Raw genomic sequence first — 113788 nt, forward strand, 5'->3', positions numbered from 1 at the left:
AGCTGCTTGGTTTGCTTCTTGCATTTGTCGTAAGACCTAACGGATGCAGACAGCCATGATCAACGAAGCCATACAGCGCCTGCTGATCGAGAACCTGACCACCGCGACCCTGCTGCTCGACTCGCGCTTGCGTCTGGAATACATGAATCCGGCAGCGGAGATGCTTCTGGCGGTCAGCGGCCAACGTAGCCACGGCCAGTTCATCAGCGAACTTTTCACCGAGTCGCCCGAAGCGCTGGCGGCCCTGCGCCAAGCCGTCGAACAGGCACACCCCTTTACCAAGCGCGAGGCAACGCTGACCTCTACCAACGGCCAGTCGTTGACCGTGGATTACGCGGTCACGCCGATGCTGACCCGCCAAGAAACCATGCTACTGCTGGAGGTGCTGCCGCGTGATCGACTATTGCGCATCACCAAGGAGGAGGCGCAGCTGTCCACACACGAGACCACAAGAATGTTGGTTCGCGGCCTAGCCCACGAGATCAAGAATCCACTCGGCGGCATCCGTGGCGCGGCGCAGCTGCTCGCGCGGGAGTTGCCCGAGGAACACCTGAAGGACTACACCGAGGTAATCATCGAGGAGGCCGACCGCCTGCGGAACCTGGTCGACCGAATGCTCGGCTCGAACAAGCTGCCATCGCTAACGATGACCAACATTCATGAAGTGCTGGAGCACGTCGCTAGCCTGATCGAAGCAGAAAGCCAAGGCCGCCTCATTTTGGTGCGCGACTACGACCCGAGCATTCCCGAGGTGCTGCTCGATCGCGAGCAGGTGATCCAGGCCGTGCTCAACATCATGCGCAACGCCATGCAGGCACTTGCCGGCCAGACGGAACTGGGACTGGGTCGCCTGACATTGCGTACCCGCACACTGCGTCAGTTCACCATCGGGCATGTCCGCCACCGCCTGGTAACGCGCATCGAAATCATCGACAACGGTCCCGGGATCCCGGCCGAATTGCAGAACACGCTTTTCTACCCAATGGTCAGCGGGCGTCCCGACGGTACCGGCCTCGGGCTGGCGATCACCCAGAACATCATCAGTCAGCACCAGGGCCTGATCGAATGCGAGAGCCATCCTGGGCATACCGCGTTCTCGATCTTCCTGCCGCTGGAACAAGGAGCCCATCAGCATGAGCCAAAGTGAAAACGTCTGGATCGTCGACGATGATCGCTCCATCCGCTGGGTACTGGAAAAGGCTCTGCAGCAGGAAGGCATGGCCACGCAGAGCTTCGACAGCGCCGACGGCATGCTGAGCCGACTGGCGCGGCAGCAACCAGATGTGATCATTTCCGACATCCGCATGCCGGGCATCAGCGGCCTGGACCTGCTGTCGCAGATCCGCGAGCACTATCCGCGTCTTCCGGTGATCATCATGACCGCCCATTCAGATCTGGACAGCGCAGTGGCGTCTTACCAGGGCGGTGCATTCGAGTACCTGCCCAAGCCATTCGATGTCGACGATGCGGTGTCGCTGGTCAAGCGCGCCCATCAGCACACGCAGGAACAGGAGCAGCTCAAGGAGCCTATCAGCCGCCACCACACGCCGGAAATCATCGGCGAGGCGCCGGCCATGCAGGAAGTCTTTCGCGCCATCGGCCGCCTTTCGCATTCCAATATCACCGTGCTAATCAATGGTGAGTCGGGCACCGGCAAGGAACTGGTCGCCCATGCCCTGCACCGCCACAGCCCGCGCGCCGCTTCGCCATTTATCGCGCTGAACATGGCAGCGATCCCCAAGGACCTGATGGAGTCGGAGCTGTTCGGCCACGAAAAGGGCTCCTTTACCGGCGCCGCCAACCAGCGCCGTGGGCGCTTCGAGCAGGCCGATGGCGGCACCCTGTTTCTCGACGAGATCGGCGACATGCCGGCCGACACCCAGACCCGCCTGCTGCGCGTGCTCGCCGACGGTGAGTTCTACCGAGTCGGCGGTCACACACCGGTTCGCGTTGATGTGCGCATCATCGCCGCGACGCATCAGGACCTGGAAACGCTGGTACAGGCCGGCAAGTTTCGCGAAGACCTGTTCCACCGCCTGAACGTCATCCGCATTCACATCCCGCGCCTGGCCGATCGACGCCAAGACATCCCAACGCTTGCGCAACACTTTCTAGCCAGGGCCGCGCAAGAGTTGGCCGTCGAGACCAAGCTGCTCAAGAGCGAGACCGAGGAATATCTGCAGAACCTGCCATGGCCCGGCAACGTGCGTCAGCTGGAGAACACCTGCCGCTGGATCACGGTCATGGCCTCGGGACGCGAAGTACATGTGAGCGACCTGCCGCCGGAGCTGCTCAATCAGCCTGCCGATGCTCTACCGGTACACAACTGGGAACAGGCGCTGCATCAATGGGCCGATCTTGCGCTGGCACGCGGCCAGTCAGGTTTGCTCGACGAGGCGGTGCCGGCATTCGAGCGGATCATGATCGAAACCGCCTTGCGACACACCGCCGGACGACGGCGCGACGCCGCTCTGCTGTTGGGTTGGGGTCGCAACACCCTGACGCGTAAGATCAAGGAGCTGGGGATGGGCGTGGACGGTGGCGAGGACGACGAAGGCGAGGACAACTGACCGACCGATACGTACCGGGTTGCGCCATCAGCGCGGCGCGACCCGCACGTCCAATCGCCAGTCACCACCGACTTCCTGGCCATCCGACTCGGCCACCAGCGGTCTGGTCGCCACGAAGTGCAGCAACAATCCGTTCTCAGTCGTTTGCAGGCGCCAGCCGACGTTGGTGCCGCTGATATCAAGCCGTCCATCCGCGGCGCTGCCCTGCGCCTGGAACAGCATGCCCACCGCCCCGTCCACGTCCTGGCTGTAGAGCTCCGGCTCGCGATCGAACCACAGCTGCAGCCCACCGGCGATCGGCTCGGCACGCAGCAGCTGCACCGGCCCGGGCGCCGTAATGCGGCCGATCATGGCGCCCATCAGCAGCCCGATCAGCACCAGCGCGGCGAAAAAGCGCCGACGCAAGCGAGGTAGCGGATCGTGCCGCAGGGTCGCCTGCCGCAGTAGAATGCCGGTCGTTTTTAGAGTCGGTGACGCGCATGTTTCATGTGATCCTTTTCCAGCCGGAAATTCCGCCGAATACCGGCAACATTATCAGGCTCTGCGCCAATGCCGGCTGCAGCCTGCACCTGATCGAACCGCTGGGCTTCGAGCTCGACGACAAACGCTTGCGCCGGGCGGGCCTGGATTATCACGAGTACGCGCCGCTGCAACGCCACGCCGATCTGAGCAGTTGCCTAGCTAGCATCGGCCAGACGCGCCTTTTCGCGTTCACCACCAAAGGCTCGCAGCCTTTTCATCAAGTGCAGTTCCAGCGCGGCGATGCCTTTCTGTTCGGCCCGGAAAGCCGCGGACTGCCACCGGAAATCCGCGACGCACAGCCCAACGAACGACGCCTGCGCCTGCCGATGCGCCCCGACAGCCGCAGCCTGAACCTCTCCAATACCGTAGCGGTGGCCGTCTACGAAGCCTGGCGCCAGCTGGATTTCGCGTTGCAATAAGGCTTGTAACAAGCCGTATAACCCTAGTATCGATAAGGGTGAACGATCATCCGACCCCCACGTCGTAACTCCATGCGCCTCCACAACAAAAGCACAGGAGAACGACGTGAGCCAGCCTACCTTCAAGCCCTATCACGCACCATCCGGCGGCTGGGGCTCGGCCTATTCGGTCGCCAATATCCTGATTCGCGAGAAGATCCCGCTAGCCGGCGCCTCGCTGTTGCTCAAGCAGAACAAACCCATCGATGGCTTCGCCTGTGTCAGTTGTGCCTGGGCCAAGCCGCACCCGTCGCGGCCACTGTCATTCTGCGAGAACGGCGCCAAGGCCACCGCCTGGGAGAACACCAGCCGTCGCTGCGGCCCGGATTTCTTCGCCGCCCACACAGTGCGTGAATTGCTGAACTGGACTGACTTCGATCTGGAGCACCAGGGCCGCCTGACCCATCCCATGCGCTACGACGCCGCTAGCGACCAGTACAAACCGGTCAGCTGGGACGAGGCCTTCGCCGAGATCGGGCAGGAACTGAAAGCCATGGCCGACCCCAACCAGGTGGTCTTCTACATGTCCGGTCGTGCCTCGCTGGAAACCGCCTACATGTATGGCGTGCTGGCGCGGATGTACGGCACCAACAACCTGCCAGACAGCTCCAACATGTGCCACGAAAGCACCTCGGTGGCACTGCCGGAGAGCATCGGCGTGCCGGTGGCGACCGTCACCCTGAACGACATGGAGAAGACCGACGGGCTGTTCTTCTTTGGCCAGAACACCGGCACCAGCAGTCCGCGTATGCTCCACGAGCTGCAAGCTGCCCGCGAGCGCGGCGCCGAGATCGTCACCTTCAATCCGATCCGCGAGCGCGGTCTTGAGCGCTTCGTCAATCCGCAATCACCCAGGGAAATGCTAACGCCGGACAGCACGGTGATCAGCACCCAATATCACCAGCTGGCGATTGGCGGGGATATCGCTGCTGTCACCGGCGTCTGCAAAGCCCTGTTCGCCATGGACGACGAGGCGCAAGCGGCTGGCAGGCCACAGGTACTCGACGTCGATTTCATCGCGCAGCACACCCACGGTTACGAGGCTTTCGAACAGCGTGTGCGCGGCTATGCCTGGCCGGTTCTGGAGCGCTGCTCGGGCCTCAGCCGCGCGGCGATGGAGGCCGCCGCCACCGCTTACGCCAGCTGCCAGCGGGTGATCGTCGCGTATGGCATGGGCATCACCCAGCACCGCCATGGCGTGGAGGCGGTGCAGATGCTGGTCAACCTGTTGCTGCTGCGCGGCAACATGGGCAAGGAAGGCGCCGGCATTCTCCCGGTGCGCGGGCATTCCAACGTCCAGGGCCAGCGCACCGTGGGCATCACCGAAAAGGCGGCGAAGGTGCCGGCCGACAACCTGCGCCGACAGTTCGGTTTCGAGCCACCCAGCGAGAACGGCGTCAACACCGTCGAAGCCTGCGAGGGCATCATCGACGGCCGTATCAGGGGTTTCATCGCCATGGGTGGCAACTTCGTCCGCGCGGTGCCCGATACGTCGCAGATCGAACCGGCCTGGCGCAAGCTGCGCCTTTCGGTGCAGGTGTCCACCAAGCTCAATCGCAATCATCTGATCACTGGCGAGGTGTCATACATCCTACCGTGCCTGGGCCGTACCGAGATCGACCGCCAGGCCACCGGCGAGCAGCGCAACACCACCGAAGACAGCACCGGCTGCATTCGGGCCTGGCGCGGGGCAGCCGAGCCCGCTGGTGAGTTGCTGCTGTCCGAACCGGCCATCGTCGCGCGGCTGGCCAAGGCGACGCTGGTGGACAATCCAAATCTCGATTGGGACGCCTGGGTTGGCGATTACAACCTGATCCGCGATGCCATCGCCGAGAGTTATCCGGAAATCTTCCATGACTTCAACGTACGCATGATGGAGCCGGGCGGCTTCCATCGGCCCCTGGGCGCCAGCCAGCGCCAGTGGGATACCGAAACCGGCAAAGCCAACTTCATCAACCCGCCGGAACTGGCGGCAGACCCCGATACCGAGGAAGGCGGGCATGAGCGGCACGACGTGCTGCAACTGATGACGCTGCGCAGCAACGATCAGTTCAATACGACTGTTTACGGCTACAACGACCGCTTCCGTGGGATTCACGGCACCCGCGCGGTGATCATGATGAACCGCAACGACATCGTCCGCCTGGGCCTGGCCGAGGGCGACCAGATCGAGGCAGTGACCGAAGTGGACGATGGCGTGCATCGCGCGGTCGGACCGTTGCGCGTGACGCCCTACGACATTCCCGAAGGCTGCTGCGCCGGCTACTACCCCGAGTGCAACGTGCTGTTGCCGGTCTGGCACCACGCCAAGCGCAGCAAGGTGCCGGCGGCGAAATCGATTCCGGTGCGTTTGCGCAAGGTCATCGCCGCGACTCGAGCTTCCAACGTGCCGGTCGAGCCCAACCCACCGACAGGGGTTGGCGCGGCCTGACCTAAGCTAGATTCGGGCCACCTCCCTTCGCCGTAGGCGCGCCTCCTTGTTGTCTTGATGGTGCCCACGCTCTGCGTGGGCACCTCTGAAGACGCTCAGCGTCCCAACACGACGCTCCCACGCTGGAGCATGGGAGCGCGATCAACGACACCTCCACCGCAGCAACGGGCCGCTCCCACGAAAGATGCGATTCCTGGCCGCCGGACGGAACACGGCCGGTTGAAAAGCGCTTTGCCCTCCCCCATATCAACCGCATTCGGGCATTCATCGCCCCGCCGCGTGGAGAATTTTCCTTGACCACCATCGTTTCAGTGCGCCGCAACGGCAAAGTCGTCATGGGCGGCGACGGCCAGGTTTCCCTGGGCAATACCGTCATGAAGGGCAACGCCAAGAAGGTCCGCCGCCTCTACCACGGCCAGGTGCTGGCCGGTTTCGCCGGCGCCACCGCCGACGCTTTCACCCTCTTTGAGCGCTTCGAGGGTCAACTGGAAAAACACCAGGGCCATCTGGTGCGCGCCGCCGTCGAGCTGGCCAAGGACTGGCGCACCGACCGTTCGCTGAGCCGCCTGGAAGCCATGCTCGCCGTGGCCAACAAGGACGCATCTTTGATCATCACCGGCAACGGCGACGTAGTGCAGCCCGAGGACGACCTGATCGCTATGGGTTCGGGCGGCGGTTTCGCCCAGGCCGCGGCTATGGCGCTGCTGCGCAAGGGCGGCGACGAAATGTCCGCCCAGGAAATCGCCGAGACTGCGCTCAACATCGCCGGCAGCATCTGCGTCTTCACCAATCAGAACTTGACCATTGAGGAGCTGGACAGCGCCGTCTGACAGACCGATGAAAAACTACCTGCGTTGGCAATACTTCGTTAAAAACAGGCTCGGACTGCTCATTTAGATCACCAAACTCCGCGTCCTCGCCTGTTTTTGCCTCGTCTTGCCTGCCTCGCCTACGTTTTTCAGTGGCCTGCTTACATCCTGATCAGCTTTCCGGAGTACCGAACATGTCCATGACGCCCCGCGAGATCGTCCACGAACTCAACCGCCACATCATCGGTCAGGACGACGCCAAGCGCGCCGTGGCCATCGCCCTGCGCAACCGCTGGCGGCGCATGCAGCTCTCCGCCGAGCTGCGTCCGGAAGTCACGCCGAAGAACATCCTGATGATCGGCCCAACCGGCGTCGGCAAGACCGAAATCGCCCGTCGCCTGGCCAAGCTGGCCAATGCACCCTTCATCAAGGTGGAAGCGACCAAGTTCACCGAAGTCGGCTATGTAGGCCGCGATGTCGAATCCATCATCCGCGATTTGGCCGACGCCGCATTGAAAATGCTGCGCGAGCAGGAAGTGCAGAAGATGCAGCACCGCGCCGAAGACGCCGCCGAGGAGCGCATCCTCGACGCCCTGCTTCCCCAGGCGCGCCCGGTCGGTTTCAGTGAGGAGCCGGTGCAGAGCAGCGATTCCAACACCCGCCAGCTGTTCCGCAAGCGCCTGCGCGAGGGCCAGCTGGACGACAAAGAAATCGATATCGAGGTCGCCGACAGCCCTGCTGGCGTGGAGATCATGGCCCCGCCCGGCATGGAGGAAATGACCAGCCAGTTGCAGAATCTCTTCGCCAACATGGGCAAGGGTAAAAAGAAGAGCCGCAAGCTGAAGATCAAGGACGCCTTCAAGCTGGTGCGGGACGAGGAGGCGGCGCGCCTGGTCAACGAGGAAGAGCTCAAGGCCCGCGCTCTGGAGGCCGTGGAGCAGAACGGCATCGTATTTATCGACGAGATCGACAAGGTCGCCAAGCGCGGTAATACCAGCGGCGCCGATGTCTCTCGCGAAGGCGTGCAGCGCGACCTGTTGCCGCTGATCGAGGGCAGCACGGTCAACACCAAGCTGGGCATGGTCAAGACCGATCACATCCTGTTCATCGCCAGCGGCGCCTTCCACCTCTCCAAACCCAGCGATCTGGTGCCCGAGCTGCAGGGCCGTCTGCCGATTCGCGTCGAGCTCAAGGCGCTGTCGCCGGAAGACTTCGAGCGCATCCTCACCGAACCGCACGCCTCGCTCACCGAGCAGTACCGTGAGCTGCTGAAGACCGAAGGGCTGCATATCGAATTCGCCGAGGACGGCATCAAGCGTCTGGCCGAAATCGCCTGGCAGGTCAACGAGAAGACCGAGAACATCGGCGCCCGTCGCCTGCACACCCTGCTCGAACGCCTGCTGGAAGAAGTCTCCTTCAGCGCCGGCGACCTGGCCGGCCAGCAGAACGGCGAGCCGATCCGCATCGATACCGCCTACGTCAACAAGCACCTCGGCGAGCTGGCGGAAGACGAAGATCTGTCGCGGTATATCCTTTAAAAGCAGCTGGTAGCTGGGAGCCTGAAGCAGGGAGAAGGTGCGGCACGACCTGTTCAGCAGCAGACAGGCTTCCGGCTTTGGCTTTCCGCTTCAAGCTTCAAGCTTCAAGCTCATACGGAGTATGCCCATGCGCATCCCCACTCAGATCAAACTCCGCAAGGCTTCGAAAACCCTGGAGTTGGAATACGGCGCCGACGAGCGCTACAGCCTGCCGGCTGAATTTCTGCGGGTGCATTCGCCGTCTGCCGAAGTCCAGGGCCATGGCAATCCGATTCTGCAGACCGGCAAGATCAACGTTGCGCTGGAAGGCGTGGAACCTGCCGGTCAGTACGCGCTGAAGCTGATTTTCAGCGATGGCCACGACAGCGGTCTTTACAGCTGGGAATACCTCGACCATCTGTCGCGCAACCAGCAGCAACTTTGGGACGAATACCTCCAGGCGCTAGCCAACGCCGGTAAATCCCGCGACCCGGATATCTCACCGGTCAAGCTGATGCTTTGAAGGGCAGTTGGCTGCGTTGCGCTGCAGCCAACTGCCGAAGTGACACTCGCTCGCCGGATTGCAACCCACCCGCTTTCTCCAACCGCGCATCTCGACGGGGCAGCCGCTTAGCTGTGCCCTTGGCCACCCTAACCTTCCCGCCCAATGGCAGCACAACCGATGAGCGCGCCGACGCGCGCGCGGTCAAAGCTCAGGTTCGAACGTAGTCAACAGACCCGCCACATACGACTACCGGGAGCCTCCGCCATGCATACCCGCAGTGTCACTCATCACCGCCTCGACCTGGACGGCATCGACGTCTTCTACCGAGCCGCCGGTCCGCAGAACGCGCCTGTGGTTCTACTGCCTCATGGTTACCCTTGCTCGTCCTACGAATTCAGGGCCTATATGCCTCTACTTGCCGACCGCTGGCGGTTGCTTGCACCGGATTTCCCAGGCTGCGGCTACAGCGCGACGCCGGACGATTTCGCCTACGACTTCGATGGCTACGCCGACTTTCTCGATCGTTTCACCCGCCGCCTGGGCGTCGAGCGCTTTGCACTCTACCTGCACGACTTCGGCTCGCAGATCGGCCTGCGCCTGGCCATCGCCCAGCCGCAGCGCATTGCCGCGCTGATCCTGCAGAATGGCGATATCTATGAGGATGAACTGGGACCCAAGTACGCCGCGCTGCAACGCTTCTTCGCCAACCCGACCCCACAGGCGCGCGCCGGGCTGGCCGACGCCGTCAGCCTCGAAGGCTTCAAGGAAGAATTTCTCAACGAGGTGGAGCCGGAGCTAGCCAAATGCATTCCGCCAGATCTGTGGCACCTGCATTGGGCGCTGATGACACCGCGCCGCAAGAAGATCGCGGTGCAGGTGATCGCAGGACTCAAGGAGAACCTGGCCTGGTTCCCCCGCTACCAGACTTACCTGCGCGACCATCAGCCTCCCACCCTGATCGTCTGGGGTCCTCGCGACGGCTATATGCCCGAAGGTTCGGCACGGGCCTATCTGCGCGACCTGCCGAACGCCGAGCTGCACCTGTTCCAGGATGGCGGTCATTGGCTGCTGGAAACCCACCTCGATGAAGTGGCGCGCCTGTCGCGGGAATTCCTGGAGCGGAGTCACCACTGAGCGCAGGCGGACATTGCCTGCGAGGACGGCAAGCTGCACAGCGGCCGAGCCCATCGGACAAATCTTTTGAGGCTTGCCGCTTGAAGCTCACCGCAGCCTTTTAGGTTTAGAATGCCGGCACATTCTTCCGGTGACAGTGACATGACCGATCCCCGCAAAGAGCATGACGCAGAGCCCATCACCCACTTCGGCTATAAGAACGTGCCGGAGAGCGAGAAAGCACACAAGGTGGCCGAGGTATTCCATTCCGTAGCCGCCAAATACGACCTGATGAACGACCTGATGTCCGGCGGCGTGCACCGCCTCTGGAAGCGCTTCACCATCGAGTTGTCCGGCGTACGCCCTGGCAATCGCGTGCTGGACATCGCTGGCGGCACCGGCGACCTGACCCGGCAGTTCTCGCGCCTCGTCGGCCCCACCGGTGAAGTGGTGCTGGCCGACATCAACGCCTCGATGCTCAAGGTCGGGCGCGACAAACTGCTGGACAAGGGCGTGGCTGGCAACGTCAAGTTCGTCCAAGCCGACGCCGAGAAACTGCCCTTCCCGGACAACCACTTCGACGTGGTCACCATCGCCTTCGGCCTGCGCAACGTCACCCACAAGGAAGACGCCATCGCCTCCATGCTGAGGGTGCTCAAGCCCGGCGGGCGGCTGCTGGTGCTGGAGTTCTCCAAACCCACCAACCCGCTGTTCTCCAAGGCCTACGACGCCTACTCGTTCAGCCTGCTGCCGATGATGGGCAAGCTGATCACCAATGACTCAGAGAGCTACCGCTACCTGGCCGAATCGATCCGCATGCACCCGGACCAGGAAACCCTCAAGGGCATGATGGCCAACGCCGGCTTCGAGCGCGTGACCTATCACAACATGACCGGCGGCATCGTCGCCCTGCATCGCGGCATCAAGCCCTGATGTTGCGCGCTGCCCTGTTGGCCGCGGCCGAGCGCGGCATCAACCGCGTCCTGCGCCTGGACCCTACCGCATTGCCGCGGCTGGCCCGACTGAGCGGTCGCGTCATCGAAATCGACTGCACGACGCCCGCCTGGCGCCTGTTCGTGCTGGCCGATAGCGAAGGGCTGCGCCTGGCTGGCGACTGGGGCAGCGAGGCTGATTGCCGTCTGCGCGCGCCCGCCGCAAGCCTGCTGCGTCTGGCGACCAGTCGTAACAAGACCGCGATCCTGCACGGCCCGGACGTCGAGATCGAGGGCGACAGTGCGTTGCTGATGAGCCTTGCCGAAGTGCTGCAGGATCTCGAGCTGGACTGGGAATACGAAGTTTCACGCTGGCTCGGTCCGGTCGGCGCTCAGCTGCTTGGCTCCGGCGTGCGCGGCCAGACCGCCTGGGCACGGCAGAGCGCCGAAAGCTTGCGCCAGAACATGGCCGACTACCTCAGCGAAGAGTCACGAACGCTGGTCGGCATGGCCGAGGCCGAAGCCCGCTTCGCTGAACTCGACCGCCTCAAACTCGACCTCGACCGACTCGAAGCCCGAGTCGAGCGACTCAACCAATCTCTGAAACCAGACCAAGCCGAATGAAGCTGTTCGCCGCCACCCGCCGCCTGTTCCGCATCCTGCTGGTGGTGATCCGCTACCGCCTGGACGACATTATCCTCGACCTGCCGATGCCCTGGTGGCTACGCACCTCCAGCTATCTGCTGCCCTGGCGCTGGCTGCCACGGCGCCGCAGCGTGCTGTCTCGCGGTGCGCGCCTGCGCCTGGCGCTGGAAGGTCTGGGGCCGATCTTCATCAAGTTCGGCCAGATTCTCTCGACTCGCCGCGACCTGTTGCCGCTGGATATCGCCGAAGAGCTGGCGATGCTGCAGGACCGCGTACCGCCTTTCGATTCGGCCGTTGCCACCGCCCTGATCGAGCGGCAGCTGGGCGCATCGGTGGGCGAGATATTCGCGCGATTCGATAGCAAACCGCTGGCCTCCGCCTCGGTCGCCCAGGTACACGCCGCCAAGCTGCGCAGCGGCGAAGAAGTGGTGGTCAAGGTGGTCCGGCCGAATCTGCGGCCAATCATCAGCCAGGACATCGCCTGGCTGTTCCTGCTGGCCAAGACTGCCGAACGCGCGTCTACCGAGGCTCGCCGCCTGCACTTGGTGGAGGTGGTCGACGACTACGCCAAAACCATCTACGACGAACTCGACCTGCTGCGCGAAGCGGCCAATGCCAGCCAGCTCAAGCGCAACTTCCAGGGCTCACCGCTGCTTTACATCCCACAGGTCTACTGGGACCTGTGCCGCCCGCAGGTGCTGGTCATGGAGCGCATCTACGGTGTGCCGGTGACCGATATGAAGCGCCTGGCCGAACAGCGTACGGACATGAAACAGCTGGCCGAGCGCGGCGTGGAAATCTTCTTCACCCAAGTCTTTCGTGACAGCTTCTTCCACGCCGACATGCACCCCGGCAACATTTTCGTCAGCACTCACCAACCATGGAACCCGCAGTACATCGCGGTGGACTTCGGCATCGTCGGCAGCCTGACGCCTGAAGACCAGGATTACCTGGCGCGCAACCTGATGGCTTTCTTCAAGCGCGACTACCGCAAGGTCGCGCAGTTGCACATTGATTCGGGCTGGGTGCCGGCGGAAACCAAGGTCAACGAATTCGAAGCGGCGATCCGTACCGTCTGCGAGCCGATTTTCGAGAAGCCACTGAAGGACATCTCCTTCGGTCAGTTGCTGGTGCGCCTGTTCCAAGTGGCGCGGCGCTTCAATATGGAAGTCCAGCCGCAGCTGGTGTTGCTGCAGAAGACCTTGCTGAACATCGAGGGGCTGGGTCGCGAGCTGTATCCCGAGCTGGACCTGTGGTCCACCGGCCAGCCTTACCTTGAGCGCTGGATGCGCGAACGCATGAGTCCCATGCAGTTGCTGAAGAACGCACACGCGCAGATCGAGCAATTGCCGCATCTGGCCGGCATGACCCGCGAGCTGCTCGAGCACATGTCACAACCCCATGCCAACAATCCCGCGCCGCCCTGGCGCGAACGTCACCACGGCTGGCCGCTGCGACTGATTGGCGCATCGCTGCTGGCTGGCGGCGCGGTTCTGGCAGCCGGGGCCGAGACTTTCACAGCCGCCGCCGCTTGGCCGGCCTGGCTGATGCTGGCGGCCGGCCTGTTCATCGTCGTACGCCGATAGCCAGCGGTCGGCGAGGCTGGCAAACTTGGCGCATTGCACGGAGAAGCCGATGAACTGGCTGGACGAAATCAACTGGAATGCCGATGGCCTGGTCCCGGCGATTGCGCAGGACCACAGGACCGGGCGCGTCCTGATGATGGCCTGGATGAACCGCGAAGCCCTGACGCTGACCGCGACGGAGAACCGCGCCATCTACTGGTCACGTTCGCGTGGCAAGCTGTGGCGCAAGGGCGAGGAGTCCGGTCATGTGCAGAAACTGCATGAACTGCGCCTGGACTGCGATGCCGACGTCATCGTGCTGATGGTCGAGCAGATCGGTGGCATCGCCTGCCATACCGGACGTGAAAGCTGCTTTTATCGGGTCTTCGAGAACGGCGACTGGAAAACCGTCGAACCGGTCCTCAAAGATCCCCACGCGATCTATGCGGAGCACCAACATGAGTGACACCCTTGCCCGCCTGGCCGAGGTGCTGGAAGCCCGCAAGGGTGCGGCAGCGGACAGTTCCTATGTGGCCAGCCTCTACCACAAGGGTCTGAACAAGATTCTCGAGAAAGTCGGCGAAGAGTCAGTGGAAACCATCCTGGCCGCCAAGGATGCCGCCATCAGCGGCGATGCCAGCGAGCTGATCTATGAAACCGCGGATCTGTGGTTTCACAGTCTGGTGATGCTGGCCGCGCTGGATCAGCATCCACAGGCGGTACTGGACGAACTCGACCGGCGATTCGGTCTCTCCGGGCATGCGGAAAAAGCCGCGCGCCCACAATCCTGATAGTCAACTTCGGAGTACTGCAGCATGGGTTTTGGTGGAATCAGCATCTGGCAACTCCTGATCGTTCTGCTCATTGTGGTCATGCTCTTCGGCACCAAGCGCCTCAAGGGCCTGGGCTCGGATCTGGGTGACGCCATCAAGGGCTTCCGCAAATCGATGGGCACCGATGAGGAAAAGCCCAGCGTCGAGGAAAAGCAGAGCCATACCATCGATGCCGAGGCCCGCAAAGTCGAAGATCCGACGAAGAAGAACTGAGGCATGTTCGATATCGGCTTCACCGAACTGCTGCTGGTCGGCCTGGTAGCGCTGTTCGTCCTAGGTCCCGAGCGTCTGCCCGGCGCGGTGCGCACCGCCGGTCTTTGGATCGGCCGGGCCAAGCGCAGCTTCGCTAACATCAAGGCCGAGGTCGAACGGGAAATCGGCGCCGACGAGATTCGCCGTCAGCTGCACAACGAGCGCATTCTCGACCTCGAACGCGAAATGAAGCAGAGCATCATGCCGAGCCCGCCCAGCGTCCCGGCAAAATCCAGTCCGCAATCGGCGACGCCACCGCCTGACGTCAACGCGATCGACACATCGCCAACGACCGAGCCCAAACCCGCCGAAACGGCCCCCGCACCCCGACCGGACAGATCAGCCGAGCCATGAGCAAGCCTTCCATCGATGATCAGGAAATGCCGCTGGTTGCCCACCTGACGGAGCTGCGCAAGCGCCTGCTGCGCTGCGTGGTGGCCATCCTGCTGCTGTTCGGGGTGTTGTTCTACTTTTCCCAGCAGATCTATTCGCTGGTGGCCGCACCGTTACGCGCCTATCTGCCGGAAGGGGCGACGATGATCGCCACCGGCGTGGCCTCGCCGTTCCTCACGCCGTTCAAGCTGACGATGATGGTGGCGCTTTTCCTCTCGATGCCGGTGATCCTGCATCAGATCTGGGGGTTCATCGCTCCCGGCCTGTATAAACACGAAAAGCGCATCGCCATCCCACTGCTGATTTCCAGCATCTTCCTGTTCTACGGCGGCATGGCTTTCGCCTACTTCGTGGTGTTTCCGATCATGTTCGGCTTCTTCGCCAGCGTGACGCCCGAGGGCGTGGCGATGATGACGGACATCGGCCAGTACCTGGACTTCGTGCTGACGCTGTTCTTCGCCTTTGGCGTGGCCTTCGAGATTCCGGTGGCGACCTTCCTGCTGATCTGGGTCGGCATCGTCGACGTTGCTACCTTGCGCAAAAGCCGCCCCTACGTGATCGTCGGCTGCTTCGTCGTCGGGATGGTGCTGACGCCGCCCGACGTGTTTTCCCAAGCGCTACTTGCCATACCGATGTGGCTGCTGTTCGAGGCCGGGTTGATCTGCGGCAGCATGGTCAAGAAGCGTGAAGAGTTCCGCGGCGATGCCGAAGACGACCAACCGCACCCCAGCGACCAATCGCCTACGCCTCGTCCATGAACCTGCTGCTGCTGGAGGCGGCCGATTTCGTGGCCGCCAATCGCGTGGTCCTGCATGATCGCCGGCTCACGCATATTCAAGAAGTGCACCGTGCCGAGGCAGGTGAACATCTCAGGGTCGGCCTGCTTGGCGGCGAAATGGGCCAGGGCCGCTTGCTGCGGCTGGACGCCTTTGAGGCGGAGCTAGAGGTCGAGCTGAATCAACCGCCGCCGGCCAAACTGCCGATCACATTGCTGCTGGCGCTGCCAAGACCGAAGATGCTCCGCCGTGTACTGCAGACCGTCGCCTGCATGGGCGTACCGCGGTTGGTGCTGCTCAACAGTTATCGCGTGGAAAAGAGCTTCTGGCAAACCCCTTTCCTTGAACCGGCCGCCATTCGCGAGCAGCTGCTGCTCGGGCTGGAACAAGCACGCGATACCGTGCTTCCGGATGTAAGTATCGAGAAGCGCTTCAAGCCCTTCGTCGAGGATCGATTGCCGCAATTGGCCGCAGGTACTCGCGGTCTGGTCGGGCATCCGGGCAACTATCCGGACTGTCCACGCGCCATCACCGAATCGGTGACGCTGGCCATCGGTCCGGAAGGCGGCTGGATACCCTACGAAATCGACAAGCTCAGCGAAGCAGGTCTGCAACCTGTTCAGCTGGGCGCGCGCATCCTGCGAGTGGAAACCGCCGTCAGTGCGCTGCTGGCGCGTCTGTTCTGACAAAGCCGGCACGTACGTCGCGTGGCGATGCAGTACCGATGAACGTAATGCACGCATCCGGAGCATGTGGGTCAGAGCTACTGAACCCCAAAAGCAGTAGCTGCCATGCGCCCTTTGACCATCGATCTTCACCGGCTGGAATACGCGCTGGATAACCGCGACGCCAGCGAACATTACCTCGATCTGGAGTCCGGCCAAATCCGCGCGGTATTTCCCGGCGAAACCGCGCCGGGCGTGGACGAAAAATACGAAGTGCAGGAGGACCGCTTTCTGCATATCGAACCCCTCGGGCTTGCCGAATCGATCGCCATGCGCGAGGCGTTTCTGTTCACCCAGCATGACCCCATCGCTCACGCGATGCTCAGCGACGCATTAACAGGCCGCAAGCCTTTGCGAACCTTCGATTTCAAACTGGAGGATTTTCCCGCAGTACGCCAGGCCTGGCTGGACTATCAGGCTGTTCAGCTACGCGAATACGCCATCACCTGGCTGCACGACAACGGACTGGAGCCCTCGGGGCGCTAGTTTTTCTCGTACCGGTTGGAGGGCCCACTCCCTCACCCTAGCCCTCTCCCAAGAGGGAGAGGGGATTGCTGCAATAGGGCATGTCCTGGGCGGCGCTTGCCACCCGACTTGTCTCCCTCTCCCGCCGGAGAGAGGGTTGGGGTGAGGGGCGGAGCGAAGTGAAGCACAAAGGGCCGCCCCACCTACGAGCCAGCTTCCCGGCACTCAGCTCTCCAACAGAAAGGTCACCGGCCCATCGTTTAGCAGATAGACCTGCATGTCAGCGCCGAAACGCCCGCTGGCGACCGGCGAATGCTGACGCTGTGCCTGCGCCAGCAGGTAGTCGTAGAGTTCCTCGCCGAGTTGCGGCGGTGCCGCGCTGGAAAAACTGGGCCGAAGACCGCTACCGGTATCGGCAGCCAGGGTGAACTGGGAGACCAGCAGCAGACCGCCACCAATGTCCGTCAACGAGCGGTTCATCCGGTCCTGCTCGTCGCTGAAAACGCGATAGCGCAGTAGCTTGTGCAACAGCTTGTCAGCCCGAGCATGGTCATCTTCACGTTCGACGCCGACCAGTACCAACAGCCCTTGGTCGATGGCGCCAACCACTTCGCCTGCCACCTCGACCCGCGCCTGCCGCACGCGCTGGATCAATGCCTTCATCAGGCTTCCTCGGGCGGCAGATCGAGCAAGCGGTGGGCGATGTCCGCGGCGGCACGCACCAGGGCGTCACAGATACCGGGCTCCGCAGCCGAATGACCCGCTTCGCGGATGATCTGCAGCTCGCTGTTCGGCCATGCTTCGTGCAGTTCCCAGGCATTTTCCAGTGGGCAGATGACGTCATAACGCCCATGCACGATGATCCCCGGAAGATGAGCGATCTTGTGCATGTCACGCAGCAGTTTATCGGGCTCGAGGAAAGCATCGTTGACGAAGTAATGGCACTCGATGCGTGCCATCGCCAGCGCCCGATGGGTATCGGAGAAACGATCGACGACTTGAGTGTTGGGCCGCAGCGTGGCGGTACGGCCTTCCCAACAGGACCAGGCCTTGGCGGCGTGCATCTGGGCGATCTGATCGCTGCCGGTCAGGCGCCTGTAGTAAGCCTGCATCAGATCACCCCGCTCCTCCGGCGGGATCGGCGCAAGAAAGTCCTGCCAGTAGTCCGGAAACAATCGGCTGGCGCCTTCCTGGTAGAACCAGTGGAACTCCTTCGGCCGGCAGAGGAAAATGCCGCGCAGGATCAGCGCGTGCACATGTTCGGGAAATGCCTGAGCGTAGGCCAGCGACAAGGTCGAGCCCCAGGACCCACCGAACAGTACCCATTTGTCGATGCCGAGATGCTCCCGAATCCGCTCCATATCGGCGATAAGATGCGCGGTGGTGTTGTTTTCCAGGCTGGCGTGAGGGGTCGAGCGGCCACAGCCACGCTGGTCGAAGGTGATGATGCGGTACAGGTTGGGGTCGAAGAAACGTCGGCTCAGGGCATCACAGCCACCGCCTGGGCCGCCATGCACGAATACCACGGGCAGGCCCTCCGGTGATCCACTCTCGTCCACGTAAAGCACATGCGGTTGGTCGACCGCCAGCTCGTGCCGGGCGTAGGGTTTGATCTCCGGATACAAGGTCTGCATGGCACACTCCATGATCGGTGCGCGGGCCAAGGCCCGCCTGACGTTTCCGGCATCATAACGAGGTTCGAGAGGTTCGGCATGCCTGTATGGAAATTAGCCGCAGCTATTGCGGCGCTGGCGCTGCTACTGGCCGGCTGTGGCCGCAACGATCCGCAGGCCGCGCTTGAAATGGCCGCGCGATCGCTGCAAGAGAGTATCGAAAACAAGGACAACGGCGACCTGATGGCGCGCATACATCCGGAGTTTCGCGCCAACCAGAACCTTGACCGCGACTGGGTTCGGCGCACGACCGCCCTGATGTTCCTGCGCCATGCCAACGTGCAGGTGATTGCCCTGAATCCTCAGAGCTGGATCGACCCAACGTATTCCGACAAAGGCTACAGCGAAGCCCAGGTAGCACTGACCGGCGCCGAACGCTGGCTACCGCAACGCATCGGGCACTATCACGTCAGGCTCGAATGGTGGCACGAGGATGGTGAGTGGCTGTTGGCGCGGCTGGACTGGGAATAACCGCGTCAGGACGATTCGCCGCGCCATATCAGTTCTCTGACATCGTAGCCACGCTCACGGGCTTCAGCGAGCAGCCTGTCGCGCGTTGCCGCGTCGATTTCCTTCTCACGCGAAAGCAGCCACAGATAATCTCGGTCCGGGCTGCCAACCAGCGCCACACGGTAGTCATCGTCAAGGTAGAGAATCCAGTAGTGCCCTTTGGTCAGCCCCGGAAACAGGCTGCTGAACCAGTTATCGAAGCGAACCCAGAGTCTGTCGGTCTTTCCAGCCTGTTGAGGCACCGCTTGACCGTGGACCTGTTGCCATTCGCCGTCGGCGGTTTCGCAGCGGTTGGTCACCGCCACGCTGCCGTCATTCTGCAACTGATATTCGGCCTCAGAACGCACGCAGTTGCGCTGGAAGAACATCGGCAGGCGCGCCTGTTCGTACCAGGTGCCCTGATAGCGCTGGAGATCGACCTGACCGACCGTCTCGGGCCCTTCGACATTCCGTGAACCTGCGCAACCAGTGATCAACAGCGCGCAACACAGGACTAAAAGAAAACGCATAGGTGCTCCTTATTGCAGGCCTTGGCCGGAGAACATCATCACCTTGTCGCCGGCAAACTGAATGCTGATGAAGCGGTTCTTCTGTCCCCAGGTGCAGCTGGACATGCCCAGCGCGCCGGCGCACTCACCGGGCTTACCGAGTAATTCCTCAACTTCCGCGCGGGGCATGCCGGCTTTCAGCTTGGCGAAATTCTCCTGGGTGACCGGGCTGCAGGCCGTCAGCAATACGACAACGGCGAACAACGATAAATAACGCAGCGACATTGACAGATTCCTTGGTTCGGTCGGGTCGACCACGCCCGGCTGATAGAGATTAGGAAGCGAGCACGCGAGGTGGTTCCCCGCTGCAGCTAGAAGCGTGAGCCGGGCTCGGTCAGAAAGGCCTGCTCGGCCTCAGTGGTCTGGCGACCAAGCGTATCGTTGCGATGTGGAAAGCGGCCGAACCGGGCAATCACATCGCGATGGCGCTCCGCGAAATCGAGAAAGCCGGCGAACAACTTCCGGTCTTCGGGCGCAACGAGCCCGTGGAGCATCTGGAATTGCGCAACGGCCTGGTCCTGCGTCTGCAGGTTTTCCGCATGTTCTAGGGGGAGATAGATGAACACCCGCTGAATCGGCGTGAGCAGTACATCACCCCCATGCGCCATGCCTTCGCGAACCAATTGCAGGGCACGCTCGTCACCGGCGAACGCCTGAGGGGTCCCGCGGTAGATCATGCGAGGCAGCTGGTCGAGCAACAGCACCAACGCGAGCCAACCATGCGGCGATTCGGTCCAGTGGCCCAACCCGCCGGCCAGTGCCTGGTCGGTCAGCTCGCCGAAGCGGTCACGGGCCTCGACATCCTGTTCGAGCTTATAGCCGAACCACAGCCCGTGTTTCTGCTGGGCGATCTCGCCAACGCTGGCGCCCTGGCCGAACCACCAGTTCAGCAACTCCAGCCAGGGACCACTCACCGGTCAGTCCTGGTGGTAGCCGGTGGCGCGCTCGACTTCTTCCTTGGAACCGAGGAAGACAGGAACGCGCTGGTGCAGCGAAGTCGGCTGGATATCGAGGATGCGCTGCTTGCCATTGGTGGCGGCGCCGCCGGCCTGCTCGATGATGAATGACATCGGATTGGCTTCGTACATCAGGCGCAACTTGCCGGGCTTCTCCGGTTCGCGCGCATCCCAGGGGTACATGAACAGGCCGCCACGGGTCAGGATGCGATGCACATCGGCCACCATCGAGGCGATCCAGCGCATGTTGTAGTTCTTGCCCAGCGGACCTTCCTCGCCGGCCAGCAGTTCGCTGACGTAGCGCTGCACTGGTGCTTCCCAGTGACGCTGGTTGGACATGTTGATAGCGAACTCCGCAGTGCTGTGCGGAACCCGGATGTTGTCGTGGGTGAGCACGAAGCTGCCCAATTCGCGGTCGAGGGTGAAACCCATCACGCCATTGCCGAGGGTCAGCATCAACATGGTCTGCGGTCCGTAGATCGCGTAGCCGGCGGCGACCTGCTTGGTGCCGGGCTGGAGGAATGCTTCTTCACCGAGCGCATCGTTCTGGGTGAAGCATTCGCCCGGGCAGCGCAGCACTGAGAAGATGGTGCCAACCGAGACGTTGACGTCGATGTTGCTGGAGCCGTCCAGCGGGTCGAAGACCAACAGATAGGCGCCCTTGGGGTATTTGCCGGGAATCTGGTAGGCGTTGTCCATTTCTTCCGACGCCATGCCGGCCAGGTGGCCGCCCCACTCGTTGGCTTCGAGCAGGATTTCGTTGGACAGCACGTCGAGCTTCTTCTGCACTTCGCCCTGGATGTTCTCGCTGTCAGCGCTGCCGAGCACGCCGCCTAGCGCGCCCTTGGATACGGCGTGGCTGATTTCCTTGCACGCTCGGGCCACTACCTCAATTAGGAAGCGCAGGTCCGCCGGGGTGTTGTTGCTGCGGGTCTGCTCGATCAGGTAGCGACTCAGGGTTACGCGTGACATGGAATGGCTCCGGAGGATGAAAAACCCGCGCAGTTTAGCAGGCCGAGGGGAAACTAACCCTGCCTCAGACCCGCCCTGAGACCACAGAGTTCAGCGCAGCGGCAACTGGCTACATGACGAACCGATTCTTGATGTGTTCGCGAATGTTCCGAACCCAGGAAACCACGTTGTAGGTCGTGTTAGCCGAAGGCGTAACCCGACGGACAGTTTCACAGACAACCACAAAGCCACGGACGGATGAGCTTCCCCGCTATTGCGCCTGCTAGTCGGGTCGCTGCGTCGTGACCCGACTTACAGAACGGCGAGCCCCGCCCCTACATAACCTTCCAGATTTCTTCGGCGTATTCGCGAATGGTCCGATCGGAGGAGAACCAGCCGGTACGTGCCGTGTTCAGCACAGCGGAGCGCCACCAGCTGTCTGCATCGCTCCAGCGCGCTTCGACCTCCAGCTGCGCCTGCCAATAGGCTTCGAAGTCGGCGCAGACCATGAAGGTGTCGTGCCATTTCAGACCGTCGATCAGAGCTGTGTAACGACCGGGGTCGTCAGCCGAGAATGCGCCGTTGCGAATCGCCATTAGCACTTCGTTAAGGCGCGGAGAATCGATGATGATGGCTTCGGCGTTGTACTCGTTGGCCTGCTTGCGCGCCTCGACCTCCTGCGCGGTCATGCCGAAGATGAACATGTGCTCGCGCCCGATCTGCTCGGACATTTCCACGTTGGCGCCGTCGAGCGTGCCGATTGTCAGCGCACCGTTGAGGGCGAATTTCATGTTGCTGGTGCCCGAAGCCTCCAGTCCCGCTGTGGAAATCTGCTCGGATAAATCGGCGGCCGGAATGATGCGCTCAGCCAGGCTGACGTTGTAGTTGGGCAGAAACACCACCTTGAGCAGGCCGCGCACCGTCGGGTCATCGTTGATGGTCCGCGCGATGTCGTTGGTCAATTTGATGATCAGTTTGGCCGTGTGGTAACTGGCCGCCGCCTTGCCCGCGAAAATCTTCACCCGTGGTACCCAGTTTCGGCCCGGATCAGAGCGGATCGCCTGGTACAGCGCCACGGTGTGCAGCAGATTGAGCAGCTGCCGCTTGTATTCGTGGATGCGTTTGACGTGCACGTCGAACAGCGCATTCGGGTCGACGGCGATGCCCAGCCGCTCCTGAATCATGCGCGCCAGCATCTGCTTGTTGTTCAGCCGCTGGGCGGCAAATCGCGCGCGGAAATCCGGTTGATCGGCATAGGGCTCAAGCTGGCGCAGCAGCGTTTCCGGTGCATCGAGCAATTCTTCGCCGACATGCTCGACGAGCAGGCTGGTCAACTGGGGATTGGACTGGTACAGCCAGCGGCGGAAGGTGATGCCGTTGGTCTTGTTGCTGATCCGCTCGGGGTACAACGAATGCAGATCGGTGAACACCGTCTCGCGCATCAACCCGGTATGCAGCGCAGACACGCCATTGATGCAGTGCGAACCGAGGAACGCCAGGTTACCCATGCGCACCCGGCGGCCATGCCCTTCCTCGATCAGCGAGACCGAACGCAGCAGGTCCAGGTCATGAATGCCGCGCTCGCGCAACGCATCGAGGTGCTGGGCGTTGATCAGGTAGATGATCTGCATATGCCGCGGCAGCAGGCGCTCCATCAGCCCCACCGGCCAGGTTTCCAGCGCCTCCGGCAGCAGCGTGTGGTTGGTATAGGACAGCGTATTGACGGTCAGCTCCCAGGCCTTGCTCCACGGGATGTCGTGCACGTCGGCCAGCAGCCGCATCAACTCCGCCACGGCGATCGCCGGGTGGGTATCGTTGAGCTGGATCGCGGCGAATTCCGGCAGATTCATCAACGTGCCACGCTGATCCAGATGCCGCCGCAGCAGGTCCTGTAGCGAGGCCGCGACGAAGAAATACTCCTGGCGCAGACGCAGCTCCTGACCCGCCTCGGTGCTGTCGGCCGGATACAGCACGCGCGAGATGCTTTCGGCGCGGGCTTCTTCGGCGACGGCACCGATATGGTCACCGGCATTAAAGCGTTCCAGATGAAAATCCGCCTCGGCGCGGGCGCGCCACAGGCGCAGCGTATTGACGCTCGCGCCACGCCAGCCGACCACCGGCGTGTCGTAGGCAATGGCGCGCACGCCTTCGGCCCAGTGCCAGAAGTGCTTGGGCTGCTCTGGTCCGGCTGCGTCGTGCGGCATGGCCGTGACACTACCGCCAAAGCCGATCAGATAGCTGACTTCGGGCCGCTCGAACTCCCACGGATTGCCGAAATTCAACCAGGTCTCGGTCTGCTCGTGCTGCCAGCCGTCGACGATGGCCTGGCGAAACAGCCCGTGATCGTAGCGAATCCCGTAACCATGGGCAGCGATACCCAGTGTCGCCATGCTTTCCATGAAGCAAGCCGCCAGTCTGCCCAGGCCTCCGTTGCCCAGCGCCGCATCCGGCTCGGTCAGACGAATGCGCTCGAAATCCACATCGACACCCGCCAAGGCTTCGCGCGCAACGTCAAGCAGGCCGAGGTTACTCAGGCTGTCGGTGAGCAATCGTCCGATGAGAAACTCCAGCGAGAGGTAATAAACGCGCTTCTTGCCCTCCCGGTAGCCCTCGCGCGTACGGTCCATCCATTGGTCGATCATGCGATCGCGCGTGGCCAGCGCGACCGCTTCGAACCAGTCGTGATCGGACGCATGCTCCGGGTCTTTGCCGATCGAATAGGTCAGCTTGCTGATGATCGAATTGCGGAAGGTTGCGACAGCATCGGCATCAGGAACAGTGGGTTGTTGCGACATGGACAGACCTCATGGAGCTGGGAAGGGGTTCATGGCAGCACAGGCCACCTCGGCGAAGGGCTATGCAGACAGGTTTGCAGGTTTCCGTTGAATCTGCGCGACCGCCTGTCCGGCGTTCGACTCGTCGGATTCGCTGGAAATTCAACCCAGGGTCGTTATGATCGCGCGCCGCCATTACCGATACCGCCACAGTGAAGACACGACTGATCGCCTCCGCCGACCCCGACCGCCTGGAAACCTGGGCCCGCTACAGCAACGGGCTGTGCCGCGACTGTCACGCGACCTGCTGCACGCTGCCGGTCGAGGTGCGCATCGACGACCTGATTCGCCTGGAAGTGGTTGATGCCTTCGAACGTGACGAGCCGCTGAAGAACGTCGCCAAACGCCTGAGCAAAGCGGGCATCGTCGAGCATTTCAATCAGAAGCACGGCATCTTCACCCTGACCCGGCTGGCCAACGGTGACTGCCTCTATCTGGACCGCAAGACCCGCCTGTGCACGGTCTACGCCAAGCGCCCGGACACCTGCCGCAACCACCCCAGAATTGGCCCGCGTCCCGGTTACTGCGCTTATCAGCAGAAAGCCACGGTGCGCTGACGCAAACCGTCGTGTGGCCTCCTGAAAGCCGCGAAAAGCGGTTTTAGAAACTGGCAATATCGTGACTCAGCGGTCATGCTTGGCGTCTGCCTGTATCTGCAAACGTTTAGGAATCCACCCGGCATGAGCCGCGATAGCCGCTATCTGGAAGCCATTCTGCATCACGACATCCCTCTGACCCGGGCGATGGGCCTGCGTGTCGATCAATGGGAAAACCACGAGTTGCGCTTGAAGGTCCCGCTGCAAGCGAACATCAATCACAAGAGCAGCATGTTTGGCGGCAGCCTGTATTGCGCGTCGGTGCTGGCTGGCTGGGGTTGGTTGCACCTGCGCTTGCGCGAGGCCGGGATCGAAGACGGCCATATCGTCATTCACGAAGGCCAGATCGACTATCCGCTACCGGTGGTGGATGACGCGACGGCGATCTGCTCGGCGCCGGACGATGGCGCCTGGGAGCGCTTCGAGACGATCTATCGTCGTCGCGGCCGCTCACGTCTCACACTGCACAGCCGAATCCTCGCAGCCGATGGTCGCGACGCCGTGCGCTTCACCGGCCAGTTCGTTCTGCACAAATAGCGCTGGCGCCGTTGGGCTTCGTTGCGAAGCCCAATCCGCAACCTCTCAGACGTAACGCGATTTAGGCGTCGCCATCGGCAGCGGGCCGTCGCCGATCAGGCGAAACTCGCCACGCGCCGCATCGTACGCGCGAATTTCACTGGTGCCGATGTTGTACAGCCAGCCGTGAATGAACAGCTGGCCGCTGGCCAGTCGCGCCGCTACCGAAGGATGCGTACGCAGGTGTTCGAGCTGCGCCAGCACGTTTTCCTCGGTGAGAATGCGCAAGGTGCTGTCATCGGCACAGCCGCAATTCTCTTCCACCACGGTCCTCGCCACCTCGGCATGGCGCAGCCAGCTGCGTACAGTGGGCATGCGCTCAAGGCCCGAGGGATCGAGCACCGCCTTCATCGCACCACAGTCTGAATGCCCGCACACGATGATGTGCTTGACGCCCAGCGCCATCACGGCGAACTCGATCGCCGTCGACACGCCGCCGTTCATCTGGCCGTAGGGCGGCACGATATTGCCGACGTTACGGGTCACGAACAGATCGCCCGGAGAGCTCTGGGTGATCAGCTCCGGAAGGATCCGCGAATCCGCGCAGGTGATGAACATCGCCCGCGGCGTCTGCTCGTGGGCAAGCTTGGCGAACAGCTCGCGCTGCTGCGGATAGACATCCTCGCGAAAGCGCATGACGCCCGCGACCAGGTTATCGAGCGCGTCCTGCGCCGTTTCGCTCGTCTTGTCTTCGAGGCTCATTACGACATCTCTTTCTGTGTAGGTTGAGCCCGACCCGGCAGTTTGTGCCGAAGCGGGCAGCGGGACCCGAGCGGGCCGGCACTAGCACGCCGACCGCAGGTTTGGTTATTCGCCGCGAATGTACTGTTCGAGATGCTGGATCAGGCTTTCCTTCTCGGCGACGAGCTCCTTGACCACGTCGCCGATGGAAAGCATGCCGACCAGCTTGCCCGCTTCGAGTACCGGCAGGTGACGCAAGTGCCGATCGGTCATCAGCTGCATGCATTCCTCGAGCCCCTGATGCGGCTCGACGGTCACTAGATTGACGCTCATGATCGTGCTAACAGGCGTTGCGAACGACGAACGCCCCTTCAGGACGCATTTGCGCGCATAGTCGCGCTCACTGACGATGCCGACCAAGCGACCATCGGCTTCGGCCACCGGCAGCGCGCCGACGTTCTTTTCCGCCAGCACCTGCAGCGCCGTGAGTACCGTGTCGGTCGGTGCGATGGTATGTACGCTCAAGTTCGACTTGCTGCTGACGACCTGTCCTACCGTTTTCATGGTTTCATCTCCTCCATGCCGACCCCAAGCCGGACGCCACATAGGGTCTGTTGCCATTTCGTCGCAAGCCGCGTTGCCGCGACAAATAATGCCAGGCAAGGCGCGGGACGCAGGTAATGGTCGCTCCCTTGCCAAGTCCCGCAACGCCGCATGGCGCTGTCATTTAAGTGCGCAGCCTAGGCGGCCCCACCCGAAGGGACGGGCCGGTTTTTGCGCGATACCGCGTTTCTCGTCGCTTATTTGAACGACCAAACTGCGCGACTCGTGCCTTGTCTCGCGTAAAAACCGGCTCCGTCGCGGCCGCGACGAAACGGCAACAGACCCTACTAGCATCATCCGCAGGCATGGGTGGGTAAAGCGTTTTTCCGCGCTTGAAACACGCCGTTCCAAAAGACGCATGCGCCGGCGAGGAAGACACCTTATGCCGCGCCTGGACGTCATCCAGGCACGGCTCGGGCTCAGGCGATCTCGATCAGCAAGTCGCCGGGCGTCACGCGATCGCCCTTGGCCACATGCACGGCCTTCACGGTACCGGCGATGGGCGCCTGAATCTCGGTTTCCATCTTCATCGCCTCGCTGATCAGCACCGGCTGCCCGGCCTTGACCGTATCACCTTCCTTGACCAGCACATCGACCACATTACCCGGCATGCTGGTGCTGACATCGCCCGGACCACTGGCCTGCTTGCGCTGACCGGCAGTGCCACCGCCGACGAAGTTATTCAGCGGCTCGAATACCACCTCTTCCGGCATGCCGTCGATGGACAGGAAGAAATGCCGCTTGCCTTCACCCTTGACGCCGACACCGGTGATGTCGACGCGATAGGTCTCGCCATGCACGTCGATGACGAACTCGGTCGGCACGCCCTCTCCACTTACCGCGCTGACCGCGTTGCCATCCGGAACCGGCAACAGCACTTCCGGTTGCAGCGTGCCTGCCTCGCGCTCCTCAAGGAACTTGCGGCCGATATCGGGGAACATGGCATAGGTCAGCACGTCCTCTTCGGATTTGGCCAGCGCACCGATCTCCGTGCGCAGCTTGTCCAGCTCTGGCTTGATGAGGTCGGCCGGACGCACTTCGACGATCTCCTCGCCGCCGATGGCCTGGCGCTGCAGTTTGGTGTCGATGGTGCCCGGCGCCTTGCCGTAGCGGCCTTGCAGGTAGAGTTTCACTTCATTGGTGATGGTCTTGTAGCGCTCGCCGGCCAGCACGTTGAAGAAGGCCTGGGTGCCGACGATCTGCGAGGTCGGTGTGACCAGCGGCGGGTAGCCCAGGTCCTTGCGTACGCGCGGGATCTCGGCTAGCACTTCATCCATGCGATTGAGCGCGCCCTGCTCCTTGAGCTGGTTGGCCAGGTTGGAAATCATCCCGCCGGGCACCTGATTGACCTGCACGCGGGTATCGACGCCGGTGAATTCGCTTTCGAACTGGTGGTACTTCTTGCGCACCGCATAGAAGTACAGGCCGATCTCCTGGATCAGTTCCAGATCCAGACCGGTGTCGTAAGGCGTTCCGCGCAACGCGGCGACCATCGACTCCGTGCCCGGATGGCTAGTGCCCCATGCCATGGAGGAAATCGCCGTGTCGATGTGATCGGCGCCGTTTTCGATGGCCTTGAGCTGGCACATGCTGGCGACACCGGCGGTGTCGTGAGAATGGATGAACACCGGCAGATCGATCTCGGATTTCAGCGCACGCACCAGATCGCCGGTAGCAAACGGCGTCAGCAGGCCAGCCATGTCCTTGATGGCGATCGAGTCGACGCCCATGTCGCGCATTGCCCGACCCTGTTCGACGAACAGCTCGATGGTGTGTACCGGGCTGGTGGTGTAGGCGATGGTGCCCTGGGCGTGCTTGCCGGTCTTTTTCACCGCACGGATGGCGGTTTCCAGGTTCCGTACGTCGTTCATCGCATCGAAGATGCGGAATACGTCGATGCCATTGTCCGCCGCCTTAGCACAGAAGGCCTCGACCACATCGTCGGCGTAGTGCCGATAGCCAAGCAGGTTCTGCCCACGTAGTAGCATTTGCAGGCGGGTGTTAGGCAGCGCAGCCTTGAGCTGGCGCAGGCGTTCCCAGGGGTCTTCCTTAAGGAAACGCACGCAGGCGTCGAAGGTCGCGCCGCCCCAGACTTCGAGCGACCAGTAGCCGACGCGGTCGAGCTTCTCGCAGATCGGCAGCATGTCTTCGGTGCGCATGCGGGTCGCGATCAGCGACTGGTGGGCGTCGCGCAGGATGGTGTCGGTAACGGTGATTTTCTTCTGAGCAGTCATGGTTCGTTCCTCACAGTCCTGCGTGGGCAGCGATGGCGGCGGCAATGGCCAGGGCCAGTTCGCTCGGCTTGCGCTTGATCGAGTAGGTCATCAATTCCGGGTGGTTATCGACAAAGCTGGTGTTGAACTGCCCGCTGCGGAAATCCGGATTTTCGAGAATTTTCTGGTAGTAAAAGGCCGTGGTCTTCACACCCTGCACACGCATGTCGTCCAGCGCGCGGGAGCCACGGGCCAGCGCCTCTTCCCAGGTCAGCGCCCAGACGATCAACTTCAGGCACATCGAGTCGTAGTAAGGCGGGATGGTGTAGCCGGTGTAGATCGCCGTATCGGTGCGCACGCCCGGGCCGCCGGGTGCGTAGTAGCGAGTGATCTTGCCGAAACAGGGTAGGAAATTGTTGCGCGGGTCTTCGGCATTGATGCGGAACTGCAGGGCGAAGCCGCGATACTGGATATCTTCCTGCTTGAACGAGAGCGGCAAACCGGAGGCGATGCGGATCTGCTCGCGGACGATGTCGATGCCGGTGATTTCCTCGGTGATGGTGTGCTCCACCTGCACCCGCGTGTTCATCTCCATGAAGTACACCTCGCCATCGGCGAGCAGGAACTCCACAGTCCCGGCATTCTCGTAGCCCACCGCTTTGGCCGCGCGCACCGCCAGATCACCGATATAGGCACGCTGTTCCGGAGTCAGCTGCGGGCTAGGCGCGATCTCGATGAGCTTCTGGTTGCGGCGCTGGATCGAGCAGTCGCGCTCGAACAGATGCACGGTGCTGCCGAACGAGTCGGCCAGGATTTGCGCCTCGATGTGCTTGGGCTCGACGATGCATTTCTCAAGGAACACGTCCGCCGAACCGAATGCCTTGGTCGCCTCGGAGATTACCCGTGGGTAGGCCTGGGCCAGTTCCTCGCGAGAGTTGCAGCGGCGAATGCCGCGCCCGCCCCCGCCGGAAGTCGCCTTGAGCATCACTGGGTAGCCGATGCGCTCGGCCTCGGCCAGCGCTTGCTCGACATCGGCGACGTTGCCTTCGGTGCCGGGCGTGACCGGCACACCGGCCTTGATCATGCTGCGCCGCGCCTCGGTCTTGTCGCCCATGCGGCGGATGACTTCGGCGCTTGGACCGACGAATTTGATGCCGCGCTCGGCGCAGATTTCCGCCAGCTCGGCATTCTCCGAGAGAAAGCCGTAACCCGGATGCAACGCATCGCAGCCGGTCTCGACGGCCAAGTTCACCAGCTTGCGCGGGTTCAGGTAGCCGGCCAGTGGGTCGTCACCGATGAAATACGCCTCGTCGGCGCGCTTGACGTGCAGCGCATGGCGGTCAGGCTCGGCGAATACCGCCACCGAGCGCACGCCCATTTCGGCACAGGCCCGCACGATGCGGACGGCAATTTCACCGCGGTTGGCGATCAGCAGCTTCTTGATCACGCTGTCATTCCCTCGGTCGATTAGCAGGCGGCCACCTCGTGGGGCCGTGTGGCGCTTGCACTCAATGCAAGCGTTTAAACCCTACGCCCACCGGCATGATTACCGAAAATAAATAATTGTTTGACGTTGGATAAATAATTACTTATAGCTTGCGTTTGAGCGCGCTAGACCGCGGCCTCGGCAGAGGTCAGTTCTCGTGCTCGAAGGGACAAAAACAAGCAAGAGCGGCGAAATATGCGAAAAACCATGATGCGGATAACACTGCGCCAGCTTCAGCTGTTTCGAGCGGTGTGCGAAAGCCGTTCGTACAGCCGAGCGGCCGAGGAGATGGCCCTGACGCAGCCAGCGGTGAGTTTGCAGATCCGCCAACTTGAAGACCTGATTGGCCAGCCGCTATTCGAATACCTGGGTAAAAAGCTCCATCTCACCCCGGCGGCCGAAGCGCTGCAGCGCGCCAGCACCGACATTTTCGGTCGCCTGGACAGTCTGGACATGCAGCTCTCCGATCTGCAGGGCTCGCTACACGGGCAGTTGAACCTCGCCGTGGAGTCGAGCGCCAAGTACATCACCCCGCACCTATTCGCGGCCTTCAAGCGGCAGCACCCGGAGGTCAATCTGGAGCTGGTGGTGGTCAACCATGCGCAGGCGGTCAAGCGGTTGTCGATCAGCCGCGACGACCTGCTGATCATTTCCCAGGTCCCGACGGACATGGATCTGGAATTCCTGCCGTTCCTGAACAACCCGATCGTCGCCGTCGCGCCGGCGGATCATCCCTTAAGCCAGGCAGCTACGCTAACCTTGCAAGACCTGACCGCCTACCCGCTGCTAGTACGCGAGCCGGGATCAGGCACGCGCAAGGCCGGCGAGGACTATCTGCGCCAGAAGCGCGCGCACTTTGCCCAGACGATTCAAGTCGCCTCGCTGGATGCGCTGCGGGAAAGCGTAGTGGCTGGACTCGGCGTGGCGCTGATGCCGCGCCACGCCGTGCACCTTGAACTGACGCACGGCCTGCTGCGCGAACTGCCGGTTCAGGAACTGCCGCTGTACCGCAGCTGGTGCGTGGTGCACCCGAGGGCAAAGCGGCTCAGCCCGGTCGCCCAGGCGTTCTTCGCCTTCATCCGTGAAGAACGTGCGCAGATCAGCGCATTGGCGACGCGTTTTGCCGGCGTTCCGCCCCAGCCTCCAGCAACGGGCTGACCATCAGCAGATCGGGGAACTCCATCAGCTGCGCATGTAGTTGGCGCTGCTCATCGTAGCTTTCAATGGCGCGACGGAAATACATGCGGCGCTCGTCCTGCAGCTTGCGGCGGGCACGGGCATCAAGGTTGACGTAGGTTTCACGGTGCTGAGACATGGGGTTCTCCCGAGAAAGGTACTGGGAGGTTCAGCATCGGAGCTATGGGTGACGCTATGAGGTCAGGTCGATGACGTTTCGAAGACGGTCAATCTTCGTGCGGCTTCACCGACTTGGGTGACAGGCGCAAGCTGCGCAGGCTGCGCTTTACGCTCTTGAGATGGTTGACCAGGCTCGGCCCGCGCGCCATGGCGACGCCCATCGCCAGCACGTCGATCACCACCAGATGGGCGATGCGCGAGGTCAGCGGGGTATAGATTTCGGTATCTTCCTGAACGTCGATGGCCAGGTTGATGGTCGCCAGCTCCGCCAGCGGCGTCTGGCTCGGGCAGAGCGTGATCAGCGTGGCGCCGGATTCACGGACCACGTTCGCGGTGATCAGCAAATCCTTGGAACGTCCCGATTGCGAGATGCAGATCGCCACATCCGTGGGCTTGAGCGTGACCGCCGACATCGCCTGCATGTGTGGATCGGAATAGGCCGCCGCGCTGAGCAGCAGGCGGAAGAACTTGTGCTGGGCATCGGTTGCCACCGCGCCGGACGCCCCGAAACCGTAAAACTCCACCCGCTCAGCCTTGGCCATGGCAGTAACGGCACGCTCCAGCGCGTCGGAGTCGAGGCGCTCGCGCACGTCCATCAGAGTATGCAAAGTAGTGTCGAATATCTTCAGCGCAAAATCGGTGACCGAATCGTTCTCGCTGATGGCGAACTGGCCGAAGCTCGCACCAGCAGCGAGGCTTTGCGCCAGCTTGAGCTTGAGATCCTGAAAACCAAGGCAACCGATGGCGCGACAGAAGCGTACGATGGTTGGCTCGCTGACGCCCACTGCATGGGCCAGGTCCGCCATGGAGCTGTGCATCACCGCAGCCGGATCGAGCAGTACATGGTCGGCCACCTTGAGCTCCGACTTGCGCAGCGAACTTCTCGATTGGGCGATGTGTTGCAGCAGGTTCACGTTCCGGACTCGCTATGATCAATACCGGACAAGGAAGGTCAAACGCAGCGATGCGTTGCAGCTACCTTGCCGGCTGGCTGTAGTGGGCTTGTAGTTATACTACAAGGCCTGCAGCATCGCCCACCTATTGAGTTCACCTTCTAGCTAGGAGTGACGCTGTGTCCATTTCCTGCGACATGCTGGTATTTGGCGGTACCGGCGATCTGGCGCTACACAAACTCATCCCTGCCCTTTACCACCTGCACCGTGAGCGGCGACTGCACGATGACGTGCGCATCCTTGCCATTGCTCGCCAGGAGATCGACCGCAACGCCTTCCTGACCCTAGCCGAGCGCCATTGCCGCGCGGGAATCGCGCGCACCGATTTCGAGGTCGACATCTGGCAAGCGTTCAGTCGCCGCCTCGATTACTTCGCCATGGATGCTTCCCAGCGTGGCGAATTCGTCGGTCTCGCACATCACCTCGGCCAATCCGAGGGGCGCGTGCGGGTGCATTACCTGGCGACCGCGCCGAGGCTGTTCGCGCCCATCGCGTCCAATCTCGAAAGCGCCGGACTGGCCGGCGAGGACGCGCGCATCGTGCTGGAGAAGCCCATCGGCCACTCCCTGGATTCGGCGCTCGAGATCAACGAAGCGATCGGCGCGGTCTTCCCCGAGTCGCGGATCTACCGGATCGACCATTATCTGGGCAAGGAGACGGTGCAGAACCTCATGGCATTGCGCTTCGCCAACGCGCTGTTCGAGCCTATCTGGCGCAGCGGTCATATCGACCATGTGCAGATCACCGTGGCCGAAACCCTCGGCGTCGAGAATCGCGGCAGCTATTACGACCACGCCGGCGCCATGCGCGACATGCTGCAGAACCATCTGCTGCAACTACTCTGCCTGGTGGCGATGGAGGCGCCGGTGCGTTTCGACGCCAAATCGATACGCGGCGAGAAGGTCAAGATCCTGGAAGCTCTCAAGCCCATCACCGGCAACGACGTGCAGGACAAGACCGTGCGCGGCCAGTACAGCGCCGGGCGCATCGGCGGCCACGATGTGCAGGCCTACTATTTCGAACAGGATGTCGATAACGACAGCGATACCGAAACCTTCGTCGCGGTAAAGGCCGAGATCAACAACTGGCGCTGGGCCGGCGTGCCCTTCTACCTGCGCACCGGCAAGCGCATGGCGAGGAAGCGCTCGGAAATCATCGTCACCTTCAAGCAGGTGCCACACATGCTGTTCACCAAAGGCGAGGTCAACCGGCTGGTGATCAGCCTGCAACCGGAAGAAAGCATCAGCCTGCAACTGATGGCCAAGGCGCCGGGGAAGGGCATGCAGCTGGAGCCGGTCGAACTGGATCTGAATCTGGCCCACGCATTCAGCAGCACGCGCCGCTGGGAGGCGTACGAGCGACTGCTGCTGGATGTGATCGAAGGCGATTCGACGCTGTTCATGCGCCGCGATGAGGTGGAAGCGGCGTGGAACTGGGTCGATCCTATCTTGCGTGGCTGGCAGAGCCATTACCGCAAACCGAGGCCTTATTCGGCCGGCACCGATGGCCCGGAGCAGGCCCGTCAGCTGATCGAGCATCAGGACCGGCAATGGTGGCGCTGAGCCGCCGAACGGCGCGATTCTCGACACACCGATCTTCATTCCAGCCGTTTGTACAGAGCCGCTCGCGCAAGTAATAGCAACTAACGCATCGAGCGCCCGAGAACTAAGTATTAATTCCGTAACGATCGCGGCTCAATCGGGCGGCCACAAAAATTTCATCGAATGCGATGAAGTCGCCATCTCCTTGGAAACGGATCGCCGATATCCAGCAACGGTATCGGCAGCTCGACGCCTTAGTTCTGCCACCTTATTCACCCTAGTTGCCAGCGCAAGTTTGGTTAATTCAACAGCCGTGAAAAACGGCCGCGATCCGTTGCTCAATTCGCACAACCGAAATCCGCTGTAAGCCGCGGCCCATGAGGGTTTCGCCGGAGCCTTCGACGACGGCGCATGGTCTCTGAATACAGTCTGAATTTAGACCTCTGAATCGGCCTATTTCTTCGCGGCTGACCACGCCAACATCCAGCAGAATATTCAACTTGGATCACAGCGAATTCCAAGCCGCGACCGGCTAATTGAACTTTCGCGATAAAACACGAACTTCGGAGATATCAGCGGCGAATCAACGCCCATGATCGGCGACTTGGGTTGAGATTAATTTTTCGATGTGTTTATTCTAGAAAAGGATTTCAATCAGCAACCCCAAAGGTCTTGTTTTGAGTGTTCCTACCGTAACGCTCCGTCGCCCCACCGACGGCGACGGTTATCCCCTCCATGAGCTGGTAGCGCGCTGCCAACCTCTGGACACCAATTCGGTGTATTGCAACCTGCTGCAATGTTCCGATTTCGCCGATACCTCCATTGCCGCCGCCGATGCGGATGGCCAATTGGTAGGTTTCATTTCCGGTTACTGCCCGCCTTCTCGTCCCGACACCTTGTTCGTCTGGCAGGTCGCGGTAGACGCCTCGATGCGCGGCCAGGGTCTGGCTCTGCGCATGCTGATGGCCCTGGTCGCACGGGCCGCCAGAGAACAGGGCGTGCGCTATCTGGAAACCACTATCTCGCCGGACAACGGGGCATCACAGGCGCTGTTCAAGAAGGCTTTCGCCAAGCTCGAAGTCGACTACAGCACTCGCACCTTGTTCGCTCGCGCCGAACATTTCGCCGGCAAGCACGAAGATGAAGTGCTCTACCGCGCCGGTCCGTTCGCCGCACCCCATTCAGAAGAAGAATTAGAGGAAAACGCATGAAAACTTTCGAACTGCACGAATCCGGCGTTCGCAGCTACTGCCGATCCTTTCCCGTGGTCTTCAAACAGGCGCGCGGCGCCGAGCTGATCACCCGCGACGGCAAGTCCTACATCGACTTTCTCGCTGGCGCCGGCACGCTCAACTACGGCCACAACCATCCGGTGCTCAAGCAGGCGCTGCTTGACTACATCAGCGACGACGGCATCACCCATGGCCTGGATATGTACTCCGATGCCAAGGAGCGTTTCCTCGAAACCTTTAGTCGCCTGATTCTCAAGCCGCGCAACATGGACTACGTCATGCAGTTCACCGGCCCCACCGGTACCAACGCGGTCGAAGCCGCATTGAAGCTGGCGCGTAAGGTGACCGGTCGCAACAACGTCATCAGCTTCACCAACGGCTTCCACGGCTGCAGCATCGGCGCCCTGGCGGCGACCGGCAACAAGCATCATCGCGGCGCCGCAGGCGTGCCGCTGACTGATGTCAGCCGCATGCCTTACGCCAACTACTTCGGCGACAAGGTCAACACCATCGCGATGATGGACAAGCTGCTCGCCGACCCATCTAGCGGCATCGACAAGCCGGCTGCGGTGATTGTAGAAGTGGTCCAGGGCGAAGGCGGCCTGAACGCCGCGTCCGCCGAGTGGGTGCGCAAGCTGGAAAAGCTCTGCCGCAAGCACGAGATGCTGCTGATCATCGATGACATCCAGGCCGGTTGCGGTCGTACCGGCAGCTTCTTCAGCTTTGAAGAGATGGGCATCAAGCCGGACATGATTACCCTCTCCAAGTCGCTGTCGGGCTTCGGCCTGCCGTTCGCTATGGTGCTGCTGCGCAAGGAACTGGACCAGTGGAACCCCGGCGAGCACAACGGCACCTTCCGCGGCAACAACCACGCCTTCGTCACCGCTGCCGCCGCGCTAGAACATTTCTGGCAGAACGACGAATTCGCTAAAAGTGTTCAGGCCAAGGGCAAACGCATCGCCGACGGCATGCACAAGATCGTCCGCCGCTATGGCCCCGATTCCCTGTTCGTCAAAGGTCGCGGGATGATGATCGGCATCAGCTGCCCGGATGGCGACACCGCCGCCGCGGTCTGCCGCCATGCCTTCGAGAACGGTCTGGTGATCGAGACCAGCGGCGCCCACAGCGAAGTGGTCAAGTGTCTTTGCCCGCTGGTCATCAGCGAAGAGCAGATCGACAAGGCCATGAGCATCCTGGACAAGGCGTTTGCCGCCGTGATGTCCGACCAGGACACCAATCAAGCTGCTTCTTGAGGATTCTAAAAAATGATCGTACGTACCCTCGCCGAATGCGAGCAGTCCAACCGCAAAATCGTCACCGAAACCTGGGACAGCACCCGCATGCTGCTCAAGGACGACAAGATGGGCTTCTCCTTCCACATCACAACTATTTTTGCCAACACCGAAACGCACATCCACTACCAGAACCATCTGGAGTCGGTGTACTGCATCAGCGGCAACGGCGAGATCGAGACCATCGCCGACGGCAAGATCTACAAGATCGAGGCCGGCACGCTTTACATCCTCGACAAGCACGACGAGCACCTGCTGCGCGGCGGCAGCGAGGACATGAAGATGGCCTGCGTCTTCAACCCACCGCTTAACGGCAAGGAAGTTCATGACGAAAGCGGTGTCTATCCGTTGGAGGCCGAAACCGTCGTCTAACGTGAACCGTAGTACGGGTGCACCCGCCAGAACGGCGTTTCCCGCCGGCACTGATTGGCGACTGCACCCGCCCTACGACTGCGCCGCATTGTCCACCGCAATTTACCGCGACCATAACAAGTAATCGCGGAACGAAGGAGGAAGACATGAGCACCCCGCAAGCTGACCTGTATCCCTCGCGCCAGGAGGATCAGCCCAGCTGGCAAGAACGGCTGGACCCGGTCGTCTACCGCAGCGACTTGGCCAACGCTCCCATCGCACCGGAGCTGATCGAACGCTTCGCGCGTGACGGTTATCTGGTCATCCCCAATCTCTTCAGCGCCGAAGAAGTCGCGTTTTTCCGCGACGAACTCGACCGCATGCGCCAGGATCCGGCCGTCGCCGACTCCGGCAAGACCATCAAGGAACCCGACAGCGGCGCGATCCGCTCGGTGTTCGCCATCCATAAAGACAACGCGCTGTTCGCCCGCGTCGCGGCGGACGAGCGCATCGCCGCCATCGCCCGCTTCATCCTCGGCGGCGACATCTATGTGCATCAGTCGCGGATGAATTTCAAACCGGGCTTCACCGGCAAGGAGTTCTACTGGCACTCGGACTTCGAAACCTGGCACGTCGAGGACGGCCTGCCGCGCATGCGCACGCTCAGCTGCTCAATCCTGCTGACCGATAACGAACCGCATAACGGCCCGCTGATGCTGGTCCCCGGTTCGCACAAGCACTTCGTTCGCTGCGTGGGCGCGACGCCGGAAAACCACTACGAGAAATCCCTGCGCAAGCAAGAGTTCGGCGTACCGGATCACGACAGCCTCACCCGGCTGGCCGAGCGTCATGGCATCGACACCGCCACCGGCCCGGCGGGCAGTGTGCTGTTCTTCGACTGCAACACCATGCACGGTTCCAACAGCAACATCACGCCCAGTGCGCGCAGCAATCTGTTCTATGTCTACAACCATGTGGATAATGCCGCCCAGGCGCCGTTCTGCGGGCTCGCACCACGCCCCGGCTTCGTTGCCGAGCGTGAGGATTTCACGCCGCTGCAGATCCAGCCTCAACACTATCTCTGACCTTTGACGCACCACTGCCATCTACGTGGCGGTGGTTTCTGCTGGCCTGCCGAAGGCGGCCCAGGGATGACAATTCACCCCCAAGACGGGACGTTGAAACGATGCACACCGTAGAAAAGATCGGCGGCACTTCCATGAGCCGCTTCGACGAATTGCTCGACAACATTTTCATCGGCCAGCGCGAAGGCACCCAGCTGTATCAGCGGGTCTTCGTCGTTTCGGCCTACAGCGGCATGACCAACCTGCTGTTGGAACACAAGAAAACTGGCGAGCCTGGCGTCTACCAGCGCTTCGCCGACGCACAGAACGAGGGCGCCTGGCTCGACGCGCTACAGAGTGTGCGCCAGCGCATGCTGGACAAGAACGCTGAGCTGTTCCCCGGCGACTTCGAGCGCCACGCCGCCGACCAGTTCATTAACTCGCGCATCGACGATGCCCGCGAATGTATGAGCAGCCTGCAGCGCCTGTGCGCCTACGGTCACTTCCAACTCGGCGAACATCTGATGAAAGTGCGCGAAATGCTCGCCTCGCTGGGCGAAGCGCACAGCGCCTTCAACGCCGTGCTGGCACTCAAGCACCGCGGCATCAACGGGCGCATGGTCGACCTGACCGGCTGGCACTGCGACTCGCCGCTGCCCTTCGAGGAGATGGTGCGCGGGAGCTTCGAAGGCGTCGACCTGAACCGCGAACTGGTGATCGCCACCGGCTACACCCATTGCAGCGAAGGCCTGATGAACACCTTCGATCGGGGTTACAGCGAGATCACCTTTGCCCAGATCGCCGCCGCCACCGGCGCGCGCGAGGCGATCATCCACAAGGAATTTCACCTGTCTTCCGCCGACCCGAACCTGGTAGGCGCCGACAAGGTAGTGACCATCGGCCGCACCAACTATGACGTGGCCGACCAGCTGTCGAACCTCGGCATGGAAGCGATCCACCCGCGCGCCGCCAAGACCCTGCGCCGCGCTGGCATCGAGCTGCGCATCAAGAATGCCTTCGAGCCGCAGCATGCCGGCACGCTGATCAGCCAGGACTACAAGAGCGAGCGGCCCTGTGTGGAAATCATCGCCGGGCGCAAGGACGTCTTCGGCATCGAGGTGTTCGATCAGGACATGCTCGGTGACGTGGCCTACGACATCGAGATCACCAAGCTGCTCAAGCAGCTCAAGCTCTACGTGGTCAACAAGGACTCGGACGCCAACAGCATCACCTACTACGCCTCTGGCTCGCGCAAGCTGATCAATCGCGCGGCCAACCTGATCGAGGAGCGCTACCCGGCGGCGGAAGTCACCGTACACAACGTAGCAATCGTCTCAGCGATCGGCTCGGACCTTAAGGTCAAAGGCATCCTGGCGAAGACCGTCGCGGCGTTGGCCGGCGCCGGCATCAGCATCCAGGCGATCCACCAGTCGATTCGCCAGGTGGAGATGCAGTGCGTGGTCAACGAGGAAGACTACGACGCCGCCATCGCCGCGCTGCACCGCGCGCTGATCGAGCCGGAAAACCATGGCGACGTAATCGCCGCGGCGTAAGCCCCTCCGCTACACCGAACCGCCGGGCCCGGCTTGCGCTAGGTCCGGCGGTTTGCCGTCTGCCATTTACTGACCGCGTCGGGTACTCGATATCGCCGATACCAGGCAGCGAAAAACACCAGCGCCAGCAGTAGCTCTGCGAAATCGCCGCCGTAATACATCAACTGAGCGGCTGCTTCGATTTCTGTCAGGCCGTGGCCGGCGTCCCTTGGGAAACCGTAGGCATACATCAGCTTGCCGAGCACGGCATGGGCGGCGGTGGCGACGAACAGCACCGCCAGCCGTACCCGCATGCCTGGTCGATGCGGCGCCGGGTCTGGTCCTGCGATCGACCAGCTGAATAGGTAGCCGGCCAGGACGAAATGCAGATGCAACCACAGGTGCAACAGCGGCTCGCTGAAGCTCAACCGGTAAAGCGGCGTGAGATAAAGCACGTAGAGCGCGCCGATATCCAGCAGCAGCGCCGTCACGGGATGGGTCAGGCAGCGCATCGGCATGGTCCCGGCAAACGCCATGATGTGCCGCGCGGCTCCGGGCGGCACGCTGCGCAGCAGCAAGGTTCCCGGCGCGCCGAGCATTAGCGCGATGGGCGCGAACATGCCCAGCAACAGATGCTGCGACATGTGCCCGCGCAGATCGGCATGCCCCCATTCGAGCATAGGCGGTGAAAGCGCAACGACCAGCAAGACACAGCCAAACGTAAAGCTGACCAACCGCCAGCAGCTCCAGACCTTGCGGCGTCTGCGCTGGCGATACATTGCGAGCACGTAGGCGAACCACAGGTTCAGCGTCAGCATCACCAGTACGAAGGCACCCACCAATGTCAATAAATGTGCGTCGTGGGTCACCGGCTAGGCGCCCGCCTGGGCATCGGTCGGCCAGCATAGGCGCGGCGCCAGATCACCCCGCCAATCACCAGTAAAAAGATGCCAAAGCCGTTCCAGGCCAGATCGTAAGGCAAGAGGTTCTCGACATACCGCACCTGATGCAAACGCAGCAGCTTGTGATCGACGATGCCATCGAACAGTTGGAAGCCGCCCGCACCAAAGAACAATCCAGCCCAGGCATGGCCGCGCGAGACCGCTCGATCGCGGCTGAGCTTGACGAACAGATAAAAGCCGGCCGCCAGCATCAGCAATTCGGCGGCATGCAACAGGCCATCAGACAGCAGCGAGATGGCAGGCGTCGAACGATCGAAGAAGTGGTGCCAGGCGAGAATCTGATGAAAGACGATCTCATCGACCGCTGCCATCAGGCCGATCCCGAGAAAGATCGTTGCGATTAGGCTGCCCCTGGCATCGACGGGCTTGGAACTCACGATGGCCTCCGGATATGGGCGGTTTGGCTCGCATCGGAACGTATGGCAGTCGACCCAAGCCTGTTTATGAGTGACTGGGGTTCGGCGGCTGAGTTCGCCACGTTCTTGATCTGGCTCAGTGAAAGCACTGGGCAAACCCTTAGAATCCGCACGTTTTATCGGTAAGAGTCACCCCATCATGGCCCGCTCGCACCCTGAATTGCTGTCGCCCGCTGGCACCCTGAAATCCATGCGCTACGCCTTCGCCTACGGCGCCGACGCGGTGTATGCCGGGCAGCCGCGCTACAGCCTGCGGGTGCGCAACAACGAGTTCGACCACACTAATCTCAAGCTCGGCATCGACGAGGCGCACGCGCTGGGCAAGCAGTTCTACGTGGTGGTCAACATCGCGCCGCACAACGCCAAGCTGAAGACATTCATCAAGGACCTGTCGCCCGTGGTGGCGATGGGGCCGGACGCGCTGATCATGTCCGACCCCGGCCTGATCATGCTGGTTCGCCAGAATTTTCCGGAGATGACCATCCACCTGTCGGTGCAGGCCAACGCGGTGAACTGGGCGACGGTGAAGTTTTGGCACCAACAGGGCGTGAGCCGGGTGATCCTTTCGCGCGAACTGTCGCTGGAGGAGATCGGCGAGATTCGCCAACAAGTGCCGGAGATGGAGCTGGAGGTATTCGTCCACGGCGCGCTGTGCATGGCCTATTCCGGCCGCTGCCTGCTCTCGGGCTACATCAACAAGCGCGACCCCAACCAGGGCAGCTGCACCAACGCCTGCCGCTGGGAATATAAAACCCACGAAGCTAAGGAAAACGAACTCGGCGAAGTGGTTCATCGGTACGAACCGATCGCCGTGCAGCGCGCCGAGCCGACTCTCGGCGTGGGCAAGCCCACCGATGAGCTGTTCCTGCTGGAGGATTCAAGTCGGCCCGGCGAGTTCATGGAAGTCAGCGAGGACGAGCACGGCACCTACATCATGAACTCCAAGGACCTGCGTGCCGTGCAGCACGTCGAGCGTTTGGTGGGTATGGGCGTGCATTCGCTGAAGATCGAAGGCCGCACCAAATCCCACTACTACGTGGCGCGCACCGCCCAGGTCTACCGCAAGGCCATCGACGACGCGGTGGCCGGCAAGCCGTTCGACAAGTCGCTGATGGACACCCTCGAATCCCTCGCTCACCGTGGCTACACCGAAGGCTTCCTACGCCGTCACGTGCATGACGAGTATCAGAACTACGAACGCGGCTTCTCGCTCTCCGAACGCCAGCAGTTCGTCGGTGAACTAACCGGCGGGCGTCGTAACGGCATGGCCGAAGTGAAAGTGAAGAACCGCTTCGCCGTCGGCGACAAGCTGGAACTGATGACGCCGCAGGGCAATCTCAACCTGCGCCTGGAGAAGCTGGAAAACAAGCGAGGCGAACCTATCGAGGTCGCGCCGGGCGATGGGCACACCGTCTACCTGCCTGTGCCGGAAAGCGTAGATCTGCGGTACGCGTTGCTGATGCGCGAACTGGAGGGTAGGACGACAAGGAGCTACTGACTGCGCGGGACTGAACGCCGAAGTTTTCGCAGCCGGACTATCGAACCAAGCCGCGTATTCCCAAGGCAAGCGGTTCGGTCGCGCACTGCGTCAGCAATGCACCGAACCACTTACGATGGATTCCCGACGACCCCATAACCCGGGTCAGGGAGATTGCGCTTAGGCATAGCTGGGTAAGGTTTTGCCACGGACCCCAGCCAGCTTCTCCGCCGCTTGGTTTTCTTTCAGGGCTCGCCATTGCGCAACCAGCTCGGCCACGTCCGCCCGCTCCGCATGCTCGCCAAATACGCTGCGCGGCGTCACGACACGCTCGGCTTGGGCCAGCAGACGCTGCTGTGCACGTGAAAGCGCCTGTTCCTGCTCTTTACGAAGCCGGTCGCCTTTCTGGAGTGCATCTGCATAGATGGCCCGTAGCTCCAGATCGCTCTTGCCATAGAAACGCATGTCCCTGCTGCGCCGGACTTCCCAACGGAATTCGTTGAAGGAACGTGGCTGCCAGCTCTCGAGAAGTTGTTGAACGCTCCTCACCTGAGCGTAGATATCGCGTATTTCGCTGTCGGTGAACAATGCTCCGTCACGTTTTTCGACGCTGTCATGCCAGCGCAGCAGCGTCGTCAACGCCGCACGCGCGTAGCCGCTATCGCTGGAATGGTGGGATCCCGCCAGCGGAATGCGTTTCGGCATATCCCCGTCCAGGGTGATTTCACCCACGTAGCGCGCGCAGGTTTGCTCGTCGATCAATGCACAGCCCGGCTGCCAGAGAATGGCCGCCTCGCTTCCGCCGCCCAGCTTGCGTGGCATGAAGTGCCTCTGCTCACCATGATGCTCATAGGGATCGCCGTGCAGATTGACCAGTCCTGCCAGCAACAACACGATGCCCACCACCGGAGAGCTGAAAAGCAGCGCAGTACCAGGCAACGCCAGTTTCCATTCGGCATCCATCCAAGGTAGCGGCAAGGCGGGAATGGGATCATCGTGATTGACGATGCGATGGTGCGTCAGAGCCTGAGCGGCCTGAACGAATGCACGATCAGCGGCGCGGGGTGCGCCGTAGGTGTACAGCTGGACGTCGTCGGACCACTTTCGGCGAATCCATTCCGCCAGCAGCAGGGCAATTGCACCGCCGAGGCTATGGCCGCAAACGATCAGGGTCTGCTCGCCCGTGTAGAAAGCTTCTAAATAGCGTTCCACAAAGGGTTTGGCTGCTAGAAAGGCTTCGTAAAAGCCCCGGTGAGCCTGGCCTTCGCCTTCTTTGCAAGGCACCTGGCGTGCGTCCAGGTCACGAGTGGTATCGGCGAGCATCTCCTGAGTGCCGCGCACCGAGATCAGTATGATTTTGTCGTTGTGGGTTACGAACGCTTGGGTACTGGACTCTTTGTCATAAAGGAAATGCACGTCCTCCGGATTCTTCCAGCCTTCCTCCGCTTCCTTCGCATAGCGCTCGGGGTCATATGGAGCAATTTCAAGGCGCTTGGAATAGGGCACTTCCTCGCAGAGCAAATGGTAGGACCCGGCCGTGTTGAACTGTGTAGGTTTGACCAAGCGACCTAGTTGATTCTGCAGTACATGACCGATGCTGCCGAGCGATGTGTAGGGCGGCGGCGATGATTCATAACGGTCGGATGATGTTGGCTCCTTGCTGAAGGGCGCATAAGCAAAGGTGCTCATCACAGCCAGGTGATAGGCGTTCAGCGCGCAGAGTTCTTTACCTCTTGATAGCAACGGGCTGTAGGCGCGCAGCGCTTTAACTTCGAGCACGTAATGAGTGCTCTCTACCATTAAGACAATCCCCGGCTGTCCTTCCGGTAAACCTGCATTTCGTTTAGGGATGTTCGGAGGCTTCGGTTTCCATGTCTCGTCGGGGTCAGGTAGATGACCTGTGGCTTCTGCAAAATTGCTAACTTCTACTCGAAAAAAATTCGCGTCCTCTTGTGATGCGCGAGCTTCCGCTAGATAGGTTCTGCCATCGGCCCGACGCGGCCCAGAAGTCGATTGCTCCGCCGCGATTTGTAAATTCGTAAGTGGAATCTTAAAGGAATTTCTGATCGAGAGTTCTTCATACCAAGTGTCGGCGTATTTGGAGGCTTGTGTCGAGAGGTCGAGAATTATAGGGCCACAGCAAAGATGGCCGGCTTTCGCAAATCCTTCGCCATCTAAAATTCCGTCAATTTGACCTTGGCTGCCATGCAATTTATACGACAGACCAGCATAAGGACTTCCGTCTCCATGCTCATCTACTAGACGAAAACTAATCCAATGGCTCCGTAATGGGCACTCGAGCATATCTACGGCTGTTTTTTTCATCCTTGATCATTCCGTACAGTTTGGGTAGACGCTGCACTCTTTTCCGTTCATTTTGAACTTCTTAAAAACTGGAGGATCTTGGCACTGCTGCCAACCTTGCTTTGGCAAGCAAGGCTTCCACCCTCTAGAAGTCTTGATCCAAGTATTATCCCGATAAGGCTGTTCTTCGAGGTTTGCTTGGAACTGCAATCTAACCGTTCTACCCGGTAGCCCTCCACTGACTAGGTACGCTCCAGCACCTTTGCAGCTGAGCAGCTTACTAATTAGACCCTGTCGGGATTTAGCCTTACTCAATTGAAACCACCAAGAGCATACCGCCGTCTTGGCAAGAACTCCGTCCGCTCCAAAACCCGGAGCTCCCTCAGGAAGCTTATCGACAATTACTAGCCCACCATTGTCATAGGTTCGCTGCCAGTCTTTTTCACCGTAACGGCCATATATAAACAACTTGACCTTACCCAGTTGCATCTCGCAAAGCCCGGAACGGTAATTGACTGGGATTTTAAAACGGTACTGTTGGGAAGATTCCCCATAATCCTGCTCGAATGTTTTGACTTGGCTACGGCCACTACACTCACTGGCGACGTCATATTCCGCTTGTGCCTTGAGAGAGAAATCGGGCGGCAACTCGCCTTCAAAGGTAAAGGTCTCTCCACCGAGTGAGCCGAGTGCGCTACAGGCACTTAGGGAAGTCACCAGTAGACAAGGCAAAAGCAGAGTTGAGATGCGTGACGTCTTAGGGAAATAGGTCATGACTGTTGTTCCCGTGCAATAGAAGCTGCGTTTAACTCTTGGCTGAGCCTGACGAAATGCGCGTCTGGAGACTCCCCTTCCTCAGGTTTCCAGGCGGGACGTTCCGCGAATTCAGGATCGAGTTGATAACGCAGCAGGAACTGTATGTGTTCCAAAGGTTTCCACCGCCAGCGCTCGGCTTTATCGAGTTGCTCATCCAACCAATCGCTCAGTACTCGCGTTTCGGCTAGCCGAGCGGTGGCCGCAGAATGGTTCTGCCAAAGCCAAAGCGTTAAGTTATGGCGCTGGACGTCCCGTACCACGGCATCCGGCTCGGGCAAGGTCAGCCAGGCTGCTTCGAATGGAGCGGGGTAATGTCCCGGTCGTGCATTATCGAAGCACTGCCAGCGCTCACCATCCCAGCAAAGAGCGCTGTTCAGGGGACCAAGCAGCAACGGCTGCTGTGCCGGTGCAAGTTCGGCAAGATGACGAGCGATAACCCGGTTGTCGTGAAAACGGTAGAGCGAGCGCTGCCCTTTCTCCTCGACGTGCATGCGCTCCCGCCAGTGATGAGTAATGGCTGATAGATCGATACGGTCAACGCTGGCCAGCCAGCCCCAATTACGCTCAGGCGTATCGAGCAATGGCTGGATATGTGCCGCCTCGAAGACACTCAAGACGACCAGCCATGGGCCGATATCCGCCAAGTCGGCGAATTCGGTTCCCTGGTAGAGATTGACGTAATCCCGCATCAGGTCGCGGGTAAATAGCTCTTGAATGGGGTTGGGTTCGGCCAGGCTGTCGATGACGAGCAGCAGGTGCCGTTGTTGCGCCTGCTGTTCATCGAGCCACTGTCGCACTTGATCGTTCATGGCGCCGCACCAATGTCGCAGACGCCCTCTCTGCAGGCTTCGCAGATCGGGCAACGGCTCGCGCCGATCTGTCTCGCTTTACGAGCCATCTGTAGTTGAGTGTTGGCCAGGGCCAGTTTTGGCTTGGCACCGGCTTGGTCCTTATCTGCCTCGTTAGGTAGCGTCGGCGCCAGAATCTTCAGCCCCGAGCCCTTATTCGCAACCCCACCCGAGTTCATTTTGATGGTCGCGCCGTTCAGCGTGACACCACTGGGATCGAGCTTTAGAAAGCTGCCGCCGCCAGTGGCGGTGAGTTCCATGCCGGCGTCGATGACGACTTTACTGCCAGCGTAATAGTGGATCTCGTTACCGGCTTCGACAAACTGCCCGCTGCCGATCTTGACGTGCTGGGTGTTGCCCACGGTCAAGTGGTCGCTGGCTCTGGCTTCGGTCTTGCGGTCGCCGTGAGTGGTGCGGTGTTCTTCGGCCTTGAATTCGCTGTAGCTGTTGGCCTCGACGGTGTCGTGGCGTTCGTGGCCGATGCGGATCTTCTGGTCGTGCTGGATGTTCTGGTCCCAGTCGCGCTGGGCGTGAATGTAGATCTGTTCGGCACCCTTTCGATCTTCGATGCGCAGCTCGTTATAGCCATCGCCACCCGGCGAGCTGAGGGTCTTGAAGACGGTGCGTGTCTTGTTGGCTGGCAGTTCGTAGGGCACGACGTGCTCGGCGTGGTACAGGCAGCCGGTAATCAACGGCTGGTCGGGATCGCCTTCGAGGAAGGTCACCAATACTTCCATGCCGACGCGCGGGATGGCGATGCCGCCGTAGCGATCGCCGGCCCAGCTGCTGGAGACGCGCAGCCAGCAACTTGCCTTGTCGTTGACCTGGCCCTGGCGGTCCCAATGGAACTGTACTTTCACTCGGCCGTATTCGTCGCAGTGGATTTCTTCGTCGGCAGGGCCGGTGACGACGGCGGTTTGGCTGCCTAAGGCTTTGGGTTTGAGGTGGTCGAGCTGGGGGCGGTAGAAGATGTCCCAAGGAGTGGCGGCGAAATGGTTGCGGTAGCCTTGTTGGAAGTCGTTTCCCCCCTCACCCCTAAGCCGGGCGCCCCAGCCCTCTCCCGCGAGGGGAGAGGGCGCTAGATAGTGCGGGCTCGATGAATGAGTGATTGACTCTTCCAACACCTGTGGTTGCTTACCCTGATGGAACACTTCGGTGAGCAGCCAGAGGTCGTTCCATGAGTGGCGTGGGTGGTCGCTGAGGGCGAGAAACTGGCCGCACGCCAGGTAAGCGTCGCTGAGGCCTTCGGCCAGTTCGTAGTCTGCGCGCAGGCGCTCCAGGTCGCGTTTGGCCAGATGCTTGCCACGCACGCGGGTGGTGAAGCGGCCAGGGTAGTCGTAGACCTCCAGCGCTGGCGCGAACTCGCTGCCGTAGCCGGCTTCCATCTGCAGCCTGGGTTGTTCGAAGTCGTAGTCGCGGAAGGTAGCATGGCTGCTACGGGTTTCCAGGCGCACGCCAAAGCGCTTGACGACTGCCCGGTCGGCGACCAGGCCGGAATCCTGCTGGTAGGCCACTGGCGCCAGCTTCGGAAACACCGTTTGATCATCTCCAAATACCACGACATGGCCGGCTTCGCGGTGCTGGAAATGGAAGCTGATGCCTTCCTCCTCGCACAGCCTCTGGATGAAATGCAGGTCGGATTCGTCGTACTGCACGCAGTAGGCGCGCTCGGGATAAGCGTGTCCAAGCTGGAAGCGGTAGGCATCGGCCTGGATGCCGTGGGCTTCAAGCACTTGGGCGATGACCTGCGGCGCGCTGAGATGCTGGAAAATGCGCTGATCATGGCTGTGAGCCAAATAGGCCAATTGCGGACGAAGGTTCAGGATATAGCGGGTCAGACGCTTGCCGGAGTCACCCTGGCCGATGCTGTGGATCAAGCCGTGTACGCCCCTGCCAGCGGGGCCGAATGCGAGATAGGCAGGGCGGTTGATTAGAGTCTCGAGATCGAGATCGGGACGCTCGCTGACCACTTCGATATCGAAGTGGTAGGGCCGGTTGAGCTTTTCATGGCCTTCGAAACCTAGTACCTGTAGGTCGGTTTCGACGCCGGAAATGGCGAGGGTAATATGCGCTTGATTGGCATCCAGCATGCCTTAGCCTCCATCCTTGAGTCAGGCGAAGGCCGGAGGTTGACCGACGAGAAGGCCCGTTTCAATGATGGCAGGGCCGCAGCATGACTCGAATCACGTTTCGGGCGGCCCCGGCAGAGCGAGTCACGCTCGAAACAGAATTCGCATCGTGGTGCGGGTCAGACGGCACCCCGCTTCAGCCTGCCCTACCCCAACAACTCGGCGAATCGCTCGGCCGGCACCGGGCGGCTGATCAGGTAGCCCTGGATTTCGTCGCAGCCCTGCTCCTTGAGGAAATCCATCTGCGCCTGGGTTTCCACGCCCTCGGCGACCACTTTCAACTCCAAACTGTGGACCATCGCGATGATGGCCCGGACGATGGCTGAGTCCTCGCTGACCTGATCCAGCTCCGAGATGAACGAGCGGTCGATCTTGACGTAGTTCACCGGGAAACGCTTCAGGTAGCTGAGCGACGAATAGCCGGTACCGAAATCATCAATGGCGAGTTTCACGCCGAGTGCACGTAGCTGATGGCTGATGCTGACGGCATTGTCGATGTCGTCGAGCAGCTGGCTCTCGGTCAGCTCTAGTTCCAGCAACTCGGCCGGCAGACCTGTTTCCACCAGTACCTGCCGCACCAGGCTGACAAAATTGCCCAGGCGCAGTTGTTTTACTGAGAGGTTCACCGAAACCCGGATCGTCGCGAGCCCATCCAGCTGCCATTGGCGGGCCTGCCGGCAAGCCTCGCGCAGGACGAACTCGCCTACCTGGACGATCAGACCGGTCTCTTCGGCCAGCGGAATGAAATAGCCCGCCGCCATCAGCCCCTGCTGCGGATGATGCCAGCGCACCAGCGCTTCAGCCGCGTCGAGGCGATCCTCCGCCACGTTCAAGCGCGGCTGATAGAAGACCTCAAGCTGCCCCTCTTCGAGTGCCTGGCGCAACTGGTTTTCAAGCCTCAGATTTTCCAGGCTGGTGCTTTGCAAGCGTTCGGTGAAGAACTGCACGGTGTTACCACCCAGGTGCTTGGCATGTTGCATCGCCATGTTCGCCTGCAACAGCAGGGAGGTGGCATCGCGCGCATTGTCGGGCATCAGGCTGACGCCGATGGATGCGCTGATCACCAGTTCCTGATCACCAATCAACACGGGCTTGCTGATGCGCGACAGCAGCCGGCTGCCGCTATGCGCAAGATTCGACAGGCTGCCGTAGCCTTCGAGCACAACCACGAACTCATCTCCCGACAGCCGCGCGATAGTGTCCGCATCGGAAAAGGTGTGCGACAGACGCCGGGACATTTCGCGCAGCAGCTGGTCGGCCGCTTCGTGCCCCAGGCTCTGGTTGAGGATCTTGAAGCGGTCGAGGTCGATATAAAGCACCGCCAGACCGCGGCTATTGGTGTGCGTCCGCTCGCAGGCATCGTGCAGCCGGGTCTTGAGCAGGCTGCGATTGGCCAGCCCGGTCAGCTCGTCGAAGTGAGTGAGATAGCGCAGACGCTCTTCCACCTGCCGCCGAACACTGAGGTCGAATACGAACGCCACGACATTGCTTAGCTTGCCTTCATTGTCGCGAACGGCATGCAACTGTGCCCATTGAGGATAAACTTCACCGTTCTTGCGGGTTTCGATCAGCTCACCCTGCCAGCTTCCCTCCCGCTCCAGGCATTCTCGAATCGCCGCATACTGCTGCCGGCTATCTTCGGAACTTGCCAGCCGTGCGACGCTACGCCCGATGAGCTCCTCACGCGCGTAACCGGACAAGGCACAACAGGCATCGTTGACTGCCAGCAGGCGGAAGTCGGCATCCATGATCGCCATGCCTTCGCCGGCTGCGTCGAACACGGTGGCCGCCAGGCGCTGCTGCTCGGTCTGCCGATGAGCCTCGCTGATATCCCGACGTGTTCCGATCATCCGCTGCGCACGACCGTTGGCATTACGCTTGATGACCCGCCCGCAATCCTCCATCCACAGCCAGTTGCCGTCCGCCTTCACCGCGCGATAGCGGGCCGTGTACAGCTCGGTTTCGCCTTTGAGGTGGGCGATGACGGCCTTGCGCACCTGCGACAGGTCGTCAGGATGGACCTTGGGCCTTAACGGGTCGGCCAGCAGTAACCGCGCGCTCTGGCCGATACCGAACACCACCTCCATGCGCGAATGGTGAACCTCGTCATGCTCGAGATCCCAATCCCACAACCCCAGGCCGCTGGCTTCGAGCGCCAGGTTCAAACGCGCCTCGCTTTCGCTCAGCTCCGCCGTGCGCTCGGCCACGCGCTGTTCGAGCCCGTCGAGAGTGTCACGCAGCAGGCCTTCGGCGTGCCGCCGCTGTTCGATCTCGCCTGCCAGCTCGTTGTTCAGCTGGGTGGCCTCACTGTGCATGAGCTGCAGGCGCGCGATCAGCTGCTGGTTGTGATAGCGCTGGCGCAAGCTCACAGTCAGCAGGCGGTTGGTCTGCCAGGCGATGATGCAGAGCGTCAGCAGCACCACGACCGTCAGCACGCCCCAACCACGCTGTTGCGGCTGCTCACCGCTCAACAGCACGAAGGCGGAGGGCACCAGGCTGGGTATGGTGAAGATGAAGAACGCTCGAAGCGATACGCCGCTGGTCACGGCGCCGGTAACGATCACCGATCCGACCGCGCCGTAGAGCAGGGTCTGCTGGATGAAACTATCGTCAGGCACCAGCGCCACGATCGCATAGCACAGCGTGAACGCTGTCATACCGCTGCCCAGCAAAAATGCCCGGCGCCAATACAGCCGTTGCTGATCTTGCGCAGCGGCCCTGTCGAATGCGCTCGCCTGCTGCAGCCGCCACAGTGCCAGCAACAGGGTGCAGCCCGACCACAACGTCAATTCTAGTAGCGGGGCCTTGTCCCAAAGCAGACCGAGGAACACCGCAACGGCAACCAACAACAGCACGAGCGATATCCTGGAGCTCTGATAAAGCAACCGTGTACGCTCGGTTCGCTGCTCGACATCAGCGCAGGCGAGAACTGCCTGGTCGTCCTGAGTCAGTAACGCCGATTGGGTTGCCTGTGCGGAATCGATCATCGAGCACTCTTGTTATAGGTGTCTGAAAGGCATTGTTCGCCGCAGCTGATGGTCCGGATGATGGCATGTTGCCGGCCAAAGACAACAGTGCGTTCCGACCAACGAACGAGAACGCCTTTGCATCCTGGGCGTTGCGTCTGGCGCGGCAAACCTGATCCAGTGACGCTCAAGTCAACGCGCCCGTCCGTTGCGCGAGCGAGCCGAACCGGTTTGCGGATAGAATGGCGCCCATGCATGACGATCTCTCTCTCCTCCTGAACTCCCTCAACGACGCCCAGCGCCAGGCCGTGGCCGCGCCGCTAGGTCGTCAATTGGTCCTCGCTGGCGCCGGCTCGGGCAAGACCCGCGTATTGGTGCATCGCATCGCCTGGCTGCACCAGGTCGAGCGCGCCTCGCTGCATTCGATCCTGTCGGTGACCTTCACCAACAAGGCCGCCGCCGAGATGCGCCAGCGTATCGAACAGCTGATGCAGGTCAACCCGCAGGGCATGTGGGTCGGCACCTTCCACGGGCTGGCGCACCGCCTGCTTCGGGCGCATTGGCAGGAAGCCAAGCTGGCGCAGAACTTTCAGATCCTCGATTCCGACGACCAGCAGCGACTGGTCAAGCGGGTGATCCGCGAACTGGGCCTCGACGAGCAGCGCTGGCCGGCGCGCCAGGCTCAATGGTGGATAAACGGGCAGAAGGATGAAGGCCTGCGCCCGCGGCACATCCAGCCCAGCGGCGACTTATTCCTGGCAACGATGCTGAGCATCTACCAGGCGTACGAAGAGGCCTGCGCGCGCGCTGGCGTCATCGATTTTTCTGAGCTGCTGCTGCGCGCCCTGGATCTGTGGCGCGATAACCCGGGCCTGCTCGACCACTATCAGCGCCGCTTCCGCCACATTCTGGTGGACGAGTTCCAGGACACTAACGCCGTGCAGTACGCCTGGCTGCGCCTGCTGGCCAAGGGTGGCGAGAGCCTGATGGTGGTGGGCGACGACGACCAGTCTATCTACGGCTGGCGCGGCGCGCGGGTCGAAAACCTGCACCAGTTCAGCGAAGACTTCCAGGACGCCGAAACCATCCGACTGGAGCAGAACTACCGCTCCACCGCTTGCATCCTCAAAGCCGCTAACGCGCTGATCGCCAACAACCAGGGGCGGCTGGGCAAGGAGCTCTGGACCGAAGGCTGTGAAGGCGAGCCGATCAGCCTTTATGCCGCCTTCAACGAACACGACGAAGCGCGCTATGTAGTCGAGAGCATCGAAAGCGCGATCAAGAAAGAAGGGCTGGCGCGCAGCGAGATCGCCATTCTCTATCGCTCCAACGCCCAATCGCGGGTACTGGAAGAAGCCCTGCTGCGCGAGAAGATCCCCTACCGCATCTACGGCGGCCAACGCTTCTTCGAGCGCGCCGAGATCAAGAACGCCATGGCCTACCTGCGCCTGATCCAGACCCGCGATAACGACGCGGCGCTGGAACGGGTGATCAACGTGCCGGCACGCGGCATCGGTGAAAAGACTGTCGAAGCGCTGCGCCAGCTGGCCCGCGCGCAAGGCTTGTCGCTATGGGCGGCGCTGCACCAGGCGGTGGGCACCAAGGTGGTATCGGGCCGAGCGGCCAGCGCACTGAACGGCTTCGTCGAGCTGATCGATACCCTCGCGCTCAAAGTCGAAGGCATGCAGCTGCACAACATGGCGCAGTTGGTCATCGAACAATCCGGTCTGCTCGCCTACCACCGCGACGAAAAGGGCGAAAAGGCCCAGGCGCGGGTGGAAAACCTCGAGGAACTGGTCTCCGCCGCGCGTGCCTTCGACAACTACAGCGAAGAGGAAGAAGACGAGCAGACACCGCTGGCCGCCTTCCTCGACCACGCTTCGCTGGAAGCCGGCGAGCAGCAGGCAGGCGATCACGAGGACAGCGTGCAGTTGATGACACTGCACAGCGCCAAGGGCCTGGAATTCCCTCTGGTGTTCCTGGTGGGCATGGAAGAAGGGCTGTTCCCGCACAAGATGAGCCTGGAAGAACCTGGCCGTCTCGAAGAGGAACGCCGCCTGGCCTATGTCGGCATCACCCGCGCCATGCAGCAGCTGATCGTCACCTATGCCGAAACACGCCGGCTATATGGCAGCGAGACCTATAACAAAATCTCGCGCTTCATCCGTGAAGTGCCGCCCGCGCTGATCAGCGAGGTGCGCCTGAGCAATACCGTGAGTCGCACATTCAACAGCCGGGGCATGAGCGGCGGTTCCCTGTTCGACGGCGCCAGCGTGCCAGAAACGCCATTCAATCTTGGCCAACGCGTCTCGCACTCGCTGTTTGGCGAGGGCACTATCCTGAATTTCGAGGGCTCCGGCGCTCAAGCTCGCGTTCAGGTGAATTTCGAGAGCGAAGGGAGCAAGTGGTTGATGCTCAGTTATGCCAAACTCCAAGCGCTATGACGTGCACGTCAACCTAATAAAAATTCGTCAAAGGAAAACCTCACTCATGAAACGCCGTCACTTGTTTGGTGCCGCCGCTGCCCTGCTTGCAATGCTCGGCCTTGCAGGCTGTAACGATGAGAAGAAAGTCGAATCCACCGCTGAGCCGCAACCGGCTACCAGCGAAGCGCCCAAAACCTATAACTGGAAAATGGTCACCGCCTGGCCGAAGAACTATCCAGGCCTGGGCACTTCAGCCGAGCGCTTGGCCGAGCGCGTCAATGCCATGAGCAACGGGCGGCTGACCATCAAGGTCTACGCCGCCGGCGAGCTGGTACCTGCCCTAGAGGTATTCGATGCGGTCTCGCGCGGCACCGCCGAAGTCGGCCACGGCGCCGCCTATTACTGGAAGGGCAAAGTACCTACGGCTCAATTCTTCACCTCGGTACCCTTCGGCCTCTCGACCAGCGAAATGAACGCCTGGCTGACCCGCGGCGGCGGCCAGGCGTTTTGGGACGAAGCCTACGCACCGCACGGCGTCAAGCCGTTCGTCGTGGGTAATACCGGCATGCAGATGGGCGGCTGGTTCAACAAAGAGATCAACTCGCTGCAGGACCTGCAGGGCCTGAAGATCCGTACACCCGGCCTGGGTGGCGAAGTGTTGAGCCGGCTCGGCGCGACCACCGTCAACATGCCCGGCGGCGAAGTCTTCACGGCGCTGCAGACCGGCGCGATCGATGCCACCGACTGGGTCAGCCCTTATAACGATCTCGCTTTCGGTTTGCACAAGGCAGCGAAGTACTACTACTACCCCGGGTGGCAGGAGCCGCAGGCGGTGCTGGAGTTGCTGGTCAATCAGAAGGCGCTCGACAGCCTGCCGGACGATCTGCGCGCCATTCTCACCGAGGCCGCCGGCGCAGCAAGCCGTGACATGATCGACGACTATGTCTACAACAACGCCCTCGCGCTCGATCAGTTGAAGCAGCAGGGCACCGAACTCAAGCGCTTCCCCGACGAGGTGCTGGCCGCCATGCGCGAGCAGTCCGATGCCGTGCTTGGTGAGCTGGCCGCACAAAGCGAGCTGAACGGCCGTATCTGGGCGTCGATGAAGGCGTTCCAGGCGCAGGTCAAACCCATGCACGAAATATCCGAGAAAGAGCTCTATAACTGGCGCTGAGCCGCTCGCTCGGTTCGTGAAACGGGAATGGTGGGCTGAAGCCCACCCTACGGTAGTCACCGGAACCATCGGCCCGGCAGGGTGGGCTTCAGCCCACCGCTGTTCGGATTGGTAAGCTGAAACAGACATAAAAAGAGGCGCGCCGATCAAGGCGGTGCGCCCCTTTAACCAACCCCGAAAAGAAGCAGCACTGCCGCTGAACAGTACGCCGCGTACGTGGCCTCGAGGGTGCGCTGCTTGCATTTCTGCTCTTCAGCCGACCAAAAGCGACAACAAAGCGCCGTCATTGGCGAAGCAAAAGCCTGAAATCATTTAGCGCTGGCGTTGTTTCGCGGCACTGGGCAGGATGACGCGCGTACTTCCACTAATTAAAAGCGGGAACACTCAATGCAACGTGTGCTTAGCATTTTCATGGCGCTGTGTATCGGTCTGACCCTCAGTCTCGACGTGCACGCCAAGCGCTTCGGCGGCGGCAAGAGCTTTGGTTCGGCGCCCAGCCACCAGACCCGCCAGGCGCAGCCTCAACAACGCAATGACGCAGCCACACAGCAAGCAGGCCGCCAACAACCGGCCGCAGCTAGCGGTGCTTCGCGCTGGCTCGGCCCGCTCGCCGGCCTCGCCGCAGGCGGTCTGCTCGCCTCCATGTTCATGGGCGACGGCTTCGAAGGCATTCAGTTCATGGATATCCTGATCTTCGGCCTGATCGCGTTCCTGCTGTTCCGCTTCCTGGCCGCCCGCCGTCGCCAGCAGCAGCCAGCCGTGGCCGGCCATGCGCCGATGCAGCGCGAAATGCCGCAGCAACCGTCCATTTTCGGCGGCAGCAGCGCAGCCGTTGCCCAGGCCCCGGTGATCAACGCGCCGGCCTGGTTCAACGAGCAGAGCTTCGTCGGTGCGGCACGCGAGCATTTCATGTCGCTGCAGCAGCACTGGGACGCCAACGAAATGGACAAGATCGCCGAATTCGTCACGCCGCAGCTGCTTGAATTCCTCAAGCGTGAGCGTGCCGAGATTGGAGACGCTTACCAGTCGACCTATGTCGATGACCTGCAGATCCAGCTCGACGGCGTGGATGACAATGCCGAGAAGACCACCGCCACGCTGACCTTCACTGGCGTCGCGAAAAACTCGCGCTTCGACCAGGGCGAGCCCTTCAGCGAAAGCTGGCGCATGGAGCGTGCACAGGGCGAGAACCAGCCGTGGCTGGTCGCGGGTATCCGTCAGAACGCCTGATACGCGCAGGCGCCGCCCAGAGCCCGGGCTTAATCGGGCTCAGCAATAACGAACCCCGCTAACTGCGGGGTTTCGTTTTCAAGGCGAATCGTTTTATTGCCGGCTCGTCCTGACCTGTCTCATAAACCACTAGTCAGTATCCAGGGATGCCCTTAAATCAGCAAAAGCTCAGCGAAACGACGTAGGACCCGCCCTCCGAGCGGCGCTGTTTCCTTTAGCAGCATTCTGAACCTGGCTTGCCGGGTTTTTTCGTTTTTGGCAGCGGGAAGCGCGCAGCTCGGCTGAACCCTGTGAGGAATTAAGCGTCTATGCTGCTCGGAAAATACTAAAAAGAATGGAGTCCTGCGTGTCAGGCAACCTCATGACAGGGTTTTACGCCGTCAGCATGACGAGCGCTCCCACCGCCCTGCTCGTATCGAGCCACCGATCGGATAATCAGCCATGAGCAGCGTTCGCCTGCCCTCGGTGGACCGTCTGCTGCGTGCGCCTGCTTGCGCACCCCTGCAGCAGCGCTACGGCCGCGAAGCGCTGCTCGGTACGCTACGTGATCTGCTCGATGAGTTACGCGAGCCGGCCCGCCACGGCCAGCTCGCCGCGCTGGAGCTGTCAGAGGCCGTGCTTGCCGGGCGCGCCGGGGAGCGCCTCGCCAGCCAGCACCGCAGCCGCGTACGTCGCGTATTCAACCTTACCGGCACGGTGCTGCATACCAACCTCGGCCGCGCGCTGCTTCCCGACGAAGCCATCGAGGCGATCACCCTCGCGGCTCGCTACCCGTTGAATCTCGAATTCGATCTGGCCAGCGGCAAGCGCGGTGATCGCGACGATCTGATCGAGGGACTGATCCGCGAGCTGACCGGCGCCGAAGCCGTCACCGTGGTCAACAACAATGCCGCCGCCGTACTGCTGGCACTCAACAGCCTCGGCGCACGCAAGGAAGGCATCATCTCCCGTGGCGAACTGATCGAGATCGGCGGCGCCTTCCGCATCCCCGACATCATGGCCAGAGCCGGGGTGAAGCTGCATGAAGTGGGCACCACCAATCGCACCCACGCGCGCGACTACGAAACCGCCATCGGCCCGCGCAGCGGCCTGTTGATGCGCGTACATACCAGCAACTACAGCGTGCAGGGCTTCACTGCAAGCGTCGCCACGGCCGAGCTGGCGTCCATCGCTCACGCATATGGCTTGCCGCTGCTGGAGGACCTGGGCAGCGGTAGCCTAGTCGACCTGTCGCGCTGGGGCCTGCCGAAGGAGCCGACCGTCCAGGAAGCCCTGCGCGACGGCGCCGATATCGTCACCTTCAGTGGCGACAAACTGCTCGGCGGCCCCCAGGCTGGGCTGATCGTAGGCAGCCGCGAGCTGATCCAGAAGATTAAGAAGAACCCGCTCAAACGCGCCCTGCGGGTAGACAAACTGACCCTGGCCGCACTGGAAGCAGTGCTCAATCTCTATCGCGACCCTGATCGCCTGGCCGAACGCCTGACCAGCCTGCGCCTGCTCAGCCGCCCGCAGGAGCAGATCCGTGCCCAAGCCGAACGAATTGCGCCGGCAATCGCCACGGCACTCGGCGAAAACTGGCAGGTTGCTGTCCGCGACGCACTGGGCATGATCGGCAGCGGCGCACAGCCGGTGGCACGACTGCCAAGCTCCGCGGTTTGTATCAGCCCGCTGCAACCCAAGCGGCTGCGCGGCCGCAGCCTGCGCCAGCTGGAAGAAGCCTTGCGCTGCCTACCGATTCCGGTCCTTGGCCGGCTCGCCGAAGACGCGCTCTGGCTCGACCTTCGGCAATTGGACGACGAGGCGGCAATGCTGGAACAGCTGCCGCACCTGCAGCGGGAGCTGATGTCATGATCATCGGTACCGCCGGCCACATCGACCACGGCAAGACGGCTTTACTCAAGGCCCTGACCGGGCAAGAGGGCGATCGTCGTCGCGAGGAACGCCTGCGCGGCATCACCATCGACCTCGGTTACCTGTACGCCTCGCTTGGCGATTCAGAAAACCTCACCGGCTTCATCGACGTACCCGGTCACGAACGCTTCGTGCACAACATGCTGGCCGGTGCTTGCGGCATCGACTGTGTGCTGCTGGTTGTCGCTGCCGATGACGGCGTGATGCCGCAGACACGCGAGCATCTGGCCATCATCGAGTTGCTGGGCATTCGTCGGGCACTGGTGGCGCTGACCAAAATCGACCGGGTCGACCCGGAGCGCATTGACCAAGCGCGCCAGGAAGTCGAAGCGCTGCTACAGACCGGTCCGCTGGCCGGCGCGCCGATCTTCCCGGTGTCCAGTATCAACGGAGAAGGGATCGATGCGCTCCGTTCGGCGCTGGTCGAGCAGGCCGCAGAGGTACGCTCGGGTTGCGGCCACGGCTATTTCCGCCTGGCCATCGACCGAGCCTTTAGTGTCGTCGGCGCCGGCGTGGTCGTGACCGGCACGGCCTTCGCGGGCCGGGTGCGCGTGGGGGACGAATTGACCCTGAGCCCAACCGGACGAACCGTTCGGGTACGCGGGCTGCACGCGCAGAACCAGGTTTCCGACGAGGCCCATGCGGGTCAGCGGGTCGCCCTGAACCTCGCCGGCGAACGCCTCGCGACAGAGCAAATCAGCCGGGGCGACTGGCTGCTGAAATCCGAGCTACAGGCCGCAACCCAGCGCATCGATATCGACTTCACCCTGTTGCCCAGCGAAGTTCGCGAACTGCGTCACTGGACGCCGGTACACATTCACCTTGGTGCGCAGGACGTCACCGGCCGGATCGCCCTGTTGGAAGGCGAATACCTGGCGCCCGGCGGCCGCGTGCACGCGCAGCTATTGCTGAATGCACCGGCTCATGCGGTGCACGGTGATCGCGTGATCCTGCGCGACCAATCCGCACAGCGAACCCTGGGCGGCGGACGGGTGCTCGACCCCTTCGCTCCGCCGCGCAATCGGCACCGCCAGGCGCGCCTTGCGGTATTGCGCGCGCTGGACGGCGAAACACTGGAACAGATTCTGCCGGGACTGCTGCCCAGCGCGATCAACGGCCTGGAGCCGGCATTGCTGGAACGACAGTTCAACCGTCCGCGACACACCTGGAAGCTGCCGGACGAAGCCCTGGAAATCACCACACGGCTGGGCCCGCGCCTGTTCGACCGCGATACCTGGAACTACCTCGGCCAGAGCCTTGTGGCGGCATTGCAGCGCTTCCATGAAGCCCAGCCGGACGAGCTGGGCCCGGATCGCGACCGCCTGCGCCGCTATGCGCTACCTCAGCTGGAGCGACCGATTTATCTTGCGCTGTTGGAACAAACGCTGGCAGCCGGACAGATCGAAGCCAGCGGTCCTTGGCTGCACCTGCCTGGGCACCGCGTCCGACTGAGCGACGAGGAAGAAGCGCTGAAAGCCCAGCTATGGCCGCTGCTGGAATCCGCTCGTTTCGATCCACCCTGGGTCCGTGATCTGGCCGGCGAACTGGGCATCGAGGAGGACAGGGTTCGTCATCTGTTGCGCAAGCTGTCCCGCATAGGAATGCTGCAACAGGTCGTCAAGGATCTGTTCTACCCCGACGCCACCATCCGCCAGCTGGCCAATCGGGTAGTAGATATGGAGAGGCAACACGGCGTGATCCGCGCCGCCGCGTTCCGCGACCAGATTCAGCTCGGCCGCAAGCGCAGCATCCAGCTGCTCGAGCATTTCGACCGCATCGGCCTCACCCGGCGCTTCGGCAACGAACGCAAGGTGCGACCCGACAGCGCCTTGGCCTCGGAGGCCGAGGTCGGGTAGGCTGCAGCACGTCCAGCTTCAGTCCCGTTCGGGCACGTCTCTGGAAGGCAATCGCACCCGGTGGTGCGGCCGGGCTTCAAATCCGATTTTAACTATTGACGTCAACGGCGTATGTTGGCGATTGCTAGGCAATATGACGCTTCCGCTCTTGCGGTTTTGGTATCTATTGGTCGTTCTTGGTTAGTGTTTTCGACACTTTTTCGACTGACCTGAGCCATAGCTGAGTTTCATGAGCTGCCCTTAACTCTCTCGAGAGCGTGCCTAGCTGGGGCTAGGTAATTGGCATACACCTCTGGTTTACCACTCGATTCATCTTTCAATTTTAGCGTTGGCTTGGCATCTGGGGTTTCGCGCTCGATCATCCAAGTTATATCGCTAGAACTCCCTTCTCCATCTATACCTACCACTTGAAGCATTTCACCTGCAATCGGCAAATTCCTAGTAGCCTTAAACATTTGCTGGTCGAACCCAGTCCGAATCCAGGCTTCAGCTGTCCATACTAAATACTTGGCTCTTAAGTAATGAATTCTTTCTGAAATAGATCTCCAAAAAATATATTTATCTGCCTGATCACTAGGAGCAGTAGATATGAAATCTATTACTTCAAATTTTTCATTAAACAGCCAAAGCATAGCGATATGGTTGCCGTGCTCTAGAAATGTGGCTTCCGCCATTTCAGCCTGTGCTTTTACGAGAGATTCAAGGCTGTCTGGCGGGCAGTCGATTCTTCTTTGGCGAAGCTCTGACATCCATTCTGGCGCAACAAAATTATTATTACGCTTGATCCGGCGCGATACGACTTTACCGACACCAGCTGAATTAAGCTTTACGTAGTGAACGCATCTACTTCCCGTGTGAATATCATCAAATGAAGTAGGGTGCGGAATAGAGGACTCCAGCGCTGTACCGAGATGATTCGCTAAAGACTTACATGCTTCGTACATTCGACAATATATATATCTAAACGCTTGCAGCAATTCGCAGTCAGGAAGAGTGTTAGCTACCCATGTCCTTTCTATTTTGATCACAGCTGAATCAGATACTCCGGTGGGCAGCTTCGCTCTTGCAAATCGAATGAGTCTTTTTATGCTAGCGCTAAGGCACGTGTTTTTATCTAGACGAAGCGGGATATCTTGATTCTCCAAATAGCCGACAATTAATGTAACATCGGCGCTACTATTAAGATCTAGATCCCCTTCTTTTTCGATTGTATTTCGCGAAGCAATCGACCATTTCATTATTTCGTCATCTTTCCACGGAGCGACGATGTTATTAGCATGCCAGTTTCCAAAGTCCGCTATGCTCGCTTTATCTTTCTGAAACAAGAAAGATACTGTTCTGGATGTAGTTAAAAACTGGTTCGCGTTTAATCTAAAAATTTCTGGCTCAAAGTAATTTGAACCAGCTGCCTCTAGCGACAGGGCTAAATCTTTTAATCTTCGCTCCCACCTACGCATTCTCTCTGATTCCCTTTAGATACTAGACATACGATTTAGCAGCTCTAACCTTTGGCCCTTACCAATAGCGGAAAAAGAATGGCATTTGATTTCTACACTCTTTCGACATTACCCAGAAGGGGGCCGGGCTTCCCCCTCCGGGAATTAGCTCCAGATCTAATTTTTTATCCAATTGACCAAAGCGTTGATCGAATCGAAGTCATGGCAACACGCCTCTAAACCGTCCGTCTCCACATCGGTTTTGAACTGAGCCCAAACCGCCTCAGTCTTACCCGAAAGGTTGAGGTGAGACTCAATCGCCCCCTTGATCCACAACCATATACCGTGCGTCAGGAGCTGATTATGTAGGCTCTCGATATGCGGAATGGCATCAGCCTCTCGGGCCAGCAAGCAGAATGCATCACTAGCAGTCACTACTCCATTCTTGGTTGGCAGGCCACCACCGTCGAGAGTGCAAGCACCGCTGCGCTCAAGCCGGATAAGTATATTTTTAAGTGCGATTAATGCGGGATCGGTATCGCTGATAAATCCATTGCTTACGGCCCCCCTAAAAGCGTAGTCAAGATCGACTATCGCGGCCGCAGGTAGATCCATCTCTTGAAGCACCCGTAGTGACTTAGGTATGTTATCAACCGATCTGGTTTCTACCATCGCTACTTGATGTTGTCCTAACGTACAGGTAGTGATTTCTTTGTAAATAAATGGAAGCAGTCTTGTTTCAGTAGTTCCCTCAGTGAGAACTACCTTGTTGGCGAACAAGATTTGATTAGACTGTGTCAAAGCGAACAGGTGCTGTGCTTGAGACTGCGCTCTGGGCAGTACCACTTCTAGCGCATCCTTTAATCGCTTCCGAATTAGAGTCTCGTGATTTTCTTTGCGCACTAGCAAAGTATGCTGCGCCCTCTCCGCCGTAATCATCTGAGCTGAGTGCGTCGAAAATATTACTTGGTATCCGTACTGAGAAAGCGTGTGTAGAGCTTCCCGTACCTGCTCGATTGCAAACGGATGCAGATAAAGCTCGGGCTCGTCTATAAGCAGCAACGTGGTGGTTGGGCTTTCAGCATCTTTCTTTACTTCCGCAAGGTGTCGGATAAGTGCCATCTGTATGGATCGCTGCGCCCCATGCCCGTAGGCGGCAAAATCTCGACCAACGTCTTGCTGTTCAAACACCCTTACAGTACCTGCTTTGAAAATGTCTTCAAATGTCGGTACGTCAAAATGTAGCTTCAAGCTGATGCCAGGGAATAAGTCTTCTATCTTTCTATTAATGGATGTATCAATAGCATCCAGCTCAGGCAGTCTTTTGTTGCCTGAGGCAGACATTCGGCGACTAATAGCCCCAAGATGCCTATTTATTCTATTAGCATTGTTTTGCCGAACGGCTTCGCAAAATTCCGCTAGCAGTTTTCCAATCGTACTTGTCGATTTCGATTTGGCCGAGTCATCAGCTGCGTTATCCATTGCCGCGACTCTGATGGGCTCTGGAAACAGGCATTTAATTGCGTTCCATATGCCGGTTGGATTGCTCTTATAACCATCAGTGGGGTGCTCGATAAAGAAATCTACATCCGTTGCTCTTTTTGCGTCTGTAGGCTGAACTCGCTTTACCTTTACTCTTCCATTAACGATATAAGGGGCTATTCTTTTCCGGTGCGCCTCATCTAACTGGTCTAGAATCTGCGCTGTGATCCCAGCTATCTCGCCCTCCACCTCTACTTTCAATTCCGGGTCAAAGAATTCAGATTGCGGCAGCAATCTACTCTTAAATAACCACTCAATCGCGGACAGAATATTTGACTTACCAGCATTGTTGTATCCAACCAATGGAACGAACGCTCCGAGCTTAACTTCAACCAAGTTGCATGATCTAAAGTTTGTTATCTTCACGCCTTCTAAAACATGACTCATAATAACTCCTTGTTTTCCTGTCCATCACTGGATTGTCGGTTTGTGAGTGCACGCTGGCTTTATTATTATGTTTGTGTGTTTTATTGTTTTGGATTGATCTAAGAAGATCAATTCCTTGCATTCAGGTTGACGCTTGACTTGCAGTTTCTCCGCATAATGCTTCCTTCTCCGCCCGGGCAAAAATCGCTTATCCGCGACTCTTTGCCTACAACCACAATTTCTTTTCGGCGGGGCGGGATCGTTACGGTCGGCTCGGGGATAACCCGTGTAGCGGGAACGATATTAGTCGCGCCCTGGGGAACGTAGTTGTTGTCGTTGAATACTGTTTGCTTGGGCGTCGGCTCTGCCGTAACGGCTTGAGGCTGGCCTGATTGCCACTGAGGCGTTGCACCTCTCGCGGCCACTTCCTCTACTACCCTGTCCCAACCCTTGGTCGCCGTGGGCTCTACTCGCTTAATCTCAGCGACAGGGGCTGGCTTGGGCTGAATGCGCTTTTCGGCAATGCGTTGTGCGGTTCCCTGTAGGAACGCTGAGCCTGCCATTTGGAGAACCGCTAGCGTAATAACGGTGCCGATCAGACAGGGGATCAGCTTCGCTAGCCTGCGGCTTTTGCGTGGGTGCTTTGTGATGTAGTCCGGGGCGTCGTTCCAATCAGCCTTCATATCGTCCTTTCCCTGTCGTTCGGGCGTACCATCGCCTAGCCACTTCCGTTGTGATTGCTATCCTCATCCTGACTGGGCAAGTTTCGGTTGGCCTCGCCGTCTGCCCGGCTCGACCGCTCCGGGAACAACCGGACTGCCGGCAGTAACCCCGACGGAATCCTACTCCATCTCCGGCAACGTGGCGCATTTGCCATCGGCCTTGTTCGAGCATCGATGAGGAGGCCATTCACGCAGGGCTCAATCTGCCAGCAGGACGGAAGTCGCATGTCCTAAAGCAAACTGCCGCGTCACACTTCTTCGCGAACGGTGAGAACATCTTGCTCTTGCAAAAAGACTTGCGCATTCGTCACCCGCATGACAATGCGGTACGCTCACCTTTCGCCTGATCACCTACATGACGTTCTAGCTTTCGGCCCTGTTAGGGATTTTCAACGTTGCCCGGTCAGAGCATCAGCTACGCTAGAAAAAACCTTGTAGATCAATGAGGAAGGCAATCGCACCCGGTGGTGCGGCCGGGCTTCAAACCCGGTTGGGGGCGGCAGCCGTTCCTGGGTGGGTTCGACTCCCACTGCCTTCCGCCATCTCATGCCTAGCCTCCTAGCGCCTCCCCTCGTCTGATTCACGAAACCGCAACACTGCAAAACGGTAATCGCGCGGCAGCCTTTTCCTGCTCGCCCGCTCCGTTCGAGCAATCTTCAATCGAACTCATAGAGAAAAGCCATCTGCCGGTCGAGCGCAAGCGGGAGAAAGCTGGTCTAGGATTTCATGCACGGGACGATCAGGAGACTGAGTATGTTGGCCGCATTACTTCCGACCTTGAAGGAACTGGAGCTTCCGTTGCGCCTTAAGTTGTGGGACGGCAAGAAGATCGATATTGGCCCCGTCCCAAGCGTGACGCTGGAAATCAAGGATCCCGGTCTGGTCCCGCAGTTGGCCCACCCCAGTCTGGCCCTGCTGGGTGGGGCGTATGTCGAGGGCAAGATCGACCTTCACGGACCGCTGGAGGAGATCATTCGCATCGGCGACGAGATCACGAGCGCACTGGGTGAAGAGCACTCGGCGCTACCGACTCGCCAGGCGCATGACAAGGCCACCGATGCCGAGGCTATTTCCTATCACTACGACCTGTCCAACGACTTCTATCAGCTGTGGCTGGATCAGGAGATGGTCTATTCATGCGCCTATTTCGAGACCGGAACGGAAGACCTCGACCAGGCCCAGCAGGCCAAGCTGCGCCATCTATGCCGCAAGCTGCGGCTGAAGCCTGGTGACCGCCTGCTGGACGTCGGCTGTGGCTGGGGCGGGCTGGCGCGCTTTGCGGCGCGGGAGTTTGGCGCAGAAGTGCTCGGTATCACCCTCAGCCGCGAGCAGCTCAAGCTCGGGCGCGAGCGCGTCGCCGCGCAAGGACTGGAGGGCCAAGTACAGCTGGAGCTAATGGACTACCGCGATCTGCCCAAGAACGGCCAGTTCGACAAGGTGGTCAGTGTCGGCATGTTCGAGCATGTCGGCCACGCGAACCTACCGCTGTACTGCCAGCAGCTGTCGGAAGTGGTGCGCCCCGGTGGCCTGGTGATGAACCATGGCATCACCTCGCGCCACATCGATGGGCGACCGGTGGGGCATGGTGCCGGCGAGTTCATCAACCGTTACGTGTTCCCCCACGGCGAGCTGCCGCATCTGGTGAAGATCGGCGCCTGCATCAGCGAGTCGGGGCTGGAAATCGTCGACGTGGAGAGCCTGCGCCTGCATTACGCGCGCACGCTGGATTTCTGGAGCCAGCGGCTGGAAGCGAATCTGGTCGAGGCCCAGCAGATGATTCCCGAGCGTGCGTTGCGCATCTGGCGTGTCTATCTGGCCGGCTGCGCCTATGGTTTCCGCCGCAACTGGATCAACCTGCACCAGATCCTGGCGAGCAAGCCGCTGCCGGATGGCTCTCATGAAATGCCCTGGTCACGGGCCGATCTGTACCGATAGCGCCAGGCACTTGCCTGGCGCGCACGCGATCAATGGCTCATCAGCGTATCGGTGGTTTCGGGCTTGTCGTGCGTACCGAAGCGATCAACGATGGTCGCGCTGGCTTCGTTCATGCCCAGCACCTCTACCTCGGTGCCCTCGCGGCGGAACTTGAGCACCACCTTGTCCAGCGCCGAGACGGCGGTGATGTCCCAGAAATGCGCGTGACTGAGGTCGATGACGACCGTGGCGAGGGCTTCTTTGCAGTCGAAGGCCATGGTGAATTTCTCCGACGAGCTGAAAAACACCTGGCCGACCACTCGGTAGGTTCGCTGCCCGCCTTCGGTATCCAGTTCCGAGTCGATATGCAGGTAATGGCCGACCTTATTGGCGAAAAACATCGCCGCCAGCAGCACGCCGGCCAGCACGCCATAGGCCAGGTTGTGGGTGAAGACCACCACCACCACGGTCACCACCATGACGATATTGGTCGATAACGGATAGCGCTTGAGGTTGCGGATCGATTCCCAGTTGAACGTGCCGATGGACACCATGATCATTACCGCTACCAGCGCCGCCATGGGAATCTGCCCGACCCAGTCGCTGAGGAACACCACCATCAACAACAGCACCCCACCGGCGATCAGCGTCGACAGGCGCGTGCGGCCGCCGGATTTCACGTTGATCACCGACTGGCCGATCATCGCGCAACCGGCCATCCCGCCAAACAGGCCGGAGAAGATATTGGCTATGCCCTGGCCTTTGCATTCGCGGTTCTTGTCGCTGCCGGTGTCGGTCATCTCATCGACGATGGTCGCGGTCATCAGCGACTCCAGCAGGCCAACCACCGCCAGCGCGGCGGAGTACGGAAAGATGATCTGCAAGGTTTCGAAGGTCAGCGGCACCTCCGGCCAGAGGAAGATCGGCAGCGTATCGGGCAGCTCGCCCATGTCGCCGACGGTACGGATGTCCAGGCCGAAATAGATGGCCACCGCAGTCATAGAGAGGATGCACACCAACGGCGAGGGGATCACCCGGCCGATCTTCGGCACGTACGGAAACAGGTAGATGATGCCCAGCCCCGCCGCCGTCATGGCATAGACGTGCCAGGTGACATTGGTCAGTTCCGGCAGCTGCGCCATGAAGATCAGGATCGCCAGCGCATTGACGAAGCCGGTCACCACCGAGCGTGAAACGAAGCGCATCAGCGAGCCCAGGCGCAGGTAGCCGGCGACGATCTGTAGCACGCCGCAGAGCAGCGTAGCCGCCAGCAGATACTGCAGACCGTGCTCGCGTACCAGGGTCACCATCAGCAGAGCCATGGCACCGGTGGCGGCGGATATCATCGCCGGCCGGCCGCCGACGAAGGCGATCACCACGGCGATGCAGAAGGACGCGTAGAGGCCGACCCGTGGGTCGACCCCGGCGATGATGGAAAAGGCGATGGCCTCGGGAATCAGGGCCAGGGCAACCACGAGGCCGGAAAGCACGTCGCCACGAATGTTGCTGAACCAGTTTTGCTTGATCGAGTGGAGCATGGGTTATCCAGAGGAAAAAAGCGGCAGCTGCAGACCCGACGCGATGCGCCGGCTGACAGAGCCGTTCCAGTTTCGAATGTAGGGCGAACCGCGCTAATCGAAGCGCGGGGAATGCAGATTGATCGCGCCGAGCTACTGCTCAGGCAGAGAGTCGCTGCAAGGGCGGCGAAGGATAGCGGATCACGCCGTAACCGGCGATGGCCGCCTGATGGCCTGCATCGCTAGCGCCAGAAATCATCCAGATTGGCGAAGCCCCAGGTCACCGGGTCTTCACGACTGACGATGCGGTCTTCGCCGTGGCGGCGCGACAGGTCTAATTCCTCCGGAGCGATGGGCATTTTCGTTCTGGTCGAATAGAACAGGCGCAGCACCGGCTCCGTCAGCTTGCCAGGGTTCTGATCAACGACCACGCCCAGCCGACCGGATTCCAGCCGGACCAGCGTACCGAGCGGGTAGATGCCCACCGATTTGACGAACGCGTGAAACACGCCGGTATCGAAATGCCCCTTCCACTGAGCCATTCGCGAGAGCGAACCGGCCGCATCCCAGGCCTCCTTGTAGGGGCGCCTGGAGGTGATCGCATCGTACACATCGCACACCGCGCCCATGCGCGCGACGAGGCTGATCTGTTCACCCTTCAGCCCGTGCGGGTAACCGCTGCCATCGACCTTTTCATGATGGTGCAGGCACACGTCCAGTACCGCCTCGGGCATCGTGCCGCTGTGCACGAGCATCGCGTGGCCACGCTCGGGATGAGCGCGCATGATTTCGAACTCGGCATCGGTGAGCTTGCCGGGCTTGTTGAGCACCTGCGGTGGCATCGCCATCTTGCCGACATCGTGCAGCAGCCCCGCCAGGCCAGCTTCGCGAGTGAGGCTTTCATTCAGTCCAAGCTGGCGAGCAAGCGACACCATCAAAGCGCAGACGCTGACCGAGTGCATGTAGGTGTATTCGTCACGGTCCTTCAGCCTGGCCTGGCCGATCAGCGCCGAGGCATTGCGCGCCAGGGATTCACTGATTTCCTCGACCACCGGCAGGCATGCCTGCGCGTCCACGGCATTGCCCAGACGCGCCTCGTTGAACAACGAAGCCACCGCCTGCTTGGAGCGGTTGAGTACGCGAGAGGCGCGCTGCATTTCATCGCGGGCGCTGCAGGTTGCGGCCCGCGCGGGTGACTCGGCGACAGTGGCCTCGACGGCGGGATGGGGCTCGGTTGGCGCCGCAGCTGCTTCGGCGATATCCACACCTTGCTCGGTATCGATCCAGACAGCCGGCACCCCGCTACTGCGCAGCGCTTGCATATCCGCCGGATCGCTGAGGACGAAGCGGGTTCGCCAGAACGGATGCGAAAACCAGCTCCCGTCGATGGCCTGAATGTACATGCCGAACCGGAGCTGGTTTATCGATATTTTCCTGAGCACTCAATACCTCTGCAGGGATAACCGCAGTGGCAATCATAGCCATCGACGCCGCCCGTTTATGCGCGGCCAACGGCAAAACGGACCATCGGCAGTGATTGGCAATGCTCCGCTCTGGCTTAACATAGCTGTTCTTACAAAAGAGCCGCCCATGTCCGCCCACGCCAACCGCTACCGTGTCGTCCTGATCGTGCTGCTAATCCTCGCCGGCCTGCTGCTGAGCATGTACGGGGCCGGGCGGCTCGCCGAACAGCGCGCCTGGGCTGAGCGCAGCCAGGAGGCCCGCGAGCAGCTGGAACTCTACGCCCAGACGATCCACACGCAGGTCGAGCGCTTCCGCTCGGTGCCGGCCCTACTAGCCTTGGACGGCGACATCCGCAGCCTGCTGGCCAGTCCCGATGACCGCCAACTGCGCGCCCGCCTCAATCGCCGCCTGGAGCAGCAGAACCAGGCCGCCGGCTCGTCGGTGCTCTATCTGATCGACCGTCATGGCGACACTCTCGCGGCGAGCAACTGGCGCGAATGGAGCAGCTTCGTCGGCTACAACTACGGCTTTCGCCCTTACTTTCGCGATGCGCTGACCCAGGACAGCGGCCGCTATTTCGCAGTGGGCGTGACCACAGGAGTTCCTGGTTATTTTCTTTCCAGCTCTGTCAAGAACGCCGCCGGCGAGGTACTCGGCGTACTGGTGGTCAAGCTGGAGCTGGAAGACATGCAGCGCGAATGGGCCGGCCAGTCCGGCATTCTGCTGATCACCGACTCGCTCGATATCGTCATCCTTAGCAATCGGCCGGCTTGGCGCTTCCGCTACCTGCAACCGCTCAGCGACGAGATACGCGACCGCCTGGTTGCTGCCCGCCGCTACGCCGAACAGAATCTGCAGCCGCTGCACAGCAGACGCCTGCAACGCATCGACGAACACAGCGAGCGCCGCCAAGTCGAAGGACCGGACGGCCGCCATACCTATTTCTGGCAGCGCTTGCCGCTGCCAGAGGAAGACTGGACGCTGCACCTGCTGCAAGAGCCGCAACTGGTCGCCGCCAGCATACGCAGCTATCGGCTGGCTGCGGCGGGCGTGTGGATGACGCTGGCCTTCCTGCTGCTCTACCTAGCCCAGCGGCGCAAAACCCGCCGGGTCGAACAGCGCAGCCGCAACGAGCTGGAACGGCTGGTCGAAGCCCGCACCCGCGACCTGCAGACCGCGCAGGATGGTCTGGTACACGCCGCGCGGATGGCCGCCCTGGGGCAGATGTCCGCCGCCCTCGCCCACGAAATCAACCAGCCGCTGACCGCCCTGCGTATGCAGCTGGCCAGCCAGCGCCTGCTGCTCGACAGCGGCCGCAGCGAGGCAGTGCGCGAAGGTCTGGGTCAGGTGGAAGGGCTGATCGAACGCATGGCAGCGCTGACCGGCCATCTGAAGACCTTTGCCCGCAAGAATCCCGCCGGGCTGCCGCAGCGCGTACGTTTGGACGAGGTGCTGGAACAGGCCCTGCAGCTGCTCGGCCCGCGCATCCGCGGGGAAGACGTCAGAGTCGTGCGTCAGGTACCCACCGATGCCTGGGTCAGTGCCGATGCGATCCGCCTGGAGCAGGTGCTGATCAACCTGCTGAACAATGCGTTGGATGCCATGCAGAACAGCGCCGCCCGGCAGCTGCGCATCGACTGCCGCCGCGATGCGAACCATTGGCGACTGAGCGTCGCGGACAGCGGTGGCGGCATCGCCCGCGAACATCTGGATCAGGTATTCGAGCCCTTCTTCACCACCAAGCCGGTCGGCCAAGGGCTTGGGCTGGGACTGGCGGTTTCCTACGGCATCGTGCGCGATCTGGGCGGCAATCTCGACGTGAGCAACGACGCGCAGGGTGCGGTATTCGAGATTCGACTGCCGGCAGCCGACGAGCACCTCACCGAGTAGACTGGCCACCGGCTAAGGAGCGAAACATGAGCGGTCAGGTCATCTTCATCGACGACGAAGCGGCGATCCGCCAAGCGGTCCAGCAATGGCTGGAACTGTCCGGTTTCAGCGTACGCACCTGCGCTAGCGCGCGCGAAGCGCTGGGCCTGCTCGACCGCGATTTTCCCGGCGTGCTGATCAGCGATGTGCGCATGCCGGACCTGGACGGCCTCGGCCTGCTGGAAAAGCTGGTCGCGATGGACCCGGAGCTGCCGGTGATCATGGTCACCGGTCATGGCGACGTACCGATGGCGGTGCAGGCGCTGCGCCAGGGCGCCTATGACTTCATCGAAAAACCTTTCACACCCGAACGTCTGCTGGACAGCGTGCGCCGCGCCCAGGACAAACGCCGGCTGGTCTGCGAAAACCGCCAGCTGCGTGAGCAGTTCACCCGTAAGGGCCGCATCGAGTCGATGCTGCTAGGGGTTTCGCGCGCCGTGGACAACCTTCGCCGCCAGGTGCTGGAGCTGGCCGGCACCGATGTCAACGTGCTGATCCGCGGCGACACCGGCAGCGGCAAGGAACAGGTGGCGCGCTGCCTGCACGACTTCAGCCCGCGCGCGCGCCATCCGTTCGTGGCGCTGAACTGCGCGGCCATCCCCGAAAGCATCTTCGAGAGCGAGCTGTTCGGCCATGAAAGCGGCGCCTTCACCGGCGCCCAGGGCAAGCGCATCGGTCGCATCGAGCATGCCCACGGCGGCACCCTGTTCCTCGATGAAATCGAAAGCATGCCGCTGGCCCAGCAGGTCAAGCTATTGCGCGTGCTGCAGGAAAGGACCCTGGAACGGCTGGGCTCCAACCGCAGCATCGAAGTCGATCTGCGAGTGATCAGCGCGGCCAAGCCGGACCTGCTGGAAGAAGTGCGCGGCGGACGTTTCCGCGAAGACTTGCTGTATCGGCTGAACGTTGCCGAGTTGCATATCCCGCCGCTGCGCGAGCGTCGTGAAGACATTCCGCTGCTGTTCGACCACTTCGTCACCCAGGCCGCCCAGCGCCATGGCCGCGAGCCCCTGCCGGTCGGCCCCGCCGAACTGGCGCAGCTGCTGAGCCACGACTGGCCAGGCAACGTCCGTGAACTGATCAACGCCGCCGAACGCCACGCCCTGGGCCTGACCCCGCCGCCGCCCAGCGCCCCGAGCACCGGCACCTCGCTGGCCGAGCAGATGGAAGCCTTCGAGGCGCAATGCCTGCACAACGCCCTGCAGCAGTGCAAAGGCAACATCAGCGAAGTCATGACCCTGCTGCAGCTACCGCGCCGCACCCTCAACGAAAAGATGCAGCGCCATGGTTTGAGCCGTGGCGATTATTTGCCGGCAGGTAGCAGCGACAATTAATCATGTCGTGGCACGCACGGTTTCGAGCCTGCTTAGTAAGGCGTCTGATCGAGGCAGCAAGTCGAGGGCCGGGCCAGGCGGCGCTCCAACTCAGCCAGCCAGAGCTCGGCGCAATTTGTAGGGTGGGCTTCAGCCCACCAGAGTTCAGCGCCGGCCGCATAGGCCAGGCGAGGCGTCACCAGCGGTGCCAGCAGATGGTGGGCTGAAGCCCACCCTACGCGGCTGATTCTGCCCAGGTGATCACTCCCATGCTCTGCGTGGATGCGTTATTGCGACGCCCCGCGTCGTTAGCCGTAGAACTACCAACGCGAGGGTTCCCGCGTAGCAGCGTACAAGCCGGTGCGCATAGCCACCCTACTCCACCGCCACGCCCGTAGGGTGCGCTCCGCGCACCGCAAGGGTCAGCGCCGCACTTCGGCCTACGAGTTGCATCGCATGTTGAGAAAGTTCATCCGGCGAGACTTCGACACGCTACAAGAGCTCATCCAACCGCTGCTGCAAAAAGCGCCGTTCCGGCTCCAACTGCGCCGATTGCAAGGCGCTTCGGTAGGCGTTTCGTGCGTCGTCCAGGCGGCCGAGGCGGCAGCAGAGATCGGCGCGGGCCGAGTGCAGCAGGTGGTAATCCTGCAATTCGCCACGCGCCAGTAAGCCTTCGATCAGCAGCAGCCCGGCATCAGGGCCGTCGCGCATGGCTACCGCTACCGCGCGGTTCAGCTCGATCACCGGAGACGGGCTGGTTCGCAGCAACACGTCATAGAGCCCGACGATCTGCGCCCAGTCGGTCTGCGCGGCACTGGGCGCCTCGGCATGCACGGCGACGATCGCCGCCTGCAAGGTGTAGGGACCAAAACGCCGCGAGGCCAGCGCCCGCTGCACCAGCGCCGAGCCTTCTTCGATCTGCGACCGGTCCCACAGGCTGCGGTCCTGCTGGTCGAGGCGCACCAGCTCGCCCGCGCCATCGGTGCGCGCGATGCGCCGCGAGTCGTGCAGCAACATCAGCGCCAGCAGCCCCATCAGCTCGGGGTCCGGCAGCAATTCGAGCAGCAGCCGCCCCAGCCGGATCGCTTCGGCGCTCAGATCGGTGCGGGTCAGTTCAGTGCCGCTGGATGCCGAATAGCCCTCGTTGAACACCAGGTAGATCACCCGCAGCACGTTATCCAGACGCGCCGGCAGCTCATCGCGCGAAGGCACGCGATAGGGAATCGCGGCATCACGAATCTTCTGCTTGGCGCGCACGATGCGCTGGGCAATGGTGCTGGGCGAGGCGAGAAAGGCGCGGGCGATTTCCTCGGTTTTCAGATCGCAGACTTCGCGCAGGGTCAGCGCCACCTGCGCATCGGCCGGCAAAGCCGGGTGGCAGCAGGTGAAGACCAGCCGCAGGCGATCATCTTCCAGCATGTCGCGGTCCCAGTCCGGCTCCTCGTCGGTGTCAAGGTGATCGGCCAGCAGGTTCAACGAAGCATTGAAGCGCGCCCGCCGGCGCAGCCCGTCGATAGCCTTGAAGCGCCCAGCCGAGACCAGCCAGGCCCGCGGGTTGTCCGGTGTTCCGTCGCGCGGCCATTGCTGCACCGCGGCGAAGAAGGCGTCCTGCAGCGCCTCTTCGGCCAGCTCGAAGTCGCCCAGCACACGAATCAGCGTCGCCAGCACCCGCCGCGACTCGTTGCGGTAGAGGGTGTCGATCTCGGCCCGCGTCGGCCCGCCACTTGGACGATCGGTCGAAGGCGGCCTGCCCCGCTCCTGCATCGATCAGCGATCGGGTAGCTGGCGCAACGGGCGAACCTCGATGCTGCCCAATTGCGCCGGCGGAATCTTTGCGGCCAGGCGCAGCGCCTCGTCCAAATCCTGCGCTTCCAGCAAGTAGAAACCGGCCAGTTGCTCGCGAGTTTCGGCGAACGGGCCGTCGACCACGGACACCGCCCCCTCGCGGACGCGAACCGTTTTGGCGGTACGCACCGATTGCAGCGGCTCGCCGGCAATGAAGTGCCCGCTCTCCTGCAGGCGTTCACCATTGGCAATGCACTGCTCGACCAGCGCGCCCCATTGCTCGTCGGTCATCGAATCCACGCGCTGTTCGTCGTAATAGACCAGGCACAGGTATTTCATTTCAGTCTCCGGTGATGCGCGCCGGCCGCCGCTCCGGCAGCGAAAGACGAGGGTTGGTTCAACCGGCCGCGCCGGCCTGGGGCTCGATCCCGAAATCGATTTGCCCGCTAGCCATGTCGAATGGCATCGAGAAGTGCTCGTGGACGACCTTCCAGTCGCTGCCCTGTCGACGCCAGCAGCGGGTGCCGCGCATCCAGCCGGTCTGCAATTCGCCCTTCTCGTTGGTGCCGCCGCAATGGTTCAGGAAATGACTATAGGCCAGGTCTTCGCTGACGTGGATGCCCAGCTCGCTGATCTCGAAAAAGCCTTCGCCCTGACAGAATTCGAAGCACTTCTGCCAGTGCTGACGGTAGGTCTCGGCGTCCTTGAATTGCAGCGGCCCCACTGCGTCGAAAGCCAGTACGTTGGCGGCGTACTGGGACATGATGAGGTCAAGATCCTTGGCGCCTACCGCGCGTTCCCATTCGTTGGTGAGTTCGCGGATTCGGGCTTCGCCGGTCTGGTTTTCGGTTGAGTTGTTCATGCGAGTTGCCTCTTGGTTGATAGTCTCTGGCTGATGAATGTCGTTGCGGCACGGTTCAGGGTGGCGCCCTTGGGTGCAGCGCACGGACCTCGACGCAACCCAGCCGCCCAGGGGGAATGCGCGATGCCAGTCGGATCACGTCGTTGAGGTCGCTTGCCTCGAACAGATAGAACGCCGCGGGTTGCTCACGGCTGTCGACTACGGGCCCGTCGTGTAGGCAGAGGGTGTCGCCCTGCCGGCGCATAGTCGTGGTGCTGAGGACCGGCTGCAGCGCTTCGCCGATGATCAGCTGGCCGCTGCGCTGAAGACGTTCGCGATAGTCGCGGCATTCAGCATCCATCGCCGCCTGCGCGCCAGGCGACAGGCTGGCCAGAAGCCGCTCATCCAGATAAACCAGGCATAGATAGCGCATTGCGGCGCCCCGAGATGGTTGCTGTTATCTGATAGTCGAAATGAAAAGGGAAAAATCGACAGCGCCGACAAATCTTTTTCGCCTTGCGGTGCTCAAAGCCAGTCCGGGACTAACAAACTCAGCGAGACAGGAGCGAGGCATGGCTGGTCCACTGCGCGGTCTATTTCATCACTACCGTCGCCTCGGCCTCGCCGTGGCTCTTCTGGCATTCAGCACTTCGGGAGTGGCGGCACCCATGTATCAATTACTGATCGGCACCTACACCAGCAGTGAGGGCGCAAGTGAAGGGATCTACCGCATGCAGTTCGATGCAGAGCGCGGCTATATCGAGCCTCAGCCACTGCAGGTGGTGCGCACCCACAACCCGTCCTGGCTGACGCTGGATCTGAACCGCAACCGGCTTTACGCGGCGAACGAGAACGGGCCTAGCCATCCCGACCCGGTAGGCCGGGTAAGCGCGTTCACCATGGCGCCAGCCAGCGGGCAACTGTCGCCGCTGGCGCAGCAGATCACCTTGGGCGATGAGCCCACGCACCTGAGCCAGAGCCGCGACGGGCGCTATCTATTCGTCTCCAACTACGGCTCGGCGCCTAATCCCGGTGGCAGCCTGGCGGTAGTTCCCTTGGCAGAGGATGGCACCCTGTCGCCCGTGACCCAACTCGCCACGCACAAGGCCAGCGAGAAACATCCTCAGCGCCAGCAGTCGGCGCATGTGCACTCGGCGGTGATGTCGCCTAACGGCAAGCGACTGTTCGTCAGTGATCTGGGCGCGGATAAAATATTCGTCTACGAATACAACCCGGCCAACGCCGAACGCCCGCTGTCACCCGCCGAGCCGCCCTTCATCGGCCTGCCCGACGGCAGCGGCCCACGTCACCTGGTGTTCAGCCCGGACGGCAGCCAGGCCTACGCGACGCTTGAGCTGAGCGCGCAGGTTGCGCGTTTCGATCATGTCGACGGTAGCCTGATACAACGCCAGCTGGTCGATTTGGCCGAGAACGGCAACCTGGACGCGCATTCGCCCGGTGCCATTCATCCCTCGCCAGATGGCCGCTTCCTCTACGTTAGCGACCGCGCCGGGGCGAACCGCATCATGGTCTACGCCATCGAGGAAACCGGCAGCCTGCGCGAAATCCAGCAGCGCGCCAGCGAGGGGCGGGAACCGCGCGAATTCGCCATCGACCCGAGCGGGCGCTTCATGCTCATCGCCAATCAGAAGAGCGATCAGTTGGTGGTGCTGCAGCGCGACCCGGACAGCGGGCTGCTCGGTGACACGGTGCAGATATTGCCGATGAGTCGGCCGTCGGATGTGAAATTCATCGACCGCACCGGCCTTTGAGCGGCACAGCCGGATGCTCAGGACAGCAGGCTGACCACCGCGAAGCGGCTGATGGTGGCCTGCGCCACTACCGTCTGGGTGACGGCTGCGTAGCTGGAGGGGCTGCGCTGCATCAGATTGAAAACCGAGCGCGAGAAATCCATGGCCCACTGCTTTTCGTCGGCGTGCGCCTGACGCGCAAGGAACTCGCGGATCTCCTGCTGGCGGTTACTCAGCTGCTCACGCAGCGCAGTGACCTTATCGAGCCCGGCGACCACCGAGTCAAGCAGGCGCCGCAGCTCGCGAAAGGAATCGAGCTGCAGCTCCTCGGGGAAACTCAGCAGCTGCTCTTCCCGGCTCTGCAGGCGAACGTACTTGCCCTTGTCGAACAGCTTGCCCTCGCCCTGCACCGCCAACTGGTCTTTCAGCTTCTGCCAATCCCCCTCGCGAGCGGAGAACTTGAGTTCACCGCTCTGATCCAGCTCGGCGCGGATACCGGCCTGGCCCAGGCTACCGTTGAAACGACGCAGGATCTGCTCGTCAGTCATAGCATCGTCGAGCACCACTGCCACCGGCTCGGCCAGTTGACGGCCACCGCTGAACAACAGCGTCTCGCGACCGGATTGGCGAATCGTATCCAGTGATTCCAGCCCTTGCAGGCTGAAGCGACTGCGCACCGGTTCCGTCAGGCGCAGTTTGAGGTTGGCATCGAGAGAATTGCCGGAGCGCTGGCTGCGCTGTTTAAGCAGCTCGCCAACCTGCTGCACCGCCTGTTGAATGTGATCCTCGCCATTGGGCTGCGGCGAGCTGATCTGGCGGCTGAGATTAAGCTTGAGCTGCGACAGACGCGTCTGCAGATCGCCCAGATAACTGTCGGCCGACTGCATTGAGGACAACTGCTGGTTGAGTTGCAGGCTGAAACTGGTGGTTTTCCTGGGCCCGGTTTCGGTATGCGCGATATCGCCCGGAACGCCTGCACGGAGCGGCGCGGGTGAATCCCGCAGCAGCGCTTCACGGCGCTCCTGCGGGTTGATTGCGGAAACAGCTGGGAGCTGCTTGCCAATCTTCATTTACGCCACCTCGGTCAGAGCATGCCGAACAGCGACAGCCCGTTGATTTTCAAATAAGTCTTCTGCGTCGCCTGCAACGACAGCTGATAGTTGTTCAGATCGATGCTGGCCGCTGCGTAGTCGAGCTGGGACAGTTCCCCCTCGATCTTCTGGTTCACCAGCGACACATCCTCGTTGCTGCTCGACAGCAGCGTCAGGGTGTTCTGCCGGCCACCCAGTTCGGTAACCGCGCCGAGCAACTGACTATGAGTGGCGTCCAGGCTGGCCAGGGTCTCGCCGATCTGCGCGCTGGAATCGACTGTCGGGTCGGCGAGACTCTTCACCAGTGCATGCAATTGATTGAGCATGTCGGCATCGGCGCCGAAAACTTGCGCGGCGGTGACATTTTCCTCGACCAGCACGCCGTTGGCGACAGCCGCTTGGCGGTATTGATCGTTACCGGTCAGGCTGTAGGTCTCGGTCGCCTCATCGAAGGTGATCGCCGGACGGTCGCTTAGCGTGCCGGAAAACAGATAGCGGCCTTCTTCGTCGCGCACGTTGGCGAAGCTGAGAATGGTCTTTTCCAGGCTTCCCAGCTCATTGGCAATGGCCGCCAGATCTTCGCTGGTATTGCTGCCGTTGGCCGCCCACAACAGCATGTCGCGCACGTTGAGCATGGTGTCCGAAGCGGCCTTGAGGTTGGCCTCCTGCTTGGACAGGTTGCCCGAGACGTTCGCGATGTTGGTGCGGTACTGCGTCAGTGTGGCTTCCTCACGCTGGATACGCAGCACGCGCACGGCAGAAATTGGATCGTCCGAGGGCATCAACATGCGCTCGCCGGTCGCCATCTGCTGCATCAGCTTGCCGAGTTTCTCGGAGCTGGTGTTCATCGAGCCATGCATCATGGCGGTGATCTGGGCGTTGGAGATGCGCATGGTCTTTTACTCGTCAGTCGAATCGGCCAGTGCCGATTCAGAACATCGCCAGTACGGCGTTGAACAGCTCGTTGGAGGTGCTGATGACCTTCATGTTGGCCTGATAGGCCTGCTCGTAGGCCATCAGATTGACCGCCTCTTCATCCAGATTCACGGCGCTGACGCTGTCGCGCTGGGCCTGAGCCTGATCGGAGACCGTTTTCGCGGCACTGAGGTCCGCCTGATTCTGTCGGCTGGCGCTGGCGACGCGGCCGACCAGGCCGGCGTAAGCGTCGTTGAGCGGCACGGTGTTGCCGGCGACCGTGATGCCTCGTGATTTCAGATCGAGCAGCGCGAGCAGGTTCTTGTTGTTGCCCACTTCTCCCGGCATCGAGGCAAACGCTAACTCGGTCGCCCCCAGCGGATTGACCTCGAGCATGCCGCTGGTGCTGCCAGGGTTGTGAACGAACAGCGGCTGGCCGGGATTGCCGTCGAGGTCGAAGCCGCCTGCGAGCGTGTCGTTGACCATCGTCGCCAGCGCCGACGCCATGTCGTGCAGATCCTGCTGGGCCGGACGCAACGCGCCGTATTCCATGTCATAGAGGCTGCCCAAGGAGCCGCCGAGACCCTGCTGATCGAGTGGAAAGGTGGTCTTGGCGAAGACCAGCGACAGTTCCTGCTCACCCGCGATGTTCTCGCTGATCTTCAGCTGCCCAGCCGTGATCCCGGCCACCAGCGGCTGACCATTGGCCAGAGAGACATCAAGGGTGCCGTCCGGCGCTTCCTGGACACGAATGCCAGCGTATTGGCTCAGATCCTTGACCAGATTCTCGCGGTAGTCACGCAGGGTCGCGGTGTCGCGCCCGGTCGACTCCATCTCGCGAATCTGAGCATTGAGCTCGGCAATGTTGCCGGACAGTCCGTTGATCTCGCTGACCATAGCCCCACGCTGGCCCTGCAGCGCGTTGAGCTGGGTGCCGATGTTGCTGTTGAGCCCGTTGAAACGCTGCGCCAACTGCTTGGACTCGCCGATGATCTGCTGGCGCAGCGCGATGGATTCTGGGGTCGAGCTGGCTTCGCTGAGCGCAGCGAAGAAGTTATCCAGGCCGACGCTGACGCTGGAGCCTTCACTATCGATCAGCCCCTCCAGCGCGGTCAGGTACTGCTGATTGGTACTGAAGTACTGCTTGTCGGTCGTCGCGCGCCACAACTGCTGGTTCTGGAAGTCGTTGGACAACCGGCGAATGCTGCTGACCTGAACGCCACCGCCAATGCTGGTCGCGGTCTGCCCGCCGAGCGAATGCAGCTCCGGCGTCAGACGGCTGAAACCGGGCGTGTTGACGTTAGCGATGTTCTGCCCGGTCGCCGTCAGGGCGATCTGCGTGGCGCGAACGCCGCTGTAGCCAATTTGACCAAGAATACTCACGACACGATTTCCTTCGACTCGATCCGGATCGGCTGAGCGAACGCCACGGAAAGGTGGCTGCTGCCGACGACACTACGCTGCTGAGGGGAAAGAGCGACCGCATCGGCCGCGGAATTAAGCGCCGGATTCAGCGGGTGGGCGGCCGGCTGGATCTGCGCGCGCGGCTCGACCGGACTCGGTGCCGCGGCACGCAGATCGTTGAGGATGTTGCGGGTGTAATTCCGAGTTTCCGCGTAGGGAATCTTCTGTACCCAGGCAGTCATGCCGATCTCGCCCTTGCGCGGGTCGCCGTGACTCTTCAACCACTCGTCGACTTTGCCGGGGCCGGCGTTGTAGGCAGCCAGCGCCAGCGCCTGATGACCGTCGTAACGGTCAAGCATCTTGCTCAGATAGGCGCTGCCCAGGCGCTTGTTGTACTCGGCATCGCTGGTCAGGCGCGCCTCGCTGAACGGCAGGCCGAGCTCGGCCGCCATGTCGCGTGCGGTACCCGGCATCAGCTGCATCAGGCCGCGCGCGCCCTTGGACGAGACCGCCGCGATGTTGCCGCTCGATTCGTGCTTGATCACGCTGTCGACCAGCGACTTGAAGCCAGCCTTGCCGCTTTCCCAGGCACTATCAAGCGCCTCGACTCCCCGCTGCCAGGTGCCACGTAGCGCATGCAGGCCGCCCGCCTGCAGGCCGCTACCAGCGTTGCCGGCCAGGGCAGTCGGCGCGGGCGTCGTGCCGGGTGCATCGCCGCTCAACTGCTGCACCAGCATGTCGGCGATACCGGTCTGCCGCTTGCCGGCCAGGGTGTCGGCCAGCACTTCGTCGTAGAAGTCGCGCATGGTGTCCAGCTCGCGGCTGCGCATGGGGTTGCCCGCGCCGAGCACGTCACCGGCCTTGCGCATCTGCTTGAGGATCTGCTGCAGAAACATCGCTTCGAACTGCTCGGCAACGACTTCCAGTTGCTGACGCCGGGCCGCATTCGGGCCGTCGGCGCGCTGGCGCAGGGTATTGAGGTGCTGTGGGAGAGAAACGATGCTCATGGTCGCCTTGGAACCTGTTCAAATCTGCTGCGCGTCGGGCCTGTCCGGTCAAGGACAAGCGCTTACATCACGATCAGTTCCGCATTCAGTGCGCCGGCGCGTTCCAGCGACTGCAGAATGCTCATCACGTCGTCCGGCGTAGCGCCGAGACTGTTGATGGTGTTGATGATGCTTTCCAGGCTGGCGCCTTCTGGCCACTTGAACATGGCCTTGCGGTCCTGCTCGATGGCGACATCGGACTGCGGCGTGACCACGGTTTCGCCGCCGGCAAAGGCATTCGGCTGGCTGACCTGTGGGCGCTCGCTGATGGTCACGGTCAAGCTGCCATGGGCGACCGCCGCGGCTTTTACCCGCACGCCCTGGCCGACCACCACAGTCCCGGTGCGGCTGTTGAACACCACCTTCGGCCGAGTGCGGCCCTCTTCCACTTCCAGCCGTTCGAGCATGGCCATGAAGCTCATGCGCTGGGTGCTGGTGACCGGTGCGCGGATGGAAATCTTGGTGGCATTGAGGGCCGTGGCGGTGCCCTTGCCGAAGTAGGCGTCGACCGCATCGACTACTCGGGTCACGGTCTGGAAGCTCGGCTGGCGTACGTTGAGCATCACGTCCGGGCGCTCGGTGAAATCGCTGGGAATCATCCGCTCGACCGTCGCGCCGTTGGGAATCAGCCCGCTGTTGGAAGTATTGATCGCGACCTTGGAGCCGCTGGCGCCCTCGGCGTTAACGCCACCGACGATCACCGCGCCCTGGGCCAATGCATAGATCTCGCCATCAACACCCTGCAGCGGGGTCATCAGCAGCTGGCCACCGCGCAGGCTCTTGGCATCACCCAACGAGGAGACGGTGACATCCACGGTCTGGCCGGCGCTGTAGGACGGCGGCACGGTAGCGGTGATGGTCACCGCAGCGACGTTCTTCAGCTTCGGATCGACGTTCGGCGGCAGGTTTACGCCGAACTGCTTGATCATGTTCGTCACCGACTGGCTGGTGAACTTGACCTGGTTCTTGTCGCCCGTGCCGTCGAGGCCGACCACCAGACCGTAGCCGATCAGCTGGTTGCCGCGAATGCCCTCGACATCCACCAGGTCCATCAGCGGCACGGCCTGGGCCGGCAATTGCCAGCACAGGGCGACGGCGGCTAAAAACAGCTTCAGGGATCGCATCGGGCTAGTCATTCAGGGGCTATCACTTAAAGAGGGAACAGCGGCGACGCGAAGAACCGCGTCAGCCAGCCGGCCGAATTGCTGTCGTTGAGCACGCCGCGCCCGGCGTAGGAAATCTTCGCGTTGGCCACGCTTTGCGAAGACACCTGGTTGTAGCGGTTGATGTCGTCGATGCGCACCAGCCCGGCGAGCCGAATGAATTCGTCGCCCTGGTTCAAACGCAGGGCTTTTTCGCCCTTGATCAGCAGCGTGCCGTTGGGCAGTACGCGATGCACGGTCACGGCGATGGAACCGCGCAGGGTGTTCTGCTGCGAACTCTTGGCCGAACCGTTGAATTCACGCTCGGCGCCGGCCGATGTCTCGACGTCCGGGTAGGTCTTGCCAAGCACCGTGGGAATACCAATGCCGACGCTCGATTCCTTGCCGAAGCTGGTACCGGCGCTCTTGCTCGACTGGGTGGACTCGTCGAGCACCACAGTAAGGATGTCGCCGACCCGCACCGCGCGCTTGTCGCTGATCAGCGAGCCGCTGTAGCCGGAGCGGAACAGGCCGCCACCGGTTGTCGGTGGCAGGCTGTAGTCCAGTTCCAACGGCTCGAACTCGGTCGACGGCTCTTCCGGCAGCATCTCGTTGAAGCTGGCGCAGCCGCCGAGAAGGGTCAGCACGACGAGCAGAACAGGGGTACGCATCATTGTTCTCAGACGGTCTGGTTGAGGAACTGCTGCATGCCGCTGGCGGCATCGAGCACCTTGGCGTTGGCCTCGTAGGCGCGCTGGATGGCGATCATCGCCACCATGGCCTCGACCACCTGCACGTTGGACCCTTCCAGCACGCCCTGCTTGAGCTGGCCAAGACCTTCTTCGCCCGGCACGCCTTCCACCGGCTCGCCACTGGCTACGGTTTCGCGGTAGAGATTGCCGCCCAGCGCTTCCAGCCCGCCCGGGTTGGTGAAATTGACCAGGGTAATCTGGCCCAGCTCAGACGGCAGGGTGTCCCCAGCCAGGACTGCGGTGACAATGCCATCTGCGCCGACGGTGAAGCCGGTAGCGCCTTGCGGTACTTCGATGGCCGGCGCCAGAGGCAGGCCTTGGGCATTGACCATCATGCCTTCGGCATTGAGTTGGAACTGGCCGTTCTCGGTGTAGAGCAGGTCGCCGTTGGGCGCCTCGACCTGGAAGAAGCCACGCCCGACGATCGCCAGGTCCATTGGCTGGCCGGTGGTCTGGATGCTGCCTTCGGTGAACACTTTCTGCGTACCGGCAACTCGCACGCCGCTGCCCAGCTGAATGCCGGACGGCACGGTGTTGATCTCGTCAGCCTGGGCGCCCGGCTGCTTTTCGATGCTGTAGAACAGATCCTCGAAGACCGCGCGGTCGCTCTTGAAGCCATTAGTGTTGACGTTCGCCAGGTTGTTGGCCACGGTCGCCATGGCGGTGTCCTGGGCGGCCAGGCCAGTCTTGCTGACCCATAGTGCGGAATTCATGCGTTATCTCCCGATCAGCTGCCGCGGATCATTCGGTTGCCGGCGTCGGAGAGATCCTCGGCGGCTTTCATCATCTTCACCTGGGTTTCGAACAGGCGGTTGAGGCTCATGGTCGAGGCCAGCTCGTCGATGGCGGATACGTTGCTCGACTCGAGAAAGCCGCTGGCCAGGCGCACGTCCTCGCTAGGTGCGGCGGGCTCGCCATTGCGTGTCACCAACAGGCCAGCTTCGTTCTTCATCAGGTCTGCCGCCGGCACGTCGACTAAGCGGATGCGGTCGACCTCGGCCATCATCCAGTCGCCTGGCGCCATGATCGACACGGTACCGTCGTTGCCGATTTCCACCCGGTCATGCTCGGGCAGCTCGATCGGCCCGCCCTCGCCCATCACGGCACGGCCGTTGAGGGTCAGGCGACCCTCGGCGTCGATCTGCATACTGCCCTGGCGGGTATAGGCTTCGCCCTCGCCGTCCTGCAACACGATCAAACCGGCGCCCTTGACGGCGAAATCCAGTTCGCGACCGGTCGCGATCATCGGGCCTGCAGCCAGGTTGACGCCGTTGTTCTCGACCACCGCCATGTGCCGGCTGTCGTAGCCGTAGCCCTCGACCGCGACCGCCTGGGCACGCTCCATGTCCGCGCGAAAGCCCGGCGTGTTGACGTTGGCGAGGTTGTTCGAGCGCACCGTCAGCGACATCATCGTGCGGCTGGCGGCGGTCATCGCCGTGTATCCCAAACGATCCATGAATCAGCCTCAGATGGCGTTGAACAGAACCTGGGTCAGTTCCTTGTTGGTGGAAATGACCTGGGTGTTGGCCTGGTAGTTACGCTGGCCTTCCATCAGGCCCACCAGTTGTTGGGTCAGGTCGACGTTTGAGCTTTCCAGCGCGCCGGACGCCAGGCTGCCGTACTGGCCGATACCCGGCGCGCCGAGCATGGCCGCGCCGGAGTCGGCGGTTTCGGTCCAGGCGGTGCCGCTGATGTTCTTCAGGCCTTCGGCGTTGACGAAGCTGGCCAGCACCACCTGACCCTGCAGCAGGCGCTCGCCGTTGGAATAACTGGCGTAGACCTTGCCGTCCTTCTCGACACTCATGCCGGTCTGCTCGCCCGCGGCGTAGCCGGTGGCGCGGTTGCCAGTGACGCTGAATTCGGAGCCGTACTGGCTGGTGCCGCTGTAGTCGAGCTGGATGTTCAGCGGATCGACGCCGCCACCCGGTGCGGCTGTCAGCGGCACAGGGCCGATCGGCCCGGTGAGCGAACCGGCACCATCGAAGGTCAGCGGCTGAGCTGCGCCGGCCAGCGCCGCGCCATCAATGTAGTAGTGCGCGTTCCAGGCATTATCGGCGGTCTTGACGAAATACTGGGTCAGGGTGTGTTCCTTGCCCTGAGAGTCGAACAGCTTGGTGGTGTAAGTGGAGTTGTAGCTGTCCGCCACCAGCGGATCGAAGCCCACGGCTGGCACATCCTGGTTGGCATCGAGGTTGGCGACGAAGCTCAGGCCATCGGTGGCCTTGGCCGGTATTCCGCCGGACTTGAGTTGCAGATCGCTCACCGTACCGGTCTGCAGATTGCCGGTGGCATCGGCCGGATAGCCCTGCAGGCGCTGGCCCAGGCTGTTGGTCAGGTAGCTGTCCTTGTCGGTGCCGAATACGCCAGCACGGGTATAGGACACGTCACCGTTGCTGGCGCGGGTGACGAAGAAGCCGCCACCGGAAATTGCGAGGTCGAGGCTGCGATTGGTGGTGGTCAGCGCGCCGCCCTGGCTGATGCTCTGGGTGGTGCCGGTGACTTCGACGCCCATCGCCTGGCTTTCGGCATAGAGGCTGCCGAAATCGGTACGCGAGGATTTGAATCCGACGGTGCCGGAGTTGGCGATGTTGTTACCGATGGTGTTGAGTTGTTCGTTGACGGCGGACAGGCCGGTCAGGGCGATATTGAAGCTCATGGGCTGATCTCGATGCGATAAGTGGATGACAGGCGAGCGTCTGGCTCAGCCGCCGAGCAGGCCGACCTCGGTCTGGGCGAACTCGAGAATGTTGTAGAAAGGCACCGAGCCGACACCCCGCACCTGCAACACTGGGCCCTCGGCGCTGACGCGTACGTTGGAAACTTCACCGGCCACTTCCACCTGCGGGAACTCACCGTTTTCCGTCTCGACACTGACGCTGTACTGGCCGTCGCGCAGCCCGAGCTTGGCCGGGTCGATGGTGAAGGGCACCTTGCCGGCGGATTGGCCGCCCAGCTCGATGCGCGTCTGCGTGCCATTGGAATCGGTCAGCACCAATGCCGTGCGGGTCGAGGCGTGGCCCAGTTCGAACTGGCCATCGACGGCCTGCCCGCTGAGGTCCAGCGACTCGACCGCGACGCTCACCTGCTGGCCAACCAGACCGGCGGCGGTCAGCGTCTGCAGGTTGTCGGTCAGCACCAAGTTGCTCTGCATCAGGCTGGACATGTTCTCCATGCTCTTGACCTGCGACATCGCCGAGTACTGGTTGAGGAACTCGGTGCTGTCCACCGGCTTGGTCGGATCCTGGTTCTTGATCTGCGCGACCATCAGGCTGATGAAGTTATTCTCCATCGTGGCGGCATCGCTAACGTTCACCGCGCGCTTGACCTGATCGATGGCGTTACTGGCCAGGCTGCCGTCCAGTGCGGAATTGACAGTGGTCATCAGGCGTCTCCCAGTCGTAGCAGGCTCTGCTGCATGCTTTTCACGCGGTTGAGCACCTCGACGCCGGTTTCGAAGCTGCGCGTGGCCGACATCATGTCGGTCATCTCTTCGATCTGGTTGATATCGGGGTAGTAGACGTAGCCCTCGCCATCGGCCAGCGGATTGCCCGGCTCGTAGCGGCGCTTGGGCTCGGCGCCCGAGGTGACCACATCGAGCACCTGCACATGGGCGCCGCCGAGGCCGACGCCACGGGTCAGCGAATTGTTCTCGTACACCGCGGCGAACATCGGTTTGCGCGCCTGATAGACATCGGCCGGGTTGGCGGCTGCCGAATCGGTGTTGGCCAGGTTGCTGGCCACGGTATTGAGGCGCACGGTCTGCGCGTTCATGGCCGAACCGGCGATGCGGTAGATGGAATCGAATGACATGGCTTCAACGTCCCTCGATGGCTTGCTTCAAACCACGAAATTTCATCGTGACGAAGGTCAGGCTGGTCTGGAAATCCATGGAGTTGCGTGAGAACTGCGCCTGCTCGGTCGACAGCTCGACGGTGTTGCCATCCTGCGAGGCCTGGCTCGGCACACGAAACAGCAGGCGCGGATCGGTGCCGGCAACGCTCATGCGCGGCGAGGTAGCGCTTTCGAGCCGCTGCATTTCCTTGCTGAAGTCGATGTCCCGCGCTTGGAAGCCGGGGGTGTCTTCGTTGGCCAGGTTCGCTGCGAGAATCTCGCTGCGTTGCATGCGTAGGCCCAGTGCGCGCTCATGAACGCCCAGCGCCTCATCAATCCGTATACTCATTCCGATACCCTTGCAACCTGAGCAGGCTGAATCCAGCCCACCGCTTTTGCATGGGAATTGCAGAAAGCGTGCCGAAGCCGTATCCACAAGGTAATCCTTTGATTTACATAGAAAACTCTACAGAGAACAGGGCGCGCACCAAGCGTATTTTTCCGCTTGGCAAAGCGCGATCGAGCGGAAGCGGAAAAGCCCCTTCCGCCTGCTTCGTCGCCATGCTGCTGTTGTTGGCCATACCGGTCGAGGCTCGCGCTGACGCCACGACTCAGGCCCGGCAGGCGGTGGAAAATCATCTGCGGCAGATGCTCGAGCAACAGGCCGCGCGCCAGGGCTGGCACGGCATGCAACTGCGCTACGACATCAGCGTGCCGACCAGCTCGTCCAACCTGCCGACGTGCTCCGAGACGTTGCAGGTCCACGCCACCGGCGAGGCGCCTTCGGCCATGGAGCGGCAACAGCTGCGGATTCGCTGCCCCGATGCACCCGGCTGGTCACTGAACGCCACCGGCCAGGCTCACGTATTCCTGCCTGCCGTTCACGCTGAAGGCATTATCGACCGCGGCCAGACCCTGACCGCCAACGATCTCAAGCTGCAGCGCATCAACATCGCCAAAGCCCGCCGCGGCTACTACAACCGCCTCGATGAAGTGGTCGGCCTGGCCGCCAAACGCCGCATCCGCGCCGGCCAGACCATCACCCCGGCCCTGCTTGAGCAGGCCATGGCCGTCAAACGCGGCGAGCCGGTAAAGATCGTCGCCAACAACGAGGGCATCGAAGCTTCCACCTCCGGCGAAGCCCTCGCCGACGGCCAGCCAGGCGACGTCATCCGCGTACGCAATGTGCGCAGCGGGAAGGTGATCGATGCGAAGGTAATAGAAGAAGGGATTGTGACAAGTACGTTTTAAAGGGCTGCCAAGAGACCATCACGAGTTTCGGCAATGCAAACGGGGCGGGACGCAGTTTTACTCTGCTTTTTTTGTGAGAGACCCGCCCCGAGGCGAAGTTTGGCGTTGAGCCGGCAACGAAGTTCGTGTCGCTGCGGGCGCGCTTCTTACAAGCAAAATCAAAAAATATTTGACGTCAGGATTTAATCCTTCGATTGGGCTGTCGCCTTACCTTTTCAGCAGGCAGTCAAGCCAGCTCCTAACAGCCAATCGCACGAAGGATGATCACCATGGCTCTGTCCATTCACACTAACTATTCCGCTCTGACCACCAATACCGCGCTGAACAAGTCCAACAACGCCCTGGCCACCAACCAGCAGCGTCTGGGTACCGGTCTGCGCATCAACAGCGCCGCCGACGACGCAGCCGGTTTGCAGATCGCCACTCGCTTGAACGCTCAGAGCCGCGGTATGGGCGTTGCGATGCGTAATACTGGCGACGCCACTTCCATGCTGCAGACCGCCGAAGGCGCGTTCAGCGAAATGACGGATATCGTTCAACGCATGAAGGATCTGGCGACCCAAGCAGCTAACGGTACGAACAGCGGTGATGATCTCGCTGCTTTGCACGCAGAATACGATGCGCTTGGCGAAGAAATCGGCAACATAATGGACAACACCAAATACGCAGGCGAGACACTGTTTACCGGCGGCAAATTCGCCGCAGCGGTGAACTTCCAGATTGGCGCAAGCAGTGCAGAAGTCATGACTGTGAATGTCGCAGACAAACTGACCACGCTGACCACTAACCTTGGTACCGCCAAAACCGTAGATCTAGAAGCGGCGTCTGACAATACCGCTGCCGCCGAAACAGGCGCGGCGCTGGCGATAGTGGAGCTGGACACTGTCCTGAATGACCTTGGCTCATTGCGCGCGGATTTCGGCGCCAACATCAACCGCCTGAACCACACCAGTAACAACTTGGCGAACATGAAGGACAACACCGAGATGGCCAAAGGCCGGATCATGGATGCTGACTTCGCCATGGAAAGCGCCAACATGAGCAAGAACTCCATGCTCATGCAGTCCGGTATTTCCATGCTCAAGCAAGCCGGTCAAATGCCAGGCATGGTCATGGGCCTGCTGGGCTAAGCCATCGCCCGGGCCGCGGCGAGACGTCCACGACCGGACCTCGCCGCAGCCGTGCTTTCTCATGGGCTCAACGCTCCAAATAAAGGATTCCGATCATGGCCTTGTCCATACACACCAACTATTCCGCGCTGACCACCAACACCGCGCTGAACAAATCCAACAATGCCCTGGCGACCAACCAGCAGCGTCTGGGTACCGGTCTGCGCATCAACTCGGCTGCCGACGACGCCGCAGGCTTGCAGATCGCTACTCGCCTGAACGCACAATCGCGCGGCATGGGCGTGGCGATGCGCAACGTGGGCGACGCTACGTCCATGCTGCAGACGGCTGAAGGTGCTTTCAGCGAGATGACCGACATCATGCAACGCATGAAGGATCTCGCGACCCAAGGCGCAAACGGCACTAATAGCACCGACGACTTGAAGGCCCTGCAAGCGGAATACAGTGAGCTAGGCAAAGAGCTGGGCAATATCATCAAGAATACAAAGTACGCTGGAGAGCGCTTGTTCAGCGACGGTGCGAATGTTGATGGCCAATCAGGAAAGTTTGGTAAAGCCGAGGCAGTTGACGCAGCGGACTACAAAGGTGTCGTCTTTCAAATCGGTGCGAGCTCCGAAGAAGCGCTGAAGCTCGATGTAAGCGCTCGCCTGAAGACCGTAGCCGACGCGCTTACCGCAGCCTCCGATGCTTATGCTGGTGTAACGCATGATCCTACCGAGACCGATGCGGACGCGATCACCACTGGCTTCCTTGTTCATACCCATGACCATGACACAGATGCTGCTACCCCCGACGCAGTCATCAACAATGCAAGCAATGCGATTGGCCTATTGGAAACAGCCCTGAACGAGGTCGGTTCCCTGCGCTCTGAGTTTGGCGCAACCATCAACCGCCTGAACCATACCAGCAACAACCTGGCGAACATGAAGGACAACACCGAGATGGCCAAGGGTCGGATCATGGATGCCGACTTCGCCATGGAAAGCGCCAATATGAGCAAGAACTCCATGCTCATGCAGTCGGGCATCTCCATGCTCAAGCAAGCCGGCCAGATGCCAGGCATGGTCATGGGCCTGCTGGGCTAAGCCGCACGCTGTATCGCCGGTCGCAACGACCGGCCTCGAAAAGCCCCGACTGGTTCGGGGCTTTTTGCTTTCCCGAACGCAAGAATCGTTGTCACCCGACCAGCGGCAGTTTTTTCTAGCATGACGCCTCACACACTAGATATGCCTTGTTATGCGGCGAACTTGCCGCTTCGCACGGCACATCTGCCCTCGCTAAAGATTTCGTTTCTTTCTCGCTCCAATGCCCGTTCGGCATTTCGTGTAACAACTGGCTTGTAGTATCAAAAAAACGGCGCCAATATGCCGCCGCCCGGTTTGCCAACCCTGTCACACCGAAAACTTTCCCTTCGTATCAGGCGCTCATGACTTCATCTCTGTCCCTTACGGCCACCGATGCCATCATCTGCCCGCTGCTGAAAACCGGTCGAGACGGTTGTTCGGCTCGTTTCGATCGTGCGCTTTACCAGCTAGTGCTGAACCATGACGAACACGAGGAAACACTAGACCTCGGCTTCTCTGGTAGCCGCGTGCTGGAGCGTTTGCTGCAGTCGCCCGGCGAGGTCGTCTCTCGCGAGGAGCTGTTGAATTACGCCTGGGAGGGGCGGGTCGTCAGTCAGGGCAGTCTGAATCAGCAGATTTACACCCTGCGCCAAGCATTGTTCGACGGCCGTAACCAGGTCATCCAGACGTTGCCGCGGCGAGGCTACCTGTTCAACCCGCAGCATCTGATTATCGAACAACCGGCTACGCCAGTTGATGCTGCCACTACGGCTGCTTCTACGGTTCCCGAAGAGCCAGCTGCAGTGCTGACAGAGCTGCTCGTGGCACCCCGTGAGGCGGTAATGCCAGGCTCGGCCAGACCATTTCGGCGCTACCGCTCGTGGCAGACCGCCGTGCTCGCCGGCACGGGAATGATGGTCTTGCTGGGGCTGGCAACCCTTGGCTTTCGTCTGGCCAGCACATCGACGCCCTCCCTCACACAGACATTGGCTGTCGAGGATCTGGAGGTACTTTACGTGGAAAAGAACCAGCGCCTGCTCGATTCGCTGATTAAGGAAACACGCATGCTGGTCGATACCATGAGCGACATGAGTGCCGAGCCGGCTCGGCTGATCGTCAATATGTCCCCGGGGTTCTATGAGATCCGTTGCCTTCAAGACGACGGTCGGGTCAATTGGCTGAAGGTTCACAAAAGCCGGATCCAGACGATTCCCAGTGACCATCTACGAGAGTGCCTGCAATGAACAGCCAGAACGAAACCGGTGCAGTCGGCAAGCGCATGCTCCAGGTAATGGTGCCATCGGCATTGTTGCTCTGGGCTTTTGTGGCAATGGGCACCACAGGAAACATGTCCTCGAAACTCGATGGCCAGTACAGCTCCAGCGGTCAGGTATTGCTGAGCGATGGCACAAGCGTGAAGGTTAGTCAGAGCCTGGTCTTCAACAAGGGCCGCTTTTACTCAATGACCCGCAACGCACCGGCCATCGTCGAGTCTTCGGGCCGGCTGGAGACGGACCTGCTCGGGCGTGCATCGCTGGTGGTGGAAGAGGGCCAGGTTCATGGGCTCCGGCCCCAGAACGAGATGGACGACGAACTGCTGTTCAATCTCTTCTACGGCTCGCACAGGGGCGCACGGATTACTCTCGAGCAGGTCGGTGCCTGCCTGTACGGCGTCGAGACCCAGCAGGTCTATTGCGCCGATGATCACCCGCATCGCGGTTGAAAGCAGTTCCGCGCTCGGCGCGTGACTCCATTGCGAAACCCTCGCTTGGAGCACTGCGCTAAACAATTGACCACACGCTATCAGGTCGGCTGACAACTCATCGGCGGTCCTTTGCACCCTAATCTCGCGTCCTAGCCCGCCACCCCTCGCCCCGACCCTCTCCCTGCAGGGAAGGGGCTGCCTGGAGAGTAGCTCCACGTCGCTGTTCGCTGGCAGGCGCTGGGGATGCTGCAGTCTTTTTTCAGGAGGCGCCGGGTTTGGTCGGCGGCGGTCAGCGTGCTCCCGCGCCGCCTGGCCTCCTTGCTGCCAACGCCCGGGGAGGCAAAAGGCAGCTGTTCGGCGGGCTGACTCGACGCTGGTGATCGCCCTCGCAGGCGCCAGGAGGGTGTCGCGGTGTTTTCATGATGGTGCAGCTTTACCCGCCCGCCAGGTCGGTGTGCACGTCGGCGTCAGGAACCCTCGCCGCTATAGCTCGCGCCGCTCTCTGAGAACCGCACCCGCCCGTAACTGTCGCCGAACAGCTCTTTGTACAGCGCTTCGGCCGAGGCGGTTAGCAGCAGGATTTCGACCCGACGGTTGGCACCATTCTGCGGATCTTCAGGGCGCAACGGCATGATGTCGGCCTGTGCGGTCACTTGTAACACCGAGCGCTCGGCCAGGCCGGCATCGACCAGCGCATGGCGAGCACGCAGGGCGCGGTCGCCGGAAAGGTTCCAGTTGTTGTAGCCGTTCTTCAGCCGATACGGCGTGGCATCGGTATGGCCGCTGATAATCAGCTTGTTGTCGACCTTGGCCAGCACACCGGCGAGCACGCCCAGCAGCTTCTGAAAATGAGGATTCAGCGTGGCACTGCCGCGCTGGAACATGAAGCGCTGCTGGTCGTCCTTGATCAAAATGCGCAGCCCCTGCGGGACTACATCCACTTCGAGATTGGCCAGGGCATCGACTTCGCTGGCGACTTCACGCATCAGTTCGGCGAGCTTTTTCAGTTCTTCGGTCGAGCCGTAATTGTGGCTGCCGTCCTGTTCGCTTTTCGACGCGCGATTGTCCGCTTCTTCAGCCTGCGGCGGACGCACCGGCACGCCATCGAGCTCCAGCGGCGAGGTACTGGTGCCATCGAAAATCCCGGCGCCGCCATCGACCAGCGGGTTACTTTCCATCTCCCCATATGACGGGTTGGTTTTTTCCATTTGCGGCTGGATGATCCAGAGCACCATGAACAGCGCCATCATCGCCAGGGTGAAGTCGGCAAAGGCGACTTTCCAGGCACCGCCGTGTTCGTCGCCGTGGCCCTTCTTGCTGCGGCGCTTGATGATGATCTCGTGCTCGCCGCCGCCCTTGTTCTTGTCCCGGCTCCTCATGCGGCGTCCCTTTGCTCCTCGTACTGGTTGACCCAGTTCTCGAGCTGCTTGAAGGCGGGTTTGACGTCCTGCTCGATCAGCTTGCGTCCGGCGTCCACCGCTAGCAGCGTGGGCTTACCGGCAACGTGGGCAACCAGCGTGGTGCGTACGCATTCAAGCGCAGAGAGCTCAGTCTTGATGCGTTGGCTCATAGCATTGGACAGCGGATCCATCAGGCAATAGCAGAAGAAGATGCCGAGGAAGGTACCCACCAGTGCCGCCGCCACGTGCGCGCCGATTTCCGCCACGCTGCCGCCAATGCTGCCCATGGTGATAATGATGCCCATGATCGCCGCGAGGATGCCGAAGCCAGGCATTGCTTCCCCGATTTTGTGCAGCGAACGCGCCGGCTGCAGCAGCGCGTGCTCCATGGCTTCGAGTTCCTGCTCAAGGAAGCCTTCAAGTTCATGAGCGCTGATCTTGCCCATTGCCATCAGGCGGAAGTTGTCCGCGATGAACGCCATCAGATTCTTTTCCGCAAGAATCAGCGGATAACGAACGAACAGGTCACTCTGCTCCGGTTCCTCGATATGCGAATCGAGCACCTTGAGGCCGCCGACATCGACCATTTCCAACAGCTCATAGAGCAGCATCAGCAATTGGCGCTGAAACTCCTCGCCACGACGCTTGTAGGCAAAGACGTCCTTGATCTGGTGCAGCATCTCGATCAGCACTTCCTTCGGATTGCCCACCACCAGACTGCCCAGCGCGGCGCCGAGGATGATGACCACTTCTGCTGGCTGCCAGAGCACGCGCATATCTCCGTTGGCCATGGCATAACCACCCAGCACGCAACCGATGATGATCAAGGCACCTAATACTTTCTGCATGACTACTGACTTCTCTCGGTTAGGAAGCGACAGGCCTTGCCGATCGCCTGTTTGCTCAGCTGACAAACCCGGGCATCGCTGACTTCCAGCACCAGGGCAATTTCCTTCAGGCTCAACTCATGCTGGTAGTACAGCGTCAGCACCAGCCGCTCACGCTCGTCCAGCCGAGCCAGCGCCTGCTCTAGAACACGCTCCTTGATCAGGCGCTCCTCGAACAGCTCAGTGGCGTCGGGAAAATGCTCGTGACCGCTCTGCAGCAGTTCATCAAGGCTCTCGATGGCCTCCGAAGAATCGGCCCAGAGGAAGTCCTGGTATTCCTTGTCGGCCAGGCCGGTATACGCCTTGATTTCCTCGTCGCTGGGCTCGTGGCCCAGCTGGCGCGACAGGTCGCGAATTGCGTCACGCATCTTGTGCGCCTGCTGACGGACCTGACGCGGGCGCCAATCCTGACGGCGCAGTTCATCGAGAATCGCGCCACGGACGCGCAACGCGGCGAACTTGCCGAACTGCTCGTCCGGCTCACCGTAGCGGCGCAGCCCTTCGAGCAGGCCCATCATGCCGATCTGCTCCATGTCTTCGCGGTCGAGCACCTGGTTGGCCTGCAGCGATAGCTGCCGGACGATGCGCTTGACCAGCGGCAGATACTGCATCAGCCAGCGCTGCTCGACCGCCGGTGCGAACACCGATGGGCTGGCCGGCGTGGCGCCGTAATAGTCGATGGGGCAAGTGGCGCTCATGGCGTGGCCTTTACTGCACGATCAACTTGTTGACCAGCACGTGCTTGAACGGCACGGCTGCGTTCTTGGAGGCAAAATCGGCGAACAGAACAGTTTCAAGACGATCCTGCAGATCACTGATCTTCAGGCCTCGCAGTTCTTCGAACGGCAGCGACGATAGGTAACCCACCACAGAATTACGCACCAGAGGTTCGGCCTGCTCGAACTTTGGTGGCTCATCGGAGGCATCCGCCTGCAACGCGAGATCCAGCACGAAGTAATGCTCTCGTCCGTCACCACGCACGCTGACGATGACTTTCTCCACCGGGAAGAATGCGTACTCCGAGGGCTCAGCCGGCTCGTCTGCTACGACCTCCTCGGAAACGGCACCTTCCATGCCGGGCTTGAGCAGCCAGTAACTGATACCGACGCCACCGGCAACGGTCAGCACGTTGATCAGCAGCATCAGAAGGACGAGACGGGGCGTCGACATAACACACTCACAAATTGGCTAATTAGGTTGAATCGGGTCAAACCGTGATCAATACATCTCGGGGCCGGCCGCTCTCCCGGCTCTGCTCCTGCTCATGCGGTCGGGCCGCTTGCGGAAGCTCCTCACCGGTCAGTGCCGTACGCTGGCGCTGTTGGCCCTGCTGGCCACCACTGTCGGCTCCCACCTGCACATTGACCTGAACGAAGTGCTGGCCAACCAGCTCCTGGCGCAAGCGATCGCTAGTCTGTTGCAGCAGACGAGCCACATCGGCATTCACGGCAGACAGCTGAACGTTCAAACGTCCCGATTCATGGCTGAGCAGGATTTCCATGCTGCCAAGCTCCGGCGGATCGAGGCGGATGGTTGCACTCTGAATCTTCTGTTGGATCTGCAGATCGACGTTCTCGCGCAAGGCGTGCAGCATCTGCTCGCCCCACTTGGTTTCCGGCGCTTGAAGCTTCAGGGCGCGATCGGCCGCCTGCAGCGGAGCAATCTGTCCACGCTCGAGGGTGCTCGGCAGCGGCTCACCGCCATCCAGCGGCTCGGCCACGCTCAGCGGCTCCAGCGCAGTCGCAGACAAGGATTCGGCCAGCGCTGACGCGGCCCCCGGCTGGCCCAGGCTCATCTCAGGGGCCTGTCTGGATATCACTGGCGCCAACAGATTCGTGTCACCGACTCTGTCCTGAAGACTGCGGCCCATCTGCATCTGCCGTAGGTCCGCCTGAGCGTTATCGAATGACTGACCTGCAAGCGGACGTTGATCGGGTGTCCATGCAAGCGATGCGTCAGCCACCGGTTCGGCAGTTTCCGATAAAGCCTGGTCGACCAGTCCCGGTGCGGCCGCCGGCGACCCGGCGTCGCGGGCCTGAATCGTAGCCAGTTGCTGATCGATCATGCTCAGCAGCCATTGTTCGGGAGTCAGTTCCTGTGGCGCTTCGGCACCTCGTGCGGCGTCGCCTCCCGCCTGCATCACCTGTCCTTGTTCGGGTGTCAGGGCCGCTGGCGTGCCTTGCAACAAAACCACGGAAAGCTCGAGCGGCCGCGGCTCGGACTCACCGGTTGCAAGCTTCATCCGCTCATCGAACGCGAGGATGGCGTCGTCGGCCGGCTGTCGTCCATCGGCCAACCGGCCGCCGTGGGCCGCGCTTGGCGTCGGCAGCGAGGGATCGGCGCTTCCGGCCGGACGCGTGGCTGAGATCGACTGGATCATCACCGGTCTCCGACTTGGAACATGTCTATTCGCTGATAGGCTGCACGCCCTTCGGCGTACTCAAGATGATTCAACAGCAACAGGCGCAGGCGTTCGCATTCATCGGCGCAGGCTTTCAGGCCTTCACCGTGAAGGTGTTTGAGCTGCTGCTTGGCGGCGATGGTTGGCGGATCGAGCTCAGCCCGATCCGCCAGGGCTTCCAGGCATTGCCGCAGCGACGCATCGACCACTGCGACGGCATTCCAGTCACTGGCCTGCAACGCCTGCTGCAGCTGATCGTGCAGCTCCATCAGGCGCGCGCTATCACTTACGTGCGGCACTGACGCCCTCCCAACCTTCGCGAAGAATGCCAAGCAGGTTGATGACTTCATCCAGACCTTCGAGCGACAGCGACACGCTGACATCGGAGAGGCGGTAGATACAGTATTCGTAGAGGCGCGCCAGGCCCTGAACCACCTCGCCGCCGCCCTCTTCGTCGAGCGCGCCGTTGAGGCCGTTGAGGATGTTCATGCACTTCTCCAGAGAAATGCCCTTCTGCTGATAACGCTTGTGCTCGATATGTCCGCGAGCGCGGGCCAACTCATCGAGTAGGCCATCCATCAGCACCAGCACCAGCTCATAAGGCGAAGCGGAGGCCGCACGGGCTTCGAGATCTACCGAGCGGTAGCTTTCATAACTGTCGTTTGGGAGGTAGGTGCTCATCCGAACAATCCGAAGGTCTGCTCCATGCTCTGCATGGTCTGCATCATGGAAGTGAATTGCTTGAGGTAGCGGCTGTAGTGGGTGTCGTACTGCTGCTGAAGATTTTCGAACTGCTCGTCGATACGGCGCAGGCTCATGTCCAGCGTGTCCATGCGGTTCTTCAACATACCGTTGGTGCTGCTGGTGTAGCTGGCAACGGTCTTGTCGATGCTCTCGAGCAGGTTGTCCTTGCCGGTGAACAGCGCCTCGAAGCCTTCCGGATCGTTGGCGACGGCAGCTTCGAAGCGCTTGGCGTCGATGGTCAGCTTGCCGTTGCGATCGGCGCTGATACTGAAATTGATCAGGCTGGTGCCGCCGAAATCGGTACGCAGCAGGCCATTGAGGCGGCTTTCGATGGACCGGATGCTGGAATCGCCGGCCAGGACGCCGCGCGCCGCACTTTCGCTGCCGCTGACGGTTAGCGAGTCGAAGCTGCCCATCAGCGTATTGAAGGCGTCGATAAAACTCTGAGCCTTGGCCTGGGTGCCTTCCTTGTCTTGCGCGATATCGAGGGTTAGCGGTGATTCACCGGTGGCATGCGCCTTGGTGAAGGTCATGCTGACGCCTTCGATGACGTTCTCGAAGGTATTGCTGGCATTGGTCAGCTTGATCCCCGAGGCATCCCGACCGAGATATACCTCGGCGTCCGCTGCGGTGGACAGACGAGTCGGGCTGGCAATTGCGGCTTCGACCGCCGAATTGCCTGAGGCGCTCAGGCTGATGCTCTGTGCGGCTCCGGTTTCCTCAGTGGTCAGGACCAGATTGACCGCGCCGTCGCTGCGTACCAGAGTGGCCCGAACGCCGCTGTTATCGACCGCGTCATTGATTGCACTGGCGAGGCCGTCAAGGGTGGTGATGCCGGTCATATCGACATCGAACGAATCCACACCGCCCTGGCCGATAGTGAGCGTACCGCCGCCCGCCAAGCTGGCGTCAGTCAGGCCCTGCAATGCGATCTGATCCTTGCTGGCCAACTGCTTGACGAAAAAGTCGTAACTGCCAGCCTGTGCGGTGGTGCCAACCGTAGCGCTGGCATAACCGTCCTGGCTAAAGGTCGCTTTATTGGTCAGCATGCTCGAAGTGCTGCTATTGAGCTTGGTTATAGCCGACTTGAAGGTCGTCAACGAGCTGCGCAGCGAGCTCAGCGCATCGCGCTGGGCCTTGTAGTTCGATTCGTTGCGGTTCAACCGATCCAGCGAAGACTGAACTTCGTAGGTCGCCAACTGCGTCGACATCTGCTGTACGTAATCGGAATCTATAGCCATCACCATCCCCTCTTGATGTCTGTTGAGCAAATTGAGTGCCAAGTCGAAAAGGCCGCATTACGGGCGTTCGAGAGGCAGCCAAGCAGAAAAAAGGCTTCCGCAACGCGACGTGACGAGGAAACGGGGAAACACCGCTTCCTCCTGTGGCGATGACGGAACGACGCTCTATAAAGGCGACTTGAACGCGCGTTTTATTTAGCGGGCTGAAGACCCATTTGCCATGGGACGCACCACGAGCAGGCATCGGCTCGGCACGGTGGCCGGCTTTGGCAGGAACGCTACAGGCAAGCCATTGACTAGCAGCGGACAGAAAGTCTGCGAAGCGGCTCAGTAAGCCTGCGGCGTATAGAGGCGGGCATCCTGATTGCCAGCGAGCAGTTGCTGCAGGATGTCGTGATGCATGGCAAGAAGCTTGCCGTTGTGCTCATTAAACAGCTGGCACTGCACGGCGAGATCGCCGACCTGCTGCCAGTGTTGCTGCAGCGACACGCCGCGCTCGCCCGAGCAGCTGGACAACAGACGGCGCATACCAGCCGCGGTTGCATCCAGACGGAAAGCTGCGAGCACCTTGCTGCGGCGCTGGGCGCGGGCGGCAATGGCTTCGACGCGAAGGGTGATCTGCAGATTGATGCGATCGATTTCGGGCACATCGCGTTCCAGCAGACGACCGTAGAGCTCCTGCATCAACTCGCGCATAACCAGATAGTCGCTGCAGTCCTGCTGCAAATCGTTATCGACGACTGCGAGCAGCTTGTCCCGTTGAGTCACGCGTCGTTGCCGCGGTGGTAGCTGAGCATGCTGCTCGCCAACTGACCGATGTCTGTAGATATCTCGCCGCGCTGCAGCGCCTGCTTGATCGCCGCAACGCGATCCAGATCGACCTCGGGCATTGCGCGCAAGGCTTCGTGCATCTGCTCAAGCGGCAGGCTCTCGGCGGGGCGGGCAGTGGACCGCGCGGCGGGGCGGGCGCTGGCCGGACGAGCGGGAGCCGTCTCGGTGGGGGTCGCAATGGCGGGCTTGAAATGCCGGCTGATTTCCATGTTCTCGTTCCAACTCGGTGGTTACTGCCTAACAAGCGACCGCTCGGGCGGAAACCTTAAATAATTTTTCACAAGGCTGACAGACGGGTCCTTTGTTGCTCACTACAAACAGTGACTGGCTTAGGATCGCCCCTCACCCCAACCCTCTTCCCGCAAGCGGGGAGAAGGAGCTGGCCGTGCGGGTTGTTACCGCCATGCTCGGCTCGGCTGTTGCGGTACGAGCGACGAAGCAAGCGCGTACCGAAATCATGGGTTGAACTGGAATTCAGTCCATATCTAACGCTTCGAAGCGGATGCCTCACACCGCTGCGGCGGCCTTCACTCTCCCTCGCTCGCTCCGGGCCGGGGTGAGGGGCGGAGCCGAGCCGACTCCCGGCTCCAAAACAACCACTAGGCAATCCGACCCCGCCACCAGCTCTGCGCCGCCAGGCCGTCCTGAATCTTCTGTTCCTGAGCCAGCAACAGCTGCTGCCACTGCTGGATCTTGGCATCGATCACATGCTCGACGACCTTCTCGCTGCGCATGGCCTGCATCAGCTCCTGCTGGATGCGCGCCAGCGCCTGTTCAGCCACCGCCAGTTCGCGACGTTGCAGTTCGACCATCTTGTACAGCGTGGCCTTGTAACGCTGCTGATTATCACGCTGTAACGGGGTGCTCATCGGCACACTGAAGCCACACAGACGGCTCAAACCGGTAATGTTGTTGCGATAGCGCTGACAAAGGTTCTGCTGGTACTGCACCTGTCCAAGCATCTGCTTGACCCGGTTGCTACGCAGGCTGGCCAGGCGCGAGAGCGTCTCGATCTGCTGTTTCATGGCTTCCTGATGATGCTCTGCAGGAGAGTAAGGCTGGCTTCCAGCTCCGCCGCCTCGCCCACTTCCTGGCGCAGAAAACGCTCGATAGTTGGCGCGAGCTGCACTGAGCGGTCGGTTTTGATGTCCGCTCCGGGCGTATAGCCACCCAGCGGGATCAGCTCCTTGATCTTCTCGTAAGTGCTGTAAAGCTCCTTGAGCTGGCGCGCCGCGCCCAGGTGCGGCGGCTGGCCGACCTGACTCATGCAGCGGCTGACCGAAGCGCAGACATCGATGGCCGGGTAGTGCCCGGCATCGGCCAGGCGCCGCGAAAGCACGATATGGCCGTCGAGAATCGCCCGCGCGCAATCGACAATCGGGTCCTGCTGGTCGTCGCCTTCGGCTAGCACGGTGTAGAGCGCGCTGAGGCTGCCATTATCATTAGCACCGTTGCCGGCGCTTTCCACCAGCTCCGGCAGCATGCCGAATACCGATGGCGGATACCCCTTGGTCGCCGGCGGCTCGCCCAGCGCCAGGGCGATTTCGCGCTGGGCCATGGCGTAGCGCGTCAGCGAGTCGACCAGCAGCAGCACATCGTTGCCCTGGTCACGAAAATAGGCGGCGATGCTGTGGCACAGCTCGGTGGCCTTGAGGCGCATCAGTGGCGACTCGTTGGCCGGCGCGACCACCACCACGGCTTTCTTCAGGCCTTCCTCGCCGAGCGAATGCAGCAGGAATTCCTGCACCTCGCGACCGCGTTCACCGATCAGCCCGACCACCACCACATCCGCCTTGGTCTGGCGCGTGATCATGCCCAGCAGCACGCTCTTGCCCACGCCGGAGCCGGCAAACAGGCCCACACGCTGGCCCTTGCCCAAGGTCAGAGTGGCATTGATCGCCCGTACGCCGACATCCAGCGGTTCGCTGACCGGCTTGCGCTTGAGCGGATTGACCGATGGCAGCTCGGCAGGCAACGGGTCGCGCCCGCTGAGCTTGCCCAGCTCGTCCAGCGGCTCGCCAAGGCCGTTGACCACCCGGCCGAGCCAGGATTCATCAATGTGCAGCTTGGCGTCATCCGGCGCTGGAAACACTCGGGAGCCCGAGGTCAGACCAACCGGTTTCTTGAACGGCATCAGGTAGGTGATGTCACGGTTGAAGCCCACTACCTGCGCTTCGAGCATGCTGCCGTCGCCCTGCTCGACGAAGCAGCGCTGGCCGGTCATGCGCTGGCAACCGAGACTTTCCAGCAGCATGCCGGAGACGCGCACCAGCCGGCCGCTGACCTTGGCCAGCTGCACGGTATCCAGCGAGCGCAGTGCTTCATCGAGCCGGAAGCTCTCGCGTAGCGACATTTCAGGCTTCCGCCTTGATGTGTTCGGCCAGTGTGTCCATGCATGAATCCAGACGCTGTTGGCAGCCGATGTCGGCTTCGGCCTGAGCGGTGATCACGCGGCATTCGCCGAGCGCCAGTTTCTCGTCCGGGACCAGGCGCCAGGCCGCGGCACGTTCGGGAGCGAGTTCCTTGATCCGCGCGCATTCCTCAGGGTTGAGCAGGATGCGCACATCCTCCTGATCGCCCGGCATAGCAGCCAAGGCTTCCTCGGCCAGGGTCAGCAATTGCGTCGGGTGCAGGGTCAGCTCGCAGCGGATCACCTGTTTGGACACTTTCTGCACCAGCTCAAGCAGCTGCTCACGTCGCGCCTGCTCGAAATCCTGGCGGAAACGCTCGACGCTTTCGATCAATTGGTCCAACGGGCGAGCCGCAGCGTCGAAGGCCTGACGCCCCTGGGCACGGCCTTCTTCGCGACCTATTGCCTTGCCGTCCTCAATCCCCCGCTCGAATCCTTCGCGGTGACCGGCTTCGCGACCTTGGTCCAGGCCCTGTTCGTAACCCTTGTCGATACCCTCCCGAAAGCCATCTGCAACGGCGCGCTGCAGCGCCGCTGGGTCCCCGGTAACACTTTCGGCCAGCTCCGCCGCGGTGCGGACCCGAGGCGGAAAACGGAACGGGCGCCAGGCGCGGCCTTCGCCCTTGATGATCTTGATGCTCATCGGCGCTTACTCGACCGTCTGTTCGCGGAACAGCTGAATCTGCAGATCGCCGTCGGCGGACATTTCGCGGACCACTCCCATGATGTCCTTGCGCACCTGCTCGACGCGTGACAGCGGCACCGGGCCCTGGCGACGGTTGATCGACTCCATCTGCTGCGCCTGACGTTTGGGCATTGCCCCCTGGATGGCCTTGACCAGCGCCGGCTCGGCGCCCTTCAGTGCCACCACCCACTCTTCCAGCGGGATCACTTCCAGCAGGGTCTGCAGCACATCCTGGTTCTGCCGCGAGAGGATGAAGAAGTCATACATCTCGTCCTCGATCTTGCCCACCAGCTCTTCGTTGTGAGCGCGCAGCAGCTCGAACATCTGATCACGGTTGCCCTTGAAGCGGTTCATGATGTCGGCCGCCTGCTTCACGCCGCGCACCTGCGAACCCTGATTCGACAGCACCTGCAGACTGCGATCGATCAGCTGCTCGAGTTCGGCGATGACATCGCTGTTGACCTCGTTGAGGTTGGCGATCCGATAGAGCAGCTCGTCCTGGCGTTCGGCCGGCATGCACTCGAGCACATCGGTGGCCATGCCTGGCGGCAGGAACGCGAGGAACACCGCCTGCATCTGCGCGTGCTCCTTGGCGATCAGTGCAGCGAACTGCTTCGGGTCGAGCCATTCCATCTTGGCCATCTTGGCGCGAATCTCCTCGCCATAGATCGAATCGAGCAGCGAACGGGTAATGTCACCGCCCAGCGCCTTGCCCAGCATGCCGGACAGATAGGTGCGCGAGGCACCCTTGATGCTGCTCTGCTCCTTGTAATCGTCGAAGAAGCGGCTGATCACGTCGGAGACCATCGGCTGTTTGACGTTGGACAAGCGCGCCATGGCCTGGCTGATGCTGATGATTTCTTCGCGGGAGAAGTTGCGCAAAATACCGGCAGATATGTCATCACCCATGCTCAGCATGAGGATCGCCGCCTGGTCGAGCGAGCTCACCGAGCGCAGCTGCACCGGACGCGCTTTGATTTCCTTGCTCGAGCCGGTCACCGACTCAGCTGGCTGGGTTGAGTTCTCTTTCATTGCGGCCTATCCAATGCTTGATGACTTCCGAAACGCGCTCCGGGTCGTTCTTGGCGAGCATTTGCAGGTGCTCGATCTGTAGCTCCAGGCCCGAACCGGGCGCAGGCAGGCGAATCTCCGAGAGCGGGTTGAGTTCGCCGAATACGTGAACGCCATCGCCCGAGCTGCGCGGGCTGGCCAGAGCTGCTCGCGGCTCGGTTTCGATGGCAGCGGCGCCCGGCATGGCCGTAAGGGTGCCATCGAGAGCGGCCGCTTCTGACTCGGCCGGCGCGGCGCGCTGGGTCAGGCTGCGCACGGCCGGACGGACCACGATTAGCAGCAGTAGAAGTGCGATCACGCCAGCGACACCAAGCTTGGCCAGGGCATGCACTTGGTTATTCTCCCACCAGGGCACCTCGGCAGCGGTGGTCTCCACAGCGGCGAAGGGCAGTACGCTAAGCGTGAGCAAATCACCACGCTCCTGCTTGAAGCCGACTGCGCTGCGCACCATCGCCTCCAATTCGGCCCGGGCTTCCTCGCTCCAGCCGCCTTCGGGCGCAGCCTCGGCGTTGAGCACCACCGCCACACTCTGCTGGCGCAGGGCAAAACCTGCGTGCTTCACATGCACCACGCTCTGGTCATAGTCCAACTGACGGGTCGACTCTTCACGCAGCGAGGTCGCACCCTTGGTCTCGGCGCCGTCCGCTGCCGGCGCTTCGCCTTCCTTCGGCGGCGCGACAGGACGGTTGGCCAGCGAGCCGGGGATCCCCAGTGCGAGCTGGTCCAGCGCGCTTTCGTTGCTCAGCACTTCGCGACGCAGGCGCGGGGTGTCTCCGAAGGACTGGAAGGTTTCTTCCTTCTGGCTGAAGTCGATATCGGCGGCAACGCTGATGCGGTAATTGCCGCTTCCGAGCACCGGCGCCAGTACCTGCTCGATGTTGGCCACCGCCTTCTGCTGGTAGTCCTCGACGGCCTGCCAGTTCTGCGCCGGGCCACCGCCCACGTTCAGCCCGCGCGAGAGCAGCGCACCGTACTGATCGACAACGCCGACATCTTCGGGCTTGAGGTTGGGCACACTGCCGGCGACCAGATTGACGATCGCGCCGACCTGATCGGCGCCCAGCTTGTAGCCGGGTTCCAGCTGCAGCATCACCGACGCCTTGGCCGGTGCACGCTTGCTGACCACGAAGGAACTGTTCTCCTCCTGCGCCAGATGCACGCGGGCGTGCTGAACGCCCTTGAGCGACATCACCGTACGCGCCAGTTCGCCTTCCAGGCTGCGCTTGAGGCGCACGTCCTGAACGAACTGGCTGGTGCCCAGCGGCTCCTCCTTGTCGAACAGCTCGTAGCCGGCCGGCAGCGCCACTTTCACGCCCTTGGCGGCGAGCAGCATGCGCGCATGCGACAGCTGATCCTCACGCACCAGAATCTGCCCACTCTGCGGATGGATGCGGTATTGCACCGCCTCGCCGTCGAGCACCTGCATCACTTCAGCCACGGGAAAGGCTTCGCCAGCACCATGCAGCGGGCGGAACGAGCCGTTGTCGCGCCACAGGTAGAAAGCCACGGCTACGGCCAGCGCGGCGGCGATCACCGCCATGCCGGCCAAAGTCACGCGCGGATCGAGTTGCAGCCCACCAGCGGGCAGCTTGCTTTTGATTTTCTGCAGCACGTCTTAGCTCTCTGTGCCGATCACAGCGGCATCCGCATGACGTCGTCGAACGCCGTGGTCAATTTGTTGCGTACCTGCAGCAATGCGGAAAACGACACGCTGGCCTTCTGGCTGTCGATCATCGCGCCAACCAGATCGTCGCTCTTGCCGCTGTCCACCGCAGCCGCCGCCGCGCTGGCGTGATGCTGCTGGGCATCCACCGAACGCATCGCCGCCATGAATACGTTGCCCGCGTCCGGCGCCGGCTGGCTGGCTGGCTTGATGCCCGGGCCCTCGGCGACATTCGCAAGCTGCTGCATCCGGCCCAGCATGTCCTGCTGTACCTGCATGATTGAACTCATCGCTGGCTCTCCCTTGATACGTCGAAATCAGAAATTCAGCTCGATGCCCTGCTCGCGCATGGCATTGAGGCGATAGCGCAGGGCGCGCGAGGTCATGCCGAGGCTGGCGGCGGCCTTGGACTTGTGCCCGTCGAACCTGCGAATGGTGTCGATCACGTGCTGGTACTCGGCCCACTTGCCACTGGCACGCAGGGCGGCCTTGCCCGTCTCGACGATGGGCTGCGGCGGGCGTTCGGCACGCACCTCCGCCTGCGGCTGCGCCGTCAGGCCCAAGTCCTGCGGCTGGATGAACAAGCCGTTGCGCAGCACCAGCGCGCGCTGCACGGTGTTTTCCAGCTCGCGAGCATTGCCCGGCCAGTCGTGCTGCAACAGGGCGCGGCAGGCATCGCTGGTGAACAGCTCTTCGCCGGCTTCCTGCGGCGCGTACTTGGCAACGAAACGGCGGGCCAGCGGAAGCACGTCTTCCTTACGCTCGCGTAGAGGGCTGATATGCAGCGGCAACACGTCGAGACGGAACATCAGGTCCGAGCGAAAGCGCCCTTCGGCGACCTCCACCTGCAGGTCCCGGTTGGTCGCGGCAATGATTCGGACGTTAAGCTCGATTTCCTTGCGACCGCCCAGGCGCTCGACACGCTGCTCTTGCAGCACACGCAGCAGCTTGGCTTGCAGGCCCAGCGGTAGCTCGCCGATCTCGTCGAGCAGCAAGGTGCCGCCATTGGCCAGCTCGAACTTGCCGGGCTGGGCTGTCACCGCACCCGTGAAGGCGCCCTTCTCATGTCCGAACAGGATGGATTCGAGCATCTGTTCGGGAATGGCTGCACAGTTCACCGCAACGAAGGGAGCATCGGCGTTGGCGGAGAAACGATGGATGTAACGCGCCATCAGCTCCTTACCAGTGCCGGTTTCGCCAGTGATCAGAATCGGCGCGCGGGTCAGCGATACGCGCTGAGCCATGGCCAACAGGCGACGGCCAGCCTGAGAGCAGGTTACGAAGCTCTCTTGCGCTGCATCGGCGTATTCCTGACGGCGCAACAGGGCGCTGAGCTGGCCGTCGCTGAACGGCGACAGCAGGTAATCCACACACCCCAGCTCAAGTAATGTCGCGGCCTTCTCCTGATCCGCGTACTGCACAACCGGAATGACACTGATATTACGGCCGCGCCGCATCAGTGATTCAACCTGTGCATATAAAGTTCGTTCTTCCACACCGCCGATAAATACAAAAACCAGGGCGGTATCTTTCAGCGCCGCATTGTCCAGATCGTTCAGACTTGCATAGGAAAAGACCGCGCAACCTTCCTTGCGCAACCCGGCATTAAGGAAGTCACTACCCGTCTCGGCAGCATTATCGAAAATGATGACTTTCTTGCGCGCTGATGCCGACGCCGGAGCAAATAGCTCTTCGCATGAGTAGTTCATTGCATGACTAACACTTTTCAATGTGACCACCTTGGCGCTGACACGCCTGCCGACTCGCTCGAGTACAACGCCGGATTTCGCCGAAGAAAAAATATTTAACTTTTCCGGAACTTCCGTCGCCCTGCCTGTCCAACTCACCCAGAACGAACGACCAACAATAGCTGACTGCCCCGAAACAATGCGCGCACGTTAACAAGCCCTCCAGGAACCGCCCAATCAGTTCCGCTAAAATTAAATCAGAAGCTCGCAAGTGATCTCAAAAAAGGTCATTTGATACTTATTGATTTAATCCTTCCTCGCGCCTATGCCTAGACTGGCGGCACGCTAGAGCCGTGCCTGAATCTCGGGCGCCGCAAAATCCTGCCCTGGCCAAATAATCTTCTGCTTATACCCCGTGTTGCCGGCTCGCCGATCGCACAAGAACCAGGAAATACCGCACACAACATGTCTGGCAATTCCAAAGTCCATCATGGCGTGCCCGCCCAAAGCCTGACTGTATTGAAACCGCAGAAGCTTGGCCGGCATCATCACAAGATTCCTCAGTTCATAAAAGAAACCACCAACAAGAATCCGCGCTTGATTGGTGACTACTTCCTGCGCAATTACCGCATTAGCCTTGAACTGAGCAAAGTCGATGTGCAGGAGCCCAATAAAAATCCGCCAGATTGCATCTATCGGTCCCCGATGGGGAAGGTCGGTTTTTCCATTGATCGCGCCCTGCTTACAGAAGCTCTCGAGTGTTATTACGGCGGAACTATCGTACCCAGCCAGGACACACCGCCGATCAGCACATCCGAACAACGGATGCGTAATCGCCTGGGCCTCGACCTGACTTATATATTTGCTCGCTCGATATTGTCCGGTGAAACCTTCGGCGAACTCGAGCGTTATGAAAATGACTACGAAGAAACCAGCTGGGAGTACGTGGCGGAGTTTGAGTACATCAGCCATCTGACCAACAGCCGCTCATCGATTTTCATTCATCTGGATACCGATCTGGTCGATGAACTGACCAGTCGGCTGGCCGGCCCGTTGCCCACTCGTTTGACCAGCAATCCGGTCGATCACATCAAGCACCTTCCGGTACGCCTGGACTGCGTGGTCGCCTCGGCGCAAATGCCGCTGTCGCAGGTACTCGGCCTGCAGCTCAACGACATCCTCATGGTGCGTCCGCTGGATCGCTATGAGGTGCGCATCAATCAGCAGAAGCTTTTCCGGGGGACTGTCTTTGAAGAAGACGGCGCCTTGTTCCTCACTTCACTTGAAAGCGTGAAATCCCAATGACCGGTCAACTGTCCGACAACGAATTCGAGAACCTCATCAACGAGGGCGACCTCAGCCTCGACGCGGCCGAAGAGTCAGCCGTCGCCCCCACCCCGCAGCCCCAGGTACCGCGCCAGGACCTGAGCTTCTTCGGCAAGATCCCGGTGAATGTCACCTTAGAAGTGGCCTCGGCGGAAATCTCGCTGAAAGAACTGATGGAGTGCGACACCAGCAGCGTCATCGTGCTCGACAAAGTGGCCGGCGAGCCGCTGGACGTGAAGGTCAACGGCACCCTGTTCGCCAAGGCCGAAGTGGTGGTGATGAATGGCAGCTACGGCCTGCGTATCGTCGAACTGTCGGGCACCAGTCTGGATGCACTGACCCAATGAAACTGCGTCGCGGGCTGGTGCTGCTGTGCCTGGTGCTGGTCAGCCTGTTCCCGCTGGTGGCTCAGGCTGCCGGCGGTGAGATCACATTGTTCAACCTGAACGATACCGAGAACGGTCAGGAATTCTCGGTCAAGATTCAGATTCTGATCCTCATGACCTTGCTCGGCTTCCTGCCGGCGATGTTGATGATGATGACCTGCTTCACCCGCTTCATCATCGTGCTGGCTATCCTGCGGCAGGCCATCGGCCTGCAGCAGAGCCCGCCGAACCAGGTACTGATCGGCATCGCACTGATCGTCACCCTGCTGGTGATGCGCCCGGTCTGGCAGGAAATCCACAGCACCGCCTTCGAGCCCTTTCAGAACGACGAGATCAGCCTGGAGCAGGCGTTGGAAGTTTCCAAGACCAGTCTCTCGAGCTTCATGCTGGCGCAGACCAACAAGACCTCGCTGGAGACCATGGTTGCGTTGGCCGGCGAAGAGGTGCCGGAGAATCTGGAAGACCTGGATTTCTCCTTGCTGCTACCGGCGTTCGTGCTCAGCGAGCTGAAGACCGCCTTTCAGTTGGGCTTCATGATTTTCGTGCCGTTTCTGGTGATCGATCTGGTGGTCGCCAGCGTACTCATGGCAATGGGCATGATGATGCTCTCGCCGATGATGATCTCGCTGCCGTTCAAGCTGATGATCTTTGTATTGGTGGATGGCTGGGCGTTGTTGATGGGTACGCTGACGACCAGCGTGCAGCCGTTTTAGGTGGCTATAGTGAACGCAACGGGTTGTGCGCACGCTGGCCGCGTCTGCTTTCGTAGCAGCGAGCTTGCTCGCGAAGCTTTAGAGCTTTGGGTTTGGTGGCCGAGGCCCATTGCCGTGCGGGGCCGGCACATTGGTTTCGCCCTGCTGGGCGAGTCACTTTTTCCAAACGCCGAAAAAGTAACCAAAAACGCTTGCCCCTACATCCGGGTCTCGCTGCGCTCGACTTCCCTCATTCCATCGCTGCTCCGAGGGTCGCCGCGCAAGGGCCATCCATGGCCCTTCACGGCTCTCGCGGCATCCATGCCGCTCGCCCCTCTACGCAGCGATTCCATTCGGCCATCTGAAAGGGGCGTTCGGCGGCGTCTGGTGGTTCGTGGGCGGAAGAACTGGAAAAGCGTCTCGACCCAGCCTCAGATCGAAAACGAAAATTTTGTAGGGTGGAAAACTGCGAAGCATTTTCCACCGAGATCGACAATGGGACCGGAGGCTATCTCCAGCCATGAAAATCGGTGGGTAAGCTTCGCGTTACCCACCCTACGTTTAGCTCCTGCAACCGCTTCGTTGCACGGCCCATCAGACGCCACCGAATCGCCCCTTTCAGGAGGCCGAGCGCAGGTGGCGTGGAAGGGGTTGAGCGGCATGGATGCCGCGAGAGCGGCGTTGGGCCATGGATGGCCCGTCGCCGCGGGCCCCTGGAATGTCACCGGAGCGAGGGAAGTCGAGCGCAGCGAGACCCGGATGCAGGGGCAAGCGTTTTTGCTTACTTTTTTGGCAACTGAAAAAAGTGAGTCGCTCAGCAGGGCGAAACCAATGCTTCGGGCAACTCCGGTAATAGGCCATACCTCACGAAGCTCAAGCCAAAAAGCCTCGCGAGCAAGCTCGCTTCTACGAAAAGCGTCGGAACCACTGCAGATGGCGCACCTCGTAGCGCCGGTCTGGGAACACGCGGCGTCATATAGCAACGAACGCGCCGCCAGGGCCGGATCGCGAGCCAACGACTCGGCATCCCCCTCGCTCCTACGCAGACTCACTGCCGTTCCGAGCGGCGGAACCACCCTCACCTCCCAGGTGCTCCCATGCTGACCCCAGACACCGCCGTCAACATTATCTCCAACGCGATCCATGTCATCGTGCTGGTGGTCTGCGTGCTGGTCGTGCCGAGCCTGCTCGGCGGCCTGCTGATCAGCATTTTCCAGGCGGCAACGCAGATCAACGAACAAATGCTGAGCTTCCTCCCGCGCCTGCTGATCACCCTCGGCATGCTGGTGTTCGCCGGGCACTGGATCCTGCGCACCTTCAGCGATCTGTTTATCGAAACCTTCACCCAAGCCGGGCGGCTGGTCGGCTAGCCATGGGCAACGAACCCATCATGCAGGTCGGTCAGTACCTGCAGTCGTTGCTGGGCTACTGGTGGCCGTTCTGCCGGATCATGGCCGTGTTCAGCCTGGCGCCGATGTTCAGCCACAAGTCGCTCAGCGTGCGAGTGCGCGTGTTGCTGGCGATCGCCCTGACGGTGGTGCTCACCGCCGCGCTACCGGTGACGGCACCCATCGACCCGCTGTCGCTCAAGGGCCTTCTCACGGCTTTCGAGCAGATCGCCATGGGCCTGCTACTGGGCTTGGCGCTGATGCTGGTGTTCACTGTGTTCACCCTGATCGGCGATATCGTCTCGACGCAGCTGGGCCTGTCCATGGCGGTGTTCAACGATCCTATGAATGGGGTCTCGTCGGCGTCGATCATCTATCAGCTGTATTTCATCCTGTTGGCGCTGCTGTTTTTCGCCACCGATGGGCATCTGGTGATCGTCACCATCATCTACCAGAGCTTCGTCTTCTGGCCGATCGGCAGCGGCATCCATTTCGACGGGCTACAGACCATCGCCCTGTCGCTGAGCTGGGTGATTTCCGCCGCGCTGCTGATCGCCCTGCCGATCGTTTTTTGCATGACGCTGGTGCAGTTCTGCTTCGGCCTGCTCAACCGCATTTCGCCGGCGATGAACCTGTTCTCCCTGGGCTTCCCCATGGCGATCATCGCAGGATTGGTGCTGATCTACCTGACCGTGCCGAACCTGTCGGAAGCCTACCTGCACCTGACCCGTGAACTGCTGGGCAACATCGGCGAAATCCTGCGGAGCGGGCGCAATGTCTGAGCAGAACAGTACCCAAGACAAGACCGAAGAGGCCTCCGAGCAGAAACTCAAGAAGAGTCGCGACGATGGCCAGGTCACCCGCTCGAAGGATGTCGCCACCACCGTCTCGCTGCTGGCGACGCTGCTGGTGCTCAAATTCAGCATCGGCTTCTTCTTCGACGGCATGCAGCAGGCGTTCAGTTATTCGTACATCGACTTTCACAAAAGCGAGATGGGTGTCGATGACCTCCAGCTCATCCTGACGCATAACCTGCTGGTGTTCATCAGTGTGCTGCTGCCCTTGCTGATCACGCCGATCTTGGTCATCGCCTTTGGTCTGGTGCCGGGCGGTTGGGTATTCGCCTCGAAGAACTTCGCGCCCAAGTTCAGCAAACTCAATCCCATCACCGGGCTGGGAAGGATGGTCGGCGCGCAGAACTGGACCGAGCTGCTCAAGTCGCTGTTGAAGATCAGCGCGCTGCTGGGCATTGCCGTCGGCCAGCTGTATTACGCCGCACCGAAGCTGATCGCGCTGCAGCGCAGCGATATCAGCAACGCCATCGGCAGCGCCTTCTCGCTGACCTTCGACCTGGCGATCTCGCTGCTGCTGGTGTTCGTGCTGTTCTCGTTCATCGACATTCCGCTGCAGCGCTTCTTTTTCCTGAAAAAAATGCGCATGACCAAGCAGGAGCGCAAGGAAGAGCACAAGAACCAGGAAGGCCGCCCCGAGGTGAAGGCGCGTATCAAGCAGCTGCAACGCCAGCTGGCCCAGCGCCAGATCAGCCGGGTGATAAAGGATGCCGACGTGGTGATCGTCAACCCGACGCATTACGCGGTGGCGCTCAAGTACGACCCGAAGAAGGCCGAAACACCCTTTGTTATCGCCCGTGGCGTTGATGAGACGGCGCTGTATATCCGCAAGCTGGCCCAGGCCAATGGCCTGGAAGTGGTCGAACTGCCGCCTCTGGCGCGGGCGATCTACTTCAGTACGCAGGTCAATCAGCAGATTCCGGCGCCGCTCTACACCGCGGTGGCCCATGTGCTGACCTACATTCTCCAGCTCAAGGCCTGGAAACAGGGCCGGCGGGCCAAGCCCAAGCTGGCCAGTGACATCCATATTCCCGAAGAACTGTTCAACCGAGCCCGATCATGAGCCTGATTCAGAAACTGACGCCGACATTCAGCAGCGGACGCATTGGGATCCCGCTGATCATCCTGTCGATCCTGGCGATGATCATCCTGCCGCTGCCGCCGCAGCTGCTGGACGTGCTGTTCACCTTCAACATTGCCATGTCGATCCTGGTACTGCTGGTCAGTGTGTCGTCGAAGAGTCCGCTGGATTTCTCGCTGTTTCCGACGGTGATCCTGATCACCACGCTGATGCGCCTGACGCTCAACGTCGCCTCCACGCGGGTGGTGCTGCTCGAAGGTCATACTGGCACGGGCGCCGCGGGCAAGGTGATCGAAGCCTTCGGTGAGGTGGTGATCGGCGGCAACTTCATCGTCGGCCTGGTGGTGTTCATCATCCTGATGATCATCAACTTCATCGTCATCACCAAGGGTGGTGAGCGCATCTCCGAAGTCACTGCGCGCTTCACCCTGGACGCCCTGCCGGGCAAGCAGATGGCCATCGATGCCGACCTCAACGCCGGCCTGCTAACCAACGAAGACGCCAAGGCGCGGCGCCAGGAAGTGGCCAAGGAAGCCGACTTCTACGGTGCAATGGACGGTGCCTCGAAGTTCGTTCGCGGCGATGCCATCGCCGGCATCCTGATCCTGCTGATCAACCTATTCGGTGGCTTCGCCATCGGCGTGTTCGTCCATGATCTGGCGGCTGGCGAGGCCTTCAAGCAGTACGCCCTGCTGACCATTGGTGATGGCCTGGTGGCGCAGATCCCGGCGCTGCTGTTGTCCACCGCGGCGGCAATCATCGTCACCCGGATCAACGAGTCCAGCGACATTACCAGCCAGGTGCAGCGACAGCTGTTGGCCAACCCGGCCTCGCTGTACACCGTGGCTGGCATATTGTTCGTGCTCGGCATGGTGCCGGGTATGCCGCACCTGGCCTTCATTGGCTTCGCCGCGCTGATCGCATTCATCGGCTGGCGTGTCTCGCTCCAGGAGCCTCCAGCTGCAGGCGCCGATCTCAAGGAAATCCAGGCCATCGGCCAGGCGATGGACAAGGAAAAGGCGCAAAACCTGGCCTGGGAAGACATCCCACTGGTCGAGCGGCTGTCGATTTCCCTGGGCTACAAGCTTGTCGGGCTGGTCAACGAAGCCTCCGGTGCGCCCTTGCCGGCGCGGGTGCGCGGCGTGCGCCAGACGCTCT

Annotated in this window: 108 protein-coding genes and 1 tRNA gene (1 of these 109 cut by a window edge); 51 read left to right on the plus strand and 58 right to left on the minus strand. The window is 61.2% G+C overall.

Features of this window, described 5'->3' with window-relative positions:
* Positions 1-55: 55 nt before the first annotated feature.
* Positions 56-1147 carry a nitrogen regulation protein NR(II) gene (gene glnL / locus NA645_RS15725; protein WP_256049702.1) on the plus strand — a complete coding sequence of 364 codons (1092 nt, stop codon included), beginning with the start codon at positions 56-58 and terminating at the stop codon, positions 1145-1147.
* Positions 1134-2570 (plus strand): nitrogen regulation protein NR(I), encoded by a 1437-nt coding sequence (gene ntrC / locus NA645_RS15730; RefSeq protein ID WP_256049704.1) that lies wholly within the window; start codon positions 1134-1136, stop codon positions 2568-2570. Before glnL ends, ntrC begins: the two co-directional genes overlap by 14 nt.
* 27 nt (positions 2571-2597) lie before the next feature.
* On the opposite strand, the gene NA645_RS15735 is transcribed toward ntrC, so the two are convergent.
* Complete coding sequence (locus tag NA645_RS15735; RefSeq protein WP_256049705.1) at positions 2598-2975, minus strand: hypothetical protein; 378 nt, start codon at positions 2973-2975, stop codon at positions 2598-2600.
* A 74-nt stretch (positions 2976-3049) separates the two neighbouring features.
* Here NA645_RS15735 and trmL point away from each other — a divergent pair, with 74 nt between their 5' ends.
* The 16 genes from trmL (at position 3050) to NA645_RS15815 (ending at position 16532) form a co-directional block, all read left to right on the plus strand.
* Positions 3050-3511, plus strand: coding sequence for a tRNA (uridine(34)/cytosine(34)/5-carboxymethylaminomethyluridine(34)-2'-O)-methyltransferase TrmL (gene trmL, locus NA645_RS15740; protein WP_256049706.1), 462 nt, complete (start codon positions 3050-3052; stop codon positions 3509-3511).
* A 106-nt stretch (positions 3512-3617) separates the two neighbouring features.
* Positions 3618-5981, plus strand: coding sequence for an FdhF/YdeP family oxidoreductase (locus NA645_RS15745; protein ID WP_256049707.1), 2364 nt, complete (start codon positions 3618-3620; stop codon positions 5979-5981).
* A gap of 293 nt (positions 5982-6274) precedes the next feature.
* Positions 6275-6811 carry an ATP-dependent protease subunit HslV gene (gene hslV / locus NA645_RS15750; RefSeq protein ID WP_256049708.1) on the plus strand — a complete coding sequence of 179 codons (537 nt, stop codon included), beginning with the start codon at positions 6275-6277 and terminating at the stop codon, positions 6809-6811.
* 173 nt (positions 6812-6984) lie between these two features.
* Entirely contained in the window at positions 6985-8328 is a 1344-nt protein-coding gene (gene hslU, locus NA645_RS15755; RefSeq protein ID WP_256049709.1) for an ATP-dependent protease ATPase subunit HslU, read from the plus strand.
* A 127-nt stretch (positions 8329-8455) separates the two neighbouring features.
* Positions 8456-8830 (plus strand): gamma-butyrobetaine hydroxylase-like domain-containing protein, encoded by a 375-nt coding sequence (locus NA645_RS15760; RefSeq protein ID WP_256049710.1) that lies wholly within the window; start codon positions 8456-8458, stop codon positions 8828-8830.
* A gap of 246 nt (positions 8831-9076) precedes the next feature.
* Positions 9077-9946 (plus strand): alpha/beta fold hydrolase, encoded by an 870-nt coding sequence (locus NA645_RS15765; protein WP_256049711.1) that lies wholly within the window; start codon positions 9077-9079, stop codon positions 9944-9946.
* Positions 9947-10087: 141 nt separating this feature from the next.
* Positions 10088-10858, plus strand: coding sequence for a bifunctional demethylmenaquinone methyltransferase/2-methoxy-6-polyprenyl-1,4-benzoquinol methylase UbiE (ubiE, locus tag NA645_RS15770; RefSeq protein WP_256049712.1), 771 nt, complete (start codon positions 10088-10090; stop codon positions 10856-10858).
* Positions 10858-11481 carry a ubiquinone biosynthesis accessory factor UbiJ gene (locus NA645_RS15775; RefSeq protein ID WP_256049713.1) on the plus strand — a complete coding sequence of 208 codons (624 nt, stop codon included), beginning with the start codon at positions 10858-10860 and terminating at the stop codon, positions 11479-11481. Before ubiE ends, NA645_RS15775 begins: the two co-directional genes overlap by 1 nt.
* Entirely contained in the window at positions 11478-13088 is a 1611-nt protein-coding gene (gene ubiB / locus NA645_RS15780; RefSeq protein WP_256049714.1) for a ubiquinone biosynthesis regulatory protein kinase UbiB, read from the plus strand. Before NA645_RS15775 ends, ubiB begins: the two co-directional genes overlap by 4 nt.
* A gap of 49 nt (positions 13089-13137) precedes the next feature.
* Positions 13138-13533 (plus strand): phosphoribosyl-AMP cyclohydrolase, encoded by a 396-nt coding sequence (hisI, locus tag NA645_RS15785; protein WP_256049715.1) that lies wholly within the window; start codon positions 13138-13140, stop codon positions 13531-13533.
* The gene (locus NA645_RS15790) at positions 13526-13858 is read left to right on the plus strand and encodes a phosphoribosyl-ATP diphosphatase (RefSeq protein WP_131649420.1); all 333 of its coding nucleotides are present in this window, start codon (positions 13526-13528) and stop codon (positions 13856-13858) included. Before hisI ends, NA645_RS15790 begins: the two co-directional genes overlap by 8 nt.
* 24 nt (positions 13859-13882) lie before the next feature.
* On the plus strand, positions 13883-14113 hold the full coding sequence (tatA, locus tag NA645_RS15795; RefSeq protein ID WP_131649419.1) for a twin-arginine translocase TatA/TatE family subunit: 231 nt from the start codon (positions 13883-13885) through the stop codon (positions 14111-14113).
* Between the two features lie 3 nt (positions 14114-14116).
* Positions 14117-14506 carry a Sec-independent protein translocase protein TatB gene (gene tatB / locus NA645_RS15800; protein WP_256049716.1) on the plus strand — a complete coding sequence of 130 codons (390 nt, stop codon included), beginning with the start codon at positions 14117-14119 and terminating at the stop codon, positions 14504-14506.
* Positions 14503-15303 (plus strand): twin-arginine translocase subunit TatC, encoded by an 801-nt coding sequence (gene tatC / locus NA645_RS15805; RefSeq protein ID WP_256049717.1) that lies wholly within the window; start codon positions 14503-14505, stop codon positions 15301-15303. Before tatB ends, tatC begins: the two co-directional genes overlap by 4 nt.
* A complete protein-coding gene (locus NA645_RS15810; RefSeq protein ID WP_256049718.1) occupies positions 15300-16007 on the plus strand; it encodes a 16S rRNA (uracil(1498)-N(3))-methyltransferase in 708 nt (235 codons plus the stop codon). The genes tatC and NA645_RS15810 overlap by 4 nt, the downstream gene beginning before the upstream one ends.
* 105 nt (positions 16008-16112) lie before the next feature.
* On the plus strand, positions 16113-16532 hold the full coding sequence (locus tag NA645_RS15815) for a UPF0158 family protein (RefSeq protein ID WP_256049719.1): 420 nt from the start codon (positions 16113-16115) through the stop codon (positions 16530-16532).
* A 204-nt stretch (positions 16533-16736) separates the two neighbouring features.
* Here NA645_RS15815 and dtd read toward each other — a convergent pair whose 3' ends face one another.
* Both dtd and pip read right to left on the minus strand, forming a co-directional pair.
* Positions 16737-17174 carry a D-aminoacyl-tRNA deacylase gene (dtd, locus tag NA645_RS15820; RefSeq protein ID WP_256049720.1) on the minus strand — a complete coding sequence of 146 codons (438 nt, stop codon included), beginning with the start codon at positions 17172-17174 and terminating at the stop codon, positions 16737-16739.
* Positions 17174-18145: a prolyl aminopeptidase gene (pip, locus tag NA645_RS15825; protein ID WP_256049721.1), complete on the minus strand. Its 972-nt coding sequence runs from the start codon at positions 18143-18145 to the stop codon at positions 17174-17176. The genes dtd and pip overlap by 1 nt, the downstream gene beginning before the upstream one ends.
* Before the next feature lie 78 nt (positions 18146-18223).
* On the opposite strand from pip, the gene NA645_RS15830 reads away from it, so the two are divergent.
* Positions 18224-18655 carry a hypothetical protein gene (locus NA645_RS15830; RefSeq protein WP_256049722.1) on the plus strand — a complete coding sequence of 144 codons (432 nt, stop codon included), beginning with the start codon at positions 18224-18226 and terminating at the stop codon, positions 18653-18655.
* Positions 18656-18660: 5 nt separating this feature from the next.
* Here NA645_RS15830 and NA645_RS15835 read toward each other — a convergent pair whose 3' ends face one another.
* From NA645_RS15835 to NA645_RS15855, 5 genes are all read right to left on the minus strand, one after another.
* Positions 18661-19203, minus strand: coding sequence for a lipocalin family protein (locus tag NA645_RS15835; protein ID WP_256049723.1), 543 nt, complete (start codon positions 19201-19203; stop codon positions 18661-18663).
* A 9-nt stretch (positions 19204-19212) separates the two neighbouring features.
* Positions 19213-19467 (minus strand): outer membrane protein assembly factor BamE, encoded by a 255-nt coding sequence (locus tag NA645_RS15840; protein WP_256049724.1) that lies wholly within the window; start codon positions 19465-19467, stop codon positions 19213-19215.
* Between the two features lie 86 nt (positions 19468-19553).
* Positions 19554-20156 carry a DUF924 family protein gene (locus NA645_RS15845; protein ID WP_256049725.1) on the minus strand — a complete coding sequence of 201 codons (603 nt, stop codon included), beginning with the start codon at positions 20154-20156 and terminating at the stop codon, positions 19554-19556.
* Between the two features lie 3 nt (positions 20157-20159).
* Positions 20160-21170: a class 1 fructose-bisphosphatase gene (locus NA645_RS15850; RefSeq protein WP_256049726.1), complete on the minus strand. Its 1011-nt coding sequence runs from the start codon at positions 21168-21170 to the stop codon at positions 20160-20162.
* A 314-nt stretch (positions 21171-21484) separates the two neighbouring features.
* Positions 21485-23944 carry a glycogen/starch/alpha-glucan phosphorylase gene (locus NA645_RS15855; protein WP_256049727.1) on the minus strand — a complete coding sequence of 820 codons (2460 nt, stop codon included), beginning with the start codon at positions 23942-23944 and terminating at the stop codon, positions 21485-21487.
* Positions 23945-24135: 191 nt separating this feature from the next.
* Between NA645_RS15855 and NA645_RS15860 the strand changes: the two genes are divergently transcribed.
* Complete coding sequence (locus NA645_RS15860; RefSeq protein ID WP_256049728.1) at positions 24136-24540, plus strand: YkgJ family cysteine cluster protein; 405 nt, start codon at positions 24136-24138, stop codon at positions 24538-24540.
* Positions 24541-24663: 123 nt separating this feature from the next.
* Positions 24664-25116 carry a thioesterase domain-containing protein gene (locus tag NA645_RS15865; RefSeq protein ID WP_131649405.1) on the plus strand — a complete coding sequence of 151 codons (453 nt, stop codon included), beginning with the start codon at positions 24664-24666 and terminating at the stop codon, positions 25114-25116.
* Between the two features lie 45 nt (positions 25117-25161).
* Here the strand turns inward: NA645_RS15865 and NA645_RS15870 are convergent, their stop codons facing one another.
* From NA645_RS15870 to NA645_RS15885, 4 genes are all read right to left on the minus strand, one after another.
* Positions 25162-25857, minus strand: coding sequence for a carbonic anhydrase (locus NA645_RS15870; protein ID WP_256049729.1), 696 nt, complete (start codon positions 25855-25857; stop codon positions 25162-25164).
* Between the two features lie 105 nt (positions 25858-25962).
* Positions 25963-26400, minus strand: coding sequence for a CBS domain-containing protein (locus NA645_RS15875; RefSeq protein ID WP_256049730.1), 438 nt, complete (start codon positions 26398-26400; stop codon positions 25963-25965).
* Positions 26401-26858: 458 nt separating this feature from the next.
* Positions 26859-28673 carry a sodium-extruding oxaloacetate decarboxylase subunit alpha gene (oadA, locus tag NA645_RS15880; RefSeq protein ID WP_256049731.1) on the minus strand — a complete coding sequence of 605 codons (1815 nt, stop codon included), beginning with the start codon at positions 28671-28673 and terminating at the stop codon, positions 26859-26861.
* A 10-nt stretch (positions 28674-28683) separates the two neighbouring features.
* Positions 28684-30099 (minus strand): acetyl-CoA carboxylase biotin carboxylase subunit, encoded by a 1416-nt coding sequence (locus NA645_RS15885; protein ID WP_131649401.1) that lies wholly within the window; start codon positions 30097-30099, stop codon positions 28684-28686.
* Positions 30100-30333: 234 nt separating this feature from the next.
* Between NA645_RS15885 and NA645_RS15890 the strand changes: the two genes are divergently transcribed.
* Complete coding sequence (locus NA645_RS15890) at positions 30334-31296, plus strand: LysR family transcriptional regulator (RefSeq protein ID WP_272892103.1); 963 nt, start codon at positions 30334-30336, stop codon at positions 31294-31296.
* Here NA645_RS15890 and NA645_RS15895 read toward each other — a convergent pair.
* A complete protein-coding gene (locus tag NA645_RS15895; RefSeq protein WP_131649399.1) occupies positions 31238-31453 on the minus strand; it encodes a PA3496 family putative envelope integrity protein in 216 nt (71 codons plus the stop codon). The genes NA645_RS15890 and NA645_RS15895 overlap by 59 nt on opposite strands.
* Positions 31454-31541: 88 nt before the next feature.
* Positions 31542-32408: a transcriptional regulator HexR gene (gene hexR / locus NA645_RS15900; protein WP_256049732.1), complete on the minus strand. Its 867-nt coding sequence runs from the start codon at positions 32406-32408 to the stop codon at positions 31542-31544.
* A gap of 158 nt (positions 32409-32566) precedes the next feature.
* On the opposite strand from hexR, the gene zwf reads away from it, so the two are divergent.
* The 6 genes from zwf (at position 32567) to NA645_RS15930 (ending at position 39480) form a co-directional block, all read left to right on the plus strand.
* Positions 32567-34009, plus strand: coding sequence for a glucose-6-phosphate dehydrogenase (zwf, locus tag NA645_RS15905; protein ID WP_256049733.1), 1443 nt, complete (start codon positions 32567-32569; stop codon positions 34007-34009).
* A gap of 656 nt (positions 34010-34665) precedes the next feature.
* Positions 34666-35199, plus strand: a complete 534-nt coding sequence (ectA, locus tag NA645_RS15910; protein WP_256049734.1) for a diaminobutyrate acetyltransferase — start codon at positions 34666-34668, stop codon at positions 35197-35199.
* On the plus strand, positions 35196-36473 hold the full coding sequence (gene ectB / locus NA645_RS15915; RefSeq protein WP_256049735.1) for a diaminobutyrate--2-oxoglutarate transaminase: 1278 nt from the start codon (positions 35196-35198) through the stop codon (positions 36471-36473). Before ectA ends, ectB begins: the two co-directional genes overlap by 4 nt.
* Before the next feature lie 12 nt (positions 36474-36485).
* A complete protein-coding gene (locus tag NA645_RS15920) occupies positions 36486-36884 on the plus strand; it encodes an ectoine synthase (protein ID WP_256049736.1) in 399 nt (132 codons plus the stop codon).
* 146 nt (positions 36885-37030) lie between these two features.
* Entirely contained in the window at positions 37031-37948 is a 918-nt protein-coding gene (thpD, locus tag NA645_RS15925; RefSeq protein WP_256049737.1) for an ectoine hydroxylase, read from the plus strand.
* Positions 37949-38049: 101 nt separating this feature from the next.
* A complete protein-coding gene (locus NA645_RS15930; protein WP_256049738.1) occupies positions 38050-39480 on the plus strand; it encodes an aspartate kinase in 1431 nt (476 codons plus the stop codon).
* 38 nt (positions 39481-39518) lie between these two features.
* Here the strand turns inward: NA645_RS15930 and NA645_RS15935 are convergent, their stop codons facing one another.
* Together NA645_RS15935 and NA645_RS15940 are read right to left on the minus strand one after the other, a co-directional pair.
* Positions 39519-40328 (minus strand): cytochrome c oxidase assembly protein, encoded by an 810-nt coding sequence (locus NA645_RS15935; RefSeq protein WP_256049739.1) that lies wholly within the window; start codon positions 40326-40328, stop codon positions 39519-39521.
* Positions 40325-40798, minus strand: coding sequence for a DUF2243 domain-containing protein (locus NA645_RS15940; RefSeq protein WP_256049740.1), 474 nt, complete (start codon positions 40796-40798; stop codon positions 40325-40327). The genes NA645_RS15935 and NA645_RS15940 overlap by 4 nt, the downstream gene beginning before the upstream one ends.
* A 178-nt stretch (positions 40799-40976) precedes the next feature.
* On the opposite strand from NA645_RS15940, the gene yegQ reads away from it, so the two are divergent.
* On the plus strand, positions 40977-42335 hold the full coding sequence (gene yegQ, locus NA645_RS15945; protein WP_256049741.1) for a tRNA 5-hydroxyuridine modification protein YegQ: 1359 nt from the start codon (positions 40977-40979) through the stop codon (positions 42333-42335).
* 159 nt (positions 42336-42494) lie between these two features.
* Here the strand turns inward: yegQ and NA645_RS15950 are convergent, their stop codons facing one another.
* The 5 genes from NA645_RS15950 to NA645_RS15970 form a co-directional block, all read right to left on the minus strand.
* Positions 42495-44639 (minus strand): lipase family protein, encoded by a 2145-nt coding sequence (locus NA645_RS15950; protein ID WP_256049742.1) that lies wholly within the window; start codon positions 44637-44639, stop codon positions 42495-42497.
* Between the two features lie 6 nt (positions 44640-44645).
* Complete coding sequence (locus NA645_RS15955; RefSeq protein WP_256049743.1) at positions 44646-45392, minus strand: hypothetical protein; 747 nt, start codon at positions 45390-45392, stop codon at positions 44646-44648.
* Positions 45389-46243, minus strand: a complete 855-nt coding sequence (locus tag NA645_RS15960; RefSeq protein ID WP_256049744.1) for a DUF4123 domain-containing protein — start codon at positions 46241-46243, stop codon at positions 45389-45391. Before NA645_RS15960 ends, NA645_RS15955 begins: the two co-directional genes overlap by 4 nt.
* Entirely contained in the window at positions 46240-48372 is a 2133-nt protein-coding gene (locus NA645_RS15965; RefSeq protein WP_256049745.1) for a type VI secretion system tip protein VgrG, read from the minus strand. The genes NA645_RS15960 and NA645_RS15965 overlap by 4 nt, the downstream gene beginning before the upstream one ends.
* Before the next feature lie 185 nt (positions 48373-48557).
* A complete protein-coding gene (locus NA645_RS15970; protein WP_256049746.1) occupies positions 48558-51398 on the minus strand; it encodes a putative bifunctional diguanylate cyclase/phosphodiesterase in 2841 nt (946 codons plus the stop codon).
* A 230-nt stretch (positions 51399-51628) separates the two neighbouring features.
* Between NA645_RS15970 and uvrD the strand changes: the two genes are divergently transcribed.
* The 5 genes from uvrD (at position 51629) to selB (ending at position 59974) form a co-directional block, all read left to right on the plus strand.
* Positions 51629-53821: a DNA helicase II gene (uvrD, locus tag NA645_RS15975; RefSeq protein ID WP_256049747.1), complete on the plus strand. Its 2193-nt coding sequence runs from the start codon at positions 51629-51631 to the stop codon at positions 53819-53821.
* 46 nt (positions 53822-53867) lie between these two features.
* A complete protein-coding gene (locus NA645_RS15980; RefSeq protein ID WP_256049751.1) occupies positions 53868-54977 on the plus strand; it encodes a TRAP transporter substrate-binding protein in 1110 nt (369 codons plus the stop codon).
* A gap of 387 nt (positions 54978-55364) precedes the next feature.
* Positions 55365-56207 (plus strand): Tim44 domain-containing protein, encoded by an 843-nt coding sequence (locus NA645_RS15985; protein ID WP_256049752.1) that lies wholly within the window; start codon positions 55365-55367, stop codon positions 56205-56207.
* A 441-nt stretch (positions 56208-56648) separates the two neighbouring features.
* Positions 56649-58058, plus strand: a complete 1410-nt coding sequence (gene selA, locus NA645_RS15990; RefSeq protein WP_256049753.1) for an L-seryl-tRNA(Sec) selenium transferase — start codon at positions 56649-56651, stop codon at positions 58056-58058.
* Positions 58055-59974 (plus strand): selenocysteine-specific translation elongation factor, encoded by a 1920-nt coding sequence (gene selB, locus NA645_RS15995; protein ID WP_256049754.1) that lies wholly within the window; start codon positions 58055-58057, stop codon positions 59972-59974. Before selA ends, selB begins: the two co-directional genes overlap by 4 nt.
* A 227-nt stretch (positions 59975-60201) precedes the next feature.
* On the opposite strand, the gene NA645_RS16000 is transcribed toward selB, so the two are convergent.
* On the minus strand, positions 60202-61431 hold the full coding sequence (locus NA645_RS16000) for a hypothetical protein (protein ID WP_256049755.1): 1230 nt from the start codon (positions 61429-61431) through the stop codon (positions 60202-60204).
* 156 nt (positions 61432-61587) lie between these two features.
* Entirely contained in the window at positions 61588-63339 is a 1752-nt protein-coding gene (locus tag NA645_RS16005; protein WP_256049756.1) for an ATP-dependent nuclease, read from the minus strand.
* Between the two features lie 1147 nt (positions 63340-64486).
* On the opposite strand from NA645_RS16005, the gene NA645_RS16010 reads away from it, so the two are divergent.
* Both NA645_RS16010 and cfaB read left to right on the plus strand, forming a co-directional pair.
* A tRNA-Sec gene (locus NA645_RS16010) sits at positions 64487-64582 on the plus strand.
* A gap of 211 nt (positions 64583-64793) precedes the next feature.
* A complete protein-coding gene (gene cfaB, locus NA645_RS16015; protein WP_256049757.1) occupies positions 64794-65975 on the plus strand; it encodes a C17 cyclopropane fatty acid synthase CfaB in 1182 nt (393 codons plus the stop codon).
* Between the two features lie 29 nt (positions 65976-66004).
* Here the strand turns inward: cfaB and NA645_RS16020 are convergent, their stop codons facing one another.
* Both NA645_RS16020 and NA645_RS16025 read right to left on the minus strand, forming a co-directional pair.
* A complete protein-coding gene (locus NA645_RS16020; protein WP_256049758.1) occupies positions 66005-67492 on the minus strand; it encodes a SulP family inorganic anion transporter in 1488 nt (495 codons plus the stop codon).
* A 221-nt stretch (positions 67493-67713) separates the two neighbouring features.
* Positions 67714-68913, minus strand: coding sequence for an HD-GYP domain-containing protein (locus NA645_RS16025; protein WP_256049759.1), 1200 nt, complete (start codon positions 68911-68913; stop codon positions 67714-67716).
* A 148-nt stretch (positions 68914-69061) separates the two neighbouring features.
* Between NA645_RS16025 and NA645_RS16030 the strand changes: the two genes are divergently transcribed.
* Positions 69062-70825: a sensor histidine kinase gene (locus NA645_RS16030; RefSeq protein WP_256049760.1), complete on the plus strand. Its 1764-nt coding sequence runs from the start codon at positions 69062-69064 to the stop codon at positions 70823-70825.
* 26 nt (positions 70826-70851) lie between these two features.
* The gene (locus NA645_RS16035; protein WP_256049761.1) at positions 70852-72198 is read left to right on the plus strand and encodes a sigma-54-dependent transcriptional regulator; all 1347 of its coding nucleotides are present in this window, start codon (positions 70852-70854) and stop codon (positions 72196-72198) included.
* A gap of 471 nt (positions 72199-72669) precedes the next feature.
* On the opposite strand, the gene NA645_RS16040 is transcribed toward NA645_RS16035, so the two are convergent.
* Genes NA645_RS16040 through NA645_RS16055 form a run of 4 tightly spaced genes read right to left on the minus strand, consistent with a single transcriptional unit; the run spans position 72670 to position 75236 of the window.
* On the minus strand, positions 72670-73941 hold the full coding sequence (locus tag NA645_RS16040; RefSeq protein ID WP_256049762.1) for an RNA polymerase sigma factor: 1272 nt from the start codon (positions 73939-73941) through the stop codon (positions 72670-72672).
* Between the two features lie 3 nt (positions 73942-73944).
* Positions 73945-74301 carry a YciI family protein gene (locus NA645_RS16045; protein ID WP_256049763.1) on the minus strand — a complete coding sequence of 119 codons (357 nt, stop codon included), beginning with the start codon at positions 74299-74301 and terminating at the stop codon, positions 73945-73947.
* A 58-nt stretch (positions 74302-74359) separates the two neighbouring features.
* The gene (locus NA645_RS16050) at positions 74360-74824 is read right to left on the minus strand and encodes a YybH family protein (RefSeq protein WP_256049764.1); all 465 of its coding nucleotides are present in this window, start codon (positions 74822-74824) and stop codon (positions 74360-74362) included.
* A 55-nt stretch (positions 74825-74879) separates the two neighbouring features.
* The gene (locus tag NA645_RS16055) at positions 74880-75236 is read right to left on the minus strand and encodes a YciI family protein (protein ID WP_256049765.1); all 357 of its coding nucleotides are present in this window, start codon (positions 75234-75236) and stop codon (positions 74880-74882) included.
* A gap of 139 nt (positions 75237-75375) precedes the next feature.
* On the opposite strand from NA645_RS16055, the gene NA645_RS16060 reads away from it, so the two are divergent.
* Positions 75376-76575 carry a lactonase family protein gene (locus NA645_RS16060; protein WP_256049766.1) on the plus strand — a complete coding sequence of 400 codons (1200 nt, stop codon included), beginning with the start codon at positions 75376-75378 and terminating at the stop codon, positions 76573-76575.
* A 17-nt stretch (positions 76576-76592) separates the two neighbouring features.
* Here the strand turns inward: NA645_RS16060 and NA645_RS16065 are convergent, their stop codons facing one another.
* From NA645_RS16065 to flgB, 12 genes are all read right to left on the minus strand, one after another.
* Entirely contained in the window at positions 76593-77624 is a 1032-nt protein-coding gene (locus NA645_RS16065) for a hypothetical protein (RefSeq protein ID WP_256049767.1), read from the minus strand.
* A gap of 14 nt (positions 77625-77638) precedes the next feature.
* A complete protein-coding gene (gene flgL, locus NA645_RS16070) occupies positions 77639-78538 on the minus strand; it encodes a flagellar hook-associated protein FlgL (protein WP_256049768.1) in 900 nt (299 codons plus the stop codon).
* Between the two features lie 37 nt (positions 78539-78575).
* On the minus strand, positions 78576-79943 hold the full coding sequence (gene flgK / locus NA645_RS16075; RefSeq protein ID WP_256049769.1) for a flagellar hook-associated protein FlgK: 1368 nt from the start codon (positions 79941-79943) through the stop codon (positions 78576-78578).
* On the minus strand, positions 79940-80971 hold the full coding sequence (locus tag NA645_RS16080) for a transglycosylase SLT domain-containing protein (protein WP_256049770.1): 1032 nt from the start codon (positions 80969-80971) through the stop codon (positions 79940-79942). Before NA645_RS16080 ends, flgK begins: the two co-directional genes overlap by 4 nt.
* A 62-nt stretch (positions 80972-81033) precedes the next feature.
* Positions 81034-82134 carry a flagellar basal body P-ring protein FlgI gene (locus tag NA645_RS16085; protein ID WP_256049771.1) on the minus strand — a complete coding sequence of 367 codons (1101 nt, stop codon included), beginning with the start codon at positions 82132-82134 and terminating at the stop codon, positions 81034-81036.
* Between the two features lie 26 nt (positions 82135-82160).
* Entirely contained in the window at positions 82161-82826 is a 666-nt protein-coding gene (flgH, locus tag NA645_RS16090; RefSeq protein ID WP_423836585.1) for a flagellar basal body L-ring protein FlgH, read from the minus strand.
* Positions 82827-82831: 5 nt separating this feature from the next.
* The gene (gene flgG, locus NA645_RS16095) at positions 82832-83617 is read right to left on the minus strand and encodes a flagellar basal-body rod protein FlgG (protein ID WP_256049773.1); all 786 of its coding nucleotides are present in this window, start codon (positions 83615-83617) and stop codon (positions 82832-82834) included.
* A gap of 14 nt (positions 83618-83631) precedes the next feature.
* A complete protein-coding gene (gene flgF / locus NA645_RS16100) occupies positions 83632-84360 on the minus strand; it encodes a flagellar basal-body rod protein FlgF (RefSeq protein ID WP_256049774.1) in 729 nt (242 codons plus the stop codon).
* A 9-nt stretch (positions 84361-84369) separates the two neighbouring features.
* Positions 84370-85560, minus strand: coding sequence for a flagellar hook protein FlgE (gene flgE, locus NA645_RS16105; RefSeq protein ID WP_256049776.1), 1191 nt, complete (start codon positions 85558-85560; stop codon positions 84370-84372).
* 45 nt (positions 85561-85605) lie between these two features.
* Positions 85606-86286, minus strand: coding sequence for a flagellar hook capping FlgD N-terminal domain-containing protein (locus NA645_RS16110; protein WP_256049777.1), 681 nt, complete (start codon positions 86284-86286; stop codon positions 85606-85608).
* A complete protein-coding gene (flgC, locus tag NA645_RS16115) occupies positions 86286-86714 on the minus strand; it encodes a flagellar basal body rod protein FlgC (protein WP_256049778.1) in 429 nt (142 codons plus the stop codon). Before flgC ends, NA645_RS16110 begins: the two co-directional genes overlap by 1 nt.
* A gap of 4 nt (positions 86715-86718) precedes the next feature.
* Entirely contained in the window at positions 86719-87084 is a 366-nt protein-coding gene (flgB, locus tag NA645_RS16120; RefSeq protein WP_256049779.1) for a flagellar basal body rod protein FlgB, read from the minus strand.
* A gap of 212 nt (positions 87085-87296) precedes the next feature.
* Here flgB and flgA point away from each other — a divergent pair, with 212 nt between their 5' ends.
* From flgA to NA645_RS16145, 5 genes are all read left to right on the plus strand, one after another.
* Positions 87297-87986 carry a flagellar basal body P-ring formation chaperone FlgA gene (gene flgA / locus NA645_RS16125; protein ID WP_256049780.1) on the plus strand — a complete coding sequence of 230 codons (690 nt, stop codon included), beginning with the start codon at positions 87297-87299 and terminating at the stop codon, positions 87984-87986.
* Positions 87987-88255: 269 nt separating this feature from the next.
* Complete coding sequence (lafA, locus tag NA645_RS16130) at positions 88256-89116, plus strand: lateral flagellin LafA (protein ID WP_256049781.1); 861 nt, start codon at positions 88256-88258, stop codon at positions 89114-89116.
* Positions 89117-89211: 95 nt separating this feature from the next.
* Positions 89212-90201 (plus strand): flagellin, encoded by a 990-nt coding sequence (locus tag NA645_RS16135; protein WP_256049782.1) that lies wholly within the window; start codon positions 89212-89214, stop codon positions 90199-90201.
* Positions 90202-90542: 341 nt separating this feature from the next.
* On the plus strand, positions 90543-91424 hold the full coding sequence (locus NA645_RS16140; RefSeq protein WP_256049783.1) for a transcriptional regulator: 882 nt from the start codon (positions 90543-90545) through the stop codon (positions 91422-91424).
* The gene (locus NA645_RS16145; RefSeq protein ID WP_256049784.1) at positions 91421-91903 is read left to right on the plus strand and encodes a hypothetical protein; all 483 of its coding nucleotides are present in this window, start codon (positions 91421-91423) and stop codon (positions 91901-91903) included. The genes NA645_RS16140 and NA645_RS16145 overlap by 4 nt, the downstream gene beginning before the upstream one ends.
* A 449-nt stretch (positions 91904-92352) precedes the next feature.
* Here NA645_RS16145 and NA645_RS16150 read toward each other — a convergent pair whose 3' ends face one another.
* The 17 genes from NA645_RS16150 to NA645_RS16230 all read right to left on the minus strand — a co-directional run bounded on the left by NA645_RS16150 (position 92353) and on the right by NA645_RS16230 (position 106927).
* Positions 92353-93264, minus strand: a complete 912-nt coding sequence (locus NA645_RS16150) for a flagellar motor protein MotB (protein WP_256049785.1) — start codon at positions 93262-93264, stop codon at positions 92353-92355.
* Positions 93261-94133, minus strand: coding sequence for a flagellar motor stator protein MotA (gene motA, locus NA645_RS16155; protein WP_256049786.1), 873 nt, complete (start codon positions 94131-94133; stop codon positions 93261-93263). Before motA ends, NA645_RS16150 begins: the two co-directional genes overlap by 4 nt.
* 2 nt (positions 94134-94135) lie before the next feature.
* Positions 94136-94870: a FliA/WhiG family RNA polymerase sigma factor gene (locus tag NA645_RS16160; protein WP_256049787.1), complete on the minus strand. Its 735-nt coding sequence runs from the start codon at positions 94868-94870 to the stop codon at positions 94136-94138.
* Positions 94871-94880: 10 nt separating this feature from the next.
* Positions 94881-95342, minus strand: coding sequence for a flagellar basal body-associated FliL family protein (locus tag NA645_RS16165; RefSeq protein WP_256049788.1), 462 nt, complete (start codon positions 95340-95342; stop codon positions 94881-94883).
* A 37-nt stretch (positions 95343-95379) separates the two neighbouring features.
* Positions 95380-96552 (minus strand): flagellar hook-length control protein FliK, encoded by a 1173-nt coding sequence (locus NA645_RS16170; protein ID WP_256049789.1) that lies wholly within the window; start codon positions 96550-96552, stop codon positions 95380-95382.
* Positions 96552-96872, minus strand: a complete 321-nt coding sequence (locus NA645_RS16175; RefSeq protein WP_256049790.1) for a hypothetical protein — start codon at positions 96870-96872, stop codon at positions 96552-96554. The genes NA645_RS16170 and NA645_RS16175 overlap by 1 nt, the downstream gene beginning before the upstream one ends.
* Positions 96856-97254 carry a flagellar export chaperone FliS gene (gene fliS / locus NA645_RS16180; RefSeq protein ID WP_256049791.1) on the minus strand — a complete coding sequence of 133 codons (399 nt, stop codon included), beginning with the start codon at positions 97252-97254 and terminating at the stop codon, positions 96856-96858. The genes NA645_RS16175 and fliS overlap by 17 nt, the downstream gene beginning before the upstream one ends.
* Positions 97251-98558 carry a flagellar filament capping protein FliD gene (gene fliD, locus NA645_RS16185; RefSeq protein ID WP_256049792.1) on the minus strand — a complete coding sequence of 436 codons (1308 nt, stop codon included), beginning with the start codon at positions 98556-98558 and terminating at the stop codon, positions 97251-97253. Before fliD ends, fliS begins: the two co-directional genes overlap by 4 nt.
* A gap of 327 nt (positions 98559-98885) precedes the next feature.
* Complete coding sequence (gene flgN, locus NA645_RS16190; RefSeq protein WP_256049793.1) at positions 98886-99326, minus strand: flagellar export chaperone FlgN; 441 nt, start codon at positions 99324-99326, stop codon at positions 98886-98888.
* Positions 99323-99598, minus strand: coding sequence for a flagellar biosynthesis anti-sigma factor FlgM (gene flgM, locus NA645_RS16195; RefSeq protein ID WP_256049794.1), 276 nt, complete (start codon positions 99596-99598; stop codon positions 99323-99325). The genes flgN and flgM overlap by 4 nt, the downstream gene beginning before the upstream one ends.
* 390 nt (positions 99599-99988) lie before the next feature.
* Complete coding sequence (locus tag NA645_RS16200; RefSeq protein ID WP_131649337.1) at positions 99989-100414, minus strand: flagellar FliJ family protein; 426 nt, start codon at positions 100412-100414, stop codon at positions 99989-99991.
* Entirely contained in the window at positions 100411-101742 is a 1332-nt protein-coding gene (gene fliI / locus NA645_RS16205; protein WP_256049795.1) for a flagellar protein export ATPase FliI, read from the minus strand. The genes NA645_RS16200 and fliI overlap by 4 nt, the downstream gene beginning before the upstream one ends.
* A gap of 1 nt (position 101743) precedes the next feature.
* Positions 101744-102442, minus strand: a complete 699-nt coding sequence (gene fliH / locus NA645_RS16210) for a flagellar assembly protein FliH (protein ID WP_256049796.1) — start codon at positions 102440-102442, stop codon at positions 101744-101746.
* Positions 102443-102448: 6 nt separating this feature from the next.
* Positions 102449-103516: a FliG C-terminal domain-containing protein gene (locus tag NA645_RS16215; protein WP_256049797.1), complete on the minus strand. Its 1068-nt coding sequence runs from the start codon at positions 103514-103516 to the stop codon at positions 102449-102451.
* A complete protein-coding gene (fliF, locus tag NA645_RS16220; protein ID WP_256049798.1) occupies positions 103488-105167 on the minus strand; it encodes a flagellar basal-body MS-ring/collar protein FliF in 1680 nt (559 codons plus the stop codon). The genes NA645_RS16215 and fliF overlap by 29 nt, the downstream gene beginning before the upstream one ends.
* Positions 105168-105187: 20 nt before the next feature.
* The gene (locus NA645_RS16225) at positions 105188-105508 is read right to left on the minus strand and encodes a flagellar hook-basal body complex protein FliE (RefSeq protein WP_256049799.1); all 321 of its coding nucleotides are present in this window, start codon (positions 105506-105508) and stop codon (positions 105188-105190) included.
* 27 nt (positions 105509-105535) lie between these two features.
* Positions 105536-106927 (minus strand): sigma-54 dependent transcriptional regulator, encoded by a 1392-nt coding sequence (locus NA645_RS16230; protein WP_256049800.1) that lies wholly within the window; start codon positions 106925-106927, stop codon positions 105536-105538.
* A gap of 444 nt (positions 106928-107371) precedes the next feature.
* On the opposite strand from NA645_RS16230, the gene NA645_RS16235 reads away from it, so the two are divergent.
* The 7 genes from NA645_RS16235 to NA645_RS16265 all read left to right on the plus strand — a co-directional run.
* A complete protein-coding gene (locus NA645_RS16235) occupies positions 107372-108211 on the plus strand; it encodes a FliM/FliN family flagellar motor C-terminal domain-containing protein (RefSeq protein WP_256049801.1) in 840 nt (279 codons plus the stop codon).
* A complete protein-coding gene (gene fliN / locus NA645_RS16240; RefSeq protein ID WP_131649330.1) occupies positions 108208-108579 on the plus strand; it encodes a flagellar motor switch protein FliN in 372 nt (123 codons plus the stop codon). The genes NA645_RS16235 and fliN overlap by 4 nt, the downstream gene beginning before the upstream one ends.
* Positions 108576-109331 carry a flagellar type III secretion system pore protein FliP gene (gene fliP, locus NA645_RS16245; protein WP_256049802.1) on the plus strand — a complete coding sequence of 252 codons (756 nt, stop codon included), beginning with the start codon at positions 108576-108578 and terminating at the stop codon, positions 109329-109331. Before fliN ends, fliP begins: the two co-directional genes overlap by 4 nt.
* A 1076-nt stretch (positions 109332-110407) precedes the next feature.
* Entirely contained in the window at positions 110408-110680 is a 273-nt protein-coding gene (locus tag NA645_RS16250; RefSeq protein WP_045160116.1) for a flagellar biosynthetic protein FliQ, read from the plus strand.
* 20 nt (positions 110681-110700) lie between these two features.
* A complete protein-coding gene (fliR, locus tag NA645_RS16255) occupies positions 110701-111480 on the plus strand; it encodes a flagellar biosynthetic protein FliR (protein ID WP_256049819.1) in 780 nt (259 codons plus the stop codon).
* Positions 111473-112612 (plus strand): flagellar biosynthesis protein FlhB, encoded by a 1140-nt coding sequence (gene flhB, locus NA645_RS16260; RefSeq protein ID WP_256049803.1) that lies wholly within the window; start codon positions 111473-111475, stop codon positions 112610-112612. The genes fliR and flhB overlap by 8 nt, the downstream gene beginning before the upstream one ends.
* Positions 112609-113788, plus strand: partial view of a flagellar biosynthesis protein FlhA gene (locus tag NA645_RS16265; RefSeq protein ID WP_256049804.1) — the 5' portion only. The gene runs 917 nt beyond the window's last position; 1180 of the gene's 2097 nt are visible here — the first part of the coding sequence; it begins with the start codon at positions 112609-112611; the stop codon falls past the right edge of the window. The genes flhB and NA645_RS16265 overlap by 4 nt, the downstream gene beginning before the upstream one ends.

This window comes from Stutzerimonas stutzeri, assembly GCF_024448955.1.
GTDB lineage: Bacteria > Pseudomonadota > Gammaproteobacteria > Pseudomonadales > Pseudomonadaceae > Stutzerimonas > Stutzerimonas stutzeri_AQ.

What these genes read in the sequence shown, in the direction of transcription:
- NA645_RS15810 (WP_256049718.1), top strand. Translation starts at nt 15,300, where the DNA reads ATGAACCTGCTGCTGCTGGAGGCGGCCGATTTCGTGGCCGCCAATCGC.
- fliS (WP_256049791.1), bottom strand. Translation starts at nt 97,254, where the DNA reads ATGAGCACCTACCTCCCAAACGACAGTTATGAAAGCTACCGCTCGGTA.
- NA645_RS15955 (WP_256049743.1), bottom strand. Translation starts at nt 45,392, where the DNA reads ATGACCTATTTCCCTAAGACGTCACGCATCTCAACTCTGCTTTTGCCT.
- NA645_RS15840 (WP_256049724.1), bottom strand. Translation starts at nt 19,467, where the DNA reads ATGTCGCTGCGTTATTTATCGTTGTTCGCCGTTGTCGTATTGCTGACG.
- NA645_RS16110 (WP_256049777.1), bottom strand. Translation starts at nt 86,286, where the DNA reads ATGACCACTGTCAATTCCGCACTGGACGGCAGCCTGGCCAGTAACGCC.
- flhB (WP_256049803.1), top strand. Translation starts at nt 111,473, where the DNA reads ATGTCTGAGCAGAACAGTACCCAAGACAAGACCGAAGAGGCCTCCGAG.
- fliP (WP_256049802.1), top strand. Translation starts at nt 108,576, where the DNA reads ATGAAACTGCGTCGCGGGCTGGTGCTGCTGTGCCTGGTGCTGGTCAGC.
- NA645_RS16160 (WP_256049787.1), bottom strand. Translation starts at nt 94,870, where the DNA reads ATGAGCGCCACTTGCCCCATCGACTATTACGGCGCCACGCCGGCCAGC.
- dtd (WP_256049720.1), bottom strand. Translation starts at nt 17,174, where the DNA reads ATGAAGGCATTGATCCAGCGCGTGCGGCAGGCGCGGGTCGAGGTGGCA.
- NA645_RS15865 (WP_131649405.1), top strand. Translation starts at nt 24,664, where the DNA reads ATGAGCCGCGATAGCCGCTATCTGGAAGCCATTCTGCATCACGACATC.
- NA645_RS16045 (WP_256049763.1), bottom strand. Translation starts at nt 74,301, where the DNA reads ATGAAATACCTGTGCCTGGTCTATTACGACGAACAGCGCGTGGATTCG.
- NA645_RS15850 (WP_256049726.1), bottom strand. Translation starts at nt 21,170, where the DNA reads ATGTCACGCGTAACCCTGAGTCGCTACCTGATCGAGCAGACCCGCAGC.
- flgF (WP_256049774.1), bottom strand. Translation starts at nt 84,360, where the DNA reads ATGGATCGTTTGGGATACACGGCGATGACCGCCGCCAGCCGCACGATG.
- glnL (WP_256049702.1), top strand. Translation starts at nt 56, where the DNA reads ATGATCAACGAAGCCATACAGCGCCTGCTGATCGAGAACCTGACCACC.
- NA645_RS16030 (WP_256049760.1), top strand. Translation starts at nt 69,062, where the DNA reads ATGTCCGCCCACGCCAACCGCTACCGTGTCGTCCTGATCGTGCTGCTA.
- selA (WP_256049753.1), top strand. Translation starts at nt 56,649, where the DNA reads ATGAGCAGCGTTCGCCTGCCCTCGGTGGACCGTCTGCTGCGTGCGCCT.
- fliI (WP_256049795.1), bottom strand. Translation starts at nt 101,742, where the DNA reads ATGTCGCTACGCGAGAGCTTCCGGCTCGATGAAGCACTGCGCTCGCTG.
- fliR (WP_256049819.1), top strand. Translation starts at nt 110,701, where the DNA reads ATGCAGGTCGGTCAGTACCTGCAGTCGTTGCTGGGCTACTGGTGGCCG.
- flgM (WP_256049794.1), bottom strand. Translation starts at nt 99,598, where the DNA reads ATGGAAATCAGCCGGCATTTCAAGCCCGCCATTGCGACCCCCACCGAG.
- tatC (WP_256049717.1), top strand. Translation starts at nt 14,503, where the DNA reads ATGAGCAAGCCTTCCATCGATGATCAGGAAATGCCGCTGGTTGCCCAC.
- NA645_RS16170 (WP_256049789.1), bottom strand. Translation starts at nt 96,552, where the DNA reads ATGATCCAGTCGATCTCAGCCACGCGTCCGGCCGGAAGCGCCGATCCC.
- NA645_RS15980 (WP_256049751.1), top strand. Translation starts at nt 53,868, where the DNA reads ATGAAACGCCGTCACTTGTTTGGTGCCGCCGCTGCCCTGCTTGCAATG.
- flgE (WP_256049776.1), bottom strand. Translation starts at nt 85,560, where the DNA reads ATGAGCTTCAATATCGCCCTGACCGGCCTGTCCGCCGTCAACGAACAA.
- NA645_RS16055 (WP_256049765.1), bottom strand. Translation starts at nt 75,236, where the DNA reads ATGCGCTATCTATGCCTGGTTTATCTGGATGAGCGGCTTCTGGCCAGC.
- NA645_RS16225 (WP_256049799.1), bottom strand. Translation starts at nt 105,508, where the DNA reads ATGAGTTCAATCATGCAGGTACAGCAGGACATGCTGGGCCGGATGCAG.
- NA645_RS16235 (WP_256049801.1), top strand. Translation starts at nt 107,372, where the DNA reads ATGTCTGGCAATTCCAAAGTCCATCATGGCGTGCCCGCCCAAAGCCTG.
- NA645_RS15760 (WP_256049710.1), top strand. Translation starts at nt 8,456, where the DNA reads ATGCGCATCCCCACTCAGATCAAACTCCGCAAGGCTTCGAAAACCCTG.
- NA645_RS16085 (WP_256049771.1), bottom strand. Translation starts at nt 82,134, where the DNA reads ATGCGATCCCTGAAGCTGTTTTTAGCCGCCGTCGCCCTGTGCTGGCAA.
- NA645_RS15950 (WP_256049742.1), bottom strand. Translation starts at nt 44,639, where the DNA reads ATGAAAAAAACAGCCGTAGATATGCTCGAGTGCCCATTACGGAGCCAT.
- flgB (WP_256049779.1), bottom strand. Translation starts at nt 87,084, where the DNA reads ATGAGTATACGGATTGATGAGGCGCTGGGCGTTCATGAGCGCGCACTG.
- NA645_RS15875 (WP_256049730.1), bottom strand. Translation starts at nt 26,400, where the DNA reads ATGAAAACGGTAGGACAGGTCGTCAGCAGCAAGTCGAACTTGAGCGTA.
- flgL (WP_256049768.1), bottom strand. Translation starts at nt 78,538, where the DNA reads ATGCGCATCTCCAACGCCCAGATCACCGCCATGATGCATGGCTCGATG.
- NA645_RS15985 (WP_256049752.1), top strand. Translation starts at nt 55,365, where the DNA reads ATGCAACGTGTGCTTAGCATTTTCATGGCGCTGTGTATCGGTCTGACC.
- NA645_RS16005 (WP_256049756.1), bottom strand. Translation starts at nt 63,339, where the DNA reads ATGAGTCATGTTTTAGAAGGCGTGAAGATAACAAACTTTAGATCATGC.
- flgH (WP_423836585.1), bottom strand. Translation starts at nt 82,826, where the DNA reads ATGATGCGTACCCCTGTTCTGCTCGTCGTGCTGACCCTTCTCGGCGGC.
- NA645_RS16050 (WP_256049764.1), bottom strand. Translation starts at nt 74,824, where the DNA reads ATGAACAACTCAACCGAAAACCAGACCGGCGAAGCCCGAATCCGCGAA.
- NA645_RS16080 (WP_256049770.1), bottom strand. Translation starts at nt 80,971, where the DNA reads ATGAGCATCGTTTCTCTCCCACAGCACCTCAATACCCTGCGCCAGCGC.
- NA645_RS16140 (WP_256049783.1), top strand. Translation starts at nt 90,543, where the DNA reads ATGACTTCATCTCTGTCCCTTACGGCCACCGATGCCATCATCTGCCCG.
- NA645_RS15895 (WP_131649399.1), bottom strand. Translation starts at nt 31,453, where the DNA reads ATGTCTCAGCACCGTGAAACCTACGTCAACCTTGATGCCCGTGCCCGC.
- NA645_RS15790 (WP_131649420.1), top strand. Translation starts at nt 13,526, where the DNA reads ATGAGTGACACCCTTGCCCGCCTGGCCGAGGTGCTGGAAGCCCGCAAG.
- ubiB (WP_256049714.1), top strand. Translation starts at nt 11,478, where the DNA reads ATGAAGCTGTTCGCCGCCACCCGCCGCCTGTTCCGCATCCTGCTGGTG.
- oadA (WP_256049731.1), bottom strand. Translation starts at nt 28,673, where the DNA reads ATGACTGCTCAGAAGAAAATCACCGTTACCGACACCATCCTGCGCGAC.
- NA645_RS16230 (WP_256049800.1), bottom strand. Translation starts at nt 106,927, where the DNA reads ATGAACTACTCATGCGAAGAGCTATTTGCTCCGGCGTCGGCATCAGCG.
- NA645_RS15870 (WP_256049729.1), bottom strand. Translation starts at nt 25,857, where the DNA reads ATGAGCCTCGAAGACAAGACGAGCGAAACGGCGCAGGACGCGCTCGAT.
- trmL (WP_256049706.1), top strand. Translation starts at nt 3,050, where the DNA reads ATGTTTCATGTGATCCTTTTCCAGCCGGAAATTCCGCCGAATACCGGC.
- fliH (WP_256049796.1), bottom strand. Translation starts at nt 102,442, where the DNA reads ATGAGCATCAAGATCATCAAGGGCGAAGGCCGCGCCTGGCGCCCGTTC.
- NA645_RS15970 (WP_256049746.1), bottom strand. Translation starts at nt 51,398, where the DNA reads ATGATCGATTCCGCACAGGCAACCCAATCGGCGTTACTGACTCAGGAC.
- NA645_RS16040 (WP_256049762.1), bottom strand. Translation starts at nt 73,941, where the DNA reads ATGCAGGAGCGGGGCAGGCCGCCTTCGACCGATCGTCCAAGTGGCGGG.
- flgA (WP_256049780.1), top strand. Translation starts at nt 87,297, where the DNA reads ATGCTGCTGTTGTTGGCCATACCGGTCGAGGCTCGCGCTGACGCCACG.
- NA645_RS16250 (WP_045160116.1), top strand. Translation starts at nt 110,408, where the DNA reads ATGCTGACCCCAGACACCGCCGTCAACATTATCTCCAACGCGATCCAT.
- NA645_RS15960 (WP_256049744.1), bottom strand. Translation starts at nt 46,243, where the DNA reads ATGAACGATCAAGTGCGACAGTGGCTCGATGAACAGCAGGCGCAACAA.
- tatB (WP_256049716.1), top strand. Translation starts at nt 14,117, where the DNA reads ATGTTCGATATCGGCTTCACCGAACTGCTGCTGGTCGGCCTGGTAGCG.
- flgC (WP_256049778.1), bottom strand. Translation starts at nt 86,714, where the DNA reads ATGTCATTCGATTCCATCTACCGCATCGCCGGTTCGGCCATGAACGCG.
- NA645_RS15965 (WP_256049745.1), bottom strand. Translation starts at nt 48,372, where the DNA reads ATGCTGGATGCCAATCAAGCGCATATTACCCTCGCCATTTCCGGCGTC.
- NA645_RS15835 (WP_256049723.1), bottom strand. Translation starts at nt 19,203, where the DNA reads ATGCGTTTTCTTTTAGTCCTGTGTTGCGCGCTGTTGATCACTGGTTGC.
- pip (WP_256049721.1), bottom strand. Translation starts at nt 18,145, where the DNA reads ATGCAGACCTTGTATCCGGAGATCAAACCCTACGCCCGGCACGAGCTG.
- NA645_RS16215 (WP_256049797.1), bottom strand. Translation starts at nt 103,516, where the DNA reads ATGAAAGAGAACTCAACCCAGCCAGCTGAGTCGGTGACCGGCTCGAGC.
- thpD (WP_256049737.1), top strand. Translation starts at nt 37,031, where the DNA reads ATGAGCACCCCGCAAGCTGACCTGTATCCCTCGCGCCAGGAGGATCAG.
- NA645_RS16200 (WP_131649337.1), bottom strand. Translation starts at nt 100,414, where the DNA reads ATGAAACAGCAGATCGAGACGCTCTCGCGCCTGGCCAGCCTGCGTAGC.
- NA645_RS15765 (WP_256049711.1), top strand. Translation starts at nt 9,077, where the DNA reads ATGCATACCCGCAGTGTCACTCATCACCGCCTCGACCTGGACGGCATC.
- fliD (WP_256049792.1), bottom strand. Translation starts at nt 98,558, where the DNA reads ATGGCTATAGATTCCGATTACGTACAGCAGATGTCGACGCAGTTGGCG.
- NA645_RS16135 (WP_256049782.1), top strand. Translation starts at nt 89,212, where the DNA reads ATGGCCTTGTCCATACACACCAACTATTCCGCGCTGACCACCAACACC.
- lafA (WP_256049781.1), top strand. Translation starts at nt 88,256, where the DNA reads ATGGCTCTGTCCATTCACACTAACTATTCCGCTCTGACCACCAATACC.
- NA645_RS15930 (WP_256049738.1), top strand. Translation starts at nt 38,050, where the DNA reads ATGCACACCGTAGAAAAGATCGGCGGCACTTCCATGAGCCGCTTCGAC.
- NA645_RS16035 (WP_256049761.1), top strand. Translation starts at nt 70,852, where the DNA reads ATGAGCGGTCAGGTCATCTTCATCGACGACGAAGCGGCGATCCGCCAA.
- NA645_RS16165 (WP_256049788.1), bottom strand. Translation starts at nt 95,342, where the DNA reads ATGTCGACGCCCCGTCTCGTCCTTCTGATGCTGCTGATCAACGTGCTG.
- NA645_RS15815 (WP_256049719.1), top strand. Translation starts at nt 16,113, where the DNA reads ATGCGCCCTTTGACCATCGATCTTCACCGGCTGGAATACGCGCTGGAT.
- NA645_RS16065 (WP_256049767.1), bottom strand. Translation starts at nt 77,624, where the DNA reads ATGAAGATTGGCAAGCAGCTCCCAGCTGTTTCCGCAATCAACCCGCAG.
- NA645_RS16020 (WP_256049758.1), bottom strand. Translation starts at nt 67,492, where the DNA reads ATGCTCCACTCGATCAAGCAAAACTGGTTCAGCAACATTCGTGGCGAC.
- flgG (WP_256049773.1), bottom strand. Translation starts at nt 83,617, where the DNA reads ATGAATTCCGCACTATGGGTCAGCAAGACTGGCCTGGCCGCCCAGGAC.
- NA645_RS16145 (WP_256049784.1), top strand. Translation starts at nt 91,421, where the DNA reads ATGAACAGCCAGAACGAAACCGGTGCAGTCGGCAAGCGCATGCTCCAG.
- hslU (WP_256049709.1), top strand. Translation starts at nt 6,985, where the DNA reads ATGTCCATGACGCCCCGCGAGATCGTCCACGAACTCAACCGCCACATC.
- ubiE (WP_256049712.1), top strand. Translation starts at nt 10,088, where the DNA reads ATGACCGATCCCCGCAAAGAGCATGACGCAGAGCCCATCACCCACTTC.
- ntrC (WP_256049704.1), top strand. Translation starts at nt 1,134, where the DNA reads ATGAGCCAAAGTGAAAACGTCTGGATCGTCGACGATGATCGCTCCATC.
- NA645_RS15775 (WP_256049713.1), top strand. Translation starts at nt 10,858, where the DNA reads ATGTTGCGCGCTGCCCTGTTGGCCGCGGCCGAGCGCGGCATCAACCGC.
- hisI (WP_256049715.1), top strand. Translation starts at nt 13,138, where the DNA reads ATGAACTGGCTGGACGAAATCAACTGGAATGCCGATGGCCTGGTCCCG.
- NA645_RS15855 (WP_256049727.1), bottom strand. Translation starts at nt 23,944, where the DNA reads ATGTCGCAACAACCCACTGTTCCTGATGCCGATGCTGTCGCAACCTTC.
- tatA (WP_131649419.1), top strand. Translation starts at nt 13,883, where the DNA reads ATGGGTTTTGGTGGAATCAGCATCTGGCAACTCCTGATCGTTCTGCTC.
- fliN (WP_131649330.1), top strand. Translation starts at nt 108,208, where the DNA reads ATGACCGGTCAACTGTCCGACAACGAATTCGAGAACCTCATCAACGAG.
- NA645_RS15920 (WP_256049736.1), top strand. Translation starts at nt 36,486, where the DNA reads ATGATCGTACGTACCCTCGCCGAATGCGAGCAGTCCAACCGCAAAATC.
- NA645_RS16000 (WP_256049755.1), bottom strand. Translation starts at nt 61,431, where the DNA reads ATGCGTAGGTGGGAGCGAAGATTAAAAGATTTAGCCCTGTCGCTAGAG.
- NA645_RS15890 (WP_272892103.1), top strand. Translation starts at nt 30,334, where the DNA reads ATGCGAAAAACCATGATGCGGATAACACTGCGCCAGCTTCAGCTGTTT.
- selB (WP_256049754.1), top strand. Translation starts at nt 58,055, where the DNA reads ATGATCATCGGTACCGCCGGCCACATCGACCACGGCAAGACGGCTTTA.
- ectB (WP_256049735.1), top strand. Translation starts at nt 35,196, where the DNA reads ATGAAAACTTTCGAACTGCACGAATCCGGCGTTCGCAGCTACTGCCGA.
- motA (WP_256049786.1), bottom strand. Translation starts at nt 94,133, where the DNA reads ATGCAGAAAGTATTAGGTGCCTTGATCATCATCGGTTGCGTGCTGGGT.
- yegQ (WP_256049741.1), top strand. Translation starts at nt 40,977, where the DNA reads ATGGCCCGCTCGCACCCTGAATTGCTGTCGCCCGCTGGCACCCTGAAA.
- cfaB (WP_256049757.1), top strand. Translation starts at nt 64,794, where the DNA reads ATGTTGGCCGCATTACTTCCGACCTTGAAGGAACTGGAGCTTCCGTTG.
- NA645_RS16150 (WP_256049785.1), bottom strand. Translation starts at nt 93,264, where the DNA reads ATGAGGAGCCGGGACAAGAACAAGGGCGGCGGCGAGCACGAGATCATC.
- uvrD (WP_256049747.1), top strand. Translation starts at nt 51,629, where the DNA reads ATGCATGACGATCTCTCTCTCCTCCTGAACTCCCTCAACGACGCCCAG.
- NA645_RS16060 (WP_256049766.1), top strand. Translation starts at nt 75,376, where the DNA reads ATGGCTGGTCCACTGCGCGGTCTATTTCATCACTACCGTCGCCTCGGC.
- NA645_RS15830 (WP_256049722.1), top strand. Translation starts at nt 18,224, where the DNA reads ATGCCTGTATGGAAATTAGCCGCAGCTATTGCGGCGCTGGCGCTGCTA.